105 protein-coding genes, 5 tRNA genes, 4 pseudogenes and 1 riboswitch (2 of these 115 running past the window's edge) are annotated in these 112,384 nt (G+C 63.9%); of the genes and pseudogenes, 54 read left to right on the top strand and 60 right to left on the bottom strand.

Annotated elements, in window-relative coordinates; all coding sequences use genetic code 11:
* The 4 genes in view from AB688_RS06760 to yacG are tightly spaced (at most 1 nt apart) and all read left to right on the top strand, a layout consistent with a single transcriptional unit that may run on beyond the window.
* On the top strand, nt 1-118 hold the 3' end of the coding sequence (locus AB688_RS06760; protein WP_063542965.1) for a type II secretion system F family protein. 1,091 nt of this gene lie to the left of the window's left edge; 118 of the gene's 1,209 nt are visible here — the last part of the coding sequence; its start codon lies beyond the left edge, outside the window; the stop codon is at nt 116-118.
* A 1-nt stretch (nt 119) separates the two neighbouring features.
* On the top strand, nt 120-986 hold the full coding sequence (locus AB688_RS06755) for a prepilin peptidase (protein ID WP_063542963.1): 867 nt from the start codon (nt 120-122) through the stop codon (nt 984-986).
* The gene (gene coaE / locus AB688_RS06750) at nt 986-1,609 is read left to right on the top strand and encodes a dephospho-CoA kinase (protein WP_063542961.1); all 624 of its coding nucleotides are present in this window, start codon (nt 986-988) and stop codon (nt 1,607-1,609) included. The genes AB688_RS06755 and coaE overlap by 1 nt, the downstream gene beginning before the upstream one ends.
* Entirely contained in the window at nt 1,606-1,806 is a 201-nt protein-coding gene (yacG, locus tag AB688_RS06745; protein ID WP_054895240.1) for a DNA gyrase inhibitor YacG, read from the top strand. The genes coaE and yacG overlap by 4 nt, the downstream gene beginning before the upstream one ends.
* A gap of 82 nt (nt 1,807-1,888) precedes the next feature.
* Here the strand turns inward: yacG and AB688_RS06740 are convergent, their stop codons facing one another.
* Nucleotides 1,889-2,584, bottom strand: a complete 696-nt coding sequence (locus AB688_RS06740; RefSeq protein ID WP_063542959.1) for an energy-coupling factor ABC transporter permease — start codon at nt 2,582-2,584, stop codon at nt 1,889-1,891.
* Nucleotides 2,585-2,696: 112 nt separating this feature from the next.
* Between AB688_RS06740 and AB688_RS06735 the strand changes: the two genes are divergently transcribed.
* From AB688_RS06735 to AB688_RS06725, 3 genes are all read left to right on the top strand, one after another.
* Nucleotides 2,697-3,326, top strand: coding sequence for a DUF1780 domain-containing protein (locus AB688_RS06735; protein ID WP_054895238.1), 630 nt, complete (start codon nt 2,697-2,699; stop codon nt 3,324-3,326).
* 143 nt (nt 3,327-3,469) lie between these two features.
* The gene (locus tag AB688_RS06730) at nt 3,470-3,643 is read left to right on the top strand and encodes a DUF3094 family protein (protein ID WP_063542957.1); all 174 of its coding nucleotides are present in this window, start codon (nt 3,470-3,472) and stop codon (nt 3,641-3,643) included.
* Between the two features lie 84 nt (nt 3,644-3,727).
* Nucleotides 3,728-5,023 (top strand): NAD(P)/FAD-dependent oxidoreductase, encoded by a 1,296-nt coding sequence (locus AB688_RS06725; protein WP_054895236.1) that lies wholly within the window; start codon nt 3,728-3,730, stop codon nt 5,021-5,023.
* Nucleotides 5,024-5,128: 105 nt separating this feature from the next.
* Here the strand turns inward: AB688_RS06725 and phnN are convergent, their stop codons facing one another.
* From phnN to AB688_RS06680, 8 genes are all read right to left on the bottom strand, one after another.
* Nucleotides 5,129-5,689, bottom strand: a complete 561-nt coding sequence (gene phnN, locus AB688_RS06720) for a phosphonate metabolism protein/1,5-bisphosphokinase (PRPP-forming) PhnN (RefSeq protein WP_063542955.1) — start codon at nt 5,687-5,689, stop codon at nt 5,129-5,131.
* Nucleotides 5,690-6,035: 346 nt separating this feature from the next.
* Nucleotides 6,036-6,111 (bottom strand) — tRNA-Lys (locus tag AB688_RS06710).
* A 6-nt stretch (nt 6,112-6,117) separates the two neighbouring features.
* A tRNA-Pro gene (locus AB688_RS06705) sits at nt 6,118-6,194 on the bottom strand.
* Between the two features lie 4 nt (nt 6,195-6,198).
* A tRNA-Asn gene (locus AB688_RS06700) sits at nt 6,199-6,274 on the bottom strand.
* 335 nt (nt 6,275-6,609) lie between these two features.
* On the bottom strand, nt 6,610-9,174 hold the full coding sequence (clpB, locus tag AB688_RS06695; protein WP_054895234.1) for an ATP-dependent chaperone ClpB: 2,565 nt from the start codon (nt 9,172-9,174) through the stop codon (nt 6,610-6,612).
* Nucleotides 9,175-9,382: 208 nt separating this feature from the next.
* Complete coding sequence (locus AB688_RS06690; RefSeq protein WP_063542951.1) at nt 9,383-10,747, bottom strand: DUF1329 domain-containing protein; 1,365 nt, start codon at nt 10,745-10,747, stop codon at nt 9,383-9,385.
* Between the two features lie 24 nt (nt 10,748-10,771).
* Nucleotides 10,772-12,658 (bottom strand): DUF1302 domain-containing protein, encoded by a 1,887-nt coding sequence (locus AB688_RS06685; RefSeq protein ID WP_054895232.1) that lies wholly within the window; start codon nt 12,656-12,658, stop codon nt 10,772-10,774.
* A gap of 324 nt (nt 12,659-12,982) precedes the next feature.
* Nucleotides 12,983-14,665 (bottom strand): fatty acid--CoA ligase, encoded by a 1,683-nt coding sequence (locus tag AB688_RS06680; RefSeq protein WP_063542949.1) that lies wholly within the window; start codon nt 14,663-14,665, stop codon nt 12,983-12,985.
* A 195-nt stretch (nt 14,666-14,860) separates the two neighbouring features.
* On the opposite strand from AB688_RS06680, the gene AB688_RS06675 reads away from it, so the two are divergent.
* The 3 genes from AB688_RS06675 (at nt 14,861) to AB688_RS06665 (ending at nt 17,962) form a co-directional block, all read left to right on the top strand.
* Nucleotides 14,861-15,820, top strand: coding sequence for a 2-hydroxyacid dehydrogenase (locus AB688_RS06675; protein ID WP_063542947.1), 960 nt, complete (start codon nt 14,861-14,863; stop codon nt 15,818-15,820).
* Nucleotides 15,821-16,124: 304 nt separating this feature from the next.
* The gene (locus AB688_RS06670; protein WP_063542945.1) at nt 16,125-17,123 is read left to right on the top strand and encodes a class I SAM-dependent methyltransferase; all 999 of its coding nucleotides are present in this window, start codon (nt 16,125-16,127) and stop codon (nt 17,121-17,123) included.
* 41 nt (nt 17,124-17,164) lie between these two features.
* A riboswitch (yybP-ykoY riboswitch) is annotated at nt 17,165-17,287 on the top strand.
* Nucleotides 17,288-17,374: 87 nt separating this feature from the next.
* Complete coding sequence (locus tag AB688_RS06665) at nt 17,375-17,962, top strand: TMEM165/GDT1 family protein (RefSeq protein ID WP_054895644.1); 588 nt, start codon at nt 17,375-17,377, stop codon at nt 17,960-17,962.
* Between the two features lie 235 nt (nt 17,963-18,197).
* Here the strand turns inward: AB688_RS06665 and AB688_RS06660 are convergent, their stop codons facing one another.
* Entirely contained in the window at nt 18,198-19,013 is an 816-nt protein-coding gene (locus AB688_RS06660) for a M48 family metallopeptidase (protein ID WP_054894582.1), read from the bottom strand.
* A gap of 155 nt (nt 19,014-19,168) precedes the next feature.
* Between AB688_RS06660 and AB688_RS27475 the strand changes: the two are divergent.
* Nucleotides 19,169-20,371 (top strand): annotated as a pseudogene (locus AB688_RS27475) (methyl-accepting chemotaxis protein); the annotation flags it as partial.
* A 60-nt stretch (nt 20,372-20,431) separates the two neighbouring features.
* Nucleotides 20,432-21,274, top strand: coding sequence for a methyl-accepting chemotaxis protein (locus tag AB688_RS27470; protein ID WP_370672103.1), 843 nt, complete (start codon nt 20,432-20,434; stop codon nt 21,272-21,274).
* A gap of 82 nt (nt 21,275-21,356) precedes the next feature.
* Here the strand turns inward: AB688_RS27470 and AB688_RS06650 are convergent, their stop codons facing one another.
* Genes AB688_RS06650 through AB688_RS06640 form a run of 3 tightly spaced genes read right to left on the bottom strand, consistent with a single transcriptional unit; the run spans nt 21,357 to nt 22,435 of the window.
* Nucleotides 21,357-21,977 carry an SOS response-associated peptidase gene (locus AB688_RS06650; RefSeq protein ID WP_054894584.1) on the bottom strand — a complete coding sequence of 207 codons (621 nt, stop codon included), beginning with the start codon at nt 21,975-21,977 and terminating at the stop codon, nt 21,357-21,359.
* 12 nt (nt 21,978-21,989) lie between these two features.
* Nucleotides 21,990-22,250 carry a putative signal transducing protein gene (locus AB688_RS06645; protein WP_063542941.1) on the bottom strand — a complete coding sequence of 87 codons (261 nt, stop codon included), beginning with the start codon at nt 22,248-22,250 and terminating at the stop codon, nt 21,990-21,992.
* The gene (locus AB688_RS06640) at nt 22,250-22,435 is read right to left on the bottom strand and encodes a CPXCG motif-containing cysteine-rich protein (RefSeq protein ID WP_063542939.1); all 186 of its coding nucleotides are present in this window, start codon (nt 22,433-22,435) and stop codon (nt 22,250-22,252) included. The genes AB688_RS06645 and AB688_RS06640 overlap by 1 nt, the downstream gene beginning before the upstream one ends.
* A gap of 127 nt (nt 22,436-22,562) precedes the next feature.
* Between AB688_RS06640 and AB688_RS06635 the strand changes: the two genes are divergently transcribed.
* Entirely contained in the window at nt 22,563-23,729 is a 1,167-nt protein-coding gene (locus AB688_RS06635; RefSeq protein WP_063542937.1) for a 1-acyl-sn-glycerol-3-phosphate acyltransferase, read from the top strand.
* 85 nt (nt 23,730-23,814) lie between these two features.
* Here the strand turns inward: AB688_RS06635 and AB688_RS06630 are convergent, their stop codons facing one another.
* Nucleotides 23,815-24,075 (bottom strand): hypothetical protein, encoded by a 261-nt coding sequence (locus tag AB688_RS06630; RefSeq protein ID WP_054894588.1) that lies wholly within the window; start codon nt 24,073-24,075, stop codon nt 23,815-23,817.
* 157 nt (nt 24,076-24,232) lie between these two features.
* Here AB688_RS06630 and AB688_RS06625 point away from each other — a divergent pair, with 157 nt between their 5' ends.
* Entirely contained in the window at nt 24,233-24,439 is a 207-nt protein-coding gene (locus tag AB688_RS06625) for a hypothetical protein (RefSeq protein ID WP_054894589.1), read from the top strand.
* A 136-nt stretch (nt 24,440-24,575) separates the two neighbouring features.
* Here AB688_RS06625 and AB688_RS06620 read toward each other — a convergent pair whose 3' ends face one another.
* Nucleotides 24,576-25,160, bottom strand: coding sequence for a YajG family lipoprotein (locus AB688_RS06620; protein WP_054894590.1), 585 nt, complete (start codon nt 25,158-25,160; stop codon nt 24,576-24,578).
* 144 nt (nt 25,161-25,304) lie between these two features.
* On the opposite strand from AB688_RS06620, the gene AB688_RS06615 reads away from it, so the two are divergent.
* Together AB688_RS06615 and mqo are read left to right on the top strand one after the other, a co-directional pair.
* A complete protein-coding gene (locus AB688_RS06615; RefSeq protein WP_063542935.1) occupies nt 25,305-25,538 on the top strand; it encodes a hypothetical protein in 234 nt (77 codons plus the stop codon).
* Between the two features lie 605 nt (nt 25,539-26,143).
* A complete protein-coding gene (gene mqo / locus AB688_RS06610; protein ID WP_054894592.1) occupies nt 26,144-27,649 on the top strand; it encodes a malate dehydrogenase (quinone) in 1,506 nt (501 codons plus the stop codon).
* Nucleotides 27,650-27,735: 86 nt separating this feature from the next.
* Here mqo and AB688_RS06605 read toward each other — a convergent pair whose 3' ends face one another.
* From AB688_RS06605 to AB688_RS06590, 4 genes are all read right to left on the bottom strand, one after another.
* Nucleotides 27,736-28,026: a PA4642 family protein gene (locus AB688_RS06605; protein ID WP_054894593.1), complete on the bottom strand. Its 291-nt coding sequence runs from the start codon at nt 28,024-28,026 to the stop codon at nt 27,736-27,738.
* A gap of 69 nt (nt 28,027-28,095) precedes the next feature.
* Complete coding sequence (locus AB688_RS06600) at nt 28,096-28,566, bottom strand: hypothetical protein (protein ID WP_063542933.1); 471 nt, start codon at nt 28,564-28,566, stop codon at nt 28,096-28,098.
* 65 nt (nt 28,567-28,631) lie between these two features.
* Entirely contained in the window at nt 28,632-29,105 is a 474-nt protein-coding gene (locus AB688_RS06595) for a WbuC family cupin fold metalloprotein (RefSeq protein WP_063542931.1), read from the bottom strand.
* Nucleotides 29,106-29,107: 2 nt separating this feature from the next.
* Nucleotides 29,108-29,665 carry a hypoxanthine-guanine phosphoribosyltransferase gene (locus tag AB688_RS06590; RefSeq protein ID WP_063542929.1) on the bottom strand — a complete coding sequence of 186 codons (558 nt, stop codon included), beginning with the start codon at nt 29,663-29,665 and terminating at the stop codon, nt 29,108-29,110.
* A 165-nt stretch (nt 29,666-29,830) separates the two neighbouring features.
* On the opposite strand from AB688_RS06590, the gene upp reads away from it, so the two are divergent.
* Entirely contained in the window at nt 29,831-30,469 is a 639-nt protein-coding gene (gene upp / locus AB688_RS06585; RefSeq protein WP_063542927.1) for a uracil phosphoribosyltransferase, read from the top strand.
* A 2-nt stretch (nt 30,470-30,471) separates the two neighbouring features.
* A complete protein-coding gene (locus tag AB688_RS06580; protein ID WP_054894598.1) occupies nt 30,472-31,746 on the top strand; it encodes a uracil-xanthine permease family protein in 1,275 nt (424 codons plus the stop codon).
* A gap of 60 nt (nt 31,747-31,806) precedes the next feature.
* On the opposite strand, the gene hemH is transcribed toward AB688_RS06580, so the two are convergent.
* Complete coding sequence (gene hemH, locus AB688_RS06575; RefSeq protein WP_063542925.1) at nt 31,807-32,820, bottom strand: ferrochelatase; 1,014 nt, start codon at nt 32,818-32,820, stop codon at nt 31,807-31,809.
* Nucleotides 32,821-32,833: 13 nt separating this feature from the next.
* Nucleotides 32,834-33,739 (bottom strand): TIGR01777 family oxidoreductase, encoded by a 906-nt coding sequence (locus tag AB688_RS06570; protein WP_063542923.1) that lies wholly within the window; start codon nt 33,737-33,739, stop codon nt 32,834-32,836.
* A 187-nt stretch (nt 33,740-33,926) separates the two neighbouring features.
* Here AB688_RS06570 and AB688_RS06565 point away from each other — a divergent pair, with 187 nt between their 5' ends.
* The 5 genes from AB688_RS06565 to AB688_RS06545 all read left to right on the top strand — a co-directional run bounded on the left by AB688_RS06565 (nt 33,927) and on the right by AB688_RS06545 (nt 38,999).
* A complete protein-coding gene (locus tag AB688_RS06565; protein ID WP_063542920.1) occupies nt 33,927-34,913 on the top strand; it encodes an NAD(P)/FAD-dependent oxidoreductase in 987 nt (328 codons plus the stop codon).
* 94 nt (nt 34,914-35,007) lie between these two features.
* Nucleotides 35,008-35,973 (top strand): YbgA family protein, encoded by a 966-nt coding sequence (locus tag AB688_RS06560; protein WP_063542918.1) that lies wholly within the window; start codon nt 35,008-35,010, stop codon nt 35,971-35,973.
* Entirely contained in the window at nt 35,963-36,832 is an 870-nt protein-coding gene (locus tag AB688_RS06555) for a MerR family transcriptional regulator (RefSeq protein WP_063542917.1), read from the top strand. The genes AB688_RS06560 and AB688_RS06555 overlap by 11 nt, the downstream gene beginning before the upstream one ends.
* Before the next feature lie 23 nt (nt 36,833-36,855).
* Entirely contained in the window at nt 36,856-38,283 is a 1,428-nt protein-coding gene (gene phrB / locus AB688_RS06550; RefSeq protein ID WP_063542915.1) for a deoxyribodipyrimidine photo-lyase, read from the top strand.
* Between the two features lie 11 nt (nt 38,284-38,294).
* Nucleotides 38,295-38,999: an SDR family NAD(P)-dependent oxidoreductase gene (locus AB688_RS06545; RefSeq protein WP_063542913.1), complete on the top strand. Its 705-nt coding sequence runs from the start codon at nt 38,295-38,297 to the stop codon at nt 38,997-38,999.
* Between the two features lie 37 nt (nt 39,000-39,036).
* Here the strand turns inward: AB688_RS06545 and AB688_RS06540 are convergent, their stop codons facing one another.
* The 6 genes from AB688_RS06540 to hemA form a co-directional block, all read right to left on the bottom strand.
* Nucleotides 39,037-39,555: an acyloxyacyl hydrolase gene (locus AB688_RS06540; RefSeq protein WP_054894606.1), complete on the bottom strand. Its 519-nt coding sequence runs from the start codon at nt 39,553-39,555 to the stop codon at nt 39,037-39,039.
* Between the two features lie 117 nt (nt 39,556-39,672).
* A complete protein-coding gene (murI, locus tag AB688_RS06535; protein ID WP_054894607.1) occupies nt 39,673-40,473 on the bottom strand; it encodes a glutamate racemase in 801 nt (266 codons plus the stop codon).
* Nucleotides 40,466-41,221 (bottom strand): molybdopterin-synthase adenylyltransferase MoeB, encoded by a 756-nt coding sequence (locus AB688_RS06530; protein WP_054894608.1) that lies wholly within the window; start codon nt 41,219-41,221, stop codon nt 40,466-40,468. The genes murI and AB688_RS06530 overlap by 8 nt, the downstream gene beginning before the upstream one ends.
* A complete protein-coding gene (prmC, locus tag AB688_RS06525) occupies nt 41,215-42,045 on the bottom strand; it encodes a peptide chain release factor N(5)-glutamine methyltransferase (RefSeq protein WP_063542911.1) in 831 nt (276 codons plus the stop codon). The genes AB688_RS06530 and prmC overlap by 7 nt, the downstream gene beginning before the upstream one ends.
* Nucleotides 42,045-43,127, bottom strand: coding sequence for a peptide chain release factor 1 (prfA, locus tag AB688_RS06520; protein ID WP_054894610.1), 1,083 nt, complete (start codon nt 43,125-43,127; stop codon nt 42,045-42,047). The genes prmC and prfA overlap by 1 nt, the downstream gene beginning before the upstream one ends.
* Nucleotides 43,124-44,401: a glutamyl-tRNA reductase gene (hemA, locus tag AB688_RS06515; protein WP_063542909.1), complete on the bottom strand. Its 1,278-nt coding sequence runs from the start codon at nt 44,399-44,401 to the stop codon at nt 43,124-43,126. Before hemA ends, prfA begins: the two co-directional genes overlap by 4 nt.
* A gap of 271 nt (nt 44,402-44,672) precedes the next feature.
* On the opposite strand from hemA, the gene AB688_RS06510 reads away from it, so the two are divergent.
* The 9 genes from AB688_RS06510 (at nt 44,673) to AB688_RS06470 (ending at nt 52,200) form a co-directional block, all read left to right on the top strand.
* On the top strand, nt 44,673-46,400 hold the full coding sequence (locus AB688_RS06510; RefSeq protein ID WP_063542907.1) for a tetratricopeptide repeat protein: 1,728 nt from the start codon (nt 44,673-44,675) through the stop codon (nt 46,398-46,400).
* Between the two features lie 3 nt (nt 46,401-46,403).
* Nucleotides 46,404-47,021, top strand: coding sequence for a lipoprotein insertase outer membrane protein LolB (gene lolB, locus AB688_RS06505; protein ID WP_054894613.1), 618 nt, complete (start codon nt 46,404-46,406; stop codon nt 47,019-47,021).
* A 4-nt stretch (nt 47,022-47,025) separates the two neighbouring features.
* Nucleotides 47,026-47,886, top strand: a complete 861-nt coding sequence (gene ispE, locus AB688_RS06500; RefSeq protein WP_063542905.1) for a 4-(cytidine 5'-diphospho)-2-C-methyl-D-erythritol kinase — start codon at nt 47,026-47,028, stop codon at nt 47,884-47,886.
* Nucleotides 47,887-47,906: 20 nt separating this feature from the next.
* Nucleotides 47,907-47,981, top strand: a tRNA-Gln gene (locus tag AB688_RS06495).
* Between the two features lie 47 nt (nt 47,982-48,028).
* The gene (locus AB688_RS06490) at nt 48,029-48,970 is read left to right on the top strand and encodes a ribose-phosphate pyrophosphokinase (protein WP_029614333.1); all 942 of its coding nucleotides are present in this window, start codon (nt 48,029-48,031) and stop codon (nt 48,968-48,970) included.
* A gap of 121 nt (nt 48,971-49,091) precedes the next feature.
* Nucleotides 49,092-49,691 carry a 50S ribosomal protein L25/general stress protein Ctc gene (locus AB688_RS06485; protein WP_054894615.1) on the top strand — a complete coding sequence of 200 codons (600 nt, stop codon included), beginning with the start codon at nt 49,092-49,094 and terminating at the stop codon, nt 49,689-49,691.
* An 80-nt stretch (nt 49,692-49,771) separates the two neighbouring features.
* Nucleotides 49,772-50,356 carry an aminoacyl-tRNA hydrolase gene (gene pth, locus AB688_RS06480; RefSeq protein ID WP_054894616.1) on the top strand — a complete coding sequence of 195 codons (585 nt, stop codon included), beginning with the start codon at nt 49,772-49,774 and terminating at the stop codon, nt 50,354-50,356.
* Nucleotides 50,357-50,378: 22 nt separating this feature from the next.
* Nucleotides 50,379-51,479, top strand: a complete 1,101-nt coding sequence (ychF, locus tag AB688_RS06475) for a redox-regulated ATPase YchF (RefSeq protein ID WP_054894617.1) — start codon at nt 50,379-50,381, stop codon at nt 51,477-51,479.
* Between the two features lie 253 nt (nt 51,480-51,732).
* Nucleotides 51,733-52,200 (top strand): DoxX family protein, encoded by a 468-nt coding sequence (locus AB688_RS06470; protein WP_063542904.1) that lies wholly within the window; start codon nt 51,733-51,735, stop codon nt 52,198-52,200.
* A 16-nt stretch (nt 52,201-52,216) separates the two neighbouring features.
* Here AB688_RS06470 and AB688_RS06465 read toward each other — a convergent pair whose 3' ends face one another.
* Nucleotides 52,217-53,143 (bottom strand): LysR family transcriptional regulator, encoded by a 927-nt coding sequence (locus tag AB688_RS06465; RefSeq protein ID WP_063542902.1) that lies wholly within the window; start codon nt 53,141-53,143, stop codon nt 52,217-52,219.
* A 148-nt stretch (nt 53,144-53,291) separates the two neighbouring features.
* On the opposite strand from AB688_RS06465, the gene AB688_RS06460 reads away from it, so the two are divergent.
* Nucleotides 53,292-54,914, top strand: a complete 1,623-nt coding sequence (locus AB688_RS06460; protein ID WP_063542900.1) for an FAD-dependent oxidoreductase — start codon at nt 53,292-53,294, stop codon at nt 54,912-54,914.
* Nucleotides 54,911-55,237, top strand: a complete 327-nt coding sequence (locus AB688_RS06455) for a 4Fe-4S dicluster domain-containing protein (RefSeq protein WP_063542898.1) — start codon at nt 54,911-54,913, stop codon at nt 55,235-55,237. Before AB688_RS06460 ends, AB688_RS06455 begins: the two co-directional genes overlap by 4 nt.
* A 17-nt stretch (nt 55,238-55,254) precedes the next feature.
* Here AB688_RS06455 and AB688_RS06450 read toward each other — a convergent pair whose 3' ends face one another.
* From AB688_RS06450 to AB688_RS06440, 3 genes are all read right to left on the bottom strand, one after another.
* Nucleotides 55,255-56,133: an SDR family NAD(P)-dependent oxidoreductase gene (locus AB688_RS06450; RefSeq protein WP_063542896.1), complete on the bottom strand. Its 879-nt coding sequence runs from the start codon at nt 56,131-56,133 to the stop codon at nt 55,255-55,257.
* A gap of 66 nt (nt 56,134-56,199) precedes the next feature.
* Nucleotides 56,200-56,775: a TetR/AcrR family transcriptional regulator gene (locus tag AB688_RS06445; RefSeq protein WP_063542894.1), complete on the bottom strand. Its 576-nt coding sequence runs from the start codon at nt 56,773-56,775 to the stop codon at nt 56,200-56,202.
* A gap of 121 nt (nt 56,776-56,896) precedes the next feature.
* Nucleotides 56,897-57,913, bottom strand: coding sequence for a 1-aminocyclopropane-1-carboxylate deaminase (locus AB688_RS06440; protein WP_063542893.1), 1,017 nt, complete (start codon nt 57,911-57,913; stop codon nt 56,897-56,899).
* A 157-nt stretch (nt 57,914-58,070) separates the two neighbouring features.
* Between AB688_RS06440 and AB688_RS06435 the strand changes: the two genes are divergently transcribed.
* Nucleotides 58,071-58,580: an Lrp/AsnC family transcriptional regulator gene (locus tag AB688_RS06435; protein ID WP_063542892.1), complete on the top strand. Its 510-nt coding sequence runs from the start codon at nt 58,071-58,073 to the stop codon at nt 58,578-58,580.
* Nucleotides 58,581-58,641: 61 nt separating this feature from the next.
* On the opposite strand, the gene mdeB is transcribed toward AB688_RS06435, so the two are convergent.
* Both mdeB and AB688_RS06425 read right to left on the bottom strand, forming a co-directional pair.
* On the bottom strand, nt 58,642-61,350 hold the full coding sequence (gene mdeB, locus AB688_RS06430) for an alpha-ketoglutarate dehydrogenase (protein ID WP_063542890.1): 2,709 nt from the start codon (nt 61,348-61,350) through the stop codon (nt 58,642-58,644).
* Nucleotides 61,351-61,393: 43 nt separating this feature from the next.
* A complete protein-coding gene (locus AB688_RS06425) occupies nt 61,394-61,861 on the bottom strand; it encodes a hypothetical protein (RefSeq protein WP_063542888.1) in 468 nt (155 codons plus the stop codon).
* A gap of 226 nt (nt 61,862-62,087) precedes the next feature.
* Here AB688_RS06425 and AB688_RS06420 point away from each other — a divergent pair, with 226 nt between their 5' ends.
* The 6 genes from AB688_RS06420 to AB688_RS06395 all read left to right on the top strand — a co-directional run bounded on the left by AB688_RS06420 (nt 62,088) and on the right by AB688_RS06395 (nt 68,779).
* Nucleotides 62,088-62,567, top strand: coding sequence for an Lrp/AsnC family transcriptional regulator (locus AB688_RS06420; protein WP_063542886.1), 480 nt, complete (start codon nt 62,088-62,090; stop codon nt 62,565-62,567).
* A 133-nt stretch (nt 62,568-62,700) separates the two neighbouring features.
* Complete coding sequence (locus AB688_RS06415; protein WP_063542884.1) at nt 62,701-63,411, top strand: hypothetical protein; 711 nt, start codon at nt 62,701-62,703, stop codon at nt 63,409-63,411.
* 28 nt (nt 63,412-63,439) lie between these two features.
* Nucleotides 63,440-65,230 carry a hypothetical protein gene (locus AB688_RS06410; protein ID WP_063542882.1) on the top strand — a complete coding sequence of 597 codons (1,791 nt, stop codon included), beginning with the start codon at nt 63,440-63,442 and terminating at the stop codon, nt 65,228-65,230.
* Nucleotides 65,231-65,362: 132 nt separating this feature from the next.
* The gene (locus tag AB688_RS06405; RefSeq protein ID WP_063542880.1) at nt 65,363-65,752 is read left to right on the top strand and encodes a YybH family protein; all 390 of its coding nucleotides are present in this window, start codon (nt 65,363-65,365) and stop codon (nt 65,750-65,752) included.
* Between the two features lie 82 nt (nt 65,753-65,834).
* A complete protein-coding gene (locus AB688_RS06400) occupies nt 65,835-67,334 on the top strand; it encodes a purine-cytosine permease family protein (RefSeq protein WP_063542878.1) in 1,500 nt (499 codons plus the stop codon).
* A 14-nt stretch (nt 67,335-67,348) separates the two neighbouring features.
* Nucleotides 67,349-68,779 carry an aldehyde dehydrogenase family protein gene (locus tag AB688_RS06395; RefSeq protein ID WP_063542876.1) on the top strand — a complete coding sequence of 477 codons (1,431 nt, stop codon included), beginning with the start codon at nt 67,349-67,351 and terminating at the stop codon, nt 68,777-68,779.
* Nucleotides 68,780-68,935: 156 nt separating this feature from the next.
* On the opposite strand, the gene AB688_RS06390 is transcribed toward AB688_RS06395, so the two are convergent.
* The 3 genes from AB688_RS06390 to AB688_RS06380 all read right to left on the bottom strand — a co-directional run bounded on the left by AB688_RS06390 (nt 68,936) and on the right by AB688_RS06380 (nt 73,234).
* On the bottom strand, nt 68,936-71,338 hold the full coding sequence (locus AB688_RS06390) for a DUF3772 domain-containing protein (RefSeq protein ID WP_063542874.1): 2,403 nt from the start codon (nt 71,336-71,338) through the stop codon (nt 68,936-68,938).
* 54 nt (nt 71,339-71,392) lie between these two features.
* Nucleotides 71,393-72,454 (bottom strand): bifunctional DNA-binding transcriptional regulator/O6-methylguanine-DNA methyltransferase Ada, encoded by a 1,062-nt coding sequence (gene ada, locus AB688_RS06385; RefSeq protein ID WP_063542872.1) that lies wholly within the window; start codon nt 72,452-72,454, stop codon nt 71,393-71,395.
* Nucleotides 72,455-72,607: 153 nt separating this feature from the next.
* Entirely contained in the window at nt 72,608-73,234 is a 627-nt protein-coding gene (locus AB688_RS06380; protein ID WP_063542870.1) for a DNA-3-methyladenine glycosylase family protein, read from the bottom strand.
* Between the two features lie 181 nt (nt 73,235-73,415).
* Between AB688_RS06380 and AB688_RS06375 the strand changes: the two genes are divergently transcribed.
* From AB688_RS06375 to AB688_RS06365, 3 genes are all read left to right on the top strand, one after another.
* Nucleotides 73,416-73,931: a sigma-70 family RNA polymerase sigma factor gene (locus tag AB688_RS06375; RefSeq protein WP_063542868.1), complete on the top strand. Its 516-nt coding sequence runs from the start codon at nt 73,416-73,418 to the stop codon at nt 73,929-73,931.
* A complete protein-coding gene (locus AB688_RS06370; RefSeq protein ID WP_063542866.1) occupies nt 73,918-74,874 on the top strand; it encodes a FecR domain-containing protein in 957 nt (318 codons plus the stop codon). The genes AB688_RS06375 and AB688_RS06370 overlap by 14 nt, the downstream gene beginning before the upstream one ends.
* Nucleotides 74,875-74,994: 120 nt before the next feature.
* Complete coding sequence (locus tag AB688_RS06365; protein ID WP_063542864.1) at nt 74,995-77,466, top strand: TonB-dependent siderophore receptor; 2,472 nt, start codon at nt 74,995-74,997, stop codon at nt 77,464-77,466.
* 156 nt (nt 77,467-77,622) lie between these two features.
* On the opposite strand, the gene AB688_RS06360 is transcribed toward AB688_RS06365, so the two are convergent.
* Together AB688_RS06360 and AB688_RS06355 are read right to left on the bottom strand one after the other, a co-directional pair.
* Nucleotides 77,623-78,792: an MFS transporter gene (locus AB688_RS06360; RefSeq protein ID WP_063542862.1), complete on the bottom strand. Its 1,170-nt coding sequence runs from the start codon at nt 78,790-78,792 to the stop codon at nt 77,623-77,625.
* A gap of 353 nt (nt 78,793-79,145) precedes the next feature.
* The gene (locus AB688_RS06355; RefSeq protein ID WP_054895224.1) at nt 79,146-80,369 is read right to left on the bottom strand and encodes an MFS transporter; all 1,224 of its coding nucleotides are present in this window, start codon (nt 80,367-80,369) and stop codon (nt 79,146-79,148) included.
* 196 nt (nt 80,370-80,565) lie between these two features.
* Here AB688_RS06355 and AB688_RS06350 point away from each other — a divergent pair, with 196 nt between their 5' ends.
* Together AB688_RS06350 and AB688_RS06345 are read left to right on the top strand one after the other, a co-directional pair.
* On the top strand, nt 80,566-81,498 hold the full coding sequence (locus AB688_RS06350) for a FecR family protein (RefSeq protein ID WP_155738190.1): 933 nt from the start codon (nt 80,566-80,568) through the stop codon (nt 81,496-81,498).
* 94 nt (nt 81,499-81,592) lie between these two features.
* Nucleotides 81,593-81,669, top strand: a tRNA-Met gene (locus tag AB688_RS06345).
* A 58-nt stretch (nt 81,670-81,727) separates the two neighbouring features.
* On the opposite strand, the gene AB688_RS06340 is transcribed toward AB688_RS06345, so the two are convergent.
* Nucleotides 81,728-82,345 carry a LysE family translocator gene (locus AB688_RS06340; RefSeq protein ID WP_063542858.1) on the bottom strand — a complete coding sequence of 206 codons (618 nt, stop codon included), beginning with the start codon at nt 82,343-82,345 and terminating at the stop codon, nt 81,728-81,730.
* Between the two features lie 172 nt (nt 82,346-82,517).
* Between AB688_RS06340 and AB688_RS06335 the strand changes: the two genes are divergently transcribed.
* Entirely contained in the window at nt 82,518-83,435 is a 918-nt protein-coding gene (locus tag AB688_RS06335; RefSeq protein WP_063542856.1) for a LysR substrate-binding domain-containing protein, read from the top strand.
* Here AB688_RS06335 and AB688_RS06330 read toward each other — a convergent pair.
* Nucleotides 83,375-83,959 carry a D-Ala-D-Ala carboxypeptidase family metallohydrolase gene (locus tag AB688_RS06330; RefSeq protein ID WP_081255200.1) on the bottom strand — a complete coding sequence of 195 codons (585 nt, stop codon included), beginning with the start codon at nt 83,957-83,959 and terminating at the stop codon, nt 83,375-83,377. The genes AB688_RS06335 and AB688_RS06330 overlap by 61 nt on opposite strands.
* Nucleotides 83,960-84,024: 65 nt before the next feature.
* On the opposite strand from AB688_RS06330, the gene AB688_RS06325 reads away from it, so the two are divergent.
* Complete coding sequence (locus tag AB688_RS06325; RefSeq protein ID WP_063542852.1) at nt 84,025-85,182, top strand: hypothetical protein; 1,158 nt, start codon at nt 84,025-84,027, stop codon at nt 85,180-85,182.
* A 10-nt stretch (nt 85,183-85,192) separates the two neighbouring features.
* Here the strand turns inward: AB688_RS06325 and AB688_RS27465 are convergent, their stop codons facing one another.
* From AB688_RS27465 to AB688_RS06305, 5 genes and pseudogenes are all read right to left on the bottom strand, one after another.
* Nucleotides 85,193-85,897 (bottom strand): methyl-accepting chemotaxis protein, encoded by a 705-nt coding sequence (locus AB688_RS27465; protein ID WP_371264442.1) that lies wholly within the window; start codon nt 85,895-85,897, stop codon nt 85,193-85,195.
* A gap of 153 nt (nt 85,898-86,050) precedes the next feature.
* Nucleotides 86,051-86,254: pseudogene (locus tag AB688_RS27460) on the bottom strand (HAMP domain-containing protein); the annotation flags it as partial.
* A gap of 1,076 nt (nt 86,255-87,330) precedes the next feature.
* Nucleotides 87,331-88,161 (bottom strand): regulatory signaling modulator protein AmpE, encoded by an 831-nt coding sequence (ampE, locus tag AB688_RS06315; protein WP_063542848.1) that lies wholly within the window; start codon nt 88,159-88,161, stop codon nt 87,331-87,333.
* The gene (gene ampD / locus AB688_RS06310; RefSeq protein WP_063542846.1) at nt 88,158-88,718 is read right to left on the bottom strand and encodes a 1,6-anhydro-N-acetylmuramyl-L-alanine amidase AmpD; all 561 of its coding nucleotides are present in this window, start codon (nt 88,716-88,718) and stop codon (nt 88,158-88,160) included. The genes ampE and ampD overlap by 4 nt, the downstream gene beginning before the upstream one ends.
* Before the next feature lie 83 nt (nt 88,719-88,801).
* Nucleotides 88,802-90,952 (bottom strand): DUF1631 domain-containing protein, encoded by a 2,151-nt coding sequence (locus AB688_RS06305; protein WP_063542844.1) that lies wholly within the window; start codon nt 90,950-90,952, stop codon nt 88,802-88,804.
* A 217-nt stretch (nt 90,953-91,169) separates the two neighbouring features.
* Between AB688_RS06305 and nadC the strand changes: the two genes are divergently transcribed.
* A complete protein-coding gene (gene nadC / locus AB688_RS06300) occupies nt 91,170-92,018 on the top strand; it encodes a carboxylating nicotinate-nucleotide diphosphorylase (protein WP_063542842.1) in 849 nt (282 codons plus the stop codon).
* 153 nt (nt 92,019-92,171) lie between these two features.
* Here nadC and trxB read toward each other — a convergent pair whose 3' ends face one another.
* Nucleotides 92,172-93,134, bottom strand: coding sequence for a thioredoxin-disulfide reductase (gene trxB / locus AB688_RS06295; protein WP_054895213.1), 963 nt, complete (start codon nt 93,132-93,134; stop codon nt 92,172-92,174).
* A gap of 362 nt (nt 93,135-93,496) precedes the next feature.
* On the opposite strand from trxB, the gene cysZ reads away from it, so the two are divergent.
* The gene (gene cysZ / locus AB688_RS06290) at nt 93,497-94,225 is read left to right on the top strand and encodes a sulfate transporter CysZ (RefSeq protein ID WP_054895212.1); all 729 of its coding nucleotides are present in this window, start codon (nt 93,497-93,499) and stop codon (nt 94,223-94,225) included.
* A gap of 175 nt (nt 94,226-94,400) precedes the next feature.
* Here cysZ and AB688_RS27455 read toward each other — a convergent pair.
* Together AB688_RS27455 and AB688_RS27450 are read right to left on the bottom strand one after the other, a co-directional pair.
* Nucleotides 94,401-94,835 (bottom strand): annotated as a pseudogene (locus AB688_RS27455) (methyl-accepting chemotaxis protein); the annotation flags it as partial.
* A gap of 159 nt (nt 94,836-94,994) precedes the next feature.
* Nucleotides 94,995-95,627: pseudogene (locus tag AB688_RS27450) on the bottom strand (PAS domain-containing protein); the annotation flags it as partial.
* 269 nt (nt 95,628-95,896) lie between these two features.
* Here AB688_RS27450 and AB688_RS06280 point away from each other — a divergent pair.
* Entirely contained in the window at nt 95,897-97,111 is a 1,215-nt protein-coding gene (locus AB688_RS06280; protein ID WP_054895210.1) for a glycosyltransferase family 4 protein, read from the top strand.
* Here AB688_RS06280 and AB688_RS06275 read toward each other — a convergent pair.
* From AB688_RS06275 to AB688_RS06265, 3 genes are all read right to left on the bottom strand, one after another.
* Nucleotides 97,080-98,183 carry an NADH:flavin oxidoreductase gene (locus AB688_RS06275; RefSeq protein ID WP_063542838.1) on the bottom strand — a complete coding sequence of 368 codons (1,104 nt, stop codon included), beginning with the start codon at nt 98,181-98,183 and terminating at the stop codon, nt 97,080-97,082. The genes AB688_RS06280 and AB688_RS06275 overlap by 32 nt on opposite strands.
* Before the next feature lie 156 nt (nt 98,184-98,339).
* Nucleotides 98,340-98,822 (bottom strand): glutathione peroxidase, encoded by a 483-nt coding sequence (locus AB688_RS06270; protein ID WP_054895208.1) that lies wholly within the window; start codon nt 98,820-98,822, stop codon nt 98,340-98,342.
* Nucleotides 98,823-98,964: 142 nt separating this feature from the next.
* A complete protein-coding gene (locus tag AB688_RS06265) occupies nt 98,965-99,450 on the bottom strand; it encodes an FKBP-type peptidyl-prolyl cis-trans isomerase (RefSeq protein ID WP_054925639.1) in 486 nt (161 codons plus the stop codon).
* On the opposite strand from AB688_RS06265, the gene AB688_RS06260 reads away from it, so the two are divergent.
* Together AB688_RS06260 and pta are read left to right on the top strand one after the other, a co-directional pair.
* On the top strand, nt 99,449-99,751 hold the full coding sequence (locus AB688_RS06260) for a DUF3565 domain-containing protein (protein WP_054895124.1): 303 nt from the start codon (nt 99,449-99,451) through the stop codon (nt 99,749-99,751). The genes AB688_RS06265 and AB688_RS06260 overlap by 2 nt on opposite strands.
* Nucleotides 99,752-99,782: 31 nt before the next feature.
* Entirely contained in the window at nt 99,783-101,873 is a 2,091-nt protein-coding gene (pta, locus tag AB688_RS06255; protein WP_063542836.1) for a phosphate acetyltransferase, read from the top strand.
* A gap of 70 nt (nt 101,874-101,943) precedes the next feature.
* On the opposite strand, the gene AB688_RS06250 is transcribed toward pta, so the two are convergent.
* The 9 genes from AB688_RS06250 to rluD all read right to left on the bottom strand — a co-directional run bounded on the left by AB688_RS06250 (nt 101,944) and on the right by rluD (nt 111,263).
* Nucleotides 101,944-102,666: an OmpA family protein gene (locus AB688_RS06250; RefSeq protein WP_054895122.1), complete on the bottom strand. Its 723-nt coding sequence runs from the start codon at nt 102,664-102,666 to the stop codon at nt 101,944-101,946.
* 95 nt (nt 102,667-102,761) lie between these two features.
* On the bottom strand, nt 102,762-103,406 hold the full coding sequence (locus tag AB688_RS06245; RefSeq protein WP_054895121.1) for an MBL fold metallo-hydrolase: 645 nt from the start codon (nt 103,404-103,406) through the stop codon (nt 102,762-102,764).
* Nucleotides 103,407-103,434: 28 nt separating this feature from the next.
* Nucleotides 103,435-103,782 carry a type II toxin-antitoxin system ChpB family toxin gene (locus AB688_RS06240; RefSeq protein ID WP_063542834.1) on the bottom strand — a complete coding sequence of 116 codons (348 nt, stop codon included), beginning with the start codon at nt 103,780-103,782 and terminating at the stop codon, nt 103,435-103,437.
* Entirely contained in the window at nt 103,779-104,033 is a 255-nt protein-coding gene (locus AB688_RS06235) for an AbrB/MazE/SpoVT family DNA-binding domain-containing protein (protein WP_063546635.1), read from the bottom strand. The genes AB688_RS06240 and AB688_RS06235 overlap by 4 nt, the downstream gene beginning before the upstream one ends.
* Nucleotides 104,034-104,201: 168 nt before the next feature.
* Complete coding sequence (locus AB688_RS06230; protein ID WP_063542832.1) at nt 104,202-104,894, bottom strand: sensor histidine kinase; 693 nt, start codon at nt 104,892-104,894, stop codon at nt 104,202-104,204.
* A complete protein-coding gene (locus AB688_RS06225) occupies nt 104,891-106,498 on the bottom strand; it encodes a tetratricopeptide repeat-containing response regulator (RefSeq protein WP_063542830.1) in 1,608 nt (535 codons plus the stop codon). The genes AB688_RS06230 and AB688_RS06225 overlap by 4 nt, the downstream gene beginning before the upstream one ends.
* Nucleotides 106,499-106,653: 155 nt before the next feature.
* Nucleotides 106,654-109,371, bottom strand: a complete 2,718-nt coding sequence (locus AB688_RS06220) for a LuxR C-terminal-related transcriptional regulator (protein ID WP_063542828.1) — start codon at nt 109,369-109,371, stop codon at nt 106,654-106,656.
* 192 nt (nt 109,372-109,563) lie between these two features.
* Nucleotides 109,564-110,304 (bottom strand): peptidoglycan editing factor PgeF, encoded by a 741-nt coding sequence (gene pgeF / locus AB688_RS06215; RefSeq protein ID WP_063542826.1) that lies wholly within the window; start codon nt 110,302-110,304, stop codon nt 109,564-109,566.
* Nucleotides 110,301-111,263 carry a 23S rRNA pseudouridine(1911/1915/1917) synthase RluD gene (gene rluD / locus AB688_RS06210; protein ID WP_063542824.1) on the bottom strand — a complete coding sequence of 321 codons (963 nt, stop codon included), beginning with the start codon at nt 111,261-111,263 and terminating at the stop codon, nt 110,301-110,303. The genes pgeF and rluD overlap by 4 nt, the downstream gene beginning before the upstream one ends.
* A 147-nt stretch (nt 111,264-111,410) precedes the next feature.
* Between rluD and AB688_RS06205 the strand changes: the two genes are divergently transcribed.
* A protein-coding gene (locus AB688_RS06205) for an outer membrane protein assembly factor BamD (RefSeq protein ID WP_054895114.1) crosses the window boundary here: on the top strand, nt 111,411-112,384 show its 5' portion. The gene runs 46 nt beyond the window's last position; 974 of the gene's 1,020 nt are visible here — the first part of the coding sequence; the start codon lies at nt 111,411-111,413; the stop codon falls past the right edge of the window.

The following is a 112,384-nucleotide window of genomic DNA, read 5'->3' as shown; positions in this document are numbered from 1 at the left end:
GCTGGAGCAGTTGACCAGCCTGCTGGAGCCAGCCATCGTGCTGGTCCTCGGTGTTCTGGTGGGTGGCCTGGTGGTGGCCATGTACTTGCCGATCTTCCAGTTGGGTAGCCTGATCTGACATGAATCTGTGGACTTTTCTTGTCGACCAGCCAGGGTTCTTCCTGGCGAGTGCAGCCGTGCTCGGGCTGCTGGTGGGCAGTTTTCTGAATGTGCTGGTGCATCGGTTGCCGGTGATGCTCGAACGCCAGTGGCAGAACGAGGCGCGTGAGGTGCTGGGGATGCCGGTGGAGGCGCATGAGCGTTTCGACCTGTGCCTGCCGGCCTCGCACTGCCCGGGCTGCGGGCATCGGATTCGGGCGTGGGAAAACATTCCGGTGGTGAGTTACCTGGCCCTGCGTGGGCGCTGCTCGGCGTGCAAGGGGCGGATCAGCCTGCGTTATCCGCTGGTGGAGCTGGCCTGCGCGGGGCTGTCGCTGGTGGTGGCCTGGCATTTCGGGGTGAGCGGGCAGGCGTTGTTGGCGCTGGTGCTGACGTGGTGCCTGCTGGCCCTGAGCCTGATCGATGCGGAGCATCAATTGCTGCCGGATGTGCTGGTGCTGCCGACGCTGTGGCTGGGGCTGGTGGTCAATGCCTTCGGGGTGTTCGTGCCGCTGGCCGATGCGCTGTGGGGGGCGGTGGTCGGTTACCTGAGCCTATGGTCGGTGTATTGGCTGTTTCGGCTGGTCACCGGCAAGGAGGGCCTGGGCTATGGCGATTTCAAGCTGCTGGCGCTGCTGGGCGCCTGGGGCGGCTGGCAGGTGCTGCCGCTGACACTGTTGCTGTCGTCGGTGGTGGGGGCGGTGATCGGGCTGTGCCTGCTGCGGCTGCGCAAGGCTTCGCTGGGGACGACGATGCCTTTTGGGCCCTATCTGGCAATTGCGGGCTGGATCGCATGGCTCTGGGGTGATGAAATATACGCTTCCTACATGCAACTGCTCGGATACTGATGACCACTGCTGCATTTACCCCCTGGATTCTCGGACTGACCGGCGGCATCGGCAGCGGCAAGAGCGCCGCCGCCGAGCGCTTCGTCGAGCTTGGCGTGCACCTGGTGGATGCCGACCAGGCGGCGCGCTGGGTGGTCGAGCCGGGTCGGCCGGCGCTGGCGAGCATCGTCGAGCGCTTTGGTGCGGGCGTGCTGCTGGATGACGGCACCCTTGATCGCTCGGCGCTGCGCCAGCAGATCTTTGCCGACCCTGCGCAGCGGCGCTGGCTTGAGCAACTGCTGCACCCGCTGATCGGGCAGGAGATCTTCAGCTACCTGGCCAAGGCCGAGTCGCCCTATGCGGTGTATGTGTCGCCGCTGCTGATCGAGTCGGGGCAGTACCAGAAGACCCAGCGCATCCTGGTGATCGATGTGCCGCAGGAGCTGCAGATCGCGCGCACGCTGCAGCGGGACAACACCAGCGAGGAGCAGGTGCAGGCGATTCTCAAGGCGCAGTTGGCGCGGGAAGAGCGCCTGCGCCATGCCGACGATGTGGTGGTCAATGACCGCGACCTGCCGTGGCTGCATGAGCAGATCGACCAGTTGCATGCCTTTTACCTGACTTTGCGAGGAGGCCAGCCTTGAGCCAGCCAATGACCGTCGATTGCCCGACCTGTGGCGCACCTGTGGAATGGAGCGAGAAGAGCCCGAACCGGCCGTTCTGCTCGGATCGCTGCAAGCTGATCGACCTGGGGGCCTGGGCGGCGGAGGAACACAAGATTCCAGCGGCGCCGGAGTCGGAGGATGAGCTGTATTCGGGGGATCTTGAGCCTCGGCATTGATTTGATGAGGGGGTGGGGATGGCCCAGGCTTTTGCTGGTGCCATTCCCGCAGAGGGTTTCTACAGGCGTTTTTAGAGGCGATTCAGTCCTTCCCCTCGCCCTCTTCATCCTTCCACGGGGCCTGCAGGTAGCGGGTGCGGTTGAAGGTTTCCAGCCACTCGGGGCAGAACACCACCAGGGCGCTGATCACGGTGCCGTTGATGAAGGCCTCGGGGAACATCATCAGCCACAGGTAGCCGACGAAATCGCTGAGCCACTCGGGCATGGCGAACAGCCCGTCCAGCCATAGCACACCCAGCGCGGCCATCAGGCACAACAAGGTCGCCAGGGCTGCAGCGAAGAATCCCGAACAGAAGATATAGACGAACAGGTTACGCGGCTGGGCGCGTTCGACCAGGATCGCGCACACCTCGGTGACCAGCACCGGCAAGCCGATGATCAACAGGCCGTTGACGCCCAGCGCTGCCAGGTCCTGGCGGCCGAGGGCGAGCAGGCCGAGCTGAGCAAGAAAACCACCGAGTATGGCCAGCGGCCAATCCAGCAGCAGGGTCACGGCGGTCATGCCGATGAAGTGGTAGGACACGCCGGTGTCGAAATCGCGCCGCACCAGCCACAGCGCGAACAGGCCGAACACGGTGCCGAACAGCAGGTGCTGGCGGCGCGGGTCGCTGAACAGCTCGACCCAGCGGGTGCGACTGGCCGCCCAGATCAACAGGGGAACGTAGGCCAGCCAGCCAAGTGTGAGGCTGGTGGAGGACAGGACCTGTGCGCTGATCACCGCGACCTCGCGTGCATGTCGGATGCTTTCGAGTCTACACCCATTCCCTGATGACGATTCCCACGAACAAACAAGCCCTTATCCTTCACAATTGCAGGCTAAGCTTGTTCCCATGGATGACTCAGACTACCTGCGCCTGCTTACCATCCAGGCCGAACAAGCCAACGCGTTCCTGTCCAATGCCCGCAAATGGGAGCGTGAGCGTTGGGTCTGCCAGCGCCTGCTGCAAGGGTTGAACATTCCCTACCGCAGCGAGGACTTCACCCCGGCCGGCCAGGAGCCGCCTGACGTGCTGTTTCGCGATGCGGCGTTCGAGGTGTTCTTCGTCCTCGACGAAGGGCGTCGGCTCAACGACGAATGGCGCGAGGAGCTGCAGCGTCGGCGCAGTGCCTTCTCCCTGGCCCAACTGGTGCGCCGCGAGGCGCGCCCCCGGCGAATCAGCGCACAGGAGCTGCTCGCGCGCCTGGCCCCGACCCTGCGCAAGAAGGCGCACAACTACCGCGAGCGCGGGCTGGACTTGGGCGAGCTGGACATCATCGCCTTCGCCAGCCTCAAGCGCGAGGTGCTCGACCTCAACAGCCATTTCCCGCCGCCCACCGAATACCTGCGCCAGGGCTGGCGCTCGTTGTCGCTGGTGGGGCCGACCTTCGCCCGGGTGCTGTTCGCCCACCCGGACGCGCCGGATTTCCTGCGCGGCAACCTGGGGCGCAGCATTCTGTTCGATGTCGGTATCAGTCTTTGATCGCGTGCCGGGTGTCTTTGCGATGGCGTACACTCGGCGGCGGAGATGAAAGGTATTATCATTTGTTTCACGTGCTTGCGATAACGCTGCAGGAAAGGTTGTAGCGTTCTCGTCATCCCAAGCGTCTACCCACGAGGCCCACCATGACCAGCCGCCTGAATCCGGAAGATCAGCGTCGCGTCGATGAGTATCTGCGAGCCCCCCAGCATCAAGTCGAGCGCAAGCCTTTCAGGCCCTGGCTGCTCCTTGCCCTGGTGGTGATCGTGACCGTTGGTCTGGGCCTGTTGAGCCGCTTGCTGAGTGGACTGGTGCTATGAGCTGCCTTGCGCTCGCCCTCCTCTCTCGCACGCAGCGGCCGGACCTTGTGTCCAGGAATTCCGTAAAACTTGTGAGATATCCCCATGACTCATCGCATCGTGATTGTCGGCGGCGGCGCCGGCGGCGTGGAACTGGCGACCCGCCTGGGTAAGAGCCTCGGCAAGCGCAAGCGCGCCGAGATCACTCTGGTCGACGCCAACCTGACACACATCTGGAAACCGCTGCTGCACGAAGTGGCTGCCGGTTCGCTGAACTCCTCGGAAGACGAGCTGAACTACGTGGCCCAGGCCAAGTGGAACCACTTCAACTTCCAGCTGGGGCGCATGAGCGGCCTGGACCGTGAAGGCAAGCAGATCCAGCTGGCCGCGACCCTCGACGAAGAAGGCCGCGAGCTGCTGCCGGCGCGCACCCTGGGCTACGACACGCTGGTGATCGCCGTAGGCAGCAACACCAACGACTTCGGCACCCTGGGCGCGGCGCAGCACTGCCTGTTCCTCGACAGCCGCAAGCAGGCCGAGCGCTTCCACCAGCAACTGCTCAACCACTACCTGCGCGCCCACGCGGGCGATCAGGCCAGCGAGCAGATCAGCGTGGCCATCGTCGGCGCCGGTGCTACCGGGGTGGAACTGGCGGCGGAGCTGCACAACGCAGCCCACGAGCTGGCCGCCTACGGCCTGGACCGCATCCAGCCCAAGGACATGCACATCACCCTGATCGAGGCTGGCCCGCGCGTGCTGCCAGCGCTGCCGGAGCGCATCAGCGTGCCGGTGCACAAGACCCTGGAGAAACTCGGGGTGACGGTGATGACCAACGCTGCGGTCAGCGAAGTGACCGAAGAAGGCCTGAAAACCGCGACTGGCGAAGTGATCCAGGCAAGCCTGAAGGTGTGGGCGGCAGGTATCCGTGCGCCAGGCTTCCTCAAGGATATCGACGGTCTGGAGACCAACCGGATCAACCAGTTGGTGGTACGCCCTACGCTGCAGACCACGCGGGATGACGACATCTTCGCCTTCGGCGACTGCGCCGCCTGCCCGCAACCAGGCAGCGACCGCAATGTGCCGCCACGGGCGCAGGCGGCGCACCAGCAGGCTTCGATGCTGGCCAAGAGCCTGAAAGCGCGGCTGGAGAACAAGCCGTTGCCAACCTACGCGTACAAGGACTACGGCTCGCTGGTGTCGCTGTCGCGATTCTCGGCGGTAGGCAACTTGATGGGCAACCTGACCGGCAGCGTGATGCTGGAGGGTTGGCTGGCGCGGATGTTCTATGTGTCGCTGTACCGCATGCACCAGATGGCGCTGTATGGGGTGTTCCGCACGGCGATGTTGATGATCGGCAGCAAGATCGGCCGCGGCACCGAGCCGCGCCTGAAGCTGCACTGATCAGCTGAGATCACGAGGGCCGCTTTGCGGCCCTTTTTGCGAGCACGTCGCCGCGCAGGTGCCGCAAGCTCTGGCGTGCCCGGCAGGGCAGAGTGCCAAGCTGGGTCAGCTGCATGGCCGCTCCAGGTGCGCGAGCAGACGCGAGACGGTGTCGGCCAGTGGCCCGGAGTTATCGAGCACCAGCAAGCCGGGGTCGGCCTCGCGCGCTTCGCTGGCAAAGCGGGCATTACGCGCCAGGCGCGCCTCCACTTCCTCCTGCGACTCACGTCCCCGCGCCAGCAGGCGCTGGCGCAGGATGTCCTGTTCGACACTGAGCAGCACCACCTGCAAGTCTGGATAACGCTGCCGCGCCGTGTTCAGGTAGCCACGCGAGCCGTTCACCAGCACGTCGTGCCCTTCCCCAAGCCACTGGTCGATGACCCGTGGAATGCCGTAGTGCAGGCCGTTGGCCTGCCAGTGCAGGGCAAAGGCGCCGTCCTCGCGCATCTGCTCGAACTGTGCGGCGCTCACCGCCAGGGCGGCTTCGCCCATCGCTTCGGCAGACCGGGTGATGACCCGCCGGGCAATGCGACAGCCACGCGCTGTCAGTTGTTCGCGGGCGGCGTCCAGCAGGCTGTCCTTGCCGGATCCGGACGGCCCGATCAGGTAAATCAACCTGCCTGCCATCAGTACACCCTCTTCGCTTCTCGCCATACCTGCCGCACCGACGCGGATATCGCCACGCTCATGCAACCCTCACAGCACTGACCCTTTGGCACGATACGGGGCAAACCGATGCCGCTTTGCTCGGCGGTGCCGAGAATGAACACGGCAACAGGCTGGTCGAATGATAATCGCTGGGAGGATATCCAGCAGCCCCTGGGGCGCCAAGTCGGCCGCTGCCATAGAGATTGTGGCTGGCCTTCAGATTTTGAACAGGACAGTTGCTACCCAGGAAAACAGCCGCGAGTTACGAAATGATTTTCTCGAGACAAAAGAAAAAGGGCATCTCATTCGAGATGCCCTTTTTACATGGTGGGTCGTGTAGGATTCGAACCTACGACCAATTGGTTAAAAGCCAACTGCTCTACCAACTGAGCTAACGACCCGGAAAATGGTCGGGGTGAGGGGATTCGAACTCCTGACATCCTGCTCCCAAAGCAGGCGCGCTACCGGACTGCGCTACACCCCGAAATTGGCTCCGCGACCTGGACTCGAACCAGGGACCCAATGATTAACAGTCATTTGCTCTACCGACTGAGCTATCGCGGAACTGAACTTCGTACAACTCTTACAGCTTCGAAGCTTGTGTTAGCTTCAATCTCTTCAGCGTTGTCGCTGCTGAGGTCGGCTATTCTACATTCTTCGTTTTGCTTGTCAACCACTTTTTTTTACCCAACTTACTGATTTGTAAGTTGTTTTCAGATCATCTTTACCGCCGGTGATCTGCGTAGTGCCTGACAGCGGGGCGAATATTAGGGGCACTCGTTTTTTTGTGCAAGCATTTTTTTCAAAATTTTCAGCGAGTTAGATCCAACGCCGAAAAATCAGGGGTTTGCGGGGTTGCGCAGGTGCCATCGCGGGGCAAGCCCGCGATGGCAACTTCGTCAGGCGAAGACGATTTCGTCGCCTTCCACCTTCGCCGTGATCGCCGCACCGGGCACGAACTGGCCACCGAGGATCAGTTGCGCCAGCGGGTTCTCGATCCAGCGCTGGATCGCACGCTTGAGCGGCCGTGCGCCATACACCGGGTCGTAGCCAACGGCAATCAGCTTGTCGAGGGCTTCCGGGCTCAGGCTCAGGGACAGCTCGCGCTCGGCCAGACGACCACGCAAGCGGCCCAGCTGGATCTCGGTAATACCGGCGATCTGCTCGCGGCCCAGCGGCTCGAACACCACCACTTCGTCGATCCGGTTGATGAACTCCGGACGGAAGTGCGAACCCACCGCATCCATCACCGCTGCACGTTGCGCCTCACGGTCGCCGACCAATTCCTGAATCTGCGCCGAGCCCAGATTGGAGGTCATGACGATGACCGTGTTGCGGAAATCAACGGTACGCCCGTGGCTGTCGGTCAGGCGGCCGTCCTCCAGCACCTGCAGGAGCACGTTGAACACATCCGGGTGCGCCTTCTCCACCTCGTCGAGCAATACCACCGAGTAGGGCTTGCGACGCACCGCCTCGGTCAGGTAGCCGCCCTCCTCATAACCCACATAGCCTGGTGGTGCACCGATCAGGCGAGCGACGGAGTGCTTCTCCATGAACTCGGACATGTCGATGCGCACCATGGCCTCCTCGGTGTCGAAGAGGAATTCGGCGAGCGCCTTGCACAGCTCGGTCTTGCCCACGCCGGTTGGGCCGAGGAACAGGAACGAGCCGCTCGGGCGATTCGGGTCGGACAACCCGGCACGCGACCGGCGCACGGCGTTGGCCACGGCAGTGACCGCCTCGTCCTGACCGATCACCCGCTCGTGCAGCAGGCCTTCCATCTTCAGCAGCTTCTCGCGCTCGCCTTCGAGCATCTTCGACACCGGGATGCCGGTCCACTTGGAGACGACCTCGGCGATCTCCTCCTCGGTGACCTTGTTGCGCAGCAACTGGTTCTCGGTCTTGCCGTGCTGATCGACCATCTGCAGGCTGCGCTCCAGGTCGGGGATCACCCCGTACTGCAACTCGGCCATGCGACTCAGGTCGCCTTTGCGGCGGGCGGCCTCGAGTTCCTGGCGAGCCTGTTCGATCTTTTGCTGGATCTGCGCCGAGCCCTGTACCTCGGCCTTTTCCGACGCCCAGATTTCCTCAAGATCGGAATATTCGCGCTCAAGGCGCTCGATTTCCTCGGTGAGTTTTTCCAGGCGCTTCTTCGCCGCTTCGTCCTCTTCCTTCTTCAGGGCCTGGGACTCCACCTTCAGTTGGATCAGGCGACGATCAAGACGGTCGAGCACCTCTGGCTTGGAGTCGATTTCCATGCGGATGCGGCTGGCGGCTTCGTCGATCAGGTCGATGGCCTTGTCCGGCAACTGGCGGTCGGTGATGTAGCGGTGGCTGAGCTTGGCCGCAGCGATGATCGCACCGTCGGTAATGGCCACCTTGTGGTGCACTTCATAGCGCTCTTTCAGGCCACGCAGGATGGCGATGGTGTCTTCCTCGCTCGGCTCCTCGACCAGCACCTTCTGGAAACGCCGCTCGAGCGCTGCGTCCTTCTCGATGAACTGGCGGTACTCGTTGAGCGTGGTGGCGCCAACGCAGTGCAGCTCGCCACGGGCCAGGGCCGGCTTGAGCATGTTGCCGGCGTCCATCGCGCCCTCGCCCTTGCCGGCGCCGACCATGGTGTGCAGCTCGTCGATGAACAGGATGATCTGGCCTTCCTGCTTGGACAGCTCGTTGAGCAGGCCTTTGAGGCGCTCTTCGAACTCGCCGCGATACTTGGCGCCAGCGATCAGCGCGCCCATGTCCAGGGCGAGCAGGCGCTTGCCCTTGAGGCCATCGGGCACTTCGCCATTGATGATGCGCTGGGCCAGGCCTTCGGCGATGGCGGTCTTGCCGACGCCGGGCTCGCCGATCAGCACGGGGTTGTTCTTGGTGCGGCGCTGCAGTACCTGCACAGTGCGGCGAATCTCGTCGTCACGGCCGATCACCGGGTCGAGCTTGCCTTCTTCGGCACGCTTGGTCAGGTCGACGGTGTACTTGTCCAGCGCCTGGCGCGATTCCTCGGCGTTGGCATCATTGACCGCCTCGCCACCGCGCAGGTTGTTGATGGCATTTTCCAGGGCCTTCTTGCTCACGCCCTGGCCAAGCAGCAGCTTGCCAACCTTGCTGTTCTCGTCCATGGCGGCGAGCAGCACCAGCTCGCTGGAAATGAACTGGTCACCCTTCTGCTGGGCCAGGCGGTCAGCCTGGTTGAGCAGGCGCGCCAGGTCCTGAGACATGTTCACGTCGCCCGTGGGGTTCTGGATTTTCGGCAGTTGGTCGAGCTCTTTGGTCAGCGCCTTGCGCAGGCTACTGATGTCGAAGCCTACCTGCATCAGCAGGGGCTTGATCGAACCGCCCTGCTGCTCAATCAGAGCCTGCAGCAGATGCACAGGTTCGATGGCCGGATGGTCCATGCCAACGGCCAGGGATTGGGAATCGGATAATGCCAGTTGCAGCTTGCTTGTCAGTCGGTCTATTCGCATGGGGATACCTTCCTTTAAAGGGCAGGCGGAGCGATGGACAGCACCTGTAATGAAGAACCTGCCTGAGATGACCAATAGATAAGGCTGATTCTGGAAGATTCAAGCTTAGCGGGGTTGACCGAGGTCAGCCTGATAAACCGACCGAAACAGAAACGCCCCGGCAAGCCGGGGCGTTCTGGGAGATGACACGGAGTTGGTTTTTGAACGCTTAACGCACGCCACTCTGACGCAGGGCCGCAGGCTGGAAGTCAGCCTTGTTGGCGCTGAAGCTGAAGTCGTAGGATTTTTTCTCCTCGTTCTTCATGCCCAGTGCCAGGTAACGGCCCGACTGCAGGTCATAGATCGCTTCGAGGGTGTACCACGGCACCTGGTTGTTGTAGTACGGCTGGGCATGCGCCTCGGACACGCGCCACAGCTGGTTGCGCCCGTCGTACTGGTCGATCACCGCAGCCTGCCAGGTATCTTCGTCGATGTAGAAGTCACGCTTGGCGTAGATGTGGCGCTGGCCTGGCTTCAGGGTCGCGACCACATGCCACACACGACGCAGCTCGTAGCGAGTCAGGTCCTGGTTGATGTGGCCCGCCTTGATGATGTCGGCGTACTTGAGCTTCGGATCGTCGAGCTTGTAGGCGTTGGAGGCGATGTACATCTCCTTCTTGCCTTCGAGCTTCCAGTCGTAGCGGTCCGGCGCGCCGTTGTACATGTCCAGGTTGTCGGAGGTGCGCAGGCCGTCGGCGGCGGTACCCGGGCCGTCGTAGGAAACCTGCGGCGCCTGGCGCACACGGCGCTGGCCGGCATTGTAGATCCAGGCCTTGCGCGGTTCCTTGACCTGATCGAGGGTCTCGTGCACCAGCAGCACGGTCCCGGCCAGACGCGCCGGCGCAGTCACTTCCTGCTTGAAGTAGAACAGCACGTTGCCCGGGTTGTTCGGGTCGTAGTCCTTCATCTTGTCGCGGAACACGAACTGGTCGTTGAAATACACCAGGCTGTAGGAACCGTTCTGCTGCGGCGTGGCCTGGGTGACCAGACGCGACACACTGCCACCGCGATAACGGGTGATGTGGTTCCAGATCACCTCGACACCGCTCTTGGGAATCGGGAACGGGATCGCGCCGCGGAAGTTGTTCAGGCCGTTGCCGCCTTCGACCAGGGTGGTCTGGGTGGCGTTGGACTTGATGTCGGCGTACACGGCATCCGGCACGGTGGCGCCGCGGTGGGTCTTGTACACCGGCAGCTTGTAGGTGTCCGGATAGCGCTTGAGCATCGCCAGTTGGCCAGGGGCCAGCTTGTCCTTGTACTGGTCGGCGTTCGCGGCGGTGATGGTGAACAGTGGCTTTTCGCTGCCGTACGGGTCGGACAGGAAGCCCCTGGCATCGACACTGCCGGCGGTCTTGGCCAGCGGCTCCCACGGGCCGATCGAGCCATCGGCGTTACCGGCCTTCTCCGCGCCCATCGGCGTGAGCGTGGTACCGAGTTTGGCCGCCTCATCGGCGGAAACCGCAGCCATGACGCTGGTCGCCAGCAGGGACATGCCCAGCACACCGGCTTTCAGCAGACTTGTGGTCATCTTCATCGTTGTCGTCCTGGATCAGAGTTCTTAGAAGTTCACGCCGAAGCTGAGGGCGACGAAGTCGCGGTCATCCACGGTGCTGTACTTGCCATCGAAGAAGTTGGTGTACGACAGGCTCGCCGTGTAGGTGTTCTGGTACTCCGCGTCCAGGCCCAGGCTGATCGCCTTGCGGCCTTCCTCGAAGTTGCCACCAGGGCCCGGCGAGTAGCCGGACACGTCGTGGGACCAAGCCACGTTGGGCTTGAGGTTGACCCCGGCGAAGACGTCGTTGTAGTCCCAGATCACCCGGGCGCGGTAGCCCCAGGAGGTGCTGGTGGTATAGCCGTCGTTCTCGCACTTGCGATTGAGGTTGGTGGTCGAGGCGCCTGCACCGGCACCGGCGATGGTGCTGGCATTGAGTGCCTGGCAGGTGTTCGCGCCGCCGGTGGCCGGCAGCGGGCCTGGGCCGAACACCGGGTCACGGCCGTAACGGGTGTCGTGTGCGCTCTCCAGGCCGCCCACATGGGTGACGCCCAGTTCGCCCACCACGGTCATGCGGCTGGCGCCCATCACCTGGTCGAAGAAGTGCGTCAGGGTGGTCTGGAACTGGGTGATTTCCTTGCGGCGATAGCCGTGCAGGTCCTGACCCGGAGTACCGTTGAGCAGCGAAGCGTTGGCCAGGGCGCCGCCCAGCGGACGCACACCGGCGAACAGGATGTCGGTGGTGTTCAACTGCACAGGAGCGTTGGGACGGTAGCTGATTTCACCGCTCCACGCCGTGCCGGTGGGCAGGGTGGTGGAGAAGCTCAGGCCGTACAGGCGGATGTCTTCAGGGTACTCGACGAAGTACTGCGAGTTGCCCGCGACGATCAGCGGCGCCAGCGGGCGCAGGCTGGCTGGCAGCGACGGAATGCCAGCGAACACCGCAGGCGAGGCGCCGGTGGCGCTGAAGATCGGCGCACGGCTGTGGTAGTTCATGAAGTAGGCACCGAACTCGGTGTCCAGCGGTTCGAACATGTAGCGCAGCGCCACGCCGAACTGGCCGCTGTCACGCGCGTCGCGGTCCGGACCACGGCGCACCATCACGCCCTCTTCGTTGATGTTCACGCCACGGGTGGCGAGGAACTGCTGCGCTGCGCCTGGCACCGTGCGGCTGCTGTTGAGCACGCGCAGGTTGTCGGTGCAGCCGTCGGAGATGATGTCGGGCTGGGAGAAGAAGGTGCCGCAGTTGTCGGTGACGGTCTGGTCCCATTCGAGCTGGTAGAAGGCTTCGGCCGACAGGTTGTCGGTCAGGCTCTGGGAGATGTAGAACATGTTGACCGGGATCAGGCCTTCCTTGATCTCGGCGCCTGGGCGGCGGAAGGCAGCGACGTCGATCGGGTTGATCGAGTTGATGCCGCCCCCGATGAAGGTACTTTCACCCCAGCTCACCACCTGCTTGCCGAAGCGTACCGAACCCGGCATGTCGGCGATGGCGTAGTTGTGGTAGATGAACGCGTCGAGCAGTTGCGCGCCCGAGGACTTGGCCCCCGACTTGCGCCCCGAGTCGCTGATATCCTTGAACTCGCGGCCTTCGTCCTTGAGCTCGAAGTCGTACCAGTACTTGCCACGGACGAAGACGCCGGTGTCGCCGTACTTGAGCTCGAGATCGTGGATACCCTTGAAGATCTTGGAGAAGGTCTCGCCTTTCTTGAAGTTCAGGTGGCCATCGTCGGAGGTCTGGGACAGGCCCTTGCCACCGTTGTTGACGCCGATCAGGTTCTTGTTGGGATTGGCAGTCGACCAGCTGGCCCCGATGGAGAGCGATGAGTCGAACTGACCTTCGATTTCCCCGATGTTGAAACTCACACCGAATGCGGGACTTGCGAGCGTGGAAGCGAGGCTGACGGCCAAGGGCAGCTTGGCCCGGCGCCAGAACGGGTTTGCAGATGTCATCGACGCTACTCCATGTACTTTTTTGTTATGGCAGTGAGTCCTTTCAGAAACGGCCCCGAGCGCTGCGAGCAGGCTCCTGCCAGAGGCAGCACGGCATGCGCGTGCGCCCTCCCCCATTTCTGAAAATCCCCTGACCCGACTATAGCCAGCGGCCACACGCGCTTGATCCCTCTAAAGTGTGATTTGCGTCTCGCAAGCAGAGGCATCGCAAATGGCCACTTCGATCGCTGGCAGTGCAGAAGCATGGCTCAATTTCGTCGTTTGACAAGGCGCGATACCTCTAACACGCGGGTCACGCCAGAACAGGCGTGACCCGGGCAAGTGTTACAGGGTCGAGAGGAAAGTACTGTTACTGGCCTGCCACTGGGTGACGTCCACGCGGATACGCTTCTTGTCGAGCTTGCCCACGCTGGTCTTGGGAATTTCAGTAACAACGGCGATCTGGCTCGGAATCGCCCACTTGTTGATGTGCCCCAACTCGACGAACGGCTTGAGATGCTCCTTGAGCACCTTGGCGTCCAGCTGCTGGCCTTCGTGCACCACCAGCAGCGCGAATGGCCGCTCGCCCCACTGCGGATCGGGCACGCCGACCACCGCCACCTCGCGCACGGCCCCGTGACGGCTGATCAGGTCTTCCAGGTCGAGGGACGAGATCCACTCGCCACCGGTCTTGATCACATCCTTGATGCGGTCGCGGATGTCGATGTAGCCCATGCCATCGAGCGTGGCGACATCGCCGGTGTGCAACCAGCCGCCAGCCCACAGCTCGTTGCTCTTTTCCGGTTCGTTGAAGTAGCCCATGGTCAGCCAGGGGGCGCGCAGCACCAGCTCGCCCTGGGCCTCGCCGTCGGCGGGCAGGAAGTTGCCGTGGTCGTCGACGATGGCCGCCTCCACCAAGGGTACGGGTACGCCGGCCTTGATGCGGTAACTGACGCGCTCGTCTTCACCACCGGCCAGCAGTTCTTCGTTCAGGTGCGCGCAGGAGATCAGCGGGCAGGTTTCCGACATGCCATAGGCCGCAGTGAGCTGGATGCCCCGCGCCAAGGCAGCCTCGTACAGCGCCCGGTTGAGCGCGCTGCCGCCGATGATCACCTTCCAGCCACCGAAGTCCTGGCCCTTGGCTGAAGGGCAGTTGAGCAGCATCTGCAGGATGGTCGGCACGCAGTGGGAGAAGGTGACCTTTTCCTCGCGCCACAGCTTGATCAGCATGTCTGGCTCATAGCGCCCCGGATACACCTGCTTGACGCCCATCATGGTCGCCGCGTAGGGGATACCCCAGGCATGCACGTGGAACATCGGCGTGATCGGCATGTAGACGTCATTGGTGCTGAGCAGGCGCACGCTGTCGAGGCTGCCGAGCACCGAAGTTTCGGCCAGGGTGTGCAGCACCAGTTGACGGTGGGTGAAGTACACGCCCTTGGGGTTACCGGTGGTACCAGTGGTGTAGAAGGTGGTGGCCACCGAGTTCTCGTCGAAGTCGGGGAAGTCGTAATGCGGGCTGGCGGCGGCGAGCAGTTGCTCGTACTCACCGACCAGGTTCGGCAGCTCGGCGGTCTTGTCCGGGCCATCGGTGATCAGCAGGGTCTTGTCGACCGTGGTCAGTTGCCCGGCGATGGCCTGGTAGAGGCCGACGAAATCGCTGTTGACCAGCACGAAGCGGTCTTCGGCGTGGTTCATGGTGTAGAGGATCTGCTCGGGAGACAGGCGCACGTTGATGGTGTGCACCACCGCGCCGATCATCGGGATGGCAAACATGCATTCCAGATAGCGGTGGCTGTCCCAGTCCATCACCGCCACCGTGTCACCGGCCTTGACCCCGGCTTCGGTGAGCACGTTGGCCAGCCTGGCGATGCGCTCGCCGAGTTCGGGATAGGTCAGCCGCACCTTGTCGCGGTAGACGATTTCGCGGGTCTTTTCGTAGCGGCTGCCAGACATCAGCAGGCGTTTGATCAGCAGCGGGTAGGTGTAGGCGCCGTCGGCGGGCTTGAGGAGGCGGGTCTGCAGCATGGGTATCCCTTTTCTGAAAAGCGTGCCGGATATTCAAGGATTTACTGTAGATCGGTGACGCGGCGGTCAAATCAGCCGAAGGAATGATTTGGCGTCGCAAAGTATGAGTGGCAATGTGCGAACAGGGCGTTACAGCGCCGCAGAATCCGGAGCCGATGTGCTCCCCACCTCTGGCCTTTGCCGACGGAGCCGCCAATGTCGCGTCATGCAGTTTTTCTCGACCATCACTCCCTTGACCTGGGAGATCTCGACCTTTCTGCGCTCGAACAGCAGTTCGACAGCCTGCAACTGCATGCCGCCAGCGCAGCGGAACAGGTCAGCGAACGCCTGCAGGGCGCCAGCGTGGTGATCAGCAACAAAGTGATGCTCGATGCTGCGGCGCTTGCGGCCAATCCACAAGTGAAACTGATCCTGGTGGCCGCCACCGGCACCAACAACGTCGACCTCGCCGCCGCCCGCGCACAGGGCATCACCGTGTGCAACTGCCAGGGCTACGGCACACCTTCGGTGGCGCAGCACACCCTGGCGCTGCTGCTGGCACTGGCCACCCGGCTGTGCGACTACCAGCAAGCGGTAAAGGACGGCGCATGGGCCAAGGCTAGCCAGTTCTGCCTGCTGGACTTCCCCATCGTCGAGCTGGAAGGCAAGACCCTGGGCCTGTTGGGGCACGGCGAGCTGGGCGGCGCGGTGGCGCGCCTGGCCGAGGCGTTCGGCATGCGTGTGCTGAGCGGGCAGATCCTCGGACGACCGGCGCGCGCCGACCGCCTGGCGCTGGATGAACTGCTGCCGCAAGTCGATGCCCTGACCCTGCACTGCCCGCTGAACGAGCAGACCCGTCACATGATCGGCGCCCGTGAACTGGCCTTGCTCAAGCCGGGTGCCCTGGTGGTGAACACCGCCCGCGGCGGCCTGATCGATGAACAGGCGCTGGCTGATGCCTTGCGCAGCGGTCACCTGGGCGGTGCGGCGACCGATGTGCTGAGCGTCGAGCCGCCGGTAAACGGCAATCCGCTGCTGGCGGCAGACATCCCGCGCCTGATCATCACCCCGCACAGTGCCTGGGGTGCGGTGGAGTCGCGCCAGCGTATCGTCGGGCAACTGGCCGAAAACGCCCAGGCGTTCTTCGCCGGTCAGCCACGGCGGGTGGTGGCCTGAAGCGCAAACCCGCTCAGTCGCCACTGCCAGCCCGTGCACGGTCCTCAGCACGGGTGCGGTACCTGTAGGAGCGGGCTTGCCCGCGAAAAAGGCACCGCGTTGCCTGGCACGGGCTACGCCCGTGTTCGCGGGCAAGTCGCAGCGGCGAACCGCCGCTCCCACAGATTTTGAGCAAGACAGTGGCTCCCACGGGGGATTGGGCTGGCCTTTAGATCTTGAACAAGACAGTTGCTCCTGCAGCGACCACGCCGCGTCCCGGTACGCCAAGTGATACACTTCGCGCTTTTTCAGGAGGCGTCCGCCGATGGACCCGCGCAGTGAAGTGTTGCTCCGCCAGGCGGACCTGTTCCAGGGCCCGCTGCTGATCGCCGGCGCCGCCGCCGATGGCCTGCTCGGGCAACTGCCGCACGCGCACGCCTGGACCTGGCACGCCGGTGATCAGGCGCTGCTGGAGCAGCGTTTCACTGGCCGCAGCCACTACGGCGTGGAGGTGCCACAGGTTCCGTTCGACGCGGCGGTACTGTTCCTGCCCAAATCCCGCGACCTTGCCGCCTACCTGCTCAATGCCCTGGCTTCGCGCCTGGGCGGGCGCGAGCTGTATCTGGTCGGCGAGAAACGTGGCGGAATCGAAGGCGCGGCCAAGCAACTGCAGGCCTTCGGCAAACCGCGCAAGCTCGACAGCGCCCGGCATTGCCAGCTATGGCAGGTGACCGTGGACAATGCGCCCGAGGCCAAGCCTCTGGAGAGCCTGGCGGAGCGCTTCGAGCTGGCGCTCGAGGATGGCCCGCTGCAGGTGATCAGCCTCCCGGGCGTGTTCAGCCACGGCCGCCTGGATCGCGGTACCGCACTGCTGCTGCAGCATCTGGAGCAACTGCCGATCGGCCATGTGCTGGACTTTGGCTGTGGCGCGGGCGTACTCGGCGCGACCATCAAGCGACGTTATCCACAAAGCAATGTCACCCTGCTCGATGTCGATGCCTTCGCCGTGGCCGCCAGTCGACTGACGCTGGCTGCAAATGGTCTGCAAGGCGAGGTGATCAGCGGTGATGGCATTGATGCAGCACCCGATAATCTCACCGTGATCCTGAGCAATCCCCCGTTCCATACCGGGGTGCACACCGACTATCAGGCGGCGGAAAACCTGCTGAGAAAAAGCAGCAAAATTCTGCGAAAAGGCGGCGAAATACGCTTGGTTGCCAATAGCTTCCTGCGCTATCAACCCCTGCTCCAGGAGGCCTTGGGCAACTGCGAAATCCGCGCCGAAGCAGACGGCTTCCGGATCTACAGGGCAACACGCGGTTAAAAAATTAACGCTTGCCCAAACCGTTTCGGCTAGGCAGAATCCGCTCCGTCCTAGGGGAGTAGTCTCCCGCAAGCACCCTCTGCTTGCCCGGTACGCGTCAACACACTTGGCCCACAGGCCATGGCGCGTGCGACCTCACGGCTCACACAGATGAGCCCGGGGTTTGACAAGACCTATGACACGCACACCTTACCCGGGGCGGGGAGGCTGTACGTGTCATAGCCGTGTCGACCCGCCCCGTAGGAAGCCTGATGCTCGAATCCCTGCTCGTTCCCACCGCTATCGTTGCGCTCGCCGAAATCGGCGACAAGACGCAATTGCTCGCGCTCATTCTCGCGGCGCGCTTTCGCAAGCCGTGGCCGATCATCGCCGGCATCGTCGCCGCCACCCTCGCCAACCATGCGGCCGCCGGCGCCGTGGGGGCCTGGGTCAGCGGGTTCTTCACCGAAAGCGTGCTGCACTGGATCCTGGCTGCGAGCTTCACCGCCACCGCCCTGTGGACCCTGGTCCCGGACAAGATGGACGATGACGAAACCAGCAATGCACGCCGCTTCGGCCCGTTCCTGACCACGTTGATCGCGTTCTTCCTGGCGGAGATCGGTGACAAGACCCAGGTCGCCACAGTGATGCTGGCCGCGCAGTACCCGCACCTGATCATGGTCATCATCGGCACTACGCTGGGCATGTTGATCGCCAACGTACCAGTGGTCCTGGCGGGCAACTTCGCGGCCGACAAACTGCCGCTGGCGTTGATCCGTCGACTGGCGGCGGCAGCGTTCTTCGTGCTGGCAGCGGTCGCGGTGTATTCGGCGATGAAGACCAGTGGTTGGATTGGCTAGGGCCTTCAGGACAGGAACCGTGGAAGCCGACCGGCCTTTGGAAGCAAACCGGTTCCTGGGAACAAATCGGCCTGTGGGAGCGGGCTCGTCCCGCGATCACCGGCAAAGCCGGTGCCAGACACCGCAGCACCTGGCACCGGCTTTGCCGGTGATCGCGGGACCAGCCCGCTCCCACAGGAATTGCTCCAGCCGCGGGATAGTTGAACCAGACAACTACCCCACAGCGCAGAGCGCGTTACTTCTTCGCCGCCTGGTACAGCGGCATCACCTTCGGAATCGCGGCCTGCAGCGACGCGATGCGGCTGGCCGAAGCCGGGTGAGTGCTCATGAACTCAGGCGGTGCGCCTTCGGACGCCTTGCTCATCTTGTTCCACAGGGTGATCGCCGCATTCGGGTCGTAACCGGCCCGTGCCGACAGTTCCAGGCCGATCAGGTCGGCCTCGTTCTCGTTGGCCCGGCTATTGGGCAGGGTCATGGAGTAGTTCACCACGGTGTCGGCCAGCGCCATGCTGTCCTGGCCAAGGCCGAAGATCGCACCGGCGCCCTGGCGCGCCATCTCGATACCGTAGGCCTTGGACATCGCCTCGCGACCATGCTCACGCAGGGCGTGGGCGATCTCATGGCCCATGACCGCAGCCAGCTCAGCGTCGGTGAGCTTGAGCTGATCGATCAGCCCGGTGTAGACGATGATCTTGCCGCCCGGGCCGCAGTTGGCGTTGAGCTCATCGCTCTTGATCACGTTGACCTCCCACTTCCATTGCGCGGCATCCGGCCGGAATTGCGGGGCCTGGGCAATCAGGCGGTCGGCGATGACCTGCACACGCTTGGCATCGGCACTGCTCTTGTCCAGCACGCCCTTGCTCGACGCTTCACCGAGGGTCTGCTGGTACGACTGCGCATACATCTGGTTGACCTCATCGGTCGACAGCATGCTGAACATGTACTGCTTGCGCTCGACGCCAACCGCTCCGCCGCTGGTGGTATTGACCGCCTGGCAACCACCCAGCAGAACGCTGGCGCTCAACAGGCTGATCACGAAAGACTTACGCATGAAAACACTCCCTTTTTACATGCCGCGTATCCTAGGCTCACTCGCCTGACCCTGCCAGAGCCGCAGGGAAGATTTCTCTCATCCTCCCCTCATGCTTTCACTCGACCACGCCGATAACAAAAGAAAACGACCTCCTTGCGTGGAGCTTTCCAGTAATGAAGTTCAAGTCGATCCAGTTTTCCGTGGCGGCCCTGGCCGGTGCCATTGTATTGAGCATTGTCGCGGCGCTGGTGCTGTACGCCGTGTACTCCGGGGCCCGCACCCAGGACCTGGTACAGCAGCGCACCCAGCAGCAGTTCGAAAGCGTGATCGAACAGCGCCTGTCGGCCTTGGCCCGCACCCAGGTGAGCGAGATCCAGCGCGGCCTGGAAGCGCCGCTGCTGATCAGCCGCAGCCTGGCCACGGTCAACGCCATGCTCGGCATGCAGGACGCCGACGGCAAACCGCTGATGCAGATCGACCGCGCCTACCTGAACAACCTGCTCAAGCGCACCGTGGAGGTCAACCCGACGGTGCTCGGGGCGTATCTGGGCTGGGAACCGAACGCACTGGATCACGCCGACATCAATGGCGAACGCTACCTGCCCTGGTGGTTCCGCAACGCCGATGGCAGTCTCGGCCAGGACCGCCTGGTGGACGTGAACGACCACACCGTGCTGTCGACCGGGGTACGCGCCAGTGAGTATTACCTTTGCCCGAAGGAAACCAAGAAGGCCTGCGTGATCGACCCGGCGCCCTACAAGGTTGGCGACAAGATGGTGATGCTCGCTTCGTTCGTCGAGCCGATCATGGTCAACGGTCAGTTCCAGGGCATCGCCGGGGCCGACCTGTCGGTGAACTTCATCCAGGACCTGCTCAACGCCGCCGACCGCCAGCTGTACAACGGCGCCGGCGAACTGGCACTGGTGTCGAGCAACGGTCGTCTGGTCGCCTATACCAAGGACGCCTCCAAGTTCGGCGAGAAGGCCAGCGACGTGCTGGACCCGGCCGAAGCAGCAACCCTGGCCAGTATCAGCGGCGAAGACCTGCAATATAAAGTCGACACCGCGAAGGACCGTATCGAGCTGTTCCTGCCGTTCAAGGTCGCCAACACCGACGCGCGCTGGGTCCTGCTGCTGGAAATGCCGCTGAGCACGGTCATGGCCGACGTCAACCAGCTACAGAAAGACCTCGGCGAGCAGCGCCGTACCGACATCGCCGGCATGACCCTGGTCGGCCTGGGCATCGCCGCCCTCGGCCTGCTGGTGATCTGGCTGCTGGCCCATGGCATTGCCCGTCCGCTGAAACAGATGGTGGCGATGCTCGACGACATCGCCCAGGGCGAAGGCGACCTCACCCGCCGCCTGCAGAGTGATCGCGCCGACGAGCTGGGCGCCATCGCCAAAGGCTTCAACACCTTCCTGGCCAAGCTGCAGGCGATGATCAGCCAGGTGGTGACCTCGGTGCAGAAAGTCAGCGATTCCTCGGAGCACACCGCCGACATCGCCATCCGCACCAACCAGGGCGTGCACAAGCAGATGGCCGAGATCGACCAGGTAGCCACCGCCGTGCAGGAGATGACCGCCACCGCCCAGGACGTGGCACGCAATGCCACCCACGCCGCGCATGCCGCCAGCAATGCCGACCAGGCTGCCAACCAGGGCATGCAGATCGTGCGGGACACCTCACATTCGATCAGTGTCCTGGCCAGCGAGATCGGCCGTGCAGTGACCGTGGTGCAGACCCTGGCCCGCGACAGCGAGAACATCAATGCCATCCTGGTGACCATCCGCGCCATTGCCGAACAGACCAACCTGCTGGCGCTCAACGCTGCCATCGAGGCGGCCCGCGCCGGAGAGCAAGGCCGCGGCTTCGCCGTGGTCGCCGACGAGGTGCGCAACCTGGCGCAGAAGACCCAGCAGGCCACCCAGGAAATCCAGCAGATGATCCAGCAGTTGCAGCAGGGCACCCGCGATGTGGTCAAGGTGATGGAAGACAGCCAGGGCAAGACCGACGACAGCGTGCAGCAGGCCAGCCGTGCTGCCGAAGCGCTGGAGAGCATCACCGAGGCCGTGTCGGTGATCAACGACATGAACACCCAGATCGCCAGCGCCGCCGAACAGCAGAGCGCGGTGGCAGAGGACATCAACCGCAACGTCATCAACATCGGCCAGGTGGCCGGCGAAGTGGCCGGCGGGGCTGACGAATCGAGCCAGGCCAGTGCCGAGCTGACCAAGCTGGCCGAGCAGCAGCGGCGGTTGATCAATCAGTTCAGGGTTTGATTCAAATACCGAGTCGCTCTTTTCGCGGGCAAGCCCATCTCTGTGAGGAGTGGGCTTGCCCGCGAAATGCTCGCCATAAATCTCAAGCCGGAGTCAGGCACTCCGGTCCATCGAGCTTCGGATCATTGACCAGATGCGCCAGCGCCCGCTCGCGCAACGCCGCGGGAGGGCTGGCCAGCAGCTCGTGCAGGCGCGCCAGCGGTGTGTCGGGATCCAGCCAGGCGGCCTGCCCGGCCTCATCGAGAATCAATGGCCGACGCTGGTTCATCGCCGCCTGAGTGACCACCGCACAACTGAGCCAGACCTGCTCCTGCACCGGATACGCCTCCCACACCGCGGCATAGAACAGCGATGCGCCCTCCCCCGGCGTGACCCAGTACGGGCGCTTGCGCGCCGTGCCGCGCCACTCGTAGAAGCCGTTGGCCGGCATCAGGCAACGGCGCTGGCGAAATGCTTCGCGAAACATCGGCTGCTCGGCGAGGGTCTCGGCGCGGGCATGGGCGGGGGTGCGGGACAGGTCGGTGAGCCAGGCCGGGGTCAGGCCCCAGCGAGCCCTGGCCAGTTGCAACTGGCCGTCGAGCCGGCGTTGAATCAGCACCGACGCCCCAGGCGAGATGTTCCATTGGGCCTGCTGGTCGGCGGGAAATCCGGGCAGGGCGGCAAAAGCCTGGGACCAGCGAAAGAGGGCGTAACGTCCACACATAAGACAGCAAACCTAGCAGATCAGGGTACCGGGGATACTCTCCGGCTCGTCCCCGGCAAGGGGCTGGGCGGCATTGTACTCATCGATCAGCTGCCGTGCGTACCCGGCCTGTTCATCGGCAACCGCCAGGGCCAGCAAGCCCTGCATCGGCAGATCGCCCATGGCGCCGACCAGATCGCCGCCGATCAGGTGCACCTGGACGCCTTCGCTGGCCAGCATGCCTACCAGCATCTGCGCCTCCAGCAGGCTCTCCGGTTCGTAGATCCGGCGCATCAGGCATCGTCCTCGCGGCGTACTTCGAGCATCCATTCGTCACCATGCACCTGCAGGATGAACACGATGGGCCGGCAGCACACCTGGCAGTCCTCGGTGTAGTGCTGGTCGCCACCGGAAATATCGACCGTGGTTTCCACACGCTCACCGCAATAAGGGCAGTCATAAAAGTCGATTTCGAGCATCGGGGGCCTGCGCAGTGACTTATGCGTATAATTGCCGGTCTGTTTACGGGGTCCGTGTGTGTCCGAGCCGTTTTTTTCGGCCCCGCCCCTACTTTATTACTCTAGCCGTTTCCAACAAGAGAGCATGATGGGCGAATTCGATGCCATCCGACCTTACGACGACGCTGAAGTGCCTGCCGTGCTGGCACGCCTGCTCAGCGACCCGGCATTCCTCGATATCCTCACCCACTTCCGTTTCCCGCGTATCGCGGGCGCCTTCGGCTGGCTGCTCAAGCCGCTGATCGCCCGGCGCCTGCGCAAGGAGTTCGCTGGCGTGACCAGCGTCTCGACCCTGCAGGACAAGGTCGAATACTACGTCGACCGCACCATCGACCGAGCCACCGACGGGGTCACCTACACCGGCGTCGAGCAGCTCAAGTCGGGCAGTGCCTACCTGTTCCTGGCCAATCACCGCGACATCGTCATGGACCCGGCATTCGTCAACTATGCGGTCTATCACGCCGGCCTGCCGACGCCACGCATCGCCATCGGCGACAACCTGCTGCAAAAGCCGTTCGTCAGCGACATGATGCGTCTGAACAAGAGCTTCATCGTGCACCGCTCGATCAGTGGTCGACGCGAGAAGCTCGCGGCTTACCAACTGCTGTCGGCCTACATCAACCATTCGATCCGCAACGACAGCGCCTCGATCTGGATTGCCCAGGCCGAAGGCCGCGCCAAGGATGGTGACGATCGCACCGATTCGGCGATCCTCAAGATGTTCCACATGAGCCGCAAGGACGAGCCGTTCGGCGCAGTGATCCAGAGCCTGAACCTGATCCCGGTGTCGATCAGCTACGAATACGACCCCTGCGACCAGGCCAAGGCGCGCGAGCTGTATATCCGCGCCACTACTGGCACCTACAAGAAAGTGCCTGGTGAAGACGACAACAGCATCGCCCAGGGCATCACCGGCTACAAAGGCCGGGTGCACATCAACTTCGCCCCGCCGGTGACCGAGTACCACGAGGACACCAAGCAACTGGCCCTGGCCATCGACCGGCAGATTCTCGGCGGCTACCGGCTGTTCCCGGTCCACTACCTGGCCTATACGATGTGGGACGGGCAGGACGCGGCGCTGGAAGTACCCGCCGCAGAGAAGGTGTTTGCGGCCGAGGAGCTGGCACGGGCCAAGGAGGAGTGGCAGCGTCGCCTGGAGGCCTGCCCTGCGGAGCACCGGCCATACCTGGTGCAGCAGTATGCGACCCCGGTGCGCAATCAGTACCAGGTCAAGCGCCAGGCCGAGGTGGTTTGAGACGAAGCCGCTCCCGCAGGAACACCGCCGCGCTCATGAACGGCGCCATCCCTGCAGGAGCGGCCTTGTGCCGCAGAAAAGCTGTTCAGATCCAGGTGCTGAACCAGGACAACAGCAGCGCCATCGCCAGGCACGAGAAGCCCAGGATGTAGTAGTAGCGCGGTACACGCAGGTCGAACGCATCGACCAGCCCTTCCTCGGCAGCCAGGCTTTCACGCACATCGCTCTGGCGACGCCGCGCACTGTGCAGCAGCAGGCCGCCGGGGCAGGTGATGAACAGCGCCAGGACATTGATCAGCTTGGCGGGATGGGCGGCCAGGAACCCCCAGAGGACTTGCAGGGACATCGCGCAACCTCGAAACGACGATAAGCAAAGCCCGGCATTCTACCCAAGCTCCACCCAACCTCCCGTTTTTTGCGACCAAGTGTCACTAAATTTCATCTGTCACACGCTCGTCATCCAGACAGGCCACCCTGTCGGCCTTTCCAGACCGGAGCTTGTCATGCTGCACGCCGAAAACCAGGACCGTCTCTACCTCGTCTCGCAGAGCGACGAGCAGCAGGCACTGATCGACGGATTCGCGATCAACGTCCACGACCAGCGCTGGCTGGTGTATTGCGCCCTGGGCGGTCATGCGCACCAGGACCTGCCTGAAGTGGATCAAGACACCGGGCTGAGTGTGCTGGACTTTGGAATCGAGGCGGCTTGACCTGCCCGCACCCACAGAGAGATGACCCCAGGTGCCGCACCAACCAGGGTTTGAGCGAGCCTCAGCCCTGGTCCAGCCAAAGAAAAACCCGCTGCCTGTCGCCAGGCAGCGGGTTTTGTTCATCCACGCTGAGTGCTTATTCAGCCAGCACCTGACCGATGGTCGGGTCCTTGAACAGCCGGGTCAGCGCATCGCTGAGTACGTCACTGACCAGCTTGGTGTTGGTCTCCTGGTTCGGCGCCATGCCGAAGCGCTGGTCGAGAGAGGCGCCATAGCGGCCGCTGTAGCGACGGTTGGCGTTGGACACGTCGGCACGGAAGGTGGCACCGATGGTGGCCTCGGTCACGTACATCTTGTCCTTGGGCGACTGGTACTTCAGCTCGGCCAGGGTCACGGTCAGCTGTGGCGCGCTGCCGGCACCCGAGGTGGGGGTGAAGCCGAGCAGGCGTACTGCCGCTTCGGCCTGGGCCTGCAGCTTGGGCACCACGTCATTGCCGTTGACGGTAATGGTGCTGGTCTCGGGGTACATGCCACCCCGTGTGCCCAGCGACTGCGAAGCACGGCCGTCGACCACCCGCACGACCACCGGCTGGCCACGACCTACCGGATTGAGCTGAGCGGTGAGCTTGGGTTGCGGGCTGAGTTGCTGCGGGCTGTGTGCACAGCCGACCAGGCTCAGGGTGGCCACCGCCATCAAACCGAACAACAGACGTTGCAGCATGCGCATTTCTCCAGAAAAAGCGGCAAAGGCACACAGTATACCCAGCCTGAAGCAAGCCAGTCATCGGCCCGCAGCTGCTGTCACAATGGTTTCATGGCCCCGGCGTTATCCTTGCCCCAGCCCGATCAAACAGGACTCGCCGCCATGGCCTCGCTCTGGACCTTGCTCTTCCAACGCCCGCGCCACAACACCTACGCCCGCCTGGATGCCGATGGCAAATGCCTGGCCTTCAAGCAGTGCCACCAGGCACCGAGCGGCAGTGGCTGGGTCCAGGTCAGCGAAGCGCACCTGGGCTGGCTGGGCCATCCACTGCCCAACAGTGCCCGGATTTGCGTACCTGCAAGCCGCCGTTGGCAGCAACGCATCCTCCCCGCCTGACAAACGCTGCAATAAAAACCCAAGAAGAACGACCTTTCTGCCCGCGACCTCGTTATAATCTCCCCCCGATTATAAGGACGTCTCCTGATCGGGCCCCGCACTCGCCGCTTGACCCCGGCACCTTCACCGCTTCGCCCACAGAGAGCCTTCCACTCAGGTCTTGCATTGGCTGTCGTGCCTGCTGTCTCTGGCCGTCTGCTGCGCATGAACCTGCGGGTTGCCACCGCGCAGTCCACTTTTGAGGTTCACGACTCCAAAAGAGCGTGAAAAAACGGTTTTTCACAACTTCACGAGAGTGTGGCGAGCAAATGAACAGTCTGGCATGTGCAAAAGCGGCAGATACGTCTCGAACAGCCCTGAACAGACGGCAAAAGCGCTCATCCTGGATGGGAGCCTGAGGCCGGTCCATAACGCACGACGGAACACTTGACCATAAGTCGAATTGCCGCACCCGTGGCAAATGGCGTTCAATTATCGAACACCCAAGACTGATTGGCGGTGTCCGCGGAAGTTGCAAGAACTGCGAAGAGTCGGACATGGCGATCCTGGCCAACCCAGGGGTCCTATGCTGTCAATTAGGTGCTGTAGATTGTGGAGACGCGTTAATGGCGCAGAACGAATCGGTTGATGTGGTACTGGTAGGCGCGGGCATCATGAGTGCCACCCTGGCCGTACTGCTCAAGGAGCTGGACCCTGCGATCAAGCTGGAAGTCGTCGAGGCGATGGACTCCGGGGCCGCGGAAAGCTCCAACCCCTGGAACAACGCCGGGACCGGCCACGCCGGCCTGTGCGAGCTGAACTATACGCCCCAGGCCGCCGATGGCAGCATCGACATCAAGAAGGCCGTGCACATCAATACCCAGTTCGAGGTGTCCCGCCAGTTCTGGGCCTACCTGAGCAAGAAAGGCGGCTTCGGCTCGCCGCGCGACTTCATCAATCCCGTGCCGCACCTGAGCTATGTCGAAGGTGACAAGGGCGTGCAATTCCTCAAGAAGCGCTTCGAGCTGCTCAAGCAGCACCACGCGTTCTCCGAGATGGAATACACCGAAGACAAGGCACTGATGAACGAGTGGATGCCGCTGATGATGCCTGGCCGCCCGGCCGACCAGCACATCGCGGCCACCCGCGTGCTCAAGGGTACCGACGTCAACTTCGGCGCCCTGACCAACAAGCTGCTCAAGCTGCTGGGCGACAGCCCCAATGCCCAGGTCAAGTACAGCAAGAAGGTCACCGGCCTGCGCCGTAAAGGCGACGGCTGGACCGTGAGCATCAAGGACGTCAACAGCGGCAACAGCCGTGAAGTCGACGCCCGCTTCGTCTTCCTCGGCGCTGGTGGCGCGGCGCTGCCGCTGCTGCAAGCGTCGGGCATCCCGGAGAGCAAGGGGTTCGGCGGTTTCCCGGTCAGCGGCCAGTGGCTGCGCTGCGACAATCCGGAGATCGTCAAGCAGCACCAGGCCAAGGTCTACAGCCAGGCCGCGGTCGGTGCCCCGCCAATGTCGGTGCCACACCTCGACACGCGCGTGGTCGACGGCAAGAAATCCCTGCTGTTCGGGCCTTACGCCGGCTTCACCACCAAGTTCCTCAAGCATGGCTCGTTCATGGACCTGCCGCTGTCGGTGCGCATGGGCAACATCGGCCCGATGCTGGCGGTGGCCCGCGACAACATGGACCTGACCAAGTACCTGGTCAGCGAAGTGATGCAGTCGATGGAGCAGCGCCTGGAATCGCTTCGCCGCTTCTACCCCGAAGCGAAAGCCGAGGACTGGCGCCTGGAAGTGGCCGGTCAGCGCGTGCAGATCATCAAGAAGGATCCGAAGAAAGGCGGCATCCTGCAGTTCGGCACCGAGCTGGTCTCGGCCGCCGATGGCAGCCTGGCTGCGCTGCTTGGCGCCTCGCCGGGCGCATCGGTGACGGTCTCGATCATGCTCGAGCTGATCGAGCGCTGCTTCCCCGAGCAGGCCAAAGGCGCCTGGGCTGCCAAGCTCAAGGAGATCTTCCCGGCTCGCGAGAAGACACTGGCCACCGATGCCGCGCTGTACCACAAGATCAGCGCCGACAATGACGTGGCCCTGGACCTGGCACAAAACAGCCCGGCCAAGCACTACGCCTGAAATGGCTGAAACGAAAAAACGCCCCGAGGGGCGTTTTTTTGTGCCTGGAATCCCTACCCGCAAAAAGGGCAGAACCGGCTCGAGGATCAGCCGCGGGCGTTAGCGATGATCTCGATGTACTCGGGCGCGTTGCGCTGGTCGGCGATCACCTCGGCGAAGGTCTTGCCGTGCTCGTCCTTGCCATCGACATCGTATCCAGCTTCAACGAAGAAGCCGACGAAACGCTCGAAGTCATCGATGCGCAGGCCACGGTAGGCCTTGATCAGCTTGTGGTGCGACGGCGAGGTCAGGCCATCTGCCGGCTCGAACTGAAGGAACGTCTTGATGTAGTCGTCGCTGATCTCGTCACCGATAACCTGCTTCTTGTCTTTACGCATTGCCGACTCCAACTGGGCCATCACGGGCATTTCAAAGGCGGGCAGTGTACCGCTGGCTGCCCATGCGCCTCAACGCGTACGTACGGTTCCAGTGTGCAGGTCGGCCCAGACATGGCCGTTGGCATAACTGAGGAACTGCACGTACAGCGTCTCGTTGCGCAGCAGGTCCATGATCACCCGGTAATCGGCCTGTGGATAATTCAGCGTCAGGGTGCGGGTCTTGTCATCGTAGGTCGGCCGCTTGAGGCTCTTGCCGCCCTCGCCGTCGAAGGTGACCAGCACCTGCCCGATAGTTGCCCCCTTGCTCATGGGCTTGCCCTTCAGGCGCAAGGTCAGGGACGAGGTGATGGGGATCGGCTGCTGGCTGGACTGACGCTGGGCACCGACCACCACCGCGTAATCGGTGACCTGCAGCAGTTGTTGCGACTCGGGTTCTTCCTGGCGCAGCGAGAGGTCATCAGGCGGGAGAAACTGGCTGTGCAAAGGCGCTGCCGACAGCGGCAGGCTCAGCGCCAGCAGAAGGGGAAAGATCGCGCGCATGAAGGGCTCCTTGGCATAGGAGAGCACTCTAGCACGCCTGATCGATCGCTACTGGCAGCGTACGCTCAATCGAACTGCGCGCGCATCCAGGCCTGGTACTGTGCCACACCGTCCTCGCCCTCGCGCGGTGCCCAGTAGGCATGCTCGCCCTCGCCTACCGGGCGGTAGGGGCCGGACTTGCATTCGAACAGGATGCTGTCATCTTCGAGCACCACCAACCCGTGATAGGTGCCAGGCGCCAGGTCGACCCCCAGGCAATCGCCGCCGGCTTCGAGCACGCGCTTGTCGCACACCGCGCCCTGCTCGTCGAAGATCAGCAGCCCCAGACGCCCCTTGAGCACCACCAGCGCCTCGGCCTTGTCATCCTTCAGATGACGGTGCGGCGGAATGTAGGTACTGGTCTGCAAACCGACTGCCATGCGGTGGCAAGGCTCTTCCATCTCGTGAAAGTTGTGGTGCTGGCGACCGCGCGGACTGGCAGCGGCCTTTTCAGCCAACGCCCCGAACAAGGCCTGATCCATGAAAGCCGGCTTGCGCATGATCACATTCCTTTTACGGCGAAGATGCCATTGGCGTTGCGCCAGTAACCCTTGTAGTCCATGCCATAACCGAAGATATAGCGATCGACGCACGGCAGGCCCACGTAGTCAGCCTTCAAGCCCGGGCTGGCCTTGCGGTCGTGGTCCTTGTCGATCAGCACCGCGGTGTACACCGAGCGCGCGCCGGCATGCTTGCAGAAGTCGATGATGGCGCTGAGGGTGTGGCCTTCGTCGAGGATGTCATCGACGATCAGCACGTCACGGTCGATGAAGGAGATTTCCGGCTTGGCCTTCCAGAACAGCTCACCGCCGCTGGTCTGGTTGCGGTAACGCGTCGCGTGCAGGTACGAGGCCTCCAGCGGGAACTGCAGGTGGGTCAGCAGTTTGCCGGCGAATATCAGGCCGCCGTTCATCACGCAGAAGACCACCGGGTTCTTGTCGTGCAGGTCTTTGCAGATCTGCTCGCCGACCTGGGCGATGGCCGCTTCGACCTGGGCTTCGTTGTACAGGCAATCTGCCTCGTTCATCACTTGGCGAATATGCTCGAGATCGGCGGACATGGCGCTCTCCAGGAGGTGCATTTTGGAAAAGCGGGCAAAGGTACGCATCCGCTCGTCCCAGATCAAGCATTTATGGACTAACGTGCTCAATGACTGCACGACAGCAAGGACTGAATAGATTAACCTAGCGCGGTTTTTTTGCCCGCCTCCCGGAGCCCTCCCCCTATGCCCATTCGTGAGATCCGCCATCCGCTGATCCGCCACAAGCTCGGCCTGATGCGCCGCGCCGATATCAGCACCAAGAACTTTCGCGAACTCGCCCAGGAAGTCGGTGCACTCCTGACCTACGAAGCCACCCAGGACCTGCCGCTGGAAACCTACGAGATCGACGGCTGGTGCGGCAAGGTCCAGGTCGAGAAGATCGCCGGCAAGAAGATCACCGTAGTGCCGATCCTGCGGGCCGGCATCGGTATGCTCGATGGCGTGCTCAGCCTGGTCCCGGGCGCCAAGGTCAGCGCCGTGGGCGTGGCGCGCAACGAGGAAACCCTCGAGGCGCACACGTACCTGGAAAAACTCGCGCCGGACATCAACCAGCGCCTGGCACTGATCATCGACCCGATGCTCGCCACTGGCGCCTCGATGGTCGCCACCATCGACCTGCTGAAGAAGGCCGGTTGCCGGGAAATCCGCGCCATGGTCCTGGTCGCGGCGCCCGAAGGTATCGAGGTGGTCGAGAAAGCCCATCCGGACGTACAGATCTACACCGCGTCCATCGATCAGCGCCTGAACGAGCACGGTTACATCGTTCCGGGCCTCGGCGATGCCGGTGACAAGATCTTCGGCACCAAGCAGAAGGACGCCTGACCATGCAGGACGGCTTCAACGACCCGCTGTGGCGCCAGGTCGTCTCGGGCGCGCAGATGCTCTTCGTGGCATTCGGCGCGCTGGTGCTCATGCCGCTGATCACGGGCCTGGACCCTAACGTGGCACTGTTCACCGCCGGTATCGGCACCTTGCTGTTCCAGCTGGTCACGGGCCGTCAGGTGCCTGTGTTCCTGGCATCGAGCTTTGCCTTCATCACCCCGATCATCCTCGCCAAGGGCCAGTTCGGCCTGGCCGCGACCATGGGCGGCGTGATGGCTGCCGGCTTCGTCTACACCTTCATGGGCTTGATGGTGAAGATCAAGGGCACGGGGTTCATCGACCGCATGCTGCCTCCGGTGGTCATTGGCCCGGTGATCATCTCCATCGGCCTGGCCATGGCGCCGATCGCCGCCAACATGGCCATGGGCAAGGGTGGCGACGGCGCCGCGCTGATGCCCTACAAGACCGCCATGCTGATCTCCATGCCAGCGTTGCTGACCACCTTGATCGTCGCCGTGTTCGGCAAGGGCATCTTCCGCCTGGTACCGATCATTGCAGGCGTGCTGGTGGGCTTTGCCCTGTCGTTCGCCTTCGGCGTGGTCGACACCGCGAAAATCGCCGCTGCCCCCTGGCTGGAACTGCCCAACTTCACGGCGCCAGAGTTCAACTGGCAGGCGATCCTGTTCATCGTTCCGGTGGCCCTGGCGCCGGCGATCGAGCATATCGGCGGGGTAATCGCGGTCGGCAGCGTGACCGGTCGCGACTACCTGAAAAAGCCAGGCCTGCACCGCACCCTGTTCGGTGATGGCCTGGCCACCACGGCTGCCGGCCTGTTCGGCGGCCCGCCCAACACCACCTACGCCGAAGTGACGGGTGCGGTGATGCTGACCAAGAACTACAACCCGAAGATCATGACCTGGGCTGCAGTGTTCGCGATCACCCTGGCGTTCATCGGCAAGTTCGGCGCGCTGCTGCAGAGCATTCCGGTGCCGGTGATGGGCGGCATCCTCTGTCTGCTGTTCGGCTCGATCGCGGCAGTGGGCATGAACACCATGATCCGCCACAAGATCGACCTCTCCGAGGCGCGCAACCTGGTGATCGTTTCGGTGACCCTGGTGTTCGGTATCGGTGGTGTGCTGATCGGCAGCGGCGACGGCCCGGACGATTGGGGCCTGAAGGGCATCGCCCTGTGCGCCGTGGTCGCCATCGCCCTGAACCTGATCCTGCCGGGCAACGACGGTTGGAAGAACAAGAAGCTGGATGACCAGTTGCCTTGACCAGGCGTTGAAACGAATCGGCCTCTTCGCGGGTTTACCCGCGAAGAGGCCATCACCCAATCAAGCCCTCTCGCACATCCCTGCCAATACCTGCGCCCACTGCGGGTGATCGTTCAGGCACGGCACCAGCACCAGTTCCTCGCCCCCCGCTTCGATGAACTGCTCCTTGCCACGATCGCCGATCTCCTCCAGCGTCTCGATGCAATCGGCAACGAAGGCCGGGCACATCACCAGCAGTTTCTTCACCCCCGCCTTGGCCAGTTCATCAAGCCGCGTTTCGGTGTAGGGCTCGATCCACTTGGCCCGCCCCAGCCGCGACTGGAACGAGGCTGACCACTTGCCATCAGGAATTCCTGCCGCCCTGGCGAACGCAGCAGCGCTGGCCAGACACTGCGAGCGATAGCAGACCTTGCGCACCTGGGCACAGGCCTTTTCGCAGCAGTTCGCACTCTGGAAGCAATGGGAGCCGGTCGGGTCAAGCTTCTTCAGATGGCGCTCGGGCAGGCCGTGGAAGCTCAACAGGATGTGATCGTATTCCTGCTCCAGGTATGGGCGCGCGCTGGTGACCAGGGCATCGATGTACTCGGGCTCGTCGTAGAAAGGCTGCAGCACCCGCATGTCGAACGGCAGTTGGCGGTCGGCGACGGTCTGGCGAGCCAACTCCACCACCGTGGTCACGGTGCTGTCGGCGAACTGCGGGTACAACGGCGCCAGGGTCACCTTGCGCACACCCTGCGCAGCAAGACGCTCCAGCACCTCTGGCAGCGCCGGTTGACCATAGCGCATGGCGATTTCCACCGGACCATGCGGCCAATGCGGGGTGATGGCCGCCTGCAGGCGGCGGGTCAGCACCACCAGTGGCGAACCCTCGTCCCACCAGATCGACGCATAGGCGTGGGCGGACTGCTCCGGGCGCTTGATCAGGATCAGCGACACCAGCAAGCGCCGCACCGGCCAAGGCAGGTCGATCACATACGGGTCCATGAGGAACTGGTTGAGGTAGCGGCGCACATCGGCGACCGAGGTGGATGCCGGTGAACCCAGGTTGACCAGCAGCAGGGCATGATCGGTCATGCAGCGTCCTATGTCAGAGGCGGTCGGACAGGTCGTCCAACGCCGATTGCAGATCGTTGAAGCGGAACGTGAAACCTTCGGCCAGCAGGCGCACCGGGCGCGCACGCTGGCCACCCAGCAGCAGGGTCGACAACTCGCCCAGGCCGGCCTTGAGCACCAGCGCCGGCAGCGGCAGCAACGCCGGGCGATGCAGTGCCCGCCCCAGACGCCTGGCGAACTCGCGGTTGCGCACCGGCTCCGGCGCGCAGGCATTATAGGGACCGCTGGCGTCGTTGTGCTGCAAGAGAAAATCAATCAGGCCGATCTGGTCTTCTATATGGACCCACGGCATCCATTGTCGACCGTTGCCGATCGGCCCACCAAGACCCAGCTTGAATGGCAGGCGCAGGCGTGAAAGAAAGCCTCCATCGCTGGCCAGTACCAACCCGGTACGCACCAGCACCACGCGCATGCCGAGGGTTTGCGCACGTTGTGCGGTCTCTTCCCAGGCGATGCACAGCTGGCTGGCGAAATCTTCTTTCACCGGCTGCGAGGCCTCGGTCAACTCACGCTCGCCACCATCGCCATACCAGCCCACAGCCGAGCCGGAGATCAGCAGCCCCGGACGCTGCTCGCGGCGCTCCAGCCAGCTCAGCAACTGCTCGGTGAGGGTGACACGACTGGCCCACAACAGTTGCCTGCGTGCCGCCGTCCATGGGCGATCGGCGATGGGCGCGCCGGCCAGGTTGACCACCGTGTCCAGCGGATCGTCCGGCTCCAGCTCCTCCAGCCGAGCGATGCCGCGCACGCCGCTGCCGCAACGCTTGGGCACCTGGCCAGGCTCGCGGCTCCACACCGTCAGGCGATGACCCTGGCTGAGCCAGAGCTGGCACAAGTGTCGGCCGATCAACCCAGTACCGCCTGTCAGCAATATATGCATGGCTGTGTCCTCACAAGCTGCGGCCATGGTCTATTTTTAAGATCAAGGCACTTTTTAAACCGATAGCTCTCGGATAAACATAGGCCAACCTGTCCTATCGAGCGGAATAACCTTATACAAAACTTCTGTATTGTACAGGTTTGTCTGACAGCGTAGTCTGCTTAAAGCAAGGTTCGAAGAGGCCATCATGACAGTACCTATTGCCATTATCGGTGCCGGTATCGCCGGTCTGTCCGCCGCCCAGGCCCTGCAGAAGGCCGGACAGAGCGTCCACTTGTTCGACAAGGGCCACGGCAGCGGCGGGCGCATGGCCAGCAAGCGCAGCGACGCCGGCGCGCTCGACCTCGGCGCCCAGTACTTCACCGCTCGCGACCGACGTTTCGTCGAGCAGGTCCAGCAATGGGTTGCGGCCGGCTGGGTCGCGCAGTGGAAGCCGCGACTCTACAATTACCGCGACGGTGAACTGACCCCCTCTCCCGACGAACAGACCCGCTGGGTCGGCGTACCACGCATGAGCGCCATCACCCGCGGCCTGCTCAAGGATGTCACGGTCAACTTCGGGTGCCGTATCGCCGAGGTGTTCCGCGGCAAGCAGTACTGGCATCTGCAGGACACCGAGGGCTGCAGCCATGGCCCGTTCAGCCGCGTGGTGATCGCTGTGCCAGCACCGCAGGCCACGCCCCTGCTGGCGGCCACGCCCAAGCTCGCCGCGGTCGCCGCTGGCGTGCAGATGGAACCCACCTGGGCCATCGCTCTGGGCTTTCAGACACCACTCGACACCCCGATGCAAGGCTGCTTCGTGCAGGACAATCCACTCGACTGGCTGGCACGCAACCGCAGCAAACCCGGCCGCGATGAGCAGCTGGACACTTGGGTGCTGCATGCGACCTCCAGCTGGAGTAGCGAACACCTGGACCTCCCCAGGGAGAAAGTGATCGAGCAGTTGTGGGGCGAGTTCGCCGAACTGGTCGGCTGCGTGGTGCCAGCCCCCACCTTCGCCCTCGCCCACCGCTGGCTCTATGCCCGCCCCGCCGGTAACCATGAATGGGGCACCCTGGCCGACGCCGACCAGGGCTTGTATGCCTGCGGCGACTGGTGCCTGTCGGGACGCGTGGAAGGTGCCTGGCTCAGCGGCCAGGAGGCAGCACGGCGCTTGCTCGAACACCTCGAGTGAAGTTGTACAAGAAATTTGTCTTGCATAAGTTTTTCGATGTGCTGGAATAGACCTGTACAAAATTTCTGCCTTGTACAGGTCTACGGAGGCCACGATGAACTTTCCCCACTCGACAGGCAAACCCCGCATCGCCATCAGCGCCTGCCTGGCCGGGCAGGACGTGCGCTACAACGGCGGACACAAAGCCTCGGACCTGTGCCAGTCCCTCGATGAGCATTTCGACTGGCTGCCGCTGTGTCCGGAAGTTGCCATCGGCCTGGGCATTCCTCGCGACGCCATTCGCCTGGTCGGCGATCCACAGGCCCCGGAAGTGATCAACCCGCGCGATCCCGGTACCGATCTCGCACCACCCCTGCGTGCCTATGGCCAGCAAATGGCAGAAGCGCTCGACGATATCTGCGGCTATGTGTTCATGCAGAAGTCGCCCTCCTGCGGGCTGGAGCGGGTCAAGGTCTATCAGGACAATGGCCGTCCCTCCGTGCTGGGCGGGCGCGGCGCCTATGCCCAGGCGTTCTGCGAGCGCCGCCCGGACCTGCCGGTGGAAGAGGAAGGCCGCCTGCACGACCCGGTGCTGCGCGAAAACTTCATCAGCCGCGTCTACGCCTATGCCGACTGGCAGCACCTGCTGACACAAGGCTTGAGCCGCGGAGCCCTGATTCGTTTCCACTCACGCTATAAATACCTGCTGATGGCCCACAACCCGCAGGCCTATCGCGAACTCGGGCGCCTGCTGGGCAGCATGAGCCGCGACGACGACCCGCTGCAGATCGGCCCGCGCTACTTCAGCCAGCTGATGCAGGCTCTGCGTCGCTGCGCCAGCCGCGGCACCCACAGCAACGTTCTGCAGCACCTGTGCGGCTATCTGCGCGATGCCCTGGACAGCAGCGACAAAGCCGAACTGCAGCGCCTGATCAACCAGTACCAACAGGGTTGCGTGCCGCTGGTGGTCCCGCTGACCTTGCTCAAGCACCACCTGCGCATTCATCCCGACCCTTATTTGATGCAGCAGGCCTACCTGCAACCGCACCCGGAAAACCTGGGCCTGCGCAATGCACTCTGAAGACAGCTTGCCGATCGGCGAACTGGCCCGACGCACCGGCGTCAACCCTGTCACCCTGCGAGCCTGGGAACGGCGCTACGGCCTGCTGGTGCCGGAGCGCACGCCCAAAGGCCATCGCCTTTACAGCACACTGCATATCGAGAGAGTGCAGGCCATCCTGCAGTGGTTGGAGCGCGGCGCCTCGGTGAGCCAGGTGCGTGATCTGCTCGAAAACCGCGACGAAACCTCGCCAAGGCTGGAGGGTGACTGGCAAGCTCGCTGCCAGCAACTGATCGAGGCCATTGCCGACCTAGCCCAGCGCTCGCTGGACCAGCAACTCAACCAGGCCATGGCGCTCTATCCCGCCTCGACCCTGTGCGAGCAATTGCTGCTGCCGCTGCTCGAGCGCCTGGAGCAACGCTGGCGCAAGCACTTCGACGCCAGCCTCGAGCAGGCCTTCTTCCACACTTGGCTGCGCAGCAAGCTGGGCGCGCGGGTCTACCACGACAACCATTCGCTCGAGGGGCCGCCCGTGCTGTTGGCCACGACCCTCGACGCCCCCTTCGATGCTCAACTGTGGCTCTGCGCCTGGCTGCTCAGCAGCAGCGGCTTTGCCGTGGAAGTGCTCGAACAACCGGTCGGCTGCAAACAACTGCTGCACGCAATCGCCCGACTTGCCCCACGCGCCCTGGTGCTGCACCTGGGGCCGCGTATCGACCTCCAAGCACTGGCCCCGCTGCGGGATGTAACGCTGACGAAACTCCTGGGAGGCGCCAGCGTCTTCATTAACGAGGAGCGACTGCGCAGCCTGGAACTTCCGGCGCTGCAGCTCTTCGAGACTCCGCAGGGGGCATTGCGCCTGCTTCAGCAATCACGCTGAACCCGACTGTCAGAGACCCTGAGATGCAATTGATCTGGCTGCGCAGCGACCTGCGCATAAGCGACAATACCGCCCTCTCCACCGCCACCGCACAGGGGCCGACCATTGCCCTGTGGATCGCCAGCCCCGAGCAATGGCACGCGCATGACGATGCGGCGAGCAAGGTCGACTTCTGGATACGCAACCTGCACGACCTGCGTCAGGCTCTCGAACGCCTGAATATCCCGCTGCTGATCCGCCATACCGACACCTGGCAACAGGTGCCCGAAACCGTGCTGGAGGTTTGCCGCATGCACAAGGTGCAGACGGTGCACTGGAACGATGAGTACGGCGTCAACGAAAGCCAGCGTGACCAGCGTACCCAGTCGTTGCTGGAGCGCTCCGGCGTGGCCACCCGCACGCACCTGGACCAGCTGTTCTTCCATCCCGGCACCCTCCTGACCAAGGCGGGCAACTACTTCCAGGTCTTCGGCCAGTTTCGCAAGGCTTGCCTGGAACATCTGCATCGCAGCCTGCCAACCCTTGCCCATCCCGTGAAACCACAGGCCCCGCTGGGCATCGCCAGCGACTCGATCCCCAGGCATATCGAAGGCTTCGACACGCCCGCTAAGGCCTTGCGCGACCACTGGCCTGCCGGTGAAGACGAGGCTCAGGGCAGGCTGTCGCGCTTCGTCGACGAAACCATCGACGACTACCAGACCCTGCGTGACCTGCCGGCCAGGCCCGGCACCAGCCAACTCTCGCCCTATCTTGCCGCCGGCGTGATCTCGCCGCGCCAATGCCTGCACGCCGCACTGTCGAGCAACCGTGGCGAATTCGACAGCGGCAGCCAAGGTGTACGGACCTGGATCGACGAGCTGCTCTGGCGCGAGTTCTACAAGCACATCCTGGTGGGTTATCCACAGGTCTCGCGCCACCGCCCCTTCCGCGCCCCTACCGAGGCTCTGCCCTGGCGTGATGCGCCCGAAGATCTGGAGGCGTGGGAACAAGGCCGCACCGGTTTTCCGTTGATCGACGCGGCCATGCGCCAGTTGCTGCATACAGGTTGGATGCACAACAGGCTGCGCATGGTGGTAGCCATGTTCCTGAGCAAGAATCTGCTCATCGACTGGCGCAAGGGCGAGCGGCATTTCATGCGACACCTGATCGACGGCGACCTGGCGGCGAACAACGGCGGCTGGCAGTGGAGCGCCTCCACCGGCACCGACTCGGTCCCCTATTTCCGGATCTTCAACCCAGTGACCCAGTCGCAGCGTTTCGATCCAAAAGGACGCTTTATCCGCCATTGGTTACCAGAACTCACCCATCTGGATGACAAACACATTCATTTGCCTGTGAAATCTTCCGGACTATTTGATACAAATAGCTACATCAGCCCGATCGTGGATCTGGACAGCAGTCGCCATAGGGCACTGGCGGCATTCAAGGCGCTACCCGCCTCCACCAACTGAAGGACACGGTATTGAGCAGTACGCGCAGGTTCTGGGTGACAGGGGCCAGCAATGGCGTAGGCCTCGCCCTGGTCGAACGGTTGCTCGAAGAGGGTCATCGAGTCGCCGCCAGCGGAAAGAATTGCCAGGAACTCGACACGTTGGCCGAGCTGCACGAGGCACGCTTGCTGCGCCTGCCCGTGCACGTGCACGAGCTGGCCGAGGCGCAGGCGGCGGCCGAGCAATTGCAGTCGCACTGGGGCGCACTGGATGTCTTGATCGTCAATGCCGGCACGTGCGACTACCTGCCAGACAGCCTACCTGCCAACGCGATAATGGAAGCCATCGTCAGCAGCAACCGGCGCGCCAGCGAGCATGTCTTGACCAACGCACTGTCTTTGTTGGCCAGAGGCGACAGGCCACAGGTGATGGCACTGTTCAGCCGCTATTCGACGCTGCAGCTGTTTGCGCCAGCGCAAAACCCGGCAGGGCACAACAGCCTGCCACAGTGGTTCCGCGAGCAACGCAAGGTCCTCGACGATCTGACGGTACAGCTTACGGTGGTTGCGCCGCAGTCGCTCAAGGCACCGGTTAGCAGCAGCATGGCGATACCTGAATCCTGGACGGCGCAGAGCGCAGCAGAGGAGTTGGTGCGCAGGCTCGAACAACCCCAGGCCGAATTGGTGCTCGAAGTGATGGATCCGACCTTGCTGTGGCCACTGCCCAAGGAAGCTTGAGGTGAACACGGGGCGCTAAGCGCCCCGGTGATTCGGGTCAGAGCGCCATACGATAATGCAGCGAATAGCTCTCGACGCCATCATTGGGCTGCTTGATCCCCGCGTTGGAATAATGGATCGCGCGAACCCCGATCTCGTGCCCACCGGCAAAACGCAGGCCGAATCCGATACGGTCCTCGAACTGGAACGACGAGCCCAGGTCATTGCTTTCCAGCTTGGTCCGCGAGAATGCCGCCACACCAATCCCCGCCTCGATGTAAGGTTTGACCGAGTCCCCGGCGAACTCGTAAACGAACACCGGCGCGAACGACAGGCTGTGATTGCTTGCTCGCTCGTCGCCATCCCAGAAGGTGTAGGCACCGTCCCAGTAACCAGTAATACGGCCTACGCTGGTCTGCCACCAACTGGCATCCCAGTTCGACTGCAGCCCCAGTCGGTAGACCATGGTGCTGTCGCCGGTCTGCCCCACCGACAACGAGACATCGGCCGCCTGCGCCGATACCGTCTGCCCCAACGCCAACGCGGCAACCACTGCCACTCCAAGCAAATGCCTCATGAGCCCGTCCTTCTTCCTGGTGTTGTTATCAAGTGTCTGCCTGTAAGTCAGGCTCAATGATAGAAATCAGCACTGGGACGATAGTTCAGCTTTGCCAAGGGAAATTTCACATTTTTTTTACAAGTCGAACGCACTGACCTGTTCGACCGAGGCGCCCCATAGAAGCGGGAGGATCTTGTGCAAGTGCTGCGTGTCGCCACTGCTGCAGAATTCGGCCTCACGCGCAGGCCCGTCGGCCAGCAGGTCGCGGGCCAGCAACAGGCGTTGCAACTGACGCGCCACGGCAGCACCGGTATCGATGATCGCCACCTCGGCCGGCACCATGTCGGCCAGCAGCGGGCGCAGGAAGGGATAGTGCGTGCAGCCGAGGATCAGCGTGTCGCAGCCGGCAGCCAGCAGCGGCTGCACGTAGCCGAGCAACATCTGGCGTAGCAGTGGACTGTTCAGGTCACCGGCCTCGATCAGCTCGACCAGGCCAGGGCATGGCTGGGTGACCACCTGCACATCGTTGGCGAAGCGGTCGAGCAAGGCGGCAAATTTTGCACTCTGCAAGGTGCCGGTGGTAGCCAGGACGCCGACCACACCGGAGCGTGTCGCCGCAGCGGCCGGCTTGACCGCAGGCTCCATGCCCACCAACGGCCAATCGGGGTAGCGCTCCCGCAAGTCAGCCACAGCCGCCACGGTCGCGGTATTGCACGCCAGGACCATGGCCTTGGCACCGCGTGCGTGGAAGAACTCGGCGATGCGCCGGCAGCGCTCACGGATGTAGTCGGGGGATTTCTCGCCATAGGGTACGTGGCCGCAATCGGCGACGTAGAGCAGCGACTCGTGGGGCAGCAAGCGCCGAATCTCGGCAAGCACCGACAAGCCACCGACGCCCGAATCCATCACGCCCACCGGCGCCGAGCGATCAGCCATGGCGATCGCCGCACACCGTGCAGGCCGGGTCTCGCTTGACCCGCAGCTCGCGCATGCGCGTGCCGAGGGCATCGATCAGCAACAAGCGGCCCACCAGGGGCTCGCCAAACCCGGCCAGCAGCTTCAGGGCTTCCAAGGCCTGCAAGCTGCCCACCAGCCCCACCAGCGGACCGATCACGCCGGCTTCGCTGCAGGTCAGCTCGGCCTCGCTGCCATGGCCATAGAGGCAGTGATAGCAAGGGCTGTAGTCGCGCCGAGGGTCGAACACCGACAACTGTCCCTCCAGGCGAATGGCCGCGCCGCTCACCAACGGTTTGCCGGCAGCCACGCATGCGGCGTTGACCGACTCGCGAGTGGCGAAGTTGTCGGAGCAGTCCAGCACCAGGTCCACCGCCGCCACCGCCGCAGCCAACGAGTCGTCGTCCAGGGCATGGCGATGGGCGACCAGGGTGACCTCCGGATTGATCGCCTGCAGACGCTGCAACGCCGAGTCGACCTTGGTCATGCCGACGCTGTCGCTGTCATGGAGGACCTGGCGTTGCAGGTTGGTCAGGTCGACCGTGTCGAAGTCGGCCAGATGCAACTCGCCCACGCCGGCAGCCGCCAAGTAGAGCGCGACGGGCGACCCCAGGCCACCGAGCCCGACCACCAGGGCCTTGCTCTGCTTGAGCCGCAACTGGCCGTCGATATCCACCTGCGACAGCAGGATCTGCCGGCTGTAGCGCAACAGTTCCTGGTCACTCAGCATGGCAGGCGCCCAAGGGAAATACGCTCATGCCCACCCAGGTCGCGGCGGCTGTCCACCTCGATGAAACCGCTACCAGCCAACAGGTCACGCACTGCGCCAGCCTGGTCGTAGCCATGCTCGAGCAACAACCAGCCGCCGGGCAACAGGTGCTGCGGCGCCTGGGCAATGATCAGACGCAGATCGTCAAGGCCATCTGGGCCGGCCACCAGCGCACTGCTGGGCTCGAAACGCACATCGCCCTCGCTCAAGTGCGGATCTTCGGCGGCAATGTAGGGCGGGTTGCTGAGGATCAGGTCGAAACGCTCGTCGGCCAGGGCGTCGAACCAGTGGCTACTGCGCACCTGAACATTCATCAGGTGCAGGCGCGCGCGGTTGCGCTCGGCCAGGGCCACGGCCTCGTCGATGCGATCGACTGCCGTCACCTGCCAGGCCGGGCACTCGCTCGCCAGGGCCAGGGCGATGGCGCCGCTGCCGGTGCCAAGGTCAAGCACCCGGGCAGGTTTGGCAGGCACCCGTTCGAGCGCGGTTTCCACCAGCAACTCGGTGTCTGGTCGAGGGATCAGCGTGTGCGGCGCGACTTCAAGGTCGAGCTTCCAGAAGCCCTGCTGACCGAGAATGTACGCCACCGGCTCACCTGCGCGACGGCGTTCGAGAAAGGCCGCAAAGGCCTGCGCCGCCTCGCTGCTGACGATACGCTCGGGCCAGGTGTGCAGGTAGCTGCGCGACTTGCCCAAGGCAGCGGACAGCAACAACTCGGCGTCCAGGCGCTCGGTGGGCGAATTGGGCAATTGCGCATTGCGCAGCAGGCTGGCGATGATGGTCATCAGTCCCCCAGGGCGGCCAGTTGATCGGCCTGGTATTCGGCCAGCAAGGGTTCGATCACCGCATCGACACCACCGGCGAGCACATCGTCGAGGGAGTAGAGCGTCAGGTTGATGCGATGGTCGGTGACCCGACCCTGCGGGTAGTTGTAGGTGCGGATGCGCTCGGAGCGGTCGCCCGAGCCCACCAACAGCTTGCGCTCGCTGGCAATCGCATTCTGCGCGGCGCTGGTCTGCATGTCGTTGAGCTTGGCCGACAGCCACGACATGGCGCGGGCGCGGTTCTTGTGCTGGGAACGTTCTTCCTGACACTCGACGACGATGCCGGTCGGCAAGTGGGTGATGCGGATCGCCGAATCGGTCTTGTTCACGTGCTGACCACCCGCACCCGAGGCGCGATAGGTGTCGACGCGCAGGTCGGCCGGATTGATCTCGATTGCGGCCTGCTCGTCAGGCTCGGCCAGCACCGCCACGGTGCAGGCGGAGGTGTGGATGCGGCCCTGCGATTCGGTTTCCGGCACGCGCTGCACCCGGTGCGCCCCGGACTCGAACTTGAGCTTGCCGTATACGCTGTCGCCCTCGACGCGGGCGATGATTTCCTTGTAGCCGCCGTGTTCACCCTCGTTCTCGGAGAGAATCTCCAGGCGCCAGCCACGCTTCTCGGCGTAGCGCGAGTACATGCGGAACAGATCGCCGGAAAAGATCGCAGCCTCGTCGCCGCCGGTGCCGGCACGGATCTCGAGAAACACGTTGCGCCCGTCGTTGGGGTCCTTGGGCAGCAGCATGCGCTGAAGCTGCGACTCCAGGACGACGAGTTGCTCCTTGGCTTCGCGCACTTCCTCCACGGCCATCTCGCGCAGGTCCGGATCGCTGTCCTTTAGCAGCGCCTGGGCGCCCTCCAGATCCTCCTGGACCTTGCACCACTCCTTATAGGCGACGAACACCGGCTCGACTTCGGCATATTCACGGGAATAGGCGCGGAAACGGGTCTGGTCGGAAATGACTTCGGCATCACCCAGCAGGGCGGTGAGTTCTTCGAAGCGGTCCTGGAGGATGTCCAGTTTTTTCAGCAGCGACGCTTTCATTGCGTGGGTTTGTCCGTCGAGCCCTCATGGAGGGCAAAGAGTTCCTGGGCCATGGCCAGCGCATCGACGCGGCCTTCGGCAGAGAGCTTTTTAAGTTGCACGCTGGGCGCGTGCAACAGCTTGTTGGTCAGGCCGCGGGCCAGCTGGGCGAGTACTTCTTCGGGGTTACCGCCGTTGGCCAGCAGGCGCTGGGCTTTTTGCAGTTCCTCATCGCGCAACCGCTCGCTCTGCTGGCGGTAGGCTTTGAGCACGTCTACCGCAGCCAGCTCGCGCAGGCGCGCCATGAAGTCATCGGCACCGAGATTGACCAGCTCTTCGGCGGCCTGGGCTGCACCCTGGCGGCTCTTGAGGTTTTCGGCGACGACTTCGTGCAGGTCGTCGACCGTATAAAGATAGACGTCGTCCAGCTCGCCCACCTGCGGCTCGATGTCCCGCGGCACAGCGATGTCGACCATGAAGATCGGCTTGTGCCGGCGCTGCTTCAGCGCGCTCTCGACCGCGCCCTTGCCGAGAATCGGCAACTGGCTGGCGGTGGAACTGATGACGATGTCACTGTTGGCCAGTTCCTGCGGGATGTCCGCCAACAGCACGGCATGGGCACCGAACTGCTCGGCGAGGATGCTGGCGCGCTCGAGCGTGCGGTTGGCGACGACGATCCGCTTGACCCCCTGCTCATGCAAGTGGCGGGCGACCAGGGTGATGGTTTCGCCGGCACCGATCAGCAGGGCCTGGCTGCGGCCCAGGTCGGCGAAGATCTGCTTGGCCAGGCTGACGGCGGCGAAGGCGACCGAGACCGGGTTCTCACCGATGGCGGTGTCAGTGCGCACCTGCTTGGCGGCACTGAAGGTGGCCTGGAACAGACGCCCGAGCAACGGGCCGATGGTGCCGGCCTCACGGGCCACGGCGTAGGCCGATTTCATCTGGCCGAGGATCTGGGGCTCGCCCAGCACCAGCGAGTCGAGCCCGGAGGCGACACGCATCATGTGTTTGACCGCATCGTGTTCTTCGTGAACGTAGGCACTGGCACGCAGCTCGTCGAGGCTCAGGCGGTGGTAGGCGGCCAGCCATTGCAGCACGGCGTCGGCGCTGAGCTGGTCCTGCTCTATATAGAGCTCACTGCGGTTGCAGGTCGACAGGATCGCCGCCTCGCGGCTGGCGGTCAGTCGGCAGAGCTGCTGCAGGGCATCGACCAGCTGCTCGGGCGTAAACGCCACGCGCTCGCGTACGTCTACCGAGGCAGTCTTGTGGTTGATACCGAGGGCGAGAAAGGCCATGCAAGGTCGCTGGTTGGGACGGGAAGCCGATAATTGTCCTACTTCGCAGGATTCAGGACAACCACCGTTCGCTATTGTCGTGATGAGCCTGGGCTATCGTGAGGCCTGCAGGCATGGCCCGAACCCGGCCAGGCATCTGCCGCAAACACGTGTGACAGTCGGCCTGCCCCCGAACATCACGCGCTCAGCGCGGTCACACACTTCGCGGGTGGGTTTGCCCCCGCGCTTGTGTCATCATGCTCCGACCGCCGGTTAGTCCACCAAAGCCTCTATGAACAGACCCTACGCATTGCTGCTTGCCTTCGCCCTGCTCCAGGGCTGCCAGAGCCTGATCCCGCACAAGAGCGAGGATCAGCAAGCTGTTGCCGAAGCCGACAAGCCCGAGGCGAAAACCCCTGTGGTGTATGGATCGTTCAAACAGGACACGCTCTACAGCCTGCTGGTGGCTGAACTTGCCGGCCAGCGCAACCGCTTCGACATCGCCCTGGCCAACTATGTCGACCAGGCACAGAAAACCCAGGACCCGGCCGTCTCCGAGCGTGCCTACCGCATCGCCGAGTACCTCGGGGCCGATGAACCGGCCCTCGACACCGCGCTGATCTGGGCCCGCAACGACCCGCAGAACCTCGACGCCCAGCGCGCCGCGGCGATCCAGCTGGCCCGCTCCGGCCGCTACGACGACGCCATGGCCTACATGGAGAAAGTGCTCCAGGGCCAGGGCGATACCCACTTCGACTTCCTCGCCCTGTCTGCCGCCGAAACCGACCAGAGCACCCGCGACGGGCTGATGCAAAGCTTCGACCGCCTGCTGGTCAAGTACCCGGACAACAGCCAACTGGTCTTCGGCAAGGCCCTGCTGCTCAACCAGGACGGCAAGACCGAACAGGCACTCGAACTGCTCGAAAGCCATCCGCCACGCAATGGCGAAATCGCGCCGATCCTGCTGCGCGCGCGCCTGCTCCAGGCCCTGGACCGTGGCGGCGAAGCACTGCCACTGCTGCGCGGGGCGATTCGCGACAATCCGGACGACAAGCGCCTGCGCATCACGTATGCCCGCACGCTGGTCGAACAGGACCGCATCACCGACGCCAAGGCCGAGTTCGAAAGCCTGCTGCAACAGTACCCGGATGACGACGAACTGCGTTATTCGCTGGCGCTGGTGAGCATGGAGAACAAGAACTGGGACGAGGCCGAAGGCTACCTGCAGGAGATGGTCGAGCGCGACAGCAACGTCGACGCCGCGCACCTGAACCTCGGGCGCATTCGCGAAGAACGCGGCCTCCCGGCAGCGGCCCTGCGCGAATACGCGCTGGTCGGCCCAGGCCCCGACTACCTGGCCGCGCAATTGCGCCAAGCCGATATCCTGATCGCCAACGGCCGCAGCGCCGAGGCCTCGCGCCACCTGGCCGAAGCCCGCGAGGCACAGCCCGACTATGCGATCCAGCTCTACCTCATCGAGGCCGAAACCCTGGGCAACAATGGCAAGGAAGCCCAGGCCGACCAGGTACTGCAGCAGGCCATCAAGCGTTACCCCGACGATCTCAACCTGCTCTACACCCGCGCCATGCTGGCTGAAAAGCGCGACGACCTGCCGCAGATGGAAAAAGATCTGCGCGCCATCATCGCCCGCGAACCGGAAAACGCCATGGCCCTCAACGCCCTGGGCTACACCCTGGCCGACCGCACCACACGCTATGGCGAAGCAAAAGCACTGATCGACAAAGCCCACCAGCTCACCCCGGACGACCCAGCAGTGCTCGACAGCCTGGGCTGGGTCAATTATCGCCTGGGCAACCTGGACGAGGCCGAGCGCCTGTTGCGCCAGGCGCTGGAGCGCTTCCCCGACCATGAAGTCGCCGCCCACCTGGGCGAGGTGCTGTGGGCCAACGGCAAGCGCCGCGAAGCGCGCCAGGTCTGGGCCAAGGCCTTCGCTGAACAACCCGACAGCCCTATCCTGCGCAAGACCGTCCTGCGCCTGACCGGATCCGAGAACCTTTAAATCATGCGTTTGCGTCATCTCATCACCTTCGCCCTGATCGCCCTGCTCACCGGCTGCGCCGGTTTCGGCACCCGTGAAGCCGTCCAGGGCAAGGGCAGCCCGCAACAGTGGCGCGAGCACAAGCAACAGCTGAGCACCCTCGACGGCTGGCAGATCAACGGCAAGGTCGGCATCCGCGCCCCGCGTGACTCGGGCAGCGGCACGCTGTTCTGGCTGCAGCGCCAGGACTACTACGACATTCGCCTGGCTGGGCCCCTGGGTCGCGGCGCCGCACGCCTGACCGGCCGCCCCGGCGGCGTGGTGCTGGAAGTGGCCAATCAGGGCCGTTACGAGGCAGCGAACCCCGAAGCCCTGCTCGAAGAGCAGCTCGGTTGGCGCCTGCCGGTATCGCACCTGGTCTGGTGGGTGCGCGGCCTTCCGGCCCCGGACAGCAAGAGCCAACTGACCCTCGATGGCGACAGCCGCCTGGCCCGCCTCACCCAGGACGGCTGGGAAGTCGAATACCTGAGCTACATCGAACAGAACGGCTACTGGCTGCCCGAGCGCCTGAAGCTGCACGGCGAAAACCTCGACGTCACCCTGGTGGTCAAGGACTGGCAACCCCGCCAGCTGGGACACTGATCCGATGCAAAGGCTCACCCTGCCCGCGCCGGCCAAGCTCAACCTGTGGCTGCACATTACCGGCCGACGCGCCGACGGCTATCACGAGCTGGAAACCGTGTTTCAGTTCCTCGATCACGCCGACCAGCTGAGCTTCGAGCTGCGCGACGATGGCCTGATCCGCCTGAACACCCAGATCGCCGATGTCCCCCACGACAGCAACCTGATCGTGCGCGCAGCGCGCAAGCTGCAGGAACAGTCCGGCACACCGCTGGGTGTCGACATCTGGCTCGACAAGGTCCTGCCCATGGGCGGCGGTATCGGTGGCGGCAGTTCCGATGCGGCCACTACCCTGCTCGCCCTGGATCATCTGTGGCAGCTCGACTGGCCGGTCGACCGCCTGGCTGCGCTGGGGCTGACACTGGGGGCCGATGTGCCGGTGTTCGTACGTGGTCATGCCGCCTTCGCCCAAGGCGTGGGCGAACAACTGACCCCGGTCGATCCGGAAGAACCCTGGTATGTCGTGCTGGTGCCGCAAGTGTCTGTCAGCACAGCGGAAATTTTTTCGCATCCAGAGTTGACACGTGATTCCCTCCCCCTTAAGATGCGCCCCGTTCCCGAGGGAAACAGTCGAAATGACTGCCAACCGGTGGTAGAGCAACGTTATCCAGAAGTTCGCAATGCGCTGAATTCGCTGGGTAAATTTACGGAAGCTCGAATGACCGGCACTGGAAGTTGCGTGTTTGGGGCCTTCCCAAGCAAAGCCGAAGCTGATAGAGTTCTGGCCCTTCTTTCAGAGACCCAAGCAGGGTTTGTGGCAAAAGGAAGCAATGTTTCGATGTTGCATCGCAAGCTGCAAAGTCTGATCAAGAAGTCGAGCGCATAAGCGTTCGCAGCAACAGATACAGGGGCGTCGCCAAGCGGTAAGGCAGCAGGTTTTGATCCTGCCATGCGTTGGTTCGAATCCAGCCGCCCCTGCCATTTTCCTTATACTCATCCAGGTTACCCTCAGCCTTCAGGTACTGCGCGTGTCCAAGATGATGGTCTTCACGGGGAATGCCAACCCCGATCTGGCTCGGCGTGTCGTACGTCAGCTGCATATCCCACTGGGTGATGTTTCTGTCGGTAAATTCTCCGACGGCGAAATCAGCACTGAGATTAATGAAAACGTCCGCGGTAAAGACGTCTTTATCATTCAGCCGACCTGCGCTCCGACCAACGATAATCTGATGGAACTGGTAGTGATGGCCGACGCCTTCCGCCGCTCCTCAGCTTCCCGAATCACCGCCGTGATTCCTTACTTCGGATACGCCCGCCAGGACCGCCGTCCGCGTTCGGCACGTGTAGCCATCAGCGCCAAAGTCGTCGCTGACATGCTCACTGTCGTGGGTATCGACCGTGTTCTCACCGTCGACCTGCACGCTGACCAGATCCAGGGTTTCTTCGATATTCCTGTCGACAACATCTACGGTTCGCCCGTACTGGTCGACGATATCGAAGACCAGCGTTTCGATAATCTCATGATCGTCTCCCCCGACATCGGTGGTGTGGTGCGTGCACGCGCCGTCGCCAAGTCGCTGGGTGTCGACCTGGGTATCATCGACAAACGCCGCGAGAAAGCGAACCACTCCGAGGTGATGCATATCATCGGCGACGTCGAAGGGCGCACCTGCATCCTGGTAGACGACATGGTCGACACCGCCGGCACCCTGTGCCACGCGGCCAAGGCCCTGAAAGACCACGGCGCTGCCAAGGTCTACGCCTATTGCACTCACCCGGTTCTGTCGGGTCGTGCGATCGAGAACATCGAGAAGTCGGTGCTCGACGAGCTGGTGGTGACCAACACCATCCCGCTGTCCGCCGCTGCTCAAGCCTGTGACCGTATCCGCCAACTGGATATCGCACCGGTAGTCGCTGAAGCGGTCCGCCGCATCAGCAACGAAGAATCGATCAGCGCGATGTTCCGCTAAGCGGAACGCACGCTGACGAAAAGCGCCCCGCCCCGGCATCGATGTCGGGGCGGGGCTTTTTTGCCATCCCCGTCCGGCGCTGGTCGCAAACGCCCTCGGGGGGCTATTTTGGAGAAACAAAATGACTGATTTCACCCTGAACGCCCAAGCGCGTACTGACCTGGGGAAAGGTGCGAGCCGCCGCCTGCGTCACTCGCTGAACATCCCTGCCGTTGTCTACGGTGGTAACAAGGACGCCGAGTCCCTGACCATCCTGGCCAAGGAAATCACCAAGCTGTTCGAAAACGAAGCTGCCTTCAGCCACGTTCTGGAACTGAACGTCGACGGCAAGAAGCAGAACGTCATCGTCAAGGCCCTGCAGCGCCACCCGGCCAAAGGCTTCATCATGCACGCCGACTTCGTTCGCGTCGTTGCTGGCCAGAAGCTGACCGCCAAGGTTCCGGTTCACTTCGTTGGTGAAGAAGCCCCGGTCAAGAAAGGCGGCGAGATCTCCCACGTAGAATCCGAGATCGAAGTTTCCTGCGAAGCCAAGGACCTGCCTGAGTTCATCGAAGTCGACCTGTCCAAGGCCGAAATCGGCACCATCATCCACCTGTCGGACCTGAAAGCTCCGAAAGGCGTAGAGTTCGTCGCTCTGGCCCACGGTGATGACAAAGCCGTTGCCAACGTTCACGCTCCACGCGTGTCCGCTGAAGCTGCTGAAGAAGGCGCTGCCGAGTAATCCACTCGCACGCCGGCGTTGATCGGGTTACAGTGCCGCGCGCACCGTAACCCACCAACTCCAAGGAAAGAGCCCCTGACGTGACCGCCATCCAGTTGATCGTCGGCCTGGGTAACCCCGGCCCCGAATACGAACAGACCCGGCATAACGCAGGGGCTCTTTTCGTTGAACGCATTGCCAGTGCCCAGCGCGTTTCGCTGTCCGCTGACAAAAAGTATTTTGGCCTGACGGCTAAGTTCAGCCATCAGGGCAACGATGTTCGCCTGCTGATTCCCACCACCTACATGAACCGCAGCGGCCAGTCCGTGGCGGCATTGGCCAATTTCTTCCGTATCAAGCCGGAAGCGATCCTGGTGGCACATGACGAACTCGACCTGCCTCCCGGCGTCGCCAAGCTCAAGCGTGGCGGCGGGCATGGCGGGCATAACGGCCTGCGCGACATCATCGCGCAGCTCGGTAACCAGAACGACTTCCACCGCCTGCGGCTTGGCATTGGCCACCCGGGCGACGCCAAACTGGTCTCCAACTTCGTCCTGGGCCGCGCGCCGCGCGCCGAGCAGGAGAAGCTCGACGCCAGCATCGATTTTGCCCTCGGCGTGCTGCCGGACGTGCTGGCCGGCGACTTCGCCAAGGCCATGCGCGAACTGCACAGCCAGAAGGCCTGACTTTCTAGAAAGGGGAATTCCCATGGGTTTCAATTGCGGCATCGTCGGCCTGCCCAACGTCGGCAAGTCCACCCTGTTCAACGCCCTGACCAAATCCGGTATCGCGGCGGAGAACTTCCCCTTCTGCACCATCGAGCCGAACAGCGGCATCGTGCCAATGCCCGACGCACGCCTGGCGGCGCTGGCCGAGATCGTCAAGCCGAACCGCATCCTGCCGACCACCATGGAATTCGTCGACATCGCGGGCCTGGTCGCCGGCGCCTCCAAGGGTGAAGGCCTGGGCAACAAGTTCCTCGCCAACATCCGCGAGACCGACGCCATCGCCCACGTGGTGCGCTGCTTCGAAGACGAGAACGTGATCCACGTCTCCAACAGCGTCGACCCCAAGCGCGACATCGAGATCATCGACCTCGAACTGATCTTCGCCGACCTCGACAGCTGCGAAAAGCAACTGCAGAAGGTCGCTCGCAACGCCAAGGGCGGCGACAAGGAGGCCCTGGCACAGAAGGCCTTGCTGGAAAAGCTGATCCCGCACTTCACCGAAGGCAAGCCTGCGCGCAGCCTGATGAAGCACATGGCTGACGATGAAAAGGCCGCGATCCGTGGCTTCCACCTGCTGACCAGCAAGCCGGTCATGTACATCGCCAACGTTGCCGAGGACGGCTTCGACAACAACCCGCACCTGGACGTGGTGAAAGCCATCGCCGAGGAAGAAGGCGCGGTCGTGGTGCCGGTGTGCAACAAGATCGAAGCGGAGATCGCCGAGCTGGAAGACGGTGAGGAGAAGGACATGTTCCTCGAGGCCCTCGGCCTTGAAGAACCCGGCCTGAACCGCGTGATTCGCGCCGGCTACGAGCTGCTCAACCTGCAGACCTACTTCACCGCCGGTGTGCAGGAAGTCCGCGCCTGGACCGTCCGCGTTGGCGCCACCGCCCCGCAAGCGGCCGGTGTCATCCACACCGACTTCGAGAAGGGCTTCATCCGCGCCGAAGTGGTCGCCTATGACGACTTCATCCAGTTCAAGGGTGAAAGCGGCGCCAAGGAAGCCGGCAAGTGGCGCCTGGAAGGCAAGGACTACATCGTCAAGGACGGTGATGTGATGCACTTCCGCTTCAACGTCTGATCGCGCTGCAGGAGCATTCGGTACGCCGCCTCACTCCCAGCCAATAAAAAACCGCGCCTTTGCGCGGTTTTTTATTGGCTATTGGAAGCCTCGATGGGCGAGGGCCGCTAGGCGAACATCACGGCTACTGTTAATGCAGCTGGAATTGACAAGTCCAATCCCCCCGCTTTATCCCGCCGGCATCAACCACCATCATTGAATCAACCGCTCCACTGTCGACCATTGACGCAAGCAACACTGCGAGGGCCCGCACATGACCAGCATTCCCCGCGACACCCTGCCATCCGCCCGCAATCTTCAGGCACGGCTGGAGCCGGTGTTCTACGCCCTGCTGCGCGGTGTACTGGGCATCGTCATGTTCACCCACGGGCTGCCCAAGCTGCTGGGTGACTCACATGGCTCGATGGCCGATCCGATGGCCAGCTCGACCCACCTCATCGGCAACGTGATGGGCCTGCCGTTCGCTGCCGAACTGGCGTTTCTGGTGATGCTGCTGGAAACCGTCGGCGCGCTGATGCTCGTCGTCGGCGTGCTGACCCGGCCCGTTGCCCTGGCCATGGCGGCGGAGATGGTCGGGATCAGCTACGCCCTCGGTCCGACCTGGCCGTGGGTGGACCGGGGCATCGAATATCCGGTGATCCTCGGCAGCCTGGCGTTGTACATGGCCATCCGGGGCGGCGGACGCTTTGCCTTGGACCACACGTTGTGGCACGGGCGCTAAGTGCAACACGGCCCGTTCAGGCAACGCTCGCATCCCCACCTGGCGCCTGGTCCATCGCCTGCAACAACTCGATGAACGCCTCGGCCTGGGGCGACAGCACATGACGGCGCAGGCTCACCACGCCGTCACGAATCTGCAGGGCTTCAAGGTCCGGTGAGATGTCCACCGGCTTGAGCTGATGCAATCGAGCCCCCTCCTCTGCCGCCAGACTCAATTGCAGCTGTGATGCACAGCCGATGGCATCGGACTGCAGGACGATATCCAGCAACGGCCGCCCGTTCTCGCACTCCACCGCCGGCAGGTAATCACGACGCCCCGAGTACTGCAGCACGAGGCTGCGCACACCGAAGGAGCACACCATCGGGAAGACGAGCAGTTGCTCGCGGGTAACACCTTCCTGGGTTGCCAGTGGATGGTCGTGACGGCAGAAAAAGCACCAGCTGCGCGGCTGCAACTGACGGATGCGGTAGTTGGGGTCGAGCTCGAAGCTTTGCGAACTGGCGATGAAAAACTCGATTTCTTCGGCCATCAAGCGCCTGTTGAGGTTTTCACGGGTATCGACGACGAAGTGCGCGTTGACCTGCGGTTGCAAGGCGATGAAGCGCGCCAGCGTGCGCGGCACCAGGCCGGCAGCCGGTGCCGGAGCGCAGCCGAAGTACAGCATGTCGCGATCAGCGCTGTTGAGGCGGCTGATCTTCTCACCGAGCTCTTGCGCCTTGCCGAGGATGTCCAGTGCATACGACAGCAGCAGTTGCCCCTGTGCTGTCGGCGGCAATCCCTTTTGCTCGCGCTCTAACAGCTTGCAGCCGGCCTGATGCTCGAGGGCCTGGATGCTGCGGCTGAAGGCCGGCTGCGAGAGGCTCACGGCCTGTGCCGCGAGGGAAAAACTCCGGTGATTCATCAAGGCAACGAAATGCCGGAGATTCCTCAGCTCGTAATGCATTTGATGCATGACCTCTTTTGCAAAAAGCAATTGTGTATGCGGGCGGGGAATCTTAGTCTTAAAGAACCAAAAAAAACAAACAAATATATTTTAATAACCAATTGGAATATATGTTGTTTGTTAATCCAGATGCGGCAGGACAGCCACCATGAGTATTGCGAAAGAAGACACTTCAGGAACTGAACGCGAGTACAGCGCCGATGTGCTGGTGATCGGTGGCGGCCCGGCCGGTGCGTGGGCGGCGATTGGCGCTGCCGCAAAGGGCGCCAAGGTCATCCTGGTCGACAAAGGCTATTGCGGCGCCTCCGGGGCTACTGCGCCCTCCGGCACTGCCGTGTGGTGTGTGGCGCCGGAGGCCGAAGCCCGCAAGGTCGCCAAAGCGAGCCGCTATGCCATGGGCGGCGAGCTGGCCGAGCCGCGGTGGATGGATCGCGTCCTGGAGCAGACCTGGCGCAATCTGGAGTTGCTCGCCGAATGGGGCTATCCGTTCCCGGTGGACGAACAGGGCCGCCAGCGGTGGGTGTCGCTGCAGGGCCCCGAGTACATGCGCCTGATGCGCAAGCGGGTCAAACAGGCGGGTGGGCGCATTCTCGATCACAGTCCGGCGCTGGAACTGCTGGTCGATGAGCACGGCCAGGTCAGCGGCGCCACCGGCATCAGCCGGCAGAAGCAGCAGCGCTGGAGCGTGCGTGCCGGGGCAGTAGTGCTGGCCACCGGTGGCGTGGCTTTTCTCAGCAAAGCGCTGGGCTGCAATGTGCTGACGGGCGACGGCCACCTGATGGCTGCCGAAGCAGGCGCGGAGTTTTCCGGGATGGAGTTCTCCAATGCCTATGGCCTGGGGCCAGCCTTCGCCTCGGTGACCAAGTCGGCGCTGTACTCCTGGGCCACGTTCTACCATGCCGATGGCCGTGAGATCGAAGGGGCAGGCTCGGCGCGTGGTCGCGGTGTGATCGCCAAGACCTTGATGAACGAGCCGGTGTTCGCCTGCATCGACCGCGCCGATGCCTCTACCCGCCAATGGATGCGCTCGGCGCAACCGAACTTCTTCCTGCCCTTCCAACGCATGGGGCTCGATCCGTTCAGCGATCGCTTCCCGGTGACCTTGCGCCTGGAAGGCACCGTGCGCGGCACCGGTGGCCTGCGTATCTGCAACGACCAGTGCGCCACCTCGGTACCCGGGCTGTATGCCGCTGGCGATGCTGCAACCCGCGAACTCATCTGCGGCGCCTTCACCGGCGGCGGCAGCCGTAACGCCGCCTGGGCGCTGTCCTCCGGGCTATGGGCCGGGGCCGGGGCCGCCGAATTCGCCCGCGACCAGCGCGGCAGCGCCATGCGCCGCCTGCTACAGTCCGGTACGGTCGGGCTGCGAGGGCAAGGCAAGCATGCCTTCGACCCGGAAGCGACGATCCGCGCCGTCCAGGCCGAAGTCTTCCCGTACGAACGCAACTGGTTCCGCCAGGGCGACCGACTCGACGCTTCGCTTGGCCGCCTCGACCCGCTGTGGCAGCAGCTGCGCCAGGCCGCGCCCGCCAGCCCCGAACACCTGCTGCGCGCCCGTGAAGCGGCCGCCCTGCTTGCCACCTCACGCTGGATGTACCGCAGCGCCCTGGCCCGCACCGAAAGCCGAGGCATGCACCGGCGCGACGATCATCCCCGGCTCGACCCCGAGCAGCGTCACCGCCTCATCAGCGGCGGCCTCGACGAGGTCTGGACCGCACGCGAAACACTCGGCCCCGCCGACCACAGCCTGCTGCCGGAGAAAGCCGCATGATCGAACTGATCAGTGCCGACCGCTGCACCGGCTGCAACATCTGCGTGCTGGTATGCCCGACCGACGTGTTCGAAGCGATGCCCGGCCAGGCACCGCTGATCGCGCGGCAATCCGAGTGCCAGACCTGCTTCATGTGCGAGGTCTACTGCCCGGAAGATGCGCTGTTCGTCTCGCCACTGGCCGATGAACAGGCCGCAGTGGACGAACAGCAATTGACCGCACAGGGCCTGCTCGGCGGTTACCGCGAAGCCCTCGGCTGGGGCAAGGGGCGTCACTCGACCGCCGCCCTTGATGAAAGCTACCAGTTCATCAAAGGCATCTAGAGGCTGTCGCCGCGGGATCACCTGCGCCGTTTCAAGCCGTCCATGCCGGCGGGCAACTGGGCATCGGGGAAATGCGTCGAGAGCGTTGTCTCGCGCCACTGCTCCAGCTCTTCGGCACGCGCGCGCTCGTCGAGCCCATACACGTACAACGCATCGCCACCGAGCAGCAGGCGCAACGGCAGGTCGTCGCGGCGCGACAACTGCACGATCAGTTCGGCGATCTTCTGCGGGTCACCCACTTCGTTGCCACCGTAGCCCGCCAGCAGGCGCAGCACATGGCCGACGGTCACATCGTAGTCTTCCAGCATGCCCTCGAGCGGACGCTTGGCCTCGCTCGCCCAGTCGGTGCGCATGCCACCGGGCTCGAGGGTGCAGACCTGGATGCCCAGCGGCGTGACTTCCTTGGCCACCACATCGCTGAAACCACCCACCGCCCACTTGGCCGCCTGGTAGGCCGAAAGGCCGGGCGTCGAGGTGCGCCCCCCCACCGAAGACACCTGGAAGATATGGCCGCTACGCTGCTTGCGCATCACCGGCAGAACTGCACGCGTCAGGTTGACGACACCGAACAGGTTGGTCTCGACCTGCGCACGAAAGTCATCCGCAGCCATCTGCTCGAACGGCGCGGTATGGCCATAACCCGCATTGTTGACCAGCACATCGAGGCGGCCAAAGGCATCGAGCGCAAGTTGCACCGCCTCCTGCGCGGCCTGCTCGTCGGTGACGTCCAGGGCGACGACCCGCACGTGCTGCTCGCCGTACTGCGCCACCAGATCGTCCAGGCGCCGTGGGTCACGGGCGCCAGCGACCAGAACATCGCCGTTGCGCAGTACTGCTTCACTGATGGAGCGACCCAGGCCACGGGCCGCACCGGTTACAAGCCAGACTTTGGACATGATTCGACTCCTTCGCCGATGCATATGAGTGATTAATCACTCATTTAAAAGGTATAAAAAAACCTGTCAGCGTCCCCCAAGGGCCGCCCACAGGGCATTGAATCCAGCCGTACGATAAGCCTCGGCCTGATCGGGTGACTGCTTGATGAACTCCATGGCTGTCTCGGCCATGGACACGAACATCGCGCCATAGAACGCCTGCGCCTGCTCTGCCGGCAACCCGCTGGAAGCGGTGCGCTCGCGCAGCAGTGCCCCCACCTCATCGAAACCCTCGCTGCCTGCGGCACGGTGCTCGGCATCGATGCGTCCGCTGACACTCAACTGGCGCAGAGCCTCGCGTGCCGCAGGGCTACCGATACCCCAGTCGACGTAACCGTTCCAGGCATGTCGAATAGCGGCCTCGGTCGTCGCGTTACGGGGAAAGTCAGCCATCATGGCCAGGCGCAGACCGGCCTTGAGCTCCAGGTACAAGGCGTTGAGCAGCACGTCCTTGTTTTCGAAGTAGGTGAACACTGTCCCCTCGGCCACACCCGCCAGCCGCGCAATGCGCGCGGTAGTGGCACTCAGGCCATCCTCGGCGAGCGCCTGGCTGGCGGCGGCGAGGATGGCGTTGCGCTTGTCGTGACTGCGGGGACGGGCCATGGCGATGTGGACACTTAACTGAGTGAGCGCTCAATCATATTCATATTCGCCTCGAACGCAAGTCCTCCCGACCTGCGGTACCCTTGCCGACCCAGCGCAAAGAGCACGGCAGCGTCACCGATCAGCCGTTGCGGAACAGGAAGCTGTAGGCGTTGAGCGCCGGCACACCGCCCAGGTGCGCATACAGTACCCGCGAACCTTCGGGGAACTCCCCATCGCGCACCCTACCGATCATCCCCGCCATCGACTTGCCCTCGTACACAGGGTCAGTCAGAACACCCTCCAATCGGCCACACAGGCGGATCGCCTCCAGCGTGCCCTCGTTCGGCAGCCCGTATTCGGGATAGGCATAGCGGGTATCGAGCACCACATCGTCCTCGGTGATCTCGCGCCCCAGGTCTACCAGCTCGGCGGTGTGACGAGCGATGCGCAGGATCTGTGCCTTGGTCTGCTCCGGTTTGGCTGACGCGTCGATGCCGATCACCCGCTGCGAGCGGCCATCGGCGGCAAAACCGACCACCATGCCCGCCTGGGTGCTGCCGGTGACCGAACAGACCACGATGTAGTCGAACTTGAAGCCCAGCTCCGCCTCCTGCTGGCGCACCTCTTCGGCAAAGCCGACAAAGCCCAGCCCGCCGTAGGGATGCTCGGAGCACCCTGCCGGAATCGGGAACGGCTTGCCGCCCTTGGCGCGAACATCAGCCATTGCCTGCTCCCAGCTGGGGCGGATACCGATGTCGAAGCCCGCGCTGTCGAGCCGCACATCGGCGCCCATGATGCGCGACATCTCGATATTGCCGACGCGGTCATACACAGCGTCGGAGTAGTTCACCCAGTTTTCCTGCACCAGCACGCACTTCATGCCCAGGTGCGCGGCCACTGCGGCGACCTGACGTGTCTGGTTCGACTGAATGCCGCCGATCGACACCAAGGTGTCACAGCCTTGTGCCAGCGCTTCAGGGATCAGGTATTCGAGCTTGCGTGTCTTGTTGCCACCAAAAGCCAGGCCGCTGTTGCAGTCCTCGCGTTTGGCATAGAGCTCGACCTTGCCGCCCAAGTGGGCACTCAAGCGCTTGAGCGGGGTGATTGGGGAGGGTCCGAAGGTCAGCGGATAACGCGTGTAGCGACTCAGATTCATGGCTGTGCTCCCAATTGCGAAACGCGCGGATCGCGGGCTCCGATAGCGTCAATGCTAGGGAGGTTGGCCAAAAAACGGGTTGCAAGTTTTCCCTGAATTTCGAGCTATTGTTTTATTGAACGATGATTTCACATCACTTTGTTGTGAGGATCAGGTATTGAAAGCAACAAATGAACGCAAGCAAAAGAAACCGTCTCTCTCCGGCCCGCCACAGCTCGACCGTATCGACCGCGCGATCCTGCGCGCCCTGCAGCAGGACGCCTCGATCGCCAACGTGGCCTTGGCCGACAAGGTCAAGCTCAGCGCCCCGGCCTGCCTGCGACGGGTCGAACGCTTGAAGCAGGCGGGGTTGATCAAGGGCATCGTCGCCCTACTGGACAGCGAACGCCTCGATGCAGGGATGGTGGTGCTGATAGGCGTGGTGCTCGACCGCTCCACCCCGGAATCCTTCGCCGCGTTCGAAGCGGCCGCGCAGAAGGTCTCCGGGTGCATGGAGTGCCATGTGGTGACGGGGGAGTTCGACTACTTCATGTTGCTGCGCACACGCGACAGCCAAAGCTTCAACCGCCTGCACGCCGAACAGTTGCTGTACCTGCCAGGAGTACGCCAGATCCGATCGTTCATGGGCTTGCGCCAGGTGCTTTCGACGACACGAATCGTGTTGTAGAGGGGAGATTGCGCTGTTCTTTTCGCCAGCAAGCCCGCGAAGAGAACAGCGCAGTCGGTGATCAACACGCCCAAGGCACTGGCGCCTCAGGCTCGATGCCATAGCGCGCGATGGCATCGGCACACCGCTGGCGTTGCAACACACCTTCATCGGCCAGGCTCGAAAGCGCCGCCAGCACGATCTGTCGACTGTCGACCTCGAAGAAGCCACGCAGCTGCTCACGGCTGTCGCTGCGCCCGAAGCCATCGGTGCCCAAGGCAACGAAACGATCCTGCACATACGGCGCAACCAGATGCGGCCAGGCGCAGACATAATCGGTCGCGGCGATCACCGGCGCGCCCTTGGGCAGGCACTGCACCAAGTGACTGGCCCGCGCCGGTTCCTGCGGATGCAGCCGGTTCCAGCGCTCCACCTCCCGTGCCTCGCGCGCCAGCTCGCTGAAACTGGTGGCGCTGAACACTTCGCTGGCCACGCCCCAGTCCTGTGCCAACAGGCGTGCCGCCGCCTGCACCTCGCGCAGGATCGTGCCTGAGCCCAGCAACCGTACCTTGCCAGTTGCCCCCTCCGGCATGTGCTGCTCCAACCGGTAGAGCCCCCGGATGATATCGCCTTCGACCCCATCCGGCAGGCTGGGCTGTGGATAACTTTCGTTCATCAGGGTGACGTAGTAGAACGCGTCTTCCTGCGCTTCGAGCATGCGCCGCATGCCGTGGTCGAGGATCACCGCGAACTCACCGGCAAACGCCGGATCGTAGGCACGGCAGTTGGGCACGGTCGAGGCGATCAGCAGGCTGTGGCCGTCCTGGTGCTGCAGCCCTTCGCCACCCAGGGTGGTACGCCCAGCGGTAGCGCCCAGCAGGAAACCACGGGCGCGCTGGTCGGCGGCAGCCCAGATCAGGTCGCCGATGCGCTGGAAGCCGAACATCGAGTAGTAGATGTAGAACGGCAGCATCGGCAGGCCATGGGCGGAATAACTGGTGGCCGCCGCCACCCACGAGCTGATCGCCCCCGCCTCGCTGATGCCTTCTTCAAGGATCTGCCCGTCCAGCGCCTCGCGGTAGCAGAGGATCGAACCGATGTCTTCGGGCTCGTAGCGCTGGCCGACGCTGGAATAGATACCGATCTGCTTGAACAGGTTGGCCATGCCGAAGGTACGCGCCTCGTCGGCGACGATAGGCACTACCCGCGGCCCGAGCTGGCGGTCCTTGAGCAGCCCGCCGAGCATGCGCACGAAGGCCATGGTGGTGGACATTTCCTTGCCATCGGCCTGGGTGGCGAACGCCGCGTAGCTGGCCAGCGCTGGCACCGGCAGCCCCTCGGCCTGGCGTGGTCGCGACGGCAGGTAACCGCCCAGTGCCTGGCGACGTGCATGCAGATAGCGCATCTCGTGGCTGTCGTCGGCGGGCTTGTAGAAGGCCAGGGACTCGGTCTGCTCATCGCTCAATGGCAGGTTGAAGCGATCGCGGAAGGCCATGAGCGCCTCGCGGTCGAGCTTCTTCTGCTGATGCGTGGTCATCTTGCCCTGCCCCGCCTCCCCCATGCCGTAGCCTTTCTTGGTCTGCGCCAGTACCACGGTCGGGCGACCATCGCCTTGCTGGGCGGCATGGTAGGCGGCATGGATCTTCACCATGTCGTGACCACCGCGCTTGAGCCGGTCGATCTGCTCGTCGCTCATGCCCTGGGCCATCCGGGCCAGCGCCTCGCTCTGGCCGAAGAAATGCTCGCGGTTGTAGCGCCCATCCTTGGCGGCGAAGGTCTGAAACTGCCCATCGACGGTGGCCGACAGCGTGCGCTCCAGCTCGCCGCTTGCATCGCGGGCGAACAGGCCATCCCAATCCGATCCCCAGACCAGCTTGATCACCCGCCAGCCAGCACCGCTGAACAGTGCCTCCAGCTCATCGATGATGCGCCCGTTACCACGTACCGGGCCGTCCAGGCGCTGCAGGTTGCAGTTGACCACCCACACCAGGTTATCCAGGCGCTCGCGCGCCGCAAGAGTGAGCGCCGACATGCTTTCCGGTTCATCCATCTCGCCGTCGCCGAATACCCCCCACACGCGCCGCCCAGCGCCCTGACGCAGGCCGCGGTGCTCCAGGTAGCGCATGAAGCGCGCCTGGTAGATCGAACTGATCGGCCCGATGCCCATGGAGCCGGTCGGAAACTGCCAGAAATCAGGCATCAGCCAGGGATGTGGATAACTCGACAGGCCCTGCACATCGCGGCGCCGTGCAGTGATTTCCTGTCGATAGTGCTCCAGCTGCTCAACCTGCAAGCGGCCCTCGAGGAAGGCCCGGGCGTAGACACCCGGCGCAGAGTGCGGCTGGAAGAACACCAGGTCGCCCGTGCCCGGCGTATCGCCGCCACGGAAGAAGTGGTTGAAGCCGACCTCGAACAAGTCGGCAGCACTGGCGTAGCTTGCAATATGACCGCCCAGCTCGCCGTAGGCCTGGTTGGCGCGCACCACCATGGCCAGCGCGTTCCAGCGCATGATCGAGGCCAGACGCTCCTCGGTCGCCAGATCGCCCGGAAAGGCCGGCTGCTGCTCGACGCCGATGCTGTTGATATAGGGCGTGCCATGCCCTGGCTGCCAGCCCACGGCATGATGCCGCGCCAGCGCCGCAAGCCTGTCGAGCAGAGCCCGCGTGCGCGGCGCGCCTTCGTGTTCGAGCAGCGACAGTAACGCGTCGCGCCACTCATCCAGGCCCTGGGTGTCGATGTCGTCCTCGGCGGACGGCTCGCGCAACGATCCTGCAGCTTGATGGATGCTCATGACAGCACTTGCACCTCGGTGTACTTGTTGGAGGGGGACGGTTTCAGACCGCCAGGAAGCGTTCCTCGAGAATTCGCTTGACCAGCATCCGCGCGACATCGACGACCTGCTCGACCTGTGTCACGGGCGAGCCCTGGCGATTGATCGCGGGATCGAGCTGCAGGCAGCGCAGCTCATGGCCACACACTGAGCCTAGCCATGCCAGGCGCACCTGCCCGTCGCTCTCGAGGTCCAGCAGGTAGCAACGCTTGGAGACCGCTCGCAACAGGGCGCTGGCCTCGCACGCCGACTCGGCGGCAAGCGTGCGCTGCCCATCGCCTGCTGCCAGCCAGTTGGCCTGCAGGCCGTCCATGTCCTGCACGTGCAGATGGGCAACTTCGTTCCAGCCCTCAAGCGCAGCGTGCAACCCGATGCTCAGAATCTCGGGCAACGCTGCACTGGACACCACCACCACCGCCACGTCCTGCGATGGCGCCTTCACCCACCTTGCGAACCTGGAAATCGTCAGCATGGCCTGCTCCCTCTCGTCGGGTCTGTGCGCATGAAACCTGCTCCAGAACGATACTCAGCGCACGATTGAATTTCATACCTATTCTTACCCTTGAACAGGAACAACCTTCCAAGCTTCAAGCCCCAACTGAAGGCTGTCCCGTCATGGCTTCGTAAAGCAGGCAATCATCCCGGCAGCCGCACAAACCTGACGGCAAGCGGGCTACACACCAGACCGAGGAAACGCGATGAAAGAGCCCGCCAAGCCCATCGAGGTCAACACCCACGAACGCAAGATCCTGCGCGCACTGCAAGCCAACGGCCGAATCAGCAACGCGGAACTGGCGAAGAAGGTCGGGCTGAGCACCACCGCGTGCTGGAACCACACCAAACGGCTGTTCGATGCGGGCGTGATCAAGGGGGTGCATGCCCACGTCGATCCGAACGTGCTGCAGCAGGGCACCGTGGTGCTCATCGGCGTGGTGCTGGATCGCTCCACCCCCGAGAGCTTCGCCGCGTTCGAAGCGGCCGCGCGCAACCTGCAGCAGGTGCTGGAGTGCTGGCTGGTGGCGGGGGATGTGGACTACTTCCTGAAGATCCGCGTGCGTGACCTGCCGGCCTTCAACCACCTGCACAATACGCAGATCATCGCCCTGCCTGGGGTGCGGCAGGTGCGGACCTTCTTCGTGCTCAACGAGGTGAAATCGGGCGGTCTCATCTCGATCTGAGGCAACGCCACCCGCCTTGGTAAACCGTCCCAGGCGTGCATCCATTCCTTCTTTTTCGAGCTGTGCCCCGACGCTCTAATGCCGGGAGCGGTTCGTCGAAGACGCTCCGCTTCCCCCAGGAACGGAGCGTCCCATGCCACTCATCAAAGCATCCATGCAATTGCCGGTTCTGGCGGTGGCCTTGCTGTACACCGGGCTCGCCAGTGCACAGCCTGCCGACCCGCAGGCCGAGACCCTGCAACTGGAGCGCCGTGCCGAACAATGCGCACCGCATCTGGAGAGTCTTGAGCGGCTGCTCATCGACAAGATCCATGGCCTGGAGCCCACCATGGGTGAAAGGCTGCGACAGATTCCCGAAATCGAACGTCGTATAGCACACCTTCACCAGCAGCTGGACCAAGAGCGCCAGGACTACGAAAAAGTGTCGTGGCGCCCTGAGCACCGCATACGTCTGGAAGCGCTTGAAAACGAAATCTGGAACAACCAGAGCGCCATCCACTCGACCCGGCTCGACGAGCGCAACCTGACGGTGATGAAACCGGCACTCAGCAGCACCCGCCAACAACAGAGTGCCCTACTCCAGCAACTGGACGCATTCACCGCCGCACGCCATGACTGTGAACACCCCCAACGCGGCCCTCAGTGCTACGCCGAGGAGGTCCTGCCTCTGCACCCTCTGCTGAAGTCGGCACTCGACGACACCCATGCGCTGCTCGAAACGCTCTGGTCACCGCTCAGTGACGTTGCCTTCTATTCGATGGCATGGATCGACGACTGCGCGGCAACAGCCCCCCCTGGATTCGGGCAACAGACATCCCCCTGGTTCCACGCCCCCGCTGGATAGTTCTCCCAATTCACAGAAGAGGTCCACCATGTCTGAACTTACCCCATTCATCAGCCGCAGAGCCCTGATCGAAAAAAACATCCGTCAGGAACTGGCAACCCATGGCGCATCCCAACCGTTGAACCTGCCAACCGTCGACAGCCCGCTCGTGACTCACTATGTGAACAGGATCGAAGGCTCCTACGACTCATCACGCGCGAAGATCGATACGGATCACGCCATCGACCTGCTCTACATCGCCTACAACACCACGCCCCAACGCAACGGCGACATCCGCGTCAAGATCAGCAGCATCATGAACAACCTGATCAAAGCGCAGCAGGAGAGCGAACGCCAGATCAAGGCCGCCAGCAATGCCGCCAGCCGTCTCACCCGCAAGCTCAACCGCGGCCTGACCGGCTGGACCGCCGCCAAGGAAACCGGTGACATCGCGCAGATCAAGCGCTTCGTAAACAAAGAACTGATGGAGATGGCCAACGAGATCAAAAACTCGGCCATGGCGGTCAACGCGAGCCTGCAAACCATCGTCGACCGCTACGATTGCATCATCGATGACACCCACGAAGTGACTGCCAGCAGCGAAATGGCCTTGAGCACGACACTTGAGGCCAACGAAAAAATTCGCCAGGAAATTCTTCAGCACAAGGCTCGCAGCAAACAACTGGAATCGCTGATAGCCGACATGCAACAACAGGTCAAGCGCTACGAGTCACTCGCCCGCGACTATGCAAATCAAGCCAAGTCTTCCGAGGAGCGCGCCTTCTGGGCAGGCATCCTGCGTGGTGCTGCGCAGGTGATATCGGCCGCCATGCCACTGGCGGCCATGGCTGCCAGCGGCGGCAGCTCGTCTCTGGTCGCCGCTGCCTCAGTCGCCGCAGGCGTCGGAAAAGGCGCCAACGGTGCCCAGGGCAACGCCACTGGCGACCTCATCCGCCTGAAGAAAGAGCGCTCCGAGCATCGCGCCGAACTGGCGTTGATAAAGGAGGAGGTGGACAAACTGCAGACGTCGATCTCAGGTTATCAGGCGCAGAAAGGCAAGGAGGCCGACACCGGCAAACTCAAGGTGCTGGAGAACCGGATCACCGAAGCCGAAGGGCTTCTGGCCAAGGCCAAGGCCAAGCACCAGGAGGCCAAGGAGCACCTTGGATCACTGGAGTCCGCGCTCCAGGCTCTGGCCTCGGCAGCCGGTGATATCAGCGATGCCAGCCGGGCACAGGCCAACAACCTGCGCCAGATGCAGCTGCAGATGCTCGATAATGCCGACAAGTACGAGACCGCCAGGCGCGAACAGGCAGCCGAACTGCTGGAAGTTTCCGTGCTGATGGCAGGCAAGGGCAGCGAGCAGGAGATCATCGAGCTGGCGATCAGGTCACTGAACCTGAGCGTGAGCGCCCTCAAGCGCACCCGTGAAATCGTCGTGGAAATAGCGTTCTTCTTCCGCTCGTTCTGCGACTTCATGGAGGTCATCCGCCAGGATGCCCAAGAGCAGATCGAAGAGTTCGAAGATGCCGAAGACATCGACTCGAGTCGCGACTACCTCTTTTCGCAATTGTGTGAGTCCACCGACGCATTCTTCATCAGCCAGACCGGGCAGTGGATCGCCGTCGGCATTGTCTCCGATCATTTCGCCCTGACATTCAAGGACGGCTGGAGCAAGCTCAACAAACTGTCCGGAAAGTACATCACCAACGATGAACTGCCCGCCTATCTCACCGAGGCGGCGGGCAAGCTGGACATGATCGCAGCCGATCGCAATGCCGCCAGCCACGAGCGTCAGGTGTACCTGGAAAACTACCGTAACGAACTCAACGCCGATTAATGGCCGCCCGGCGGGGGCAAATAATCAGTTCAGAAAATCGTGAACTGATTATTTGCCCCCGCCGATTTTTCCCCTTGGCACGTCTCTCCAGAATCGCCTCACCACAATCACAATAACCGTGAGGCCACTCCCGTGGACCAGACCCTCCAGGTACGGCAAGCTGCCGCCGACCTCGTCGACGCCTTTGCCAGTAACGACACCGCCCGCTATTTCGCCTGTTTCAGCGAAGACGCCACCTTCCTGTTCCATACGCTGCCCCACCCGCTGCTGTCTCGGCGCGCCTATGAAGACCTTTGGGCTCAGTGGCAAGCCGACGGCTTTGCCGTGCTCGACTGCGCGTCGAGCAATGCCCACGTGAGCCTGCAGGGCGATCTGGCGATCTTCATGCACGACGTGGCCACACGCATTCGCATTGCCGAGCAGGAACAGGCGCTGAACGAGCGCGAGACCATCGTGTTCCGCCTGCAAGGCGAGCGCTGGCTGGCGTGCCATGAACACCTGTCGGTCGCCTCCTGCACCTGACTTTCGACAACGGCCTTGCCGCACTGCCATCGCACCAACAACAAAGCCCACAGGCCAACAACACTCGCGCTGGAGCATCACCATGAGCCACTCGACCGGTATCGAGACCAATGGCGTCGAACAGATCCCCGACGATCAACGCGACGCCACCCCGCTTGACCTGTTCCGCCTGATCTTCGGCGGTGCCAATACCTTCGCCACCGCCGTGCTCGGCAGCTTCCCGGTACTGTTCGGGCTGTCCTTCCAGGCGGGGCTGTGGGCGATCCTGCTCGGCGTCGGTGTCGGTTCGCTGATCCTTGCCCCCATGGGGCTGTTCGGCGCACTCAACGGCACCAACAACGCCGTCTCGTCGGGCGCGCATTTTGGCGTACACGGACGCATCGTCGGCTCGTTCCTGTCGCTGCTGACCGCCGTGGCGTTCTTTTCGTTGTCGGTGTGGAGCTCGGGCGATGCCCTGATCGGCGGCGCCAAGCGCCTGGTCGGGCTGCCCGAAACCGACCTCACCCTGGGTCTGGCCTATGGCCTGTTCGCAGTGCTGGTACTGGTGGTATGCATCTTTGGTTTCCGCTTCATGCTGTGGGTCAACAAGATTGCGGTATGGGCTTCGAGCCTGCTGTTCCTGCTCGGCATCGCCGCCTTCGCCGGCCCGTTCGACGCGGGCTTCGCCGGCAGCGTCAATCTCGGCCAGCCGGGCTTCTGGGCCGCCTTCGTTGGCGCCGCGATCCTCGCCATGAGCAACCCGGTGTCCTTCGGCGCGTTCCTCGGTGACTGGTCACGCTACATCCCGCGCCAGACCCCGAAATCGCGCATCATGCTGGCGGTGATCCTGGCCCAGGCCGCGACCCTGATCCCGTTCCTGTTCGGTCTGTGCACCGCGACCCTGGTGGCCAGCCAGGCGCCGGACTACATCGCCGCCAACAACTATGTCGGCGGCCTGCTGGCGATCTCGCCGGCCTGGTTCTTCCTGCCGGTGTGCCTGATTGCCGTGATCGGTGGCATGTCCACCGGTACCACCGCGCTGTACGGCACCGGGCTGGATATGTCCAGCGTGTTCCCACGCCTGCTCAGCCGCGCGGCCGCCACCCTGCTGATCGGTGTGCTGGCGATCGCCTTCATCTTCATCGGCCGCTTCGCCTTCAACCTGGTGCAGAGCGTGTCGACCTTCGCCGTGCTGATCATCACCTGCACCAGCCCGTGGATGGTGATCATGATCCTCGGCCTGATCACCCGCCGTGGCTTCTACCACGCCGACGACCTGCAAGTGTTCACCCGCGGCCAGCGTGGCGGGCACTACTGGTTCCTGCACGGCTGGAACTGGCGCGGCATGGGCGCCTGGATCCCCAGCGCCGCCGTGGGCCTCTGTTTCGTCAACCTGCCGGGACAGTTCGTCGGCCCGCTCGGTGACCTGGCTGGCGGCATCGACCTGAGCCTGCCGGTCACCCTCGGCATCGCCGGCGTGCTGTACCTGATCCTGCTCAACCTGTTCCCCGAACCTGCCGGTGTCTACGGCCCGCGCGGCCCGCGCTGGGTACGTTGCAAAAGCGCTCCCGTGACACCCGTGACCACTGCCGAAATGGCCTGACTGGAACCCCGACCATGACCACTCCCCATTACATCGACGGCCGCTGGGTCGAAGGCCAAGGCAACGACAGCATCAGCGTCTACGATCCCTCTCTGGGCGCACCTTTCGCCGAGCTGAGATCGGCCAGCAGCGCCCAGGTCGACGAGGCGGTGCAAGCCGCACGCCGTGCCCTGCCCGCCTGGAAGAGCCGCCCGGCCGCCGAGCGCGCGGCCCTGCTACGCGGATTTGCCGAGCAACTCGGTGCCCGCCGCGAAGAACTGATCGCGCTGCAGATGCGCAACAATGGCAAGCCACGGCACGAGGCCGAGATCGATCTGGACGACGCGGTGGCAACCTTCGCTTACTACGCCGAGCTCGCCGAACAACTGCCGCAGAAGAACCGCGACGTCCCCCTGGCCGCTCCAGGCTTTACCGCGCGTACCCGCCTGGAAGCCGTCGGCGTGGTCGGGCTGATCGTGCCGTGGAACTTCCCGCTGGTGACCAGCGCCTGGAAGCTCGCCCCGGCCCTGGCCGCCGGCTGCACCGTGGTGCTCAAGCCTTCGGAGATCACCCCACTGATCGAACAGGCCTACGGCCAGATCGCCCAACAGCTTGGGCTGCCGGCCGGGGTGCTGAACATCGTCAACGGCAAGGCCGAGACCGGCGCGGCGCTGAGTGGCCACAACGGCCTGGACAAGCTGTCGTTCACCGGCAGCAATGCCGTCGGCAGCCAGGTCATGCGTAGCGCCGCAGCCCAGTGCCGGCCAGTGACACTGGAGCTGGGCGGCAAGTCGGCGATCGTTGTGTTCGACGACTGCGACCCAGACCAGGCGGTGGAGTGGATTGTCGCCGGCATCACCTGGAACGCCGGGCAGATGTGCTCGGCCACCTCGCGCCTGCTGGTGCAGGACGGTATCGCCGACACGCTGCTACCACGGCTGCAGGCGGCGCTGGAGAAACTGCGCGTGGGCAACCCGCTGGTCGAGGAAGTGGAGATGGGACCGCTGACCAGCCAGGCGCAGTGGCTCAAGGTCGCCGGCTATTTCGCCACCGCGCGCGAGGAAGGGCTGAAGTGCCTGGCCGGAGGCAAGGCGTTGGACGCAGAGGGTTGGTTCGTCAGTCCGACACTGTACGTCGATGTGCCCGAGACCAGCCGCTTGTGGAGCGAAGAGATTTTCGGCCCGGTGCTGTGCGCACGCCGGTTCACCACCGAGGAACAAGCGATCGCCCAGGCCAACGACAGCCGCTTCGGCCTGGTAGCCACGGTCTGCTCAGCGGACCTCGAACGCGCCGAGCGCGTGGCTGATGCGCTGGAGGTCGGGCATGTATGGATCAATTCGGTGCAGGCGGTGTTCGTCGAAACTTCATGGGGGGGCACCAAGGGCAGCGGGATCGGGCGCGAGCTTGGGCCTTGGGGATTGTCGGGGTATCTGTCGGTGAAGCACGTGACGCGGTGCGTAGGCTGAGGTCTCGGTGATGCAGTTGGGGCTGCCTTGCAGCCCATCGCGGGACCCGCCCGCTCCCACACTGATCGGGGCATGCGCAGAGGGTGGACGGATATCCCACTAAATCTGTGGGAGCGGGCGGGTCCCGCGATGGGCCGCAAAGCGGCCCCATTTGTGTCACACCGACTCGTCAACCGCCCGCGTCCCTTCCTGCAGCAACACCATGCTCTGCGGCGACGACAGTGCGATGCCTTCCTCGCGCAGGCGCCCGAGAATGGCGAACAGCAGGTCGCTGCGCGCGCCCGACACCTGCCGCGGCCCGGCCACGTAGCCGCTGGCGCTGAGCACCATGCCGCTGGCGGTCAAATCCTTGAAGGTTACCGACGGCGCCGGGGCATCGAGGATCGCCTCGTGGTCGCGATAGGCCTGCAGCAGCAGCTCGCGCACGTGGTTGGCATCGGTCTCCAGGGGCAGGGTCAGGGTCACACCGACCACCCCCAGGGCGTTGGCCATGGTGACGTTGCGCACGTTCTGGGAGATGAACTGCGAGTTGGGCACGATCACCGTCGAACGGTCGGACATCTGGATCTCGGTGGCGCGCACGTTGATGCGCCGGATGTCACCTTCCACCCCCGCCAGGCTGACCCAGTCGCCCACTTTCACCGGACGTTCGGTGAGCAGGATCAGGCCGGAGATGAAGTTCTGCACGATCTGCTGCAAACCGAAACCGATACCCACCGACAGCGCACTGACCACCCAGGTCAGGCTGGTCAGGTTGATGTGCAGGGTCGACATCACCAGCATGGCCAGGAACAGGAAGCCCAGGTAGCCAACCAGCGTCACCAAAGAGGCACGCATGCCAGCGTCCATGTCGGTTTCCGGCAACAGACGCTCGCTTAGCCAGCGCTTGACCACACGGATGGCGAACAGCCCGCCGAAGAAGATCGCCAGCGCCAGGAAGATATCCTGGGGCACGATGTTCAGATTGCCGAGGATCTTGCCACCGCTACCATCCCAGTCGGCCAGGCTCAGCAGCAGCTCGCCGGGGCTGGTGCCCGAGGGCATGAAGGCCAGCAACGCGGCGATGAACAGCAATACGGTCCGACCGATACCGGCCAGTACCGTGCTGGCCTGGGCCTGGTGACGCTGCTGCAGGCCTAGCGCCGAGGCCAGCGCCAGCCCACCGGGCTGACGCGGCGACAGCAAGGTTTCGCAGAGGTCGCCGAACACGGTCACCAGCAGGTAGGCGCACACCGCCACGACGCTGATCCACAGCAACTTGGCGGTCAGGAAGTAGGCCAGGGTGAGGTAGCCGGTGAGCAGCGCCAGCAGGATCGCGATGACCCACACCACCACCACGAAGGGGATCAGACCCGCCAGGCCCGCCGGGCGCTCCAGCCCATGCTGGCGGCGAGTGCGGCGATAGCGCACCAGCACAGCGACGAACAGCAGCGATACCACCAGCGCGGTCAGGCCGTTGGTGGCCAGGGTCAGCGCCAGGCTGGTGCCGATGACGCTGTTGATGCGCTCCTGGGTCAGCAGCAGCACCAACGCCAGGGCCAAAGCCTGCGGGAACCAGCCCAGGGCGCTGGCCACTTCGTCGGGAATCGGCGGCAGGCGCCAGGACGGGCGTTGCAGCATCAGCATGGCGCGGCCCAGGCCAGAAATGAAGGCGCTGAACACCACCAGGGTAAGGACGTGGTTGGTCAGGCTGGCCAGATCCGCGCCCAGCTCGGCACTGCTTTCCAGGCCCCAGCGCAGCAGCGACACGGACCCGGCGATGGTCGCCAGGGTGGCCAGCGCCACACTCAAGGCCAGGGCGCTGCGGCGCAAGCGGCCTTCGGGCAGCCAGCGGATCATCGCATCGGCCAGCAGGCGCTCAAGCACCTTGCGCACCAAGGTCCAGACCAGCACAGCAGCGACCAGCGCGGTAATGAACAACCAGCGGTGCTCGGCGCTGAGGGCACTGGCCACAGCATCTGCCGCCTCGCCGCGCAGGTCGCGCAGGCGCGCCACGTCTTCATCGGTAGGACGGATCAGGCTCGACCAGAACGCCGGGCTCAGCGGGCTGGCGGCGCGGCTGGTGATCTGCGAGTTGAACAGGCTGCGGCGCAGGTTGACGATCTGCGTAGACAGGTCACGCGCCGACTGGGTGAGCTGGGTAGCTTCGGTCTGCTCGGCCACCAGGGCCTTTTTCTGCCTGTCCAGTTGCTGGCGCTGGCGCGTCAGGCTCTCGGGCTCCTCGGGCTGCACCGGCCCGAGCACATTGAGCTGATCATCCAGCCGGGCGACATCCGCCGTACGCTGCGTGGCCAGGGCATCGGCCTGGCGCTGAACCTGCAGCGCCGACTGACGCAGTTGCGAGAGCAGATCGTCATTGGCATTGCTGGTCACGCCCTGGCGGATCTGGTCGAGCCGGTCGCTCAACTGATCCAGGCTGGCATCTTCGTCCAGCACCTGCTGTTCGGCAGCGGCCAGGCTCGATACCGGCGTGGCCGGCGCCGACCAGGCAGGCGTCGCCACCCACAGCAACAATGCCAAAATTCCCACGTAAAAACGCTCAAGGCTCATACGCCTCATCGAAATCCCCTCTATACAGCTCGACAGGCGGAGGATTCTACGCTGCCGCGGCGATCAGGTGATGACCGTTTCTCGCGCCAGCAACTGACGCTTGCGTTCCACGCCCCAGCGATAGCCACTGACATCGCCGTCACGCCGTACCACTCGGTGGCAGGGAATTGCCACGGCAATGCGGTTGGCTGCGCAGGCCAGGGCTACGGCACGCACCGCCTTGGGTGCGCCGATGCGCTCGGCGATATCGCTGTAGCTGACCCGGCCGCCCGCCGGTACCTCGCGCAGCGCCTGCCAGACACGCTCCTGGAAGGCGGTGCCCTGTACATCGAGGGGCAGTTGCAGCCCCAGCGACGGCTGCTCGACAAAACCCACCACCTCGGCAACCAGGCGCTCGAAAGCAGGATCACCACCGATGAAATGGGCCTTGGGGAACTGGTCCTGCAACTGTTCGAGCAGCGTTTGCGGGTCATCGCCGAGCAGGATCGCGCAGATGCCGCGCTCGCTTTGCGCCACCAGGATCGCCCCGAGAAAGCACTGGCCAAGGGCAAATCGAATGGTCGCGCCCACGCCGCCGGCCCGGTACTCACGCGGCTGCATGCCCAGGCGCTGGCCCGCGCTGGCATAGAAGCGACTGTTGGAGTTGTAGCCTGCGTCGTAGATCGCGTCAGTGACGCTGCCAGCCTGCTCCAGCCCCTCCCGCAAGCGTCTGGCACGAAAGGCCGAGGCATAGGCCTTGGGTGTGAGGCCGGTTTCGGCCTTGAACAAGCGGTGCAGGTGGAAGGGGCTGACACCCAGTTCAGCACCCAGCTGCTCGAGTTGAGGCGCGCTGTCGTGGGATTCGATCAGCCGGCAGGCACGCGCAACCAGCGCGGTACGCCTGGCGCCAGGGTCGGCGAGGGTTGCCGTACAGCGTTTGCACGGACGGTAGCCGGCGGCTTCGGCAGCGACGGCATCATCGAAGAACTCGACGTTTTCGCGCTTGGCCATGCGCGACTTGCAGCCTGGCTGGCAATAAATGCCCGTGGTGCGCACGGCATAGACGAAGTGACCGGCCGCTTCTGGATCGCGGGCCTGGACGGCCTGCCAGCGGGCTGCATCGGTGTTGTACGGGGTGGCTGGCATGGGCGGGGCCTCTGGGGTGATTGGTTGTCAGCGTGGCAGGTTCTGTTGGGCTGGGCTCTCCGGTTCTTGCGGGGTTATTTTGTGCCGGCCTTTTCGCGGGCAAGCCCGCTCCTACAAGAGCCAGCACACCCTTGCCCGCGAAAAGGCCCAGCCTCAAGCCCGCCACAGATACCAGGCCGCCACCGTCCGATAAGGGCTCCAGACCCCGCCCAGCGAGCGCATCTGCGCAGGCGTCGGTGCCTTCTCCAAACCCTTCAGGCGACGGTATCCCTCGCGCACCCCGAAGTCATCCACCGGCAGGATGTCCGACCGCTCGAGGCTATAGATCAGCAACATCTCCACCGTCCAGCGCCCCACGCCACGCAAGGCCACCAGGCGCTCGATCAGCGCCTCGTCCTTCATCGTCAGCGCCTCTTCGCGCCCGGGCACTGCCCCTTCGAGGCGGGCCTGAGCGATGTGCAGGATGCTCGCCAGCTTGCTCGCCGAGAAGCCACAACCGCGCAACACCTCGGGGTCAGTGGCGAGCAACTGCTCGGGCGCAGGAAACGCCACCTGCGGATACAACGCCAGCAAGCGCCCGAGTATCGCCTCGGCCGCCCGGGCATGCAGTTGCTGATACGCCACCGCCCGCACCAGCGCCTCGAACGGCTCACGCCCAGGCGTAGCGCGGTGCAGGCACGGCCCGACCGCGGCGATATGCCGGGCCCAGTCCGGGTCCAGCCCGCTGAGGAAGTCGATCGCCTGCTGATAGGCGTGCGGCGAGAGATCGGCATGGATCATGGCACGTTACCCGTGGAATGAGCTGAAAGCCCCATGTTAGACCAACCGTTCATCGCAAGATCGCCGAATCTTGCGCGACAAATTCCTGGTATGCCATTGCTCCGACAGCATTGCCCCGCATAGAATTGAGAACTATTCACAGTCACCTCCTCACTCCTTCGCAACCAGGGCCGCAGCCACGATGCAGATGAACGACATGCTCAAGCCTGCCGAAGTCGATCTGCTCTACCAGGCTCACCACGCCTGGCTGCGCGGCTGGTTGCGGGCACGGGTCGGCTGCCGGGAACATGCCGCGGACCTCGCCCAGGACACCTTCGTACGCCTGCTGCGCGCGCGTCAGGTTTCACCGCTGAAAGAGCCGCGCGCCTACCTCAGCAGCGTCGCCCGCGGGCTGATGATCGATCAGTTCCGGCGCCGTGCACTGGAACGCGCCTATCAGGAAAGCCTGGCCTGCCTGCCCGAAGGCGAAGCGCCCAGCGAGGAGCATCGCCTGGTGATCCTCGACACCCTCGAACGCCTCGACCGCGCCCTGCAACTGCTCAAGCCGCGGGTGCGCCAGGCATTCTTGCTGGCCCAGCTCGATGGCCTGAGCATCCCGCAGATCGCCGCGCACCTGGAAGTGTCCCGGGCCACGGTCGAGCGCGACCTGGCCCGGGCGCTGGGCACCTGCTATCGGTTGCGCTATGCCGACGCCTGAGCGCATCCCTGCTCAGGCCCAGGTGGATGAGGCGATCGACTGGCTGGTGAAACTGCGCTTCGACGATCCATCGGCACACCATCAGCAGCAATTCCAGCACTGGCTGCACAGCCATCCGCACAACGCCCTGGCCTGGCAGCGGGTCACCAGCCTGGGCAACGAACTGGCCGGCCTGCCTCCTGACCTGAGCCGGCGCACCCTCGAGGGCAGCCAGCGCCAACGCATGAGCCGGCGCAACAACCTCAAGCTGTTGGTCGCATTCGCCGCTGCCGGCGGGGCTCTCTGGACCGCGCGCGAGCCCCTGGGCCTGCCAGCGCTGATGGCCGACAGCCGCACCGCGACCGGCGAGCGCCGCGACTTGCAAGGCAGCGATGGCAGCCGCATCCAGCTCAACACCGCCAGCGCCATCGACCTGCGCTACAGTGCCGACCTGCGCCTGCTGACACTGATTCGCGGCGAAGTCAGCCTGGACAGCAATGCCAGCGACAACCGCACCTTTCACATCGACACCGCCATCGCCGACATGGACACCCGTAACGGCCAGTTGCTGCTGCGCGAGAACGACGACGGCCTGCTGCTGGCGGTTCGCCGTGGCGAGGTACTGCTGTTCCCCTCCTCCGCTCGCCCACGGTGGGTAAAGACCGGCGAGGTGCTGCAGGTGAGTGCCTCGGGGCAAACCGAGGTGGCGGCCCTGCATGGCGACCCGTGGGGCTGGACCGATGGCGTGCTCAGCGTGCAGCAGATGCCGTTGGGCGAGTTCGTGGCCGAACTTTCGCGGTATCGGCCGGGGCTACTCAGGTGCGCACCGGAAGTCGCCGGGCTGAAGGTTTCCGGGACTTATCACCTGGCAGACACCGATCAGATCCTGCTGTTGATCGCACGAAGCTTGCCGGTACGCATCGACTACCGCACGCGCTACTGGGTGAGCATCGACCTGGCCTGATCCCCGGGCGTTTGGCCAGTCACCCTGTGTCATGAAAATAAATGAGGTGGAATCTCATTCTCGTTCGGCCTGAAGGAACAAAGCCCGAAAAGTGGTCTACCCAACCTTCAGGAGCGTTTCATGATTCGCCCGTGTTCCCCCCGCAACGACAGCCTGCGCAGCGCCATCCACGCCGCTGCCTTCGGTCTGGGCTTGGTCACTGCTGCACTCTCCGCCCAAGCCCTCGCCGCCCCGGCCAGCCAGAACCAGCAGATCGCCTGGAACATCCCGGCAGGCCCGTTGGCCCCAGCGCTGGACCAGATGGCCCGCCAGGGCGGCCTGAACCTGTCGTTCGACGCGAACAGCCTCCAGGGCAAGACTACCCGTGGCGTGCAGGGCAGCTACGACAGCGCCCAGGCCCTGTCGGTCCTGCTGCAGGGCAGCAACGTGCAAGTCCAGCAACAGAGCGACAAGAGCTTCATGCTGATCCCCGCGCTGGACGTCGGTGATGCACTCGAGCTTGGCGCCACCAGCATCTCCAGCGACCGCCTGGGCGAGACCACCGAGAACACCGGCTCCTACACCACCGGCGCGGTGACCATCGGCAAGACTCCGCAAAGCATCCGTCGCACCCCGCAGTCGGTGACCGTAGTCACCCGACAGCGCATCGACGACCAGAACATCACCAACCTCACCAACCTGCTCGAACAGACGCCCGGGGTAGTGGTCAACCTGACCGACAGCGAGCGCGTGCAGTATTACTCGCGCGGCTATTCGATCGACGCCATCCAGTACGACGGCGCCACCGTGGTGCAGAGCAGCGGCGGTGGCTCGTTCATCCAGAGCGACTCGGCAATCATCGACCGCGCCGAGATCCTGCGTGGGGCCACCGGCATGCTGCGCGGGGCGGGCAACCCTTCGGGCACGGTGAACCTGGTGCGCAAGCGCCCGACCTACCAATACCAGGGCAGCGGCAGCATTACCCTGGGCACCTGGAACGCCCAGCGCTATGTCGCCGATATCTCCGGGCCATTGACCGAAACCGGCAACGTGCGTGGGCGGATCATCGCCGTGCACGACGACAAGGACCACTTCCAGGAGTCGCGCCAGGAACGCAAGGACGTGCTGTACGGCGTACTGGCCTTCGACCTGAACGACAGCACCACCCTGACCACCGGCCTTGAATGGACCAAGCTCGACGCCACCGGCGCATGGGGCAACCTGCCCGCCAACTACGACGGCTCGCCGCTGCCGTTTGGCCGCAGCACCTACCTGGGTGCCGACTGGAACCGCTGGAACCGCAGCAACCTGCAGACCTTCGCCGAGCTCGAACATCGTTTCGACAACGACTGGAAGCTCAAGCTGATGGCCCAGCGCACCCACTTCGAATTGGCCGACGATGGTTTCAAGCAGACCTACTTCACCCGCGCCACCGGCGCCGCCAACCCCACCAACAACCCGTACCTGATGAGCTACCAGGTCACCGAAGGTGATGGCGGCGAGAGCCTGCAAAACAACCTGAGCGCGACCTTCAATGGCCCGTTCGACCTGCTGGGTCGTACCCACGAGCTGATGCTGGGCGTCGAGCGTATCCGCAACGATTCCTACGCCTCGGCCACCAACTACGTTCAGTCGGGGGTGTTCGACATCCGCAACTGGGACCCCAAGACCAGCCTGGCCAACCCGTCTATCGACATCCTCGCCCACCCGGTGCGCACCCGTACCACCCAGGAAGGTGCCTACGCCACCTGGCGCATTTCCCTGGCCGACCCGCTCACCGCGATCATCGGCGCACGCACCAACTGGTACGACTACGAGCAGGAAAACAACACCCGCTCCAACGGCAAGTTCAGCGTCGACAACGAAGTGGTGCCCTACGCGGCGCTGATCTATGACCTCAACGACAACTTCAGTACCTACGCCAGCTATACCGAGATCTTCAACCCGCAGACCGCCACCGACGCCACTGGCTCGGTGCTCGCGCCGGTCACCGGCGAGGCCTACGAGACTGGCATCAAGGGCGAGTTCTATGACGGGCGGCTGAACACCTCGCTGGCGTTCTTCCGCATCTATCAGGTCGGCAACCCGCTGGACGACATCAGCGGGCCAAATCCCTGCCCACCGAACTACACCAGTGGCTACTGCAAGGTTGCGGCAGGCAAGAACCGCAGCCAGGGCTTCGAACTGGAGATTTCCGGCGAAGTGCTGCCGGGCTGGAACGTGACCGGTGGCTATACCTACAACACCACCGAGTACCTGAAGGACACCACCAGCAACACCGGCAATGCGATTCGCACCACCGACCCCAAGCGCATGCTGCGGCTGTTCACCAGCTACCGCCTGCCGGGTGAGCTGGACGCCTGGACCATTGGCGGTGGCGTGCAGGCCCAGAGCGACATCTACAACCGCAGCGGCACTGCGGTCGCCACGCAGTCGGGGTATGCGGTGTACAACGCGATGGTCCACTACCGCTTCAACGACCACTATTCGTTGCAGGTCAACGCCAACAACATCTTCGACAAGCAGTACTACCGCCAGGTGGCACCGACACCGACCGGCTACTACTGGGGCGATCCGCGCAATGTGTCGGTGACCTTGCGCGGGAGCTTCTGACCTTCCCGGACTGAATGGGTCTGTTCGCAAGCCCGTCGCAGCGGCGGTTCGGCGCCCCACAGGCCCTCTCCCACGGAGATACCGCTGCTGTCCACAGCGGTAGCTTGCCTCTGTGGGAGCGGCGGTTCGGCGTCCCGACTTGCCCGCGAAGAACCCTCACTGGCCCGGGCTGACTTCCACGCTAACCCGCCCGGCCCGCCGCCACGCCTGCTGTGCAAAGCACACGAACAACCCTGCCATCACCGCCAGCGCCATGGGCAACCCATGCGGCGCGACGTCCATTGCCGCACCGCTCACCAGCGGCCCGACCAGACTACCTACACCCCACAACAAGCCGACACTCGCATTGGCCGTCACCAGGTCCTTGCCCTTGAAGCGCTGCCCGATCAGCACCAGTGCCAAGGTATAGATCCCCCCAGCCACCGCCCCCAGCACCACCAGCAACGGCCACAGCAGCCAGGTCATCTGCAGCAGCCACGGCAGGGCGATACCGATCGCCATCGCCACCAGCCCACACACCAGGTGCAGCCCGGTGCGCTCCACCCGGTCCGCCAGCCAACCCAGCGGCAGCTGGAACAGCATGTCGCCAGCGAACACCACCGTCACCATCAGCGCGGCCACGCCTATTGCAAAGCCATGGCTGGTGGCATACACCGGCAACAACGACAGCACCACGGCGTCGAAGAACGAGAAGAACAGCACCGCCACGCACAGGGCTGGGGCAACACGGAAGAAGCCGCCCAGGGTGAAGCTCTTGTCGTCTTCCTCGCCATGCTCGACATGATCGTTCGGCACCGTGAGCAGGATGCACAGCAACGCCAGGCCATAGCAGGCGGTGACCACCCCCGTCACCCAGGGGCTGTTGGCACCGACCAGCGCCAGCATCGCCGGGCCCAGCACCTGGAAGCCTGTGAAACTGGTGGCGTACAGGGCCATGATCTTGCCGCGGTTGTGCTCCGGGCACAGTTCGTTGACCCACGACTCGCCCAGGATGATCGCGATGCCCATGCCGACCCCTAGCGCCAGGCGCAGCAGCGCCAGCAGCCAGATCGATGCGAACGACCACTCCAGCAGGCCGATGCTCAGGGCACAGAGGCTGAAGCACAACAGGTAGATGGTGCGCCGGGTGAGGAGCCGGCAGCAGGCGTCGACCATGAACGCCGAAAGCATCATGCCCGCAGCGGGAATGGCCGAGACGATGCCGATTTCCAGGGTGCCAGCCCCCGCCTCGTGCAGACGCAACGACACCAGCGGCAGGCTGGCCCCCAGGCTGAAGCCCACCACCGACACGGCGAACAGAAGGCCCGCCAGCAAACGCATGTTCATGTACCACTCCAGACAACTGAAAAAGACGTGCAAACGCAGGCGCCCACGGCCACGCCGAGGCGGCGCAGCAGACAGGGGCGCAGATCAGTTCAGTGCGTGGTGTGTGGCGAGAAGGTGAAGGCGAACAGGACGCTGCGCCGGCGCTTGAGCACCGTGTCGCTCGGCCACGCGCGACGCGCTGTCGGGGGGACAGGCAGGCATGTGTGGCTGAGGGAGGGTGAGCGGCGCATTGCTGGGATCGCAGGGAAAAATGAAGGAGGCGGCACTCTAGGCCAGGGCTGATCGTTCAGTCAACTGGGCGGCCCCTTTCGCGGACGAACCCGCGAAAGGGGCGCAACACGCGCCCTGGTGTCTCAACGCTTGCCGGTGGACGGCAGGAACACCGCCAGCAAGCCGAACAACGGCAGGAACGAGCACAGCCCATATACGTACTCGATCCCGCGCAGGTCCGCGAGATAGCCCAGCAGCGCCGCGCCGATCCCGCCGAAGCCGAACATCAGCCCGAAGAAAATGCCCGCGATCATGCCGACGTTCCCCGGCACCAGCTCCTGGGCATACACGACGATCGCCGAGAACGCCGAGGCGAGGATGAAGCCGATCACCAGGCTCAGCACCGTGGTCCAGAACAGATCGGCGTAGGGCAGCGCCAGGGTGAACGGTGCCACGCCCAGGATCGAGAACCAGATGACTGCCTTGCGCCCGATGCGGTCACCGATAGGCCCACCGAAGAAGGTGCCCGCCGCCACCGCGCCGAGGAACAGGAACAGGTGCAGTTGCGAGCTGGCCACCGACAGGTCGAACTTCTCGATCAGGTAGAACGTGAAGTAGCTGGTGAAGCTGGCCATGTAGAAGTACTTGGAGAACACCAGCAGCCCCAGCACGATCAGCGCGGCGAGCACACGCTGGCGCGACAGGCCGTGGGTGGCGGCACCGGCCTTGCGCGCCTTGAACTGGTTCAGGTGATCCTTGTACCAGCGGCGCAGCAGCAAGGTCACACCGAAGAAGAACAACGCCGCCAGGCCGAACCAGGCGACGTGGGTCTGGCCGAACGGGATGACGATCGCCGCCGCCAGCAGCGGGCCGAAGGCCGAGCCGGCGTTGCCCCCTACCTGGAAGGTCGACTGCGCCAGGCCGAAGCGCCCGCCGGAGGCCAGGCGGGCGATGCGCGAGGTTTCCGGGTGGAAGGTCGAAGAGCCGATCCCCACCAGCGCCGAGGCCAGCAGGATCATCGGGAAGCTACCAACGAACGCCAGCATGACGATACCCACCAAGGTGCACAGCGTGCCCAGCGGCAGCAGGTTCGGCGTGGGCCGCTTGTCGGTATAGAAGCCGACCCATGGCTGCAGCAGTGAGGCGGTGACCTGGAAAGTCAGAGTGATCAGGCCGATCTGGGCGAAGCTCAGGTCGTAGTTGGCCTTGAGCATCGGATAGATCGCCGGCAACACCGACTGGATCAGGTCGTTGATCAGGTGTGCAAGTGCGCAGAAGGTGATGATCCGCATCACCAGCGGGCTGCTGCCAGAAGTCGGCGTTGCGCTGCTGGTCGCGGGGCTGGACGAGGTACTGCTGATGGCCATGGGCTCGAAATCCGTGCTCAGTCAGGTTGGGATCCGATTATTAGAAACATCTCGATACGAAGCCACCCTTATTTGCCTTGGATGTGCCATCCATCCGTCACGCACTTGCAAATGGTTCTCACTATATTTAGCATCCTCAACCAATTCCCCCGTAGATACAGGGCCAAACCGCCCTTCTCGCGAGCAGACCGATCCCATGAACCCGATGCCCGCCGTGCAGTTCGATCACGATCCCCAACGCGAAGCACTGGAATGGTTCGCCCGCCTGCGCCAGCCGGGTGGTGATGAGCGGCAGCGCAAGGCCTTCGCCCTGTGGTGCCAGGATCCGGACAATGCCCGCGCTTTTGCGGCGCTGGAAAGCCGCTGGCAACAATTGCAGAGCCCGCCTGCGCGGCTGCGGCCACGGGAGGTGGCGGTACGTCGCAGTCACTGGGGCAAAGCGCTGGGGGCGTTGTTCCTGTTGCTGCTGGCCGCGTTGGCCTACCTCTACTGGCCGTTGATGCAGCGCCTGGGCAGCGAGCTGCACACCGCTGCGGGCGAGCGCCGCAGCCTGCGCCTGGCGGACGGTTCGACCCTGCATCTGGACAGCGCCAGCGCCATGAACGTCGACCTGCGCAGCCGCACCCGCCAACTGCAGTTGGTGCAGGGCCAGATGTACCTTGAAGTGATGCTCGATGGGCGCGCGCTGGAAGTGCAGGTGGACGATGCACGGATCCAGGTGTTCGGCACCCGCCTGATGATCGCTCGCAACAGCGACTACGACGAACTGGTGGTGCTCAGAGGCAAGGCCATGGTCAGCCAGGGCGGCGACCAGCGCATGGTGTCGGCGGGCGAGCGGGTCAGGTTCAACCCGGTGCGTATCGACGCGGTGGAAAAGGCCGACATCAAGACGGCCGATGCCTGGCGCAACGGGCAACTGGCCGCCCGGGACATGCCCTTGCAGCAGGTGCTGGAGAGGCTTGCCAGCTACCAAGGGCAGCGGGTGTGGATGATGGACGAGCAAACCGCTTACCGGCGCATCAGCGGTGATTTCAACCTCGACCGCGCAGGCGAAACCCTCGACAGCCTCGCCGCCGCCCAACAACTGCGGGTCAACAACCTGCTCGGGCAGTGGCTGATCGTCCGCTGAAGCGGGCCTTCCGGCTAAGTTTTTGAAAGCGTGCAGATTTTTTTTGAAATGAGTGTTGACAGAGGGTCATCACAAGAGAATAATGCGCGCCATTGGCTACATAGCTCAGTTGGTTAGAGCATAGCATTCATAATGCTGGGGTCCGGGGTTCAAGTCCCTGTGTAGCCACCAAATACGAAAAGGGCTTACCGCAAGGTAAGCCCTTTTTCTTTGCCCTCGAGAATCCCCTTCAGCGTATGCCCGCCATGGCGACGGCCACCCCCAGGCCAATCAATGCCACTCCGATCACCCGATCCACCACGATCTGTCGTTCGATCATCGCCTTGCGCAGCCCGGCGCTGGAGAAAAACACCGCCACCAGGCTGAACCACGCCCAATGGGCCAACGACATGAAGGCACCATAGCCCAGGTTTATCGCCAGTTCGCTGCCCGGCTTTACCACCTGCGTGTAGGCGCTGATCACGAACAGCATGGTCTTGGGGTTCAGTGCGTTGGTGAGAAACCCCGTGCGCAGGGCCGCGAATGTGCCCGCCGCACTGACCGGCTCCTGGCTGTCGAGACGGATGCGTTGGGTATTGGTCAGCGACCGGTATCCCAGATAGACCAGATACCCCGCCCCCAGCGTTTTCATCAACACGAACAGCGTCGGGCTGCGGCTGATGAGCACAGCGATGCCGAACAATGTGTACAGCACGTGCACCTGAACCCCCAGGGCGATCCCCAAAGCTGCCGCCAGCCCGGCTCGACGCCCTTGTGCATAACTGCTGCGGGTGACCATGGCGAAGTCCGCGCCGGGGCTGATGACAGCCAGGAGGGTGAACAGGGCAACGGCGATCAGTTCGGTCATGCGAGAAGCCTCGATAGGTGACGTCAGTACACAGGAAGCACGATTATCGAAGGCTCTGGTGCGGGAAAAAATCGATTTTGCCGCTACTCTATCTGCTAGTTTTCATCACCTATCTTTTATCGCGCATGGCGTCTTGCCGCCACTGCAGCCCAGAACAGACAGCGGACGCCCCATGAAGCTCCCCCACCTCACCGCCCTGCGCTACTTCGACAGCGCTGCGCGCAGCGAAAGCTTCGTGCGCGCCGCCGAGCAACTGCACGTCACCCATGGCGCGGTCAGCCGCCAGGTCCGGCTGCTCGAAGAGGGCCTGGGGATCGAACTGTTCGAGCGCCGCAATCGCGCGGTCTTCCTCACCGCCGCCGGGCGAACCCTGTTCGACACCACCCAGACGATTTTCGAACAGCTCGCCAGCACGGTGCAGCGCCTGCAGGAACACGCACAGGACAACGTCCTGGTGCTGTCGTGCGAGCCCACCCTCGCCATGCGCTGGCTGATCCCGCGCCTGCCGGACTTCCATGCCCACCACCCGGACCTGCAACTGCACCTGGTGGCCGCGGGCGGCCCGGTCGACTTCACCCGCGGCGGTATCGACCTGGCGTTGCGCCGAGACGACTTCCGCTGGGATCGCCAACTGCACAGCCTGAAGATCTGCGAGGAATGGATCGGCCCTGTCGCCCGCGCGGGCGCGCCCGCCACGCTCGACGGCCAGCGCCTGCTGCACAGCCACACCCGCACCACAGCCTGGAACACCTGGCTGAGCCTGAGCGGCCACAGCGCCACCGGCACAGAACGCAGCGACTACGAGCATTTCTATCTGTCGATCCAGGCCGCCAGTGCCGGGCTGGGCATGGCCATCGCCTCGGCACTGATGGTTGGCGATGAACTACGCAGCGGCCAGTTGCAGGCGCCCTACGGGTTTCTGCGCGACGGCTCGGCTTATCATCTGCTCAGCCCCCAGCCCCTGGACGACGACAGCAAGCGCCAGCGCTTCGCCGAATGGGTCTTGCGCCAGTGCCAGGGCAGCCTCGATCACCTGGGCCTGGCGCAGAACGACGAACCTGCGCTGCCATCGCCACCCCAGGTGCGATAGCCCGCGGTATCGAGATGGATACGGCCTGAGGGATAGCGCCCCAGCCCCATGTTCCAGGCCTGCCCCTGCTGCTGCCAGAAGGCGCACAGCGGATTGGGGTCGGCCCAGTCGGGCAGCAGCAGGTCGACAGCGAAGGCGCGGGTATGGGCGCTGCCCACCGCGCCCCCGGCACAAGCGTTGAGCTTGGGCTCGCGGTAGGCGGACACCACCTCGAACTGGCGCAGGATGCCCTGCTGCTCGAGGGTGCGGATCAGTGCCAGGGTCGAGCGCACGGCCGGCCATTGCGCGCTCGGCGCCATGGCGAACGGCGAGGCGCGGCACAGACGCCAGTCCGATGCCGAACGCAGCAACTGATGGATCGGCACCACCCCGTACAACCGCGCATCCACCAGCATCTGGCGAAACGCGCGGGTCTCGTGGTCGCCCGCCCAATGCGCGAACATCCGCACATCACGCTCATCGGCGCAGACCCCTGTCATCGCCAGAAGCGACGTCGCCAACAGCCATGTTCCGACACTTTTCATCCCCCACCTCTTCATCCAGTATGAGCAGCCCGCCGACCCTGGCGGCCACTGACAAGGAGTTAAGCATGCAAAAGATGGCTGTATCGGGCCTGGCCGCCCTCGCCTTCAGCGGCCTGGCACTGGCGGATGCACAGATCGACCTGGGCGATGCGCAACGGGTCACCCGCTTGTTCGCCTTCCCCAACAACTGCCACGTGATCTGCTTTCGCGACTGGACGCTGGAGCAGACCGTCGAGCACTACCTGACCCAGAGCGTACGCCGCGACGGCTATGCCGACGCCCAGGTGCAGGTGCGTCGCGACAACGACAGGCTGCATGCCCATATCAGCGACGTTCCAGCCAGCTATGCCGAGCCGTTGCGCAAGCTACTCGACAGCGGCGAACTGGCCTACCAAGGCGCTACCCGTCTGAACAACGATGGCAAGTGGGCCTACGACTGGTACCTGTTCCTGCCACTGGGCATGGCCCTGGAAAATCGCCGCAGCATCGAGCTGCTGCACTTCCCACCGGATTATTCGCTGACCCAGGCCCAGGACTACCTGCGCTCCAACACCACCGATCGCTGGGCGCAGCTGCTGACCTTCAACGGTGTCGAGGCCAGCCAGACCCCGGCCTACCAGACCATCGTCGACATCGCCCCGATCGCTGCGCCCGCCAGCGCCGGCAAGGACCTGGAAGGCACCTACAGCTACTTCGCCGACTATCAGACGCGCATGGTCAAGGAGATGACCCTGCGCCACGACGCCAAGCCCCTGCCGATGGTGGCTTTCGGCGCACCGGTGCGCAGCTGGATCCAGCAGCAGTACGGGCCGAAGGTCAATGTGCTGGGGCTGGTCAGCATCAGCCCTGAAGCAGGTACCCAAGTGCCGGTGCTGGGCGCCAACCACCCGAGTGCGATCTGGTATGCGGCCGACAAGAACAACACCGGCGGGGATCAGGACAAGGCGGACGCCGCAGGCCTGAAGATGATGGGCCAGGACCTGACCGCCGCCTGCTGGCAGGCCGGCATGGGCCGCAACCCGCAGGCGGACGCCAAGCTGACACTGGAGGCCTGCTCGACCAAGTGGCAGGTGACCCAGAAAAAACAGACCTGCGAACTGTTCTACCGCACCCTCCGCGACATGACCCCGGAGCAGGCGGCGGCCAAGTGCAACACCGGCACCGTGACCCGCAGCCTGAGGGATCTGCGCAAACCCGTGGAGATCACAGCGCCGCAGGGCTGACAGGGGCCATCTAGACTCTAAAGGCCCCGATCAGCCGCTTCAGCTCCACCACCTGGCTCGACAGCGCGCGGCTGGCGTCCTCCGTCTGGCAGGCACCCTGCGTGGTGTCCTGCGCCGCGCGGTTGATCGCCACGATGTTCTGGTCGATGTCATGGGCCACGGCCGTTTGTTGCTCGACGGCCGCGGCGATCTGCTGGTTCTGCTCGACGATGCCGCCCACCGCGCCCAGGATATTGGCAAGTGCCTGCTGCACCTGCCGCGCTTCATCCACGGTCCCCGCCGCCATCTGGTGGCTGCTGCCCATGGCTCGCACGGCAGCACCAACCCCTTCCTGCAGGCGCTGGATCATCTGCGCGATCTCCTCGGTGGAGTCCTGGGTGCGGCGTGCCAGGGTACGTACTTCATCGGCAACCACGGCAAAGCCCCTGCCCTGCTCGCCCGCACGCGCCGCCTCGATGGCTGCGTTCAGTGCCAGCAGGTTGGTCTGCTCGGCAATGCTGCGGATCACTTCCAGCACCCGGCCGATGGCCTGGCTGTCGCCGACCAGCTGGTTGACCGCAACCACCGTCTGGTCGATCTCGCCGGCCAGGCGAGCAATGCTGTCCTGCTGGTGCGCCACCAGGCTGCGCCCGTTGGCACTCTCGCGGTTGACCTGCTGCGCACCATCGGCGGCCAGCGCCGCGCTGCGGGCCACCTCTAGGGCGGTGGCGCTCATCTGGTTCATCGCCGTGGCCACCTGCTCGATCTGTTCGCGCTGGCCACTCACGGCCTGGTTGCTGCGTGTCGACACCGAAAGCACCTGCCCGGCCTGCTCCTCGACGGTCGCCACGGTACGCCCCACCTGCTCGATCAGCCCCCGGATGCGCCGCACGGTCTCGTTGAAACCCTGGCCCAACTCGCCCAGCTCATCCTGGCTGCGCACCTCGAAGCTGACCGTCATGTCGCCACCGGCCACCCTGTCCATGGCCGCACCGAGATTGCCAAGGGTACGCCGGGTCGACACATAGAAGCCGCTGTAGAGGTAGAGGATCGACAGGAACACGATGGCCAGCGCCGCGACCAGCGCCAGCATGTGCAGGCGGTGCTCGCCCAGGCGTGCCTGCAACTGCTGCTGCAGGTGGGCGATCACTGCATCGTTGAGGCGGTAGGTTTCGCCCATCAGGGCACTGACCTGCTCGTAGAAGGCAGGCCAGGGCGCATCGAGGGTCTCGGCCACCACGACCTGGTCCTCGAACAGCGCCGCAGCCCGGCGCACCGTCGCCTGGCTGGCCTGGGCCTGCGCACCGAGGCTGGCCTTGGCCTGGGCATCGGCAGCCAGCGCATCCTCCACACGCAGGGCGTAGTCGGCCGACAGACGCTCCAGGCGTTGCAGCAAGTCTTCGAACCGCGCACTCCCCGCCGAATCGATGAAACCGCGCCCCAGGGCAACAGCGCCGATGGCCCGTCCTTCGCCGAGCATCTGGGTGACCTGGGCGGTGCTGGCACCGATCAGGTCGCTCAACTGGCGTACCGACGCCTGATTGTCCTGGCTCAAGCCCGCCTGGCTGGCCACCAGCTTGCCCAGCACCTGAGCCTGGGCCAGCAGCTTGTCGAACAGCGCGGTCTTGTTTTGCAGGGAGGTTTCGGCGCGAGCCTTGGCGAAGGCGTCGGCCAGCTCGACGCGCTTGGCTTCGAGTTGCGGATCGTGGCTCGCCAGGGCCTGGAGCTGGGCCTGGACCTTGTCCTCGAGGGCATCGATACGCGCTTCGACATCCCCGGCCTGGCCCGACTGGCCGAGCACGGCGTTGATCTGCAGGAGATTGCCCAGGCTTTCGAGGTCGCCACGCAGGGCCAGGCTGCCAGCCACAGGGCCAAGGCCGCTCAGCTCGACGCCTGTGACATGGAACTGGCGATAGGCATCGCGAACCAGATAGAAGCTGGTGACCAGCATGGGCAGGAAGAACAGGACGCTGATCAGGCTGAACTTCATGCCGAAGCTCAGCCGGTTCATCAACGCGATGGCCGGATGGAGCAGGCGCTTCATGGGTCACCTCCTTGGATTTTTATTGTTCTGCGGGGTAGCACAAGGCCATAACTGGCCGAGGCTCTGTATAGCGCAGAATCAATCCAAGGTTTGTAACTTAAGGTTAAGCGGCTTCGGCGTTCAGTTCAGAGCAGCACCGTCCACAGCGCAAACACCGCGTACCACAGCACCGCGCTGCGCAGCAGCAGTTCCCACAGGCTGTCCAAGCGCGCCAGCGCACTCTGCGCCTCTTCTTCCTCGGGAATGTCATCGGCCACCCGCCCGACACGGGCGATCAACTGCCCCGCGCTGATGTGCCAGTTGAGCACTTCGTGCAGCATCACCCGGGCCACCGAAACGAAGTTGCCGACCAGCGCGAAGCTCAATGCCAACACCCGCACCGGCAACCAGTCCATGGCATGGCGCAGCTGCGCCGCGCGCTCCTTGAGCGCTGGTTGATGGCTGTTTGCTGCACTCAGCGCCAGCAAGCGATACCCCAGTGCTGCGGCCGGGCCGAGCAGGAAATACCAGAAGATCACGGCAAAGAAGCTCTGGTACGCCTGCCATACCAGGTTGCCCTGCACCCGCGCCAGCAGGTCACGCGGATCGTCTGCAGCCAGGCTCAGGTCGCGCTCGGCCACATGCAGCGCCGCCTGTTCATCACCCCGACGCCAGGCGTCGCGGAACGGGCCGAGCGCCGCCTTGGCATCTCCGCGCCCAAGGCTGTAGATCAGCACCAGCAGGTGCACTGGCAGCGCCAGCAAGCCGTAGGCCACCGGCTGCAACACATGCAGCAGCAACGCCAGCACCAGCACCGGTGCCAGCACCAGGATCGTCAGGCTCCACCAGGGGTGTACCTTGCCGCTGCGCTCCAGACGCACCAGCTCACCGAGGAAGAACCCGTCACGCTGCAAGCGATGGCGCAGGGACGAGAACTGCTCGACCCACAACACCAGTACCAACACCAGGAAACTCATGCCTTGTCCTCGTTCAGCGCGGCGCGGTAGCGGGGCCAGTCGAAAGCTGGCCCGGGATCGGTCTTGCGTCCCGGCGCGATATCGTCGTGACCCTTGATGCGTTCGGGGCTGATCGCAGGCCAGAGGCTGCGGATCTGCCGCGTCAGCTGTTGCAGGGCGGTGTACTGGGCATCGGTGTAGGGCATATCGTCGGTGCCTTCGAGCTCGATGCCGATGGAAAAGTCGTTGCATCCCTCACGCCCGTCGAAGCACGACACCCCGGCATGCCAGGCGCGGTCGAGCAACGACACGAACTGGGTGACCGCACCATCGCGCTCGACGAACAGGTGCGCCGACACGGTCAGGTGCTGGATGCTTTCGAAGTAGGGATGCTCTGCCGGGTCAAGCCGGTTCTGGAAGAACTGCTGAACCTTGCCCGTACCGAAACAGGCTGGCGGCAGGCTGATGTTGTGGATCACCAGCAGGGAAATCGCCTCGCCTTCGGGGCGGGCGTTGAAGTTCGGCGAGGGGCAGTGAGTGACACCGGAGAACCAGCCAGTGGCGCGGTCCAATTGCATGGGCAGATCCTGAAAAACGCCGGATACGAGGCTTCAGTATGCCCCGCCGACAGCGCGCTTGCATGTAAATGATTGTGGGTACCTCAACGTGCCTGGGCAATGCGCAGGCTGTCGAGCACCGCATCGAGGGCCCGCTCGAACAGCAGCCCGTCGTCCAGCACCCGTGCCTCGCCACGATGCAGGGCAAGGGCCAGGCCAATGCTGTTCCACTCGCGCACCTTCATGCCGGTGCGGTTGGCGAAGACCAGCCGATCACTGCTGTCGATACGCGCCACCAGCTTGCAGCGCAGCGGCTCGTCATCGTCGCTGAGCTCGATCCAGGTGCCCAGGCGCAGGCGCTGGACCTGGCGCAATTGCGGGCTGTGCTCGTCCAGGACCGGCGCCCGGCCACCTGCCGACTCCTCGGCGACGGCAAGGACGATATCCGTCTCCACCCGCACATCATCAGCCTCGTCCTGCCATTGGCCGGGCTCGGCACAGGCGCGCAGGTGCAGACGCTCCAGTTGCAGGAAGAACTCGCGCAGCGCAGCCGAATCCAGTGCCACCCCCGCCAGCCCATCGCGCAACGCCTTGAGCAGCCCCGGCACCTGTTCGAGCAGGGCCTGGCGCGCTTGCGGCCCCGGGTGCGGTGCGATGCTGGCCAGCAGCGCGTCCATGGTCGCCAGGCCATCGATCCAGGCCGCGGACGCCTCGCCCTGCTTGAGCCAGGCGAGCAGCAGCACCTGGCTCCAGGAGTCCACCAGCATCTGCACCACCACCCGCGGCAATACGCGCCCGCGCAGGCGTTGGTTGAGCGCCTGCTGGACCTGCTGACGTGCCTGCAACGTCCGCGCCCGCCCCTCCTCGGCATCGCGGGTGCGCTGCTCCAGCAGCTCGTTGCGCCGACGCTCTTCGGTGCTGAAGAGCAGGAACTCGTCGAGCACCTCGGCGAACAGCCGAGCATCGTCGGTGAAATCGCTGAGCAGCCGCAAGACGATACGCTCCACCCGCGCCTGCAACCCTTCACCCGCTCCTTCCCAACCGATGGCCATGGCAGCGATCTCGTTGAGCAGGCGGCGCGCTGGATGACTGGCACGGCTGAACAGGCTCTTGTCGAGCAAGGCGACCTTGAGCAGCGGGATGTGCAAGCGTCCAAGCAGAGCGCGCAGGGGCGGGGGCAGGTTATCGTCGCGCTGGATGTGGTCGAACAGCAGGTCGACCAGGTTGATCATGTCTTCGTCGGCAGTGGCCAGGCGGCGGCGCGTGCCACTGCGAACGCTGACCCGCAGCAACAGTTGTTCGAGCTGCTGGCCGAGGTCGAAATCATCGGCCTCGAACGGCCCGGGCACGTAATGCTGCAGGTGAGTGAGCAAGCGCAACAGGTCGGCGCTACCGATCGGCTGCGCCGCCGAGACACTCTGCAAGCGCGGCGCCAGCCTGCCACGTACCGGTGCCAGCAAGCCTTCCAGCGAGGCGAAATAAGCCTGGCCGGCGCTGTCCGCACCTATGTCTTCACCCGCGATCAACGAGGCCGGGGTGCGTCGTGCGGCCAGGCCGCGGTCCTCGGCACGCCGACGCGGAGCGGGGGCAAGTTCGCCCAGCACGCCCGCCGCGGCCAGCAACTGGTTGGCCTCGCCATAGAGCAGGTCGACGTCGCGCAGCACATAGCGCTCGAACAGCTTGAGCAGGACCAGCTTGACCTTGAGGTCTACCCCCAGGCTGCGTCCGGCGTCCAGAAAGTAGCCACACAGGCATGCAGGCCCCAGCGGATTGCACCGCACATCGAGGGGGATTTCGAGCAGGGCGGCAAAGCGCTGGCCGAGTTGCTCGAGGGCAAAGATGTCGCGCGCCAGCACGCGCTCGACCATGGCACCGACCGCCAGTGTTCGCTCGCGCTGGGCCTTGCCGACGGGCAGGTCGATAGTGCCCAGCGCGCCCAACGGGTCGGCCTGGCCGATGCGGCTGAAGGTTTCATGGAAGATATCGAGAAAGGCACGTTCGATGCTCTTGCGCTTGAGACGCAAGTCGCGCATGGCTTCGAAATAGAGATGTTGCTGATCGCCCGCGCAAGCCTTGTCAGCCATTTCGAAGAGCGTGTCGTCAGCGTTGTCGAACAGGGCACGCAGCCCTTGGCGCAAGTGCAGTGCCGCTTTGTCACGTACTTGCAGGAGCACGACGGGAAGGCAAGGCAAGGGCGTGCGCACCCCTCTGTCGATGGCGGCCACCAAGGGCCCCATCTTGCCTTCTTCATGCATCCCGAACTCCTTGCAGGGTATTGGTCGACTGGCGAGAAAACATCGTCAAAGCTATGACGCCAAATACAAGGCGCCATTATCAGTGAAAAAGATGACAGCTGCCAACACGCCATTTACAAGACGCGACCGGACGCACACTTCCCGACTGCAGGGTCGACGGCTGTAAACCGCGCCCCCCTGCCCTATAATCGCCGGCACCTAGCTTGTGGAGCCGACCATGCCGAACCTACGTCTCGCCGATCTCACCGCCGAAATCGAATCCAACGTGCGCCGCGCACTGCTGGAAGACGTCGGCAGCGGCGACATCACCGCCCAGCTGATTCCGGCCGAGCGCCTGGCCAAGGCCACCATCATCACCCGCGAAGACTGCGTGATCGCTGGCACCGCCTGGGTCGATGCCGTGTTCCGCCAGCTCGACCCGCGGGTGGCCGTGCACTGGCAGGTGGTCGATGGCGAACGCGCCACCGCCAACCAGGTGCTGTTCCACCTCGAAGGCCCGGCCCGTTCGCTGCTCACCGGCGAGCGCTCGGCATTGAACTTCCTGCAGATGCTGTCGGGCGTGGCCACCCGCGCACGCTTTCTCGCCGACCTGGTCGAGGGCACCCAGGTGCGCTTGCTCGATACCCGCAAGACCCTGCCGGGCCTGCGTCTTGCGCAGAAGTACGCGGTCACCTGCGGGGGTTGCCACAATCACCGCATCGGCCTGTATGACGCCTTCCTGATCAAAGAAAACCACATCGCTGCCAGCGGCGGCGTGGCCGAAGCCGTCGCCGCCGCGCACCGCATCGCGCCGGGCAAGCCGGTGGAAATCGAAGTGGAAAGCCTGGACGAACTGCGCCAGGCCCTGGCGGCTGGTGCAGATATCGTCATGCTCGACGAACTGACCCTCGACGAGATGCGCGAAGCGGTGCGCATCACCGCAGGCAAGGCCAAGCTCGAAGCCAGCGGCGGGGTCAACGAAACCACTCTGCGGGTCATCGCCGAAACCGGTGTGGACTACATCTCCATCGGCGCGATGACCAAGGATGTGAAGGCCGTCGACCTGTCGATGCGCCTGAGCCTCTGATCCCGCTGCCCGTCAGCCGACCAATGCTTGCGCTTTCAGCAATGCCTAGGCGGCTGAGCGGGCCGTCGCTCGCGGCGTTTCGCAGTGCGGCGGTGGCAGGCTGAAACGAAAGAACCGGCCAAAGGGCCGGTTCTTTCGTGATCAGGCAGCGGCTCAGAACGAGGCGTTGGCCAGGCCGTCCAGGTAGCGCTCGACGTCCAGTGCTGCCATGCAGCCGGCACCGGCCGAGGTGATGGCCTGGCGGTAGACGTGGTCGGCCACGTCACCGGCAGCGAACACACCTTCGACGTTGGTGGCGGTGGCATTGCCTTCACGGCCGCCGTTGACCACCAGGTAGCCGTCTTTCAAGGTCAGCTGGCCTTCGAACAGCGAGGTGTTCGGGGTATGGCCGATGGCGATGAACACGCCGTCGACCTTGATCTCGTCGCTGCTGCCATCGTTGTTCTTCAGGCGCGCACCGGTCACGCCCATGTTGTCACCCAGCACTTCGTCCAGGGTGGCGTTGAGCTTGAGCTCGATCTTGCCTTCGGCGACACGGGCATTGAGCTTGTCGATCAGGATCTTCTCGGCGCGGAAGGTATCGCGACGGTGCACCAGGGTCACCTTGCTGGCGATGTTGGCCAGGTACAGCGCCTCTTCCACAGCGGTGTTGCCACCACCGACCACGGCAACCGGCTTGTTGCGGTAGAAGAAACCGTCGCAGGTGGCGCAGGCCGACACGCCCTTGCCCATGAACGCTTCTTCCGACGGCAGGCCCAGGTAACGGGCGCTGGCACCGGTGGCGACGATCAGCGCATCGCAGGTGTAGGTGCCGCTGTCGCCGGTCAGGGTGAACGGCTTGCTGGCCAGGTCGACGGCATTGATGTGGTCGAAGACGATCTCGGTCTCGAAGCGCTCGGCGTGTTCCTGCATGCGCTGCATCAGTGCCGGGCCGGTCAGGCCATGGGGGTCGCCCGGCCAGTTGTCGACTTCGGTCGTGGTGGTCAGCTGGCCGCCAGCCTGCAGGCCGGTGATCAGCAACGGCTTGAGGTTGGCACGGGCAGCGTAGACCGCAGCGCTGTAACCGGCAGGGCCGGAACCGAGGATGATGACCCGGGAATGACGAACTTCGGACATGTCGTGCTCCTGTCGAGCCGGCCACATGAGGCCGACACCGGTGTGCCGGCGACGCCGGCTGGAAAATAAAAAGGACCTGCGCAGCACTTGGGGAAGGCTACAACGCACAGGTCCGAAAACCTGGGGGCCACCTTCCACTGAGGGCTCGCGGCGTTTCACGGCGTTCAGAAATTGAACGCACTGTAGCGAGGTGGCAAAGATTAAGGAAATATCCTTCGACAATCCACCTTATAGACAGGCTCTATCCAGGGACGAATCCGATCTGCGATTGTCCCTATGCTTTGTTACAGCCGGTGTCGCGCCTTTCGTCGGCGCCGCAAACTCGGTAAGGTCAGCCCGTTTTCCTTCTGTGGAGCATCCCGATGCAAGCCCCCGTCCTGTCCGGCCCCCAGTACCTGCGCGAGGGCCTGAAGCTGGTCCTGAGCCCGAACCTGCGGTTGTTCGTGCTGTTGCCGCTGGCAGTCAACGTGCTGCTGTTTGGCGGTCTGATCTATTTCGCCGGCCACCAGTTCAGCCTGTGGGTCGATGCGCTGATGCCGACCCTGCCCAACTGGCTGAGCTTTCTCACCTACATTCTGTGGCCACTGTTCGTCGCCCTGGTGGTGCTGATGGTGTTCTTCACCTTCACCCTGTTCGCCAACATCATCGCCGCGCCGTTCAACGGTTTTCTCGCGGAGAAGGTCGAGGTGGTGGTGCGCGGTGAAGACACCTTCCCGGCGTTCAGCTGGGGCGAACTGGCCGCGATGGTGCCGCGCACCTTCAGCCGCGAGATGCGCAAGCTCGGCTACTTCCTGCCGCGCGCCATCGGCCTGTTCATCCTGTCGTTCATTCCGGTGGTGAACGTGGTGGCTGCGCCGCTGTGGCTGGTGTTCGGTATCTGGATGATGGCTATCCAGTACATCGACTACCCGGCCGACAACAACAAGATGAGCTGGCAGGACATGCTCGCCTGGCTGCGCAGCAAGCGCTGGCAGTCGCTGGGCTTTGGCGGGATCACTTACCTGGCGCTGCTGATCCCGGGGGTGAACGTGCTGATGATGCCGGCGGCGGTGGCGGGGGCTACGTTGTTCTGGGTGCGGGAGCGCAACTGAGGCATCCGGGCTCTTGTGCCGAAACTGAGACCCCGTTGGATGGCACCGGCCATGCCGGTGATCGCGGGACCAGCCCGCTCCCACAGGAATTGGGCTGGCCTTGGATTTTGAACAAGACAGTTGCTTGTAGGGTAAGACCTGAAGGGAAAGGGCAGCGCAAGGCTCCGCCCGTCAGTCACTGACTCAACTGGCTGGAGAACTGCCCCACCGCATTGACCACCTTCTTCGCCCCGTCCTGGATCTCGACGATCACGCTGCCGGTTTCCCCGGCCAGCGTCAGGCCCTGCTCGGCCTGGCGCTTGCTGGTGTCGATGATGTCCACCGCCGCCTGGGCCAGTTGCTCGTTCTGCTGCACCACCCGGGCAATCTCCTCGGTGGCAGTGCTGGTACGCGAGGCGAGCTGGCGCACTTCGTCGGCAACCACTGCGAAGCCCCTGCCCTGTTCGCCGGCACGGGCGGCTTCGATCGCGGCATTGAGCGCCAGCAGGTTGGTCTGCCCGGCAATGTCGCTGATGGTCTTGATGATCGAGCCGATCACCTTGGACTGCTTGTCCAGCGCCTGGATGCCCTCGGCCGCCTCCTGCATCGAACTTTCCAGGCCACGCATCACCTCGACCGTCTGGGTGACCACGTCGGTGGCCTTGCGGGCGCTGGCGTCGGTGTCCTGCGAGGTGCTGTAGGCGATATCGGCGGCCTGGGCCACGGCGATTTCCTGATTGACCTGGTCAGTGATCACCGTGGCGAACTTCACCACCTTGTAGAGCACGTCATGGGCATCAATGATCGGGTTGTACGAAGCCTCCAGCCAGACGACTCGGCCATGTGAATCAATGCGCTTGAAGCGCTCGGCCACGTATTCTCCGCGGCGCAACTTCTCCCAGAACTGCTGGTAACCTGCCGAGCTGGTTTCCTCAGGGTCGCAGAACATGCGGTGATGCTTGCCGCGCACCTGCTCCAGGCTGTAGCCCATGGTGTGCAGGAAGCGGTCGTTGGCGGTTAGCACCTGCCCGTCAAGGTTGAACTCGATCACGGCCGTGGAGCGCATCAGCGCCTTGATCAGGCTTTCATGCTCGCGGGAGGTCTCGATGGTGCGGGTCAGGTCGCTCGAGTGCAGGGTGAAGTACTTGATCCGCCCGTCGACACCTTTGACCGGTTGCAGGATCGAGCGCAGCCAGGCTTCTTCGCCATTGCCCCGCAGCAGGCGGAACGCGCCGTTGAGGTGCTCGCCACGGGCGATTGCAGCCTTCATGCGCAGGCAGAAATCCAGCTTCTTCACGTGCTCCGGGACGATCTCTTCGATGTTGCGGCCGATCAGACGATCGCTGCTGTAGAGCATTTCTTTTTCGAAATTGGCATTGGCGGACTCGATGCGCCCCTGGGGATCGAGTTGCAGCACGAGCATTTCGCTATCGAGGCTGTTTTTCACCTGCTCGATGGATTGCAGTTCCTCGCGCAATTGCTGGATTTCTTTTTTCAGTTTGCTGTTGAACATCACCGCTCTCCCGGAGCGCAATCCACCCGTCGAATGCTTCTGCATCGGCTGAGGACAGGTGGTTCTTGAGGACCCGACGAGGAAATATTCGAGTGACAGACAAACCTGGAAAACACACGTCACCAGGGGATCATTTTCATGTCACATAACGGCAACCAAGCAGGCGGAAACTTTTTGACATGAATACGCCGCCTCTACGCATCACCCTCGTCAGCGAAACCTTCCCACCGGAGATCAATGGTGTGGCCAATACCCTTGGCCGCCTCAGTGAAGGCTTGCGCGTGCGCGGGCATCAAGTGGAAGTGGTGCGCCCACGCCAGGCCAGCGATGCACCGGGCAATAGCGACGACACGCTGCTGCTCTGTCGCGGTTGGCCACTGCCCGGATATCCCGGCCTGCAGTGGGGTGAGGTATCGATGCACAAACTGTGGCGACGCTGGCGTCGGTTGCGCCCGGATGTCCTGTACATCGCCACCGAAGGCCCGCTCGGGCTCAGTGCCCTGCGCGCGGCACGACGCCTGGGAATTGCCGTGGTCAGCGGTTTCCACACCAATTTCCCGCAGTATTCCGGCCAGTACGGCCTGGGCCTGCTGGCACGCCTGCTCACCCACTACCTGCGCTGGTTCCATCGCCGCACCGCGACCACCCTGGTACCCAGCGCCAGCCAGCGTCTGGAGCTGGAGCGACGTGGTTTCGAACGCCTGGCATTGATGGCGCGTGGCGTGGATGCGCAACTCTTCAACCCGGCACGGCGCAACCAGGCGCTGCGTGAGCAGTGGGGCCTTGGCCCGGATGACATCGCGGTGTTGCACGTCGGACGCCTGGCGGCGGAGAAGAACCTCGCCCTGCTGTTGCCTTGCATGCAGGCGCTGCACAAGAGCTATCCACAGCGACGCCTGCGCCTGGTCGTGGTCGGGGATGGGCCACTGCGCAACCAGATGCAGCAGCAGTTCCCCGATGCGGTGTTCTGTGGCGTGCAACGCGGCGAAGCCCTGGCCGAACATTACGCCTGCGGCGACCTGTTCCTGTTCCCCAGCCTCACCGAAACCTTCGGCAACGTGGTGCTCGAAGCACTGGCCTCGGGCCTTGCGGTAGTGGCGTACGACGAGGCCGCCGCCGCCCAGCATATCCGCCACGGACACAGCGGCGCGCTGGCCATGCCGGGGGATCAACCCGCGTTCATCGACGCCGCGTGCTGGCTGCTCGAAGATACCGAGACCCTGCGCAGGGTGCGCCTCAATGCCCGCCAGCACGCCAGCCGCCAGGGCTGGCAAGCGATCGTCGAAGAATTCGAGGCGCATTTGTACAGCGCCTGTCGGCAGACCGCCGCCCAGGGTAAGCGCGCGGCCACGCCGCTGACGATCAAGTCAGGCTCGACAGCGCCTCGCGGCTGAACGGCAGAATCTCTTCCTCACGCCCCTCGCGGACTTTCTGCGCCCACTGGGCATCCACCAGCAACGCACGACCGACTGCCACCAGGTCGAACTCCTCATCGCCCAAGCGCTGCAGCAGGCCCTCCAGGCTGGCCGGCTTGGCCACCTTGTCGGTGTCGACCATGAACTGCAGGAACTCGCCATCCAGACCAACGCTGCCAACGGTGATGGTCGGCTTGCCGGTGAGCTTGCGGGTCCAACCGGCCAGGTTCAGCGGCGAGCCGTCGAACTCCGGCTCCCAGAAACGGCGGGTGGAGCAGTGGAAGATATCCACACCGGCGTCGGCCAGCGGCTGCAGGAAGGCTGCCAATGCCTCGGGCGTTTCGACCAGGCGCGCGCTGTAGTCCTGCTGCTTCCATTGGGAGAAGCGGAAGATGATCGGGAAATCCGGCCCCACCGCAGCACGCACGGCCTGGACCAGCTCGATGGCGAAGCGCGAGCGTTGCGCCAGATCGCCGCCGTATTCGTCACTGCGCTGGTTGCTGGTGGCCCAGAAGAACTGGTCGATCAGGTAGCCATGCGCGCCGTGGATCTCGACGCCATCCATACCGATGGCCTTGGCATCGCGGGCAGCTTGTGCAAAGGCGGCGATGACCTCGCGGATGTCGTCGTGGGTCATTTCATGGACCACCACCTGGCCATCCTTGCTTTTACCGCTCGGACCGTAGCCCGGCACGCTGGCGTCCGGCTCGGTACCCAGGCGACGAACGCTGCCCACATGCCACAGCTGCGGAACGATGCGCCCGCCTTCGGCGTGTACGGCCTCGACCACCTTTTTCCAGCCAGCCAAGGCATCTTCGCCATGGAAGCGCGGCACATTCGGATAACCGTTGGCAGCCTTGTGATCGACCGTGGTGCCCTCGGTGATGACCAGGCCCACGCCAGCCGCAGCGCGGCGGCGGTAGTACTCGATGACGCCCTTGTGCGGTACGCCGCCAGGGCAGAAGGTGCGGGTCATCGGCGCCATGACCACACGGGTCGGCAACTCGAGGGTGCCCAGGGTGAAGGGCTGAAACAGTGGGTTGCTGGACATGCGGCGCTCCCGATGAGGTAAGGAAATGCGCCTGAGCTTAGAGCCAGCCGAATGGCGGGCACAGCATTATTGATTTGAGTGATTGATCAGGATATGGCGCAGCTTGCTCCTGCGCCTTTGAGAAAACCGAGCGGCGGATCGCCGCTCCAGCATGCATCAGGCCAGCGCCTTCTCGACCGCCTGAACCACCGCCGGATCGTCCGGCGCAGTGCGTGGCGCGAACCTCGCCAGGACGCGGCCGTCCTTGCCCACCAGGAACTTCTCGAAATTCCAGGTGATATCGCCAGGGAACTCCGCACCCTCGCCAGCCAGCAGGCGGTACAGCGAATGACGCTCAGGCCCGTTGACCTCGAGCTTGGCGCTCAAGGGGAAGCTGACGCCATAGTTCAGGCTGCAGAACTTCTGGATCTCGTCTTCGGTGCCCGGTTCCTGGCCGGCAAACTGGTTGCACGGCAGGCCGAGCACGCTGAAGCCCTGGCCCTTGAACTGCTGGTGCAGCTTTTCGAGCGACGCGTACTGAGGCGTCAGGCCGCACTTGGATGCGACATTGACCACCAGCACCACCTGGCCCTTGAACGGTGCCAGCGGCAGGTCCTGGCCGTTCAGCGCCTTGAGCGTCAGATCGTGAAATGCACTCATCTTGATTCCCCTCTCAGATTGCCGGTTGCCGCTGGGGCGAATTGCGCCCACTAAAAAGGCGCGCGACCAAGCCGTGCACCCGCCCGTGGGGGTAGGTCGGCTTGCTCGAGCGCCTGACGACTCTCAGAGCTTAGCTGAGAAATCAGTGGTGATGGCCACCTTCACCGTGGATGTGACGGTGAGCGATTTCTTCTTCGCTGGCGTCACGCACGTTGACCACCTTGACCTGGAAGTTCAGGCGCTGGCCTGCCAGAGGGTGGTTGCCGTCGACGGTCACGTCGTCGCCGTCGATGTCGCGGATGGTGACGATCTGCATCTGGCCGTCCGGCGCCGAAGCATGGAACTGCATGCCGACTTCCAGTTGGTCGACACCTTCGAACATGCTGCGGTTCAGGGTGCTGACCAGCTCGGCCAGGTACTCGCCATAGGCGTCTTCCGGCTCGATGGCAACGGTCAGTTCGTCACCGGCCTGCTTGCCTTCCAGGGCTTTTTCCAGGCCCGGGATGATGTTGGCGGCACCGTGCAGGTAGACCAGTGGCGCGCCACCGGCGGAGCTGTCGATGGTCTCCCCGGCGTCGTTGGTCAGGGTATAGTCGATGGAGACTGCCTTGTTGGCGGCGATCAGCATGGGGCAAGACCTTTTGCAAAAGAATGTAGAGCGCACAAGTGTAACCAAGGCCTCGCCCGATTGCGAACGCGCGGCGGCTGGCGAACGGCCCATCAGTCGGATCATCGGCTTTCACCAGGACGAGGAAGGCCATTGGGTGGTCGAGCTGTCCTGCGGTCATACCCAGCACCTGCGCCACCAGCCGCCGTGGCAGGCGCGCCCCTGGGTGCTGGATGCGCACGAGCGCACCCGGCGCATCGGCCAGGCTTTTGCCTGCGGCTGGTGCGCGAACGGGGCCGATAGCGCTACCCTTGGCCGTTGATTCCTTGCACCGCTTATTCCGAGAAGCACGCATGCAGACATTTTTCATCGCGCCGACCGACTTTGGTGTCGGCCTGACCTCCATCAGCCTCGGCCTGGTACGCGCCCTTGAGCGCGGCGGCCTGAAGGTGGGTTTCTTCAAGCCAATCGCCCAGCCGCATCCCGGCGATACCGGCCCCGAGCGGTCCAGCGAGCTGGTCGCGCGCACCCACGGCATCAAGCCACCCACGCCGCTGAGCCTGGCCCAGGTCGAGCGCATGCTGGGCGATGGCCAACTCGACGAACTGCTCGAAGCAATCATCCGCCTGTACCAGCAAGCCTGCGTCGGCAACGACGTGGTGGTGGTCGAGGGCATGGTGCCGACCCGTCATGCCAGCTACGCGGCGCGGGTCAACCTGCACCTGGCCAAGAGCCTGGATGCCGAGGTGATCCTGGTCTCGGCACCGGAGAACGAGGTGCTCAGCGAGCTGTCCGGGCGCGTCGAGTTGCAGGCCCAGCTGTTCGGTGGCCCGCGCGACCCGAAAGTGCTCGGGGTCATTCTCAACAAGGTCCGCACCGACGAAAGCATGGCCGATTTCGCCACGCGCCTGCGCGAGCATTCGCCGCTGCTGCGCGGCAACGACTTCCGCCTGCTCGGCTGCATCCCCTACCAGGCCGACCTCAACGCCCCGCGCACCCGCGATGTGGCCGAGTTGCTCGGCGCCCAGGTACTCAATGCCGGCGACTACGAACAGCGGCGGATGAACAAGATCATCATCTGCGCACGCACCGTGGCCAACACCGTGCCGTTGCTCAAGCCGGGCACCCTGGTAGTGACGCCCGGGGATCGCGACGACATCATCCTCGCCGTGAGCCTGGCAGCGATCAACGGCGTTCCACTGGCCGGGCTGCTGCTGACCAGCGACAGCAAGCCTGACCCGCGCATCCTCGAACTGTGCCGCGGCGCCCTGCAGGCCGGCCTGCCGATCCTTTCGGTGAGCACCGGCTCGTACGACACCGCCAACCAGCTCAACTCGCTGAACCGCGAGATCCCGGTGGACGACCGCGAGCGTGCCGAGTTCATCACCGACTTCGTCGCCAGCCACCTCGACGCCCACTGGTTGCACCAGCGTTGTGGCACGCCGCGAGAGATGCGCCTGTCGCCAGCGGTGTTCCGCTACCAGCTGATCCAGCGCGCGCAGCAGGCCAACAAGCGCATCGTCCTGCCCGAGGGCGCCGAACCGTTGCTGGTGCAGGCCGCCGCCATCTGCCAGGCGCGCGGCATCGCGCGCTGCGTGTTGCTGGCCAAGCCCGAGGAAGTCGAGGCGGTGGCCCGTGCCCAGGGCATTACCCTGCCAGCCGACCTGGAAATCCTCGACCCCGAGCTGATTCGCGCACGCTACGTCGAGCCGATGGTCGAGCTGCGCAAGAGCCGCAACCTCAACGCCCCGATGGCCGAGCAGCAGCTGGAGGATCCGGTGGTGATCGGCACCATGATGCTGGCGCTGGATGAAGTCGACGGCCTGGTTTCAGGGTTGGTGCACTCCACCGCCAATACCATCCGCCCGGCCCTGCAACTGATCAAGACCGCACCGGACTGCAGCCTGGTGTCGTCGGTGTTCTTCATGCTGTTCCCCGAGCAGGTGCTGGTGTACGGCGACTGCATCATGAACCCGCACCCCAGCGCCGTGGAGCTGGCGGAGATCGCACGGCAAAGCGCCGAATCGGCGCAGGCCTTCGGGATTACCCCGCGCGTGGCGATGCTCAGTTATTCGAGCGACTCGGCGGCCAGTGACGAGGAAGTGGAGAAGGTGCGCGAAGCCACGCGCCTGGCGCAGCAGGCGGAACATGACCTGCTGATCGACGGGCCGTTGCAGTACGACGCCGCAGCCAATCCGGAGATTGCCCGGCAGTTGGCACCGCACAGCCAGGTTGCGGGCCGCGCCACGGTGTTCGTGTTCCCGGACCTGAACACTGGCAACACCACGCACAAGGCGGTGCAACGCAGTGCCGACTGCGTAAGCCTTGGGCCGATGCTGCAGGGGCTGCGCAAGCCAGTGAACGACTTGCCGCGCGGTGCGCAGGTGGACGATATCGTGCACACCATCGCGTTGACGGCGATCCAGGCCAGTCACGTGCGCTGAAACGCATCGCGGGACAAGTCGGTGCGCCGACTTGTCCCGCGACAGGGCCGCAAAGCGGCTGGGTTAAAGGTCAAGGGTACTGCTGGACGGTGCCCTGCTGGTCATACTGCTGGCCAGGGATCGGCTTCAGGTTGACCTCGACGCGACGGTTCTGCGCCCGCCCATTGGCATCGGCGTTACTGGCGATCGGCTGGTCCGGGCCCATGCCTCGTACCGACACCCGCGAAGCATCGACACCCTGCGAGGTCAGGTAGGTGCTGACGGCCTGCGCGCGACGCTGCGACAGGTCCATGTTGTGCTGGCGGCTGCCGGTGCTGTCGGTGAAGCCAACCACTTCGATGGTGTTCTGGTTGAACTGCTTGAACGAGCTGGCGAGGTTGTTCAGCGGCGAGTAGAAGCTTGGGGCGATATTCGCCGAATCGGTCGCGAAGGTGATGTTACCTGGCATGATCAGCTTGATCTGGTCCCCCTGGCGCTGCACTTCGACACCGGTGTTGGCCATCTGCGCACGCAGCTCGGCTTCCTGCTTGTCGGCATAGTAGCCATAACCGGCGGCGGCGGCGCCTACCGCAGCAGCGCCGATCAGCGCACCCTTGCCACGGTGGTTGTGATCGATGGCCGCACCCGCGATGGCACCGGCCAGTGCACCCAGGCCACCGTACTTGGCAGTCTTGCTCATCCCTGTGGAGCCGCCCTGCGCCTGGCCCTGGTTGTCGTAGGGGTTCTGGCCGGCACAGCCGGTCATCAGGGCAGCAGCGGTAGCGACGATAATCAGACGACGCATGGTGAACATGGACAAGCTCCTGGTGAAATTCAAAAGTGCAGCGGATCGTATGCGGATCAGTGCCAGCCTTGGATTGCAGCGACGCGGAAAAATTCCATGAAACTTCACGCCCGCACGAACGGGTTCTCACGCATCTCTTCGCCGAGGCGAGTGTCCGGCCCATGGCCGGTCACCACGATCGCCTCTTCATCCAGGCGATACAGCCGCTCCTTGATGGAACGAACGATAGCCCGTTGATCGCCCCCCCACAAATCGGTGCGCCCCACGCCACGCCGGAACAGGGTGTCGCCGGCAATCAGCAGCTTGTGTTCGGCAAACCAGAAACTCATCGAGCCCGGCGTATGCCCGGGTGTGTGCAGCGCCACGCCACAGCCGCAGGCCAGCGCTTCGTCATCGGCGAGCCAGCGGTCCGGGGCAGGTACCGGCGTGTAAGGCACACCGAACATCTGGCACTGCATCTCCAGGTTGTCCCACAGCGGCTGGTCGTCCTTGTGTAGGTGCAGGGTCGCACCGGTCAGCTCCTTGAGCCTGCCGGAAGCCAGGAAATGATCGAAGTGGGCGTGGGTATGGATGATGCTCACCAGCGTCAGGCCATGCTGTTGCAGGCGAGCGAGAATCTTCTGCTCGTCGCCCCCCGGATCGACGACGATGGCCTTCTTGCTGACCGGGTCGCCGATCAGCGTGCAGTTGCACTGCAGGGGACCTACGGGAAAGGTTTCGCGGATCAGCGATACAGGGATAGGGGTCATGGGAGTCCAGCTCCAAGCGACTTCACGCTCATTCAAATAAGGTTTGTACGCGCGCCAGCGCATCATCAATGACAACGTCGGGAACAGACTCGATACGTCGGGCACCACGTGCCTCGAGATCCAGCGTACGCAACTGGTTGCACAACACCACGCCCTGGGTTCGCGTACCTGCCCCGCTGAGCGTGACTGCAAACCCGGCATGTCGGGCGAAATCCCCACCTTGAGTGATCGGGACTACCACCGCCAGGCCCGCGGCATTGTAGGCAGCCGGTGTGAGCACCAGAACCGGACGCATCGCACCTTGCTGCTCGCGTCCGACCACAGGCTCAAGATCGACTCGCACAATATCGCCCCTGGCGAATCCCACCCGCCTCATACCTCACGACCAACAGGACGAATGGCGTTCCACGCCGCGAGCTCATCCGGCTCGGGTGCATCGAGATCGCACTGGGCCATCAGCTCCTCAAGCTTGTACTTGGGTTTTGATCGGACGGGCTTGAGAACCAGCGACCCGGTGGCGGTATCCAGGCTGAGGACGGAGCCCACGCTCAGGCGCATCTGCTTGAGAATGGTCGATGGCAGGCGAATGGCAGCACTGTTGCCCCATTGTTGAATCTTGACTTCCATAAGTATCTCCAAAGGTAGATACATAGTAGAAACCCTCCAGATGATTGCAAGTAACCTGTAGAAACAACGTGTCTACATTGTCATCTGAAGCGCTGCTTTTGAAGTCATGAACTCGAGGTCAGGAGCTATCCCACAACGCAGTGGGAAGTGATACTCAAATAGCCAGAGTCAAGGCAAAAACAACCTGAACAACCCGCCACCCAGCGCACCACCGTTGGCGATTTCGATCCGCCCACGCACGCCGTTGCGCTCGTGCAGGGCGGCGATCCTGGCGGCGAAGTACAGGCCAAGGCCGGTGCTGCCGCTCTGCTGGTCGATGCCCTGCACGTAGTCCTGCTGACGCTCAAGCAAGCGCTGTGGATAACCGGCGCCATCATCGTTGACGCTGATCACCAACTGCTCGCCCTCCTCTTCGACGCTGATCAGCAGCGTGTGCCCGGCGTAGCGAATGGCGTTGGTCAGCACGTTGGCGACCACCGAGGCGACCAGTTCACGGTCGAAGAAGCCCAGCGGGCTTTCGGTGTCGATGCGCCAGGTCGCCAGCACGTCGCGGTGGCGGATGACTTCCTGCTGCGCGGCCAGTTGGGCTTCGACGAAATCCTCGAGCTCGTGGTAGTCGGGGCAGATCGGCAGCTGGTTGATGCCCAGCTTGTACAACCCCAGCAACTGCACCAGCATACCGTTGAGGTGGCGGAACTCGTGCTCCATCACCCCTTGTTCGCTGCCACTGCGGGACTGTTCGGGCAAACGCGCCAGCCACTGGTCGTGGGCCTGGATCAGGGCCGAAAGCGAGTTCTTCATGTCATGCACGGTGGAGGCAATCACCGTGGAAAAATCCAGCCCCTGCTCATCGCGGCTCATGCGCCGAACACTCGCACGTGCAGCTTGCGGTAGCGGTCGAAGCGGTTGTCGCTGGCGGGGATGCCGGCCACGCGGTTAAGGCAGTTGCGACATTCCTGCATAAGCGACTCCGACGGACTTTCGCCGCCGATACGCAGCAGCGCCTGGGCGGTATTGAGGGCGATACTGATGTTCTTCGGTTGCAACGACAGGGCCTTGCGGAACATCTCCAGAGCCTCGTTCAACTGGCCGCCCTGGTAACTGCGTACACCCTGGCGGTTGAGATCCACGGCTTCGGTGACAGCGCCGAGCACGCTCGGGTCGTCAGTCACCTTGGCCACACTCTGCATCACTTTCGGGTCATCGCCATAGGTTTCCACGCAGCCCTTGAGGATCGAAGTCCCGGCCGACTCCTGGCCCAGCGCCTTGAGCTGCCTGGCCACGGTCAGTGCGGCATCGACCGAGAAGAACTGGTCCATCTTGTCCAGGCGCTGCATGGCCTGCTCGGTGAGCTTGGCCGCGGTTTCCGCATCGCCGGCCTGCTGCAGGCTGGCAGCCTTCATCAGCCGGGCGCGCACCTGCAGGCCCTGGTCCTCGGTGTTTTCCTTGGCGACTTCGCTGAGCACGGTATTGATCTCGACCCGCGTGCGCGCATCGAGGCCATTGCCGGCGTTCTTGTTCATCAGCGCCTGGACCAGGCCCAGGTTGCTCTCGGCGCTCTTGTAACGCGAGCTCTGCCCCTGGCTGACGGCATGCCGGTATGCCTTGGATGCGCCTTCGTAGTCTTCGTTGTCCAGCGCCAGCTTGCCCAGCGCTGCTTGGCGACGCACCGCCAGCGGCGACAGGCGCACCGCCTCTTCGAGCATGTGCTGGGCGCGCTTGTTGTCGCCTTTGGCCACCAGCACTTCGGCCAGCCCGTCGTACAGCCCAGGCATGATCGGGAAGGCTTTGAGCGCTTGCTCATAGACGCCCTGGGCCTGTTCGTACTGGCCACGCTTGTGCATCAGGCTGCCCAGCGCCGAATACACCCAAGGCTGCGGGCGGCTGGCAAGAATGTTGGTAAGAAACTTTTCCAGGTCGTCGAAGCGATTGAGGTCGCGCAACGCATCGGCCCGGTAGCGCAGGCACAACGGCGCGAAACGCGGATCCTGCTTGCACAGCTCGGCGCAGGCCGCCAGCACCTCTGCCGGGCGCCCGCGGTCCAGCGCCTGGAGGATCGGCTTGAGCAGGGTCTTGCGCTGCACCAGCTTTTCCAGCCGCTGGGCCAGGCCCAGGCGGTTGAACGGTTTGGTCAGATAGGCGTCCGGTTCATGCTCGATGGCGCTGAGGACAATCGACTGGCTGCTTTCGGCCGTGACCATGATGAACACACATTCATGGCTGATGAGCTTGTCCAGCAGCAGGTCCTCGAGCACCTGCTGGCCGTTCTTCTTGCCATCGCCCAGGTGGAAGTCCTGGAGAATGAAGTCATAGCGCTTCTGCGCGCACATCCGCAGGGCCTGCTCGCCGCTGTCGGCGGTGTCCACGTCGCGCACACCCAGCTCGCGCAGCATGGAGCGCGTCGAGGTGCGAAAGTCGGTGAAGTCGTCGACGATCAGAAAGCTTTTTTGCCCATACTGCAGCATCAACACGACCTGTATTGAGAAGAGGTGGAAAAAGACCTGCGGCGACTGTGCCCGGCGAAAGCTGTATCGGCCGGGCGGCGGGAAAGATGAGACTGGGAAGTCAGCGCATGACAAAACAATGGCAACTAGCCATCATTTTAACTGCAAGGCGCTTTCTAGACCAGCAGGCCAAGCGATTTGGCCCGTGCCACGGCTTGCGTGCGGCGCTCGACGCCCAGCTTGCTGTTGATATGGCTGGCGTGGGTCTTGACGGTGTGCAGGGAGATGAACAGGCGCTCACTGATCTGCTGGTTGGAGCAGCCTTGGGCGATCAGTTCCAGTACCGCCAGCTCACGGCCACTGAGCGCCTCATTGCTGGCCACGGTGACAGGCGGAGTCTGCGGCAGGCGTGCCAGCAGTTCGGCCTGGACCGGGCACACGGGGCTGGCGGCGAGCTGCTCACGCAACCATATCGGGCGTTCTTCCAGCAACCGCTGGAAAGCATGCAAGGCACCGCCACGCGCGGCCTCAAGCGCTTTGCCCAGCAACTTGCCCGCTTCCTGTTCGCGCCCCTGCGCCAGCAACAGCTCAACCAACTGGCAGAGCGCGCTGACCGCCAGCATCATTCCACCACTGGCCTGCCCCTGCGCGACCAGCGCCCGCAAGCGCTGCTCGGCAGGCTCCGGTCGTGCCAGGGTACGTTCCAGCAACGCTTGTTGAAGCTCGATATGCAGTGGCAGCAATGGATGAAATTCCGGTGCCGCGGCCGGTTGCTCGCCGCCGTAGGTCTGCCCCAGGCGCAGCAGCCAGGACTCGGCAAGGTCGGTGCGGCCCTGGGCCAGCCAGAGCTCGCATTTCACCAGCGTGATCATGGCCAGATAGAAGATCGGCGGCACGTCCCAGATATGCATCAATCGCTCGGCCTCGGCGAGCTCCGCAAAGGCCTCGGCGAAGCGCCCGTCGCGCCCCTCCAGCGAGGCGATCACGCAATGGCCGATCAGCACGCTGATATCACGGCAGGCCCGTGCTTCGCTCAGCCCGGCGCGCAACCGCGCCCGCCCCTGGCCTGGTTGCAGGCGCGAGGCATACAGGTAGCCTTCGTAGAGAATCAACCGGGCGCGCACGGCGTACAGGCGCTGCCCCGACAACCCCTGCAGACGCTGCAACCCCTGACGCACCTCGTCCAGGGCGCGCAACACTTCGCCCCGGGCGTGCAACACCCTGGCGCGATCGTAATGGGCCAGGGCCTCGAACAACGGATTGCCAACACGCTGGGCCAACTCCAGCGCCTCACGGTTCCAACCCCGCGCCCGCCAGAAGTCCCCGTCGGCAATGGCCAGGTTGGACAGCGTCGACAGGCACACCAGCCGCTGGCCATAGCGCTTGCAGGGCAGGCTCTGCAGGGCTTCCTCGCAGTAGGCCAGGGTCCGCTCGCGATCGCCGCGGCCGCGTGCGATCACGCCGCTGAGCGCCAGCCACTGGGCGAGCATGGACTTCTGTGCGGTCGCCGAGGGCGCTGGCAGGAAACGGCTGAGATAGGCCGCCAGTTCTTCGGCTGCATCCAGCTGGCAGGCCAGACCCAGTGCCCAGCTGTACAGCACGATCAGGCGTGGCGTGCTGATCAGCAGGCTGTCTGGCAGGTCCATCTTCCAGCGCAGCAGCATGCCGACGTTCTGTTCGGCCAACAGTTGCTCTTCGGAAAGGCTCTGCACCAGATCGGCGGCGACATCCAGAGAACCCGCACGCAAGGCCTGCTCCACCGCTTCATCGAGCAGCCCCTGGCGCTCGAACCAGCGGCAGGCTCGCAGGTGCAGCGCCGCCGAAGGCTCGCTGGCCTGGCGACTGCGCAGCAGGTCGGAGAACAGGTGGTGATAACGGAACCACCGGCCGTGCTCATCCAGCGGCACCAGGAACACCTGGTGAGCCTGCAGGTAGCGCAGGATCGCCGCACTGTCCTCACGCTCGCGCAGGGCGTCGCACAGTTCGGTGCAGAAGCGCTCCTGGCAGGCGGTGTCGTAGAGGAAAGCCTGGACTTCTACCGGGAGGATCTCGATGACCTCTTCGAGCAGGTAATCGCGGATCAGCCCTTCGCCACCGTGCAGCGCCTGGGGCAAGGCATGGTCCTCGCCCGACTCGCTGGTCGCCAGCTGCCAGAAACGCAACCCGGCGACCCAGCCGTCGCTGCGCTGGATCAGGTTGTCCAGCGCCTGGCCACGCAGGCCGGTGGGCTGGCGGCCAATCACGGCAAGGGCTTCATCGGAGGTCAGGCGCAGGTCTTGTTCGTTGAGCTCGGCCAACTGGCGCGACAGGCGCAGCCGCGCCAGGTGCCAGTCAGGGCGCTGGCGGCTGGTGACCAGCAATGCCAGGCCCGGGGGCAAATGGTTGAGGAAGAACTGCAGGCAGCGATCGAGAACCGGCCCCTGGGCAAGATGGTAGTCATCCAGCACCAGCAGCAGCGGCGTGTCGGCGTTCAGGTAGAGCGCCAGCTCGTCGAGCAGGCTGTCGAGCCACTCCTCGAAGGCGAACGGCTGATGGCGCTGGCGCATCTTCAGCAGCCCCATGGCCTGACCGCCCAATGCCGGGCAGAACTGCTGCAAGCCTTCGAGCAGGCGCTCGAGGAAACGACCGGGGTCGGCGTCGCGCTGGCTCAGGCCCAACCAGAGGCTGCGCCAGTGGCTGGGCAACTGCTGGCAGAACTCGATGGCCAGCGAACTCTTGCCGAACCCCGCCGGTGCGTTGACCAGCAGCAGCCGCCCATCCAGACCCGCTTCGAGACGCTGGCACAAGCGCGCGCGCAGCACATGCCCGTCCGGCAGCGGTGGCCGGAAGAAACGCCCGTCCAGCAGACCAAGGGCCTGGCTGGCGACTCCATGCGTACGGGACAAATCTGTCATGGCCGACTCGTTCTGGTTGGAAGATCACGGCGATACGGATTGTTGCGAGCCTAGCGGCTATTGCGACGCATTTGAAGATGATCAAAACGCTTGAGAAGGAAAAGACTACGACAAAAAGCAACAACACTGATGGACATCAGTGAGATCTATTGCACGGCATAGCACAGACCGCCCCAGAACGGGCGCAGAGGCTCAGCGAGGTTCGAGCCAGACCAGCGAAGCGAAACGCCCGCCCTGCGGGGTGCGCCGATAGGAGAAGAAACGCGGGTCGCTGACCGTGCAGAACCCTCCGCCATAGACGGCCGTCACGCCGCGCGCGGCCAGGCGGATACGCGCCAGGGCATAGATGTCGGCGATCAGCTTGTCGGGGCGTTGGCCCGCGACGAAGGCACTGGCGGCCTCTGGATGCACGGCGGTGAACGCATCGCGCACTTCCAGGCCCACTTCGAACGCCTGCGGGCCGATAGCCGGGCCCAGCCACACCAGCACCTCTTCAGGCGCCAGCGCCAGACGATCAAGGGTGGCTTCCAGCACACCACCGGCCAGCCCGCGCCAGCCAGCATGTGCGGCCGCCACACGCGTACCGGCGCGATCGCAGAACAGCGCAGGCAAACAATCGGCGGTCATCACGGTACAGGCGATACCGGGCTGGTCGGTCCAGCTGGCATCCGCTTCGGCTACCACGGCCGGATCGGCGTCGGCCACGACCAGGCCATGCACTTGCTTGAGCCAGGCCGGCTGGATAGCGAACTCAGCGCCCAGGCGACGGCGGTTCTCGGCGACCGCTGCAGGATCGTCGCCCACGTGGTCACCCAGGTTGAAGGTTTCGTAGGGTGGCAGGCTGACGCCGCCCTCTCGTGTGGTGACGCAAGCGCGAACCGAGGCCGGGGCCGGCCAGTCGGGGAAGATCAGCGATTGCGTCAGCTCGCTCATCCGATAAAGCTCTCGCGGTCCTGATCGAGCAGCGACAGCAGCCACATGAAGTCGTCCGGCAGAGGCGATTTCCACTCCATGCGCTCACCGGTCGTCGGATGATCCAGCGCCAGGAAGCGCGCGTGCAGGGCCTGGCGAGGGAAGTGCTTGACCGCCTCGACCATGGCCACGCTGGCGGCAGGCGGGATGCGGAAGCGACCACCGTAGGTCTGGTCGCCCACCAGCGGGAAGCCGACATGGGCCATGTGCACACGAATCTGGTGGGTACGCCCGGTCTCCAGCTTGACCCGCACGTGGGTGTGCGAACGGAAACGCTTGAGCACGCGATAGTGGCTGACCGCCGGCTTGCCGCCATCGGTGACCGCCATGCGCTGACGCATGCCGCCGTGGCGACCGATCGGTGCATCGATCTTGCCACCGGCCGTCACCACGCCCACCACGATGCATTCATAGATGCGGCTGACCGAGCGTTTCTGCAACTGGTCGACGAGGTTGGTCTGCGCCTGCAGCGTCTTGGCGACCACCATCAGACCGGTGGTGTCCTTGTCCAGGCGGTGGACGATGCCGGCGCGCGGCACGTTGATGATGTCCGGCACATGGTGCAGCAGGGCGTTGAGCAGGGTACCGCTGGCATGCCCCACAGCCGGGTGGACCACCAGCCCGGCAGGCTTGTTGATCACCAGGATCTGGTCGTCTTCATAGACGATGTCCAGCTCGATGTCCTCTGCCTCCCATTCACCCTGTGCCTCCTGTTCGGCCTCCAGGGCGAGAACGGAGCCGGTGTGGACGGTATCGCGCGGGCGCAGCACCGCACCATCGACGGTCAGGCGGCCTTCCTTGATCCACGAAGTCAGGCGCGAACGCGAGTACTCGTCGAACAATTGGGCGGCGACCTGGTCGAGGCGTTGGCCGCCCAGCTCGGACGGGACCTCTGCACTAAGTTGAATGATCTCGGACATGCTCGAATCGATGGGCTTACAGCCTTTGGTTTCGGCTGCGTGCTTGTGGTTAAATACGGCTTCTTTTGCCCCGGGGTTGGCCGGGGGCGCTCATCATAACAGGACGGCACCGCCCAAGACAGCGGCCGTCAAAGGACGCAAGCCGCCATGCAAGTGAAACACCTGCTGCTGATCGCCATCCTCGGGCTCACTGCTGCCTGTTCCTCGAACAAGGAAGTCATTGACGAGAACCTCAGCGAAGCCGAGTTGTACCAGCAGGCGCAGGCCGACCTGGACAACCACAGCTACACCAGTGCCGTGAACAAGCTCAAGGCCCTGGAATCGCGCTACCCGTTCGGCCGCTACGCCGACCAGGCCCAGCTCGAGCTGATCTACGCCAACTACAAGAACACCGAGCCTGAGGCCGCGAAGTCCGCTGCCGAGCGCTTCATCCGCCTGCACCCGCAGCACCCGAACGTCGACTACGCCTATTATCTGAAAGGCCTGACCTCGTTCGACCAGGACCGCGGCCTGCTGGCGCGCTTCCTGCCGCTGGACATGACCAAGCGCGACCCGGGCGCGGCGCGCGACTCGTACAACGAGTTCGCCCAGCTCACCAGCCGCTTCCCCAACAGCCGTTACGCCCCGGACGCCAAGCAGCGCATGATCTACCTGCGCAACCTGCTGGCCTCCTACGAAATCCACGTCGCCGACTACTACCTGAGCCGTGAGGCTTACGTCGCCGCCGCCAACCGTGGCCGCTACGTGGTGGAGAACTTCCAGGAAACGCCATCGGTTGCCGACGGCCTGGCCGTGATGACCGAGGCCTACCAGAAAATGCACCTGGACGACCTGGCCGCCACCAGCCTGGAAACCCTCAAGCTCAACTACCCGAACCACCCGAGCCTGGTCGACGGCCAGTTCGTACCCAAGCAGGGCGAGTCCGACGGCCGCTCCTGGCTGTCCAAGGCCACCCTGGGCCTGATCGAGACCGACACGCCGCTGCCACCGGGTGAAACCCGCGCCAACCAGGACGTGGTCCGTCAGTTCAAGGACGCCCGTTCGGAAATGCCAGCCGACCTGCTGCCCAAAGACGAAAACGGCGACCCGATCCTGCCGGAAGGTCCGAAGGACGCCGAGGT

Source organism: Pseudomonas putida (assembly GCF_001636055.1).
Classification (GTDB): domain Bacteria; phylum Pseudomonadota; class Gammaproteobacteria; order Pseudomonadales; family Pseudomonadaceae; genus Aquipseudomonas; species Aquipseudomonas machongensis.
This window is presented reverse-complemented; position numbering and strand designations above follow the sequence as displayed.

Bases quoted from the DNA above. Each gene is read 5' to 3' on its own strand.
- AB688_RS06755 (WP_063542963.1), top strand. From the start codon at position 120: ATGAATCTGTGGACTTTTCTTGTCGACCAGCCAGGGTTCTTCCTGGCG.
- coaE (WP_063542961.1), top strand. From the start codon at position 986: ATGACCACTGCTGCATTTACCCCCTGGATTCTCGGACTGACCGGCGGC.
- AB688_RS06735 (WP_054895238.1), top strand. From the start codon at position 2,697: ATGGATGACTCAGACTACCTGCGCCTGCTTACCATCCAGGCCGAACAA.
- AB688_RS06730 (WP_063542957.1), top strand. From the start codon at position 3,470: ATGACCAGCCGCCTGAATCCGGAAGATCAGCGTCGCGTCGATGAGTAT.
- AB688_RS06725 (WP_054895236.1), top strand. From the start codon at position 3,728: ATGACTCATCGCATCGTGATTGTCGGCGGCGGCGCCGGCGGCGTGGAA.
- phnN (WP_063542955.1), bottom strand. From the start codon at position 5,689: ATGGCAGGCAGGTTGATTTACCTGATCGGGCCGTCCGGATCCGGCAAG.
- clpB (WP_054895234.1), bottom strand. From the start codon at position 9,174: ATGCGAATAGACCGACTGACAAGCAAGCTGCAACTGGCATTATCCGAT.
- AB688_RS06690 (WP_063542951.1), bottom strand. From the start codon at position 10,747: ATGAAGATGACCACAAGTCTGCTGAAAGCCGGTGTGCTGGGCATGTCC.
- AB688_RS06685 (WP_054895232.1), bottom strand. From the start codon at position 12,658: ATGACATCTGCAAACCCGTTCTGGCGCCGGGCCAAGCTGCCCTTGGCC.
- AB688_RS06680 (WP_063542949.1), bottom strand. From the start codon at position 14,665: ATGCTGCAGACCCGCCTCCTCAAGCCCGCCGACGGCGCCTACACCTAC.
- AB688_RS06675 (WP_063542947.1), top strand. From the start codon at position 14,861: ATGTCGCGTCATGCAGTTTTTCTCGACCATCACTCCCTTGACCTGGGA.
- AB688_RS06670 (WP_063542945.1), top strand. From the start codon at position 16,125: ATGGACCCGCGCAGTGAAGTGTTGCTCCGCCAGGCGGACCTGTTCCAG.
- AB688_RS06665 (WP_054895644.1), top strand. From the start codon at position 17,375: ATGCTCGAATCCCTGCTCGTTCCCACCGCTATCGTTGCGCTCGCCGAA.
- AB688_RS06660 (WP_054894582.1), bottom strand. From the start codon at position 19,013: ATGCGTAAGTCTTTCGTGATCAGCCTGTTGAGCGCCAGCGTTCTGCTG.
- AB688_RS27470 (WP_370672103.1), top strand. From the start codon at position 20,432: ATGATCAGCCAGGTGGTGACCTCGGTGCAGAAAGTCAGCGATTCCTCG.
- AB688_RS06650 (WP_054894584.1), bottom strand. From the start codon at position 21,977: ATGTGTGGACGTTACGCCCTCTTTCGCTGGTCCCAGGCTTTTGCCGCC.
- AB688_RS06645 (WP_063542941.1), bottom strand. From the start codon at position 22,250: ATGCGCCGGATCTACGAACCGGAGAGCCTGCTGGAGGCGCAGATGCTG.
- AB688_RS06640 (WP_063542939.1), bottom strand. From the start codon at position 22,435: ATGCTCGAAATCGACTTTTATGACTGCCCTTATTGCGGTGAGCGTGTG.
- AB688_RS06635 (WP_063542937.1), top strand. From the start codon at position 22,563: ATGGGCGAATTCGATGCCATCCGACCTTACGACGACGCTGAAGTGCCT.
- AB688_RS06630 (WP_054894588.1), bottom strand. From the start codon at position 24,075: ATGTCCCTGCAAGTCCTCTGGGGGTTCCTGGCCGCCCATCCCGCCAAG.
- AB688_RS06625 (WP_054894589.1), top strand. From the start codon at position 24,233: ATGCTGCACGCCGAAAACCAGGACCGTCTCTACCTCGTCTCGCAGAGC.
- AB688_RS06620 (WP_054894590.1), bottom strand. From the start codon at position 25,160: ATGCTGCAACGTCTGTTGTTCGGTTTGATGGCGGTGGCCACCCTGAGC.
- AB688_RS06615 (WP_063542935.1), top strand. From the start codon at position 25,305: ATGGCCTCGCTCTGGACCTTGCTCTTCCAACGCCCGCGCCACAACACC.
- mqo (WP_054894592.1), top strand. From the start codon at position 26,144: ATGGCGCAGAACGAATCGGTTGATGTGGTACTGGTAGGCGCGGGCATC.
- AB688_RS06605 (WP_054894593.1), bottom strand. From the start codon at position 28,026: ATGCGTAAAGACAAGAAGCAGGTTATCGGTGACGAGATCAGCGACGAC.
- AB688_RS06600 (WP_063542933.1), bottom strand. From the start codon at position 28,566: ATGCGCGCGATCTTTCCCCTTCTGCTGGCGCTGAGCCTGCCGCTGTCG.
- AB688_RS06595 (WP_063542931.1), bottom strand. From the start codon at position 29,105: ATGCGCAAGCCGGCTTTCATGGATCAGGCCTTGTTCGGGGCGTTGGCT.
- AB688_RS06590 (WP_063542929.1), bottom strand. From the start codon at position 29,665: ATGTCCGCCGATCTCGAGCATATTCGCCAAGTGATGAACGAGGCAGAT.
- upp (WP_063542927.1), top strand. From the start codon at position 29,831: ATGCCCATTCGTGAGATCCGCCATCCGCTGATCCGCCACAAGCTCGGC.
- AB688_RS06580 (WP_054894598.1), top strand. From the start codon at position 30,472: ATGCAGGACGGCTTCAACGACCCGCTGTGGCGCCAGGTCGTCTCGGGC.
- hemH (WP_063542925.1), bottom strand. From the start codon at position 32,820: ATGACCGATCATGCCCTGCTGCTGGTCAACCTGGGTTCACCGGCATCC.
- AB688_RS06570 (WP_063542923.1), bottom strand. From the start codon at position 33,739: ATGCATATATTGCTGACAGGCGGTACTGGGTTGATCGGCCGACACTTG.
- AB688_RS06565 (WP_063542920.1), top strand. From the start codon at position 33,927: ATGACAGTACCTATTGCCATTATCGGTGCCGGTATCGCCGGTCTGTCC.
- AB688_RS06560 (WP_063542918.1), top strand. From the start codon at position 35,008: ATGAACTTTCCCCACTCGACAGGCAAACCCCGCATCGCCATCAGCGCC.
- AB688_RS06555 (WP_063542917.1), top strand. From the start codon at position 35,963: ATGCACTCTGAAGACAGCTTGCCGATCGGCGAACTGGCCCGACGCACC.
- phrB (WP_063542915.1), top strand. From the start codon at position 36,856: ATGCAATTGATCTGGCTGCGCAGCGACCTGCGCATAAGCGACAATACC.
- AB688_RS06540 (WP_054894606.1), bottom strand. From the start codon at position 39,555: ATGAGGCATTTGCTTGGAGTGGCAGTGGTTGCCGCGTTGGCGTTGGGG.
- murI (WP_054894607.1), bottom strand. From the start codon at position 40,473: ATGGCTGATCGCTCGGCGCCGGTGGGCGTGATGGATTCGGGCGTCGGT.
- AB688_RS06530 (WP_054894608.1), bottom strand. From the start codon at position 41,221: ATGCTGAGTGACCAGGAACTGTTGCGCTACAGCCGGCAGATCCTGCTG.
- prmC (WP_063542911.1), bottom strand. From the start codon at position 42,045: ATGACCATCATCGCCAGCCTGCTGCGCAATGCGCAATTGCCCAATTCG.
- prfA (WP_054894610.1), bottom strand. From the start codon at position 43,127: ATGAAAGCGTCGCTGCTGAAAAAACTGGACATCCTCCAGGACCGCTTC.
- hemA (WP_063542909.1), bottom strand. From the start codon at position 44,401: ATGGCCTTTCTCGCCCTCGGTATCAACCACAAGACTGCCTCGGTAGAC.
- AB688_RS06510 (WP_063542907.1), top strand. From the start codon at position 44,673: ATGAACAGACCCTACGCATTGCTGCTTGCCTTCGCCCTGCTCCAGGGC.
- lolB (WP_054894613.1), top strand. From the start codon at position 46,404: ATGCGTTTGCGTCATCTCATCACCTTCGCCCTGATCGCCCTGCTCACC.
- ispE (WP_063542905.1), top strand. From the start codon at position 47,026: ATGCAAAGGCTCACCCTGCCCGCGCCGGCCAAGCTCAACCTGTGGCTG.
- AB688_RS06485 (WP_054894615.1), top strand. From the start codon at position 49,092: ATGACTGATTTCACCCTGAACGCCCAAGCGCGTACTGACCTGGGGAAA.
- ychF (WP_054894617.1), top strand. From the start codon at position 50,379: ATGGGTTTCAATTGCGGCATCGTCGGCCTGCCCAACGTCGGCAAGTCC.
- AB688_RS06470 (WP_063542904.1), top strand. From the start codon at position 51,733: ATGACCAGCATTCCCCGCGACACCCTGCCATCCGCCCGCAATCTTCAG.
- AB688_RS06465 (WP_063542902.1), bottom strand. From the start codon at position 53,143: ATGCATTACGAGCTGAGGAATCTCCGGCATTTCGTTGCCTTGATGAAT.
- AB688_RS06460 (WP_063542900.1), top strand. From the start codon at position 53,292: ATGAGTATTGCGAAAGAAGACACTTCAGGAACTGAACGCGAGTACAGC.
- AB688_RS06455 (WP_063542898.1), top strand. From the start codon at position 54,911: ATGATCGAACTGATCAGTGCCGACCGCTGCACCGGCTGCAACATCTGC.
- AB688_RS06450 (WP_063542896.1), bottom strand. From the start codon at position 56,133: ATGTCCAAAGTCTGGCTTGTAACCGGTGCGGCCCGTGGCCTGGGTCGC.
- AB688_RS06445 (WP_063542894.1), bottom strand. From the start codon at position 56,775: ATGGCCCGTCCCCGCAGTCACGACAAGCGCAACGCCATCCTCGCCGCC.
- AB688_RS06440 (WP_063542893.1), bottom strand. From the start codon at position 57,913: ATGAATCTGAGTCGCTACACGCGTTATCCGCTGACCTTCGGACCCTCC.
- mdeB (WP_063542890.1), bottom strand. From the start codon at position 61,350: ATGAGCATCCATCAAGCTGCAGGATCGTTGCGCGAGCCGTCCGCCGAG.
- AB688_RS06425 (WP_063542888.1), bottom strand. From the start codon at position 61,861: ATGCTGACGATTTCCAGGTTCGCAAGGTGGGTGAAGGCGCCATCGCAG.
- AB688_RS06420 (WP_063542886.1), top strand. From the start codon at position 62,088: ATGAAAGAGCCCGCCAAGCCCATCGAGGTCAACACCCACGAACGCAAG.
- AB688_RS06415 (WP_063542884.1), top strand. From the start codon at position 62,701: ATGCCACTCATCAAAGCATCCATGCAATTGCCGGTTCTGGCGGTGGCC.
- AB688_RS06410 (WP_063542882.1), top strand. From the start codon at position 63,440: ATGTCTGAACTTACCCCATTCATCAGCCGCAGAGCCCTGATCGAAAAA.
- AB688_RS06400 (WP_063542878.1), top strand. From the start codon at position 65,835: ATGAGCCACTCGACCGGTATCGAGACCAATGGCGTCGAACAGATCCCC.
- AB688_RS06395 (WP_063542876.1), top strand. From the start codon at position 67,349: ATGACCACTCCCCATTACATCGACGGCCGCTGGGTCGAAGGCCAAGGC.
- AB688_RS06390 (WP_063542874.1), bottom strand. From the start codon at position 71,338: ATGAGGCGTATGAGCCTTGAGCGTTTTTACGTGGGAATTTTGGCATTG.
- ada (WP_063542872.1), bottom strand. From the start codon at position 72,454: ATGCCAGCCACCCCGTACAACACCGATGCAGCCCGCTGGCAGGCCGTC.
- AB688_RS06380 (WP_063542870.1), bottom strand. From the start codon at position 73,234: ATGATCCATGCCGATCTCTCGCCGCACGCCTATCAGCAGGCGATCGAC.
- AB688_RS06375 (WP_063542868.1), top strand. From the start codon at position 73,416: ATGCAGATGAACGACATGCTCAAGCCTGCCGAAGTCGATCTGCTCTAC.
- AB688_RS06370 (WP_063542866.1), top strand. From the start codon at position 73,918: ATGCCGACGCCTGAGCGCATCCCTGCTCAGGCCCAGGTGGATGAGGCG.
- AB688_RS06365 (WP_063542864.1), top strand. From the start codon at position 74,995: ATGATTCGCCCGTGTTCCCCCCGCAACGACAGCCTGCGCAGCGCCATC.
- AB688_RS06360 (WP_063542862.1), bottom strand. From the start codon at position 78,792: ATGAACATGCGTTTGCTGGCGGGCCTTCTGTTCGCCGTGTCGGTGGTG.
- AB688_RS06355 (WP_054895224.1), bottom strand. From the start codon at position 80,369: ATGGCCATCAGCAGTACCTCGTCCAGCCCCGCGACCAGCAGCGCAACG.
- AB688_RS06350 (WP_155738190.1), top strand. From the start codon at position 80,566: ATGAACCCGATGCCCGCCGTGCAGTTCGATCACGATCCCCAACGCGAA.
- AB688_RS06340 (WP_063542858.1), bottom strand. From the start codon at position 82,345: ATGACCGAACTGATCGCCGTTGCCCTGTTCACCCTCCTGGCTGTCATC.
- AB688_RS06335 (WP_063542856.1), top strand. From the start codon at position 82,518: ATGAAGCTCCCCCACCTCACCGCCCTGCGCTACTTCGACAGCGCTGCG.
- AB688_RS06330 (WP_081255200.1), bottom strand. From the start codon at position 83,959: ATGAAAAGTGTCGGAACATGGCTGTTGGCGACGTCGCTTCTGGCGATG.
- AB688_RS06325 (WP_063542852.1), top strand. From the start codon at position 84,025: ATGCAAAAGATGGCTGTATCGGGCCTGGCCGCCCTCGCCTTCAGCGGC.
- AB688_RS27465 (WP_371264442.1), bottom strand. From the start codon at position 85,897: ATGAGCGCCACCGCCCTAGAGGTGGCCCGCAGCGCGGCGCTGGCCGCC.
- ampE (WP_063542848.1), bottom strand. From the start codon at position 88,161: ATGAGTTTCCTGGTGTTGGTACTGGTGTTGTGGGTCGAGCAGTTCTCG.
- ampD (WP_063542846.1), bottom strand. From the start codon at position 88,718: ATGCAATTGGACCGCGCCACTGGCTGGTTCTCCGGTGTCACTCACTGC.
- AB688_RS06305 (WP_063542844.1), bottom strand. From the start codon at position 90,952: ATGCATGAAGAAGGCAAGATGGGGCCCTTGGTGGCCGCCATCGACAGA.
- nadC (WP_063542842.1), top strand. From the start codon at position 91,170: ATGCCGAACCTACGTCTCGCCGATCTCACCGCCGAAATCGAATCCAAC.
- trxB (WP_054895213.1), bottom strand. From the start codon at position 93,134: ATGTCCGAAGTTCGTCATTCCCGGGTCATCATCCTCGGTTCCGGCCCT.
- cysZ (WP_054895212.1), top strand. From the start codon at position 93,497: ATGCAAGCCCCCGTCCTGTCCGGCCCCCAGTACCTGCGCGAGGGCCTG.
- AB688_RS06280 (WP_054895210.1), top strand. From the start codon at position 95,897: ATGAATACGCCGCCTCTACGCATCACCCTCGTCAGCGAAACCTTCCCA.
- AB688_RS06275 (WP_063542838.1), bottom strand. From the start codon at position 98,183: ATGTCCAGCAACCCACTGTTTCAGCCCTTCACCCTGGGCACCCTCGAG.
- AB688_RS06270 (WP_054895208.1), bottom strand. From the start codon at position 98,822: ATGAGTGCATTTCACGATCTGACGCTCAAGGCGCTGAACGGCCAGGAC.
- AB688_RS06260 (WP_054895124.1), top strand. From the start codon at position 99,449: ATGGGGCAAGACCTTTTGCAAAAGAATGTAGAGCGCACAAGTGTAACC.
- AB688_RS06265 (WP_054925639.1), bottom strand. From the start codon at position 99,450: ATGCTGATCGCCGCCAACAAGGCAGTCTCCATCGACTATACCCTGACC.
- pta (WP_063542836.1), top strand. From the start codon at position 99,783: ATGCAGACATTTTTCATCGCGCCGACCGACTTTGGTGTCGGCCTGACC.
- AB688_RS06250 (WP_054895122.1), bottom strand. From the start codon at position 102,666: ATGTTCACCATGCGTCGTCTGATTATCGTCGCTACCGCTGCTGCCCTG.
- AB688_RS06245 (WP_054895121.1), bottom strand. From the start codon at position 103,406: ATGACCCCTATCCCTGTATCGCTGATCCGCGAAACCTTTCCCGTAGGT.
- AB688_RS06240 (WP_063542834.1), bottom strand. From the start codon at position 103,782: ATGAGGCGGGTGGGATTCGCCAGGGGCGATATTGTGCGAGTCGATCTT.
- AB688_RS06235 (WP_063546635.1), bottom strand. From the start codon at position 104,033: ATGGAAGTCAAGATTCAACAATGGGGCAACAGTGCTGCCATTCGCCTG.
- AB688_RS06230 (WP_063542832.1), bottom strand. From the start codon at position 104,894: ATGAGCCGCGATGAGCAGGGGCTGGATTTTTCCACGGTGATTGCCTCC.
- AB688_RS06225 (WP_063542830.1), bottom strand. From the start codon at position 106,498: ATGCTGCAGTATGGGCAAAAAAGCTTTCTGATCGTCGACGACTTCACC.
- AB688_RS06220 (WP_063542828.1), bottom strand. From the start codon at position 109,371: ATGACAGATTTGTCCCGTACGCATGGAGTCGCCAGCCAGGCCCTTGGT.
- pgeF (WP_063542826.1), bottom strand. From the start codon at position 110,304: ATGAGCGAGCTGACGCAATCGCTGATCTTCCCCGACTGGCCGGCCCCG.
- rluD (WP_063542824.1), bottom strand. From the start codon at position 111,263: ATGTCCGAGATCATTCAACTTAGTGCAGAGGTCCCGTCCGAGCTGGGC.